Origin of the sequence: Arcicella gelida (assembly GCF_034931025.1) — a bacterium.
In the GTDB taxonomy this organism is placed as follows: domain Bacteria; phylum Bacteroidota; class Bacteroidia; order Cytophagales; family Spirosomataceae; genus Arcicella; species Arcicella gelida.
This window is the reverse complement of sequence record NZ_JAYGIL010000014.1, coordinates 1-115343: the sequence shown is the minus strand read 5'-3', so window position 1 is coordinate 115343 and position 115343 is coordinate 1. Positions and strand designations below refer to the sequence as shown.

At 35.5% G+C, this 115343-nt stretch carries 78 protein-coding genes (1 of these 78 running past the window's edge); 57 read left to right on the top strand and 21 right to left on the bottom strand.

What is annotated here, in order from left to right:
- A protein-coding gene (locus tag VB776_RS13030) for a hybrid sensor histidine kinase/response regulator transcription factor (RefSeq protein ID WP_323330322.1) crosses the window boundary here: on the bottom strand, positions 1-800 show its 5' end (the start). Its footprint begins 3358 nt before the window's first position; 800 of the gene's 4158 nt are visible here — the first part of the coding sequence; the start codon lies at positions 798-800; its stop codon lies beyond the left edge, outside the window.
- Between the two features lie 188 nt (positions 801-988).
- Between VB776_RS13030 and VB776_RS13025 the strand changes: the two genes are divergently transcribed.
- The 5 genes from VB776_RS13025 (at position 989) to galA (ending at position 11379) form a co-directional block, all read left to right on the top strand.
- Positions 989-3976, top strand: a complete 2988-nt coding sequence (locus VB776_RS13025) for a SusC/RagA family TonB-linked outer membrane protein (RefSeq protein ID WP_323330321.1) — start codon at positions 989-991, stop codon at positions 3974-3976.
- 19 nt (positions 3977-3995) lie between these two features.
- Positions 3996-5603: a RagB/SusD family nutrient uptake outer membrane protein gene (locus VB776_RS13020; protein WP_323330320.1), complete on the top strand. Its 1608-nt coding sequence runs from the start codon at positions 3996-3998 to the stop codon at positions 5601-5603.
- A 134-nt stretch (positions 5604-5737) separates the two neighbouring features.
- Positions 5738-6793, top strand: coding sequence for a SusE domain-containing protein (locus VB776_RS13015; protein WP_323330319.1), 1056 nt, complete (start codon positions 5738-5740; stop codon positions 6791-6793).
- Position 6794: 1 nt separating this feature from the next.
- Positions 6795-7835 carry a glycoside hydrolase family 53 protein gene (locus tag VB776_RS13010; RefSeq protein ID WP_323330318.1) on the top strand — a complete coding sequence of 347 codons (1041 nt, stop codon included), beginning with the start codon at positions 6795-6797 and terminating at the stop codon, positions 7833-7835.
- Between the two features lie 208 nt (positions 7836-8043).
- Positions 8044-11379, top strand: a complete 3336-nt coding sequence (gene galA / locus VB776_RS13005; protein WP_323330317.1) for a beta-galactosidase GalA — start codon at positions 8044-8046, stop codon at positions 11377-11379.
- 256 nt (positions 11380-11635) lie between these two features.
- Here the strand turns inward: galA and VB776_RS13000 are convergent, their stop codons facing one another.
- A complete protein-coding gene (locus VB776_RS13000) occupies positions 11636-12460 on the bottom strand; it encodes an SGNH/GDSL hydrolase family protein (protein WP_323330316.1) in 825 nt (274 codons plus the stop codon).
- 185 nt (positions 12461-12645) lie between these two features.
- On the opposite strand from VB776_RS13000, the gene VB776_RS12995 reads away from it, so the two are divergent.
- The 15 genes from VB776_RS12995 to VB776_RS12925 all read left to right on the top strand — a co-directional run bounded on the left by VB776_RS12995 (position 12646) and on the right by VB776_RS12925 (position 38741).
- The gene (locus tag VB776_RS12995; protein ID WP_323330315.1) at positions 12646-13149 is read left to right on the top strand and encodes a heme-binding domain-containing protein; all 504 of its coding nucleotides are present in this window, start codon (positions 12646-12648) and stop codon (positions 13147-13149) included.
- Between the two features lie 94 nt (positions 13150-13243).
- Positions 13244-15289 (top strand): M48 family metalloprotease, encoded by a 2046-nt coding sequence (locus VB776_RS12990; RefSeq protein WP_323330314.1) that lies wholly within the window; start codon positions 13244-13246, stop codon positions 15287-15289.
- 146 nt (positions 15290-15435) lie between these two features.
- Complete coding sequence (locus VB776_RS12985; protein WP_323330313.1) at positions 15436-17664, top strand: heavy metal translocating P-type ATPase; 2229 nt, start codon at positions 15436-15438, stop codon at positions 17662-17664.
- A 70-nt stretch (positions 17665-17734) separates the two neighbouring features.
- Positions 17735-17947 (top strand): heavy-metal-associated domain-containing protein, encoded by a 213-nt coding sequence (locus tag VB776_RS12980; protein WP_323330312.1) that lies wholly within the window; start codon positions 17735-17737, stop codon positions 17945-17947.
- A 261-nt stretch (positions 17948-18208) separates the two neighbouring features.
- On the top strand, positions 18209-18805 hold the full coding sequence (locus VB776_RS12975; RefSeq protein ID WP_323330311.1) for an RNA polymerase sigma factor: 597 nt from the start codon (positions 18209-18211) through the stop codon (positions 18803-18805).
- A gap of 149 nt (positions 18806-18954) precedes the next feature.
- Positions 18955-20166 carry a FecR family protein gene (locus VB776_RS12970; protein ID WP_323330309.1) on the top strand — a complete coding sequence of 404 codons (1212 nt, stop codon included), beginning with the start codon at positions 18955-18957 and terminating at the stop codon, positions 20164-20166.
- Between the two features lie 382 nt (positions 20167-20548).
- The gene (locus VB776_RS12965; protein ID WP_323330307.1) at positions 20549-23818 is read left to right on the top strand and encodes a TonB-dependent receptor; all 3270 of its coding nucleotides are present in this window, start codon (positions 20549-20551) and stop codon (positions 23816-23818) included.
- 19 nt (positions 23819-23837) lie between these two features.
- Complete coding sequence (locus VB776_RS12960; RefSeq protein ID WP_323330305.1) at positions 23838-25451, top strand: RagB/SusD family nutrient uptake outer membrane protein; 1614 nt, start codon at positions 23838-23840, stop codon at positions 25449-25451.
- A gap of 187 nt (positions 25452-25638) precedes the next feature.
- Positions 25639-27837 (top strand): alpha-N-acetylglucosaminidase, encoded by a 2199-nt coding sequence (locus VB776_RS12955; protein ID WP_323330303.1) that lies wholly within the window; start codon positions 25639-25641, stop codon positions 27835-27837.
- A gap of 94 nt (positions 27838-27931) precedes the next feature.
- Entirely contained in the window at positions 27932-29065 is a 1134-nt protein-coding gene (locus VB776_RS12950) for an acyltransferase family protein (protein WP_323330301.1), read from the top strand.
- 558 nt (positions 29066-29623) lie between these two features.
- Entirely contained in the window at positions 29624-30310 is a 687-nt protein-coding gene (locus tag VB776_RS12945) for an RNA polymerase sigma-70 factor (RefSeq protein ID WP_323330299.1), read from the top strand.
- Positions 30311-30533: 223 nt separating this feature from the next.
- Positions 30534-31538, top strand: coding sequence for a FecR family protein (locus VB776_RS12940; protein WP_323330297.1), 1005 nt, complete (start codon positions 30534-30536; stop codon positions 31536-31538).
- Positions 31539-31571: 33 nt separating this feature from the next.
- Complete coding sequence (locus VB776_RS12935; RefSeq protein ID WP_323330295.1) at positions 31572-34955, top strand: SusC/RagA family TonB-linked outer membrane protein; 3384 nt, start codon at positions 31572-31574, stop codon at positions 34953-34955.
- Between the two features lie 27 nt (positions 34956-34982).
- Positions 34983-36662 carry a RagB/SusD family nutrient uptake outer membrane protein gene (locus VB776_RS12930; RefSeq protein WP_323330293.1) on the top strand — a complete coding sequence of 560 codons (1680 nt, stop codon included), beginning with the start codon at positions 34983-34985 and terminating at the stop codon, positions 36660-36662.
- 189 nt (positions 36663-36851) lie between these two features.
- A complete protein-coding gene (locus VB776_RS12925) occupies positions 36852-38741 on the top strand; it encodes a pectinesterase family protein (protein WP_323330291.1) in 1890 nt (629 codons plus the stop codon).
- A 78-nt stretch (positions 38742-38819) separates the two neighbouring features.
- Here VB776_RS12925 and VB776_RS12920 read toward each other — a convergent pair whose 3' ends face one another.
- Together VB776_RS12920 and VB776_RS12915 are read right to left on the bottom strand one after the other, a co-directional pair.
- Positions 38820-39200 carry a hypothetical protein gene (locus VB776_RS12920; protein WP_323330289.1) on the bottom strand — a complete coding sequence of 127 codons (381 nt, stop codon included), beginning with the start codon at positions 39198-39200 and terminating at the stop codon, positions 38820-38822.
- 83 nt (positions 39201-39283) lie between these two features.
- Positions 39284-40039: a hypothetical protein gene (locus tag VB776_RS12915; RefSeq protein ID WP_323330287.1), complete on the bottom strand. Its 756-nt coding sequence runs from the start codon at positions 40037-40039 to the stop codon at positions 39284-39286.
- A gap of 177 nt (positions 40040-40216) precedes the next feature.
- On the opposite strand from VB776_RS12915, the gene VB776_RS12910 reads away from it, so the two are divergent.
- Positions 40217-42157 (top strand): heavy metal translocating P-type ATPase, encoded by a 1941-nt coding sequence (locus VB776_RS12910; RefSeq protein ID WP_323330285.1) that lies wholly within the window; start codon positions 40217-40219, stop codon positions 42155-42157.
- Positions 42158-42174: 17 nt separating this feature from the next.
- Here VB776_RS12910 and VB776_RS12905 read toward each other — a convergent pair whose 3' ends face one another.
- From VB776_RS12905 to VB776_RS12860, 10 genes are all read right to left on the bottom strand, one after another.
- Positions 42175-43821, bottom strand: a complete 1647-nt coding sequence (locus tag VB776_RS12905) for a hypothetical protein (protein WP_323330283.1) — start codon at positions 43819-43821, stop codon at positions 42175-42177.
- Between the two features lie 57 nt (positions 43822-43878).
- Entirely contained in the window at positions 43879-46098 is a 2220-nt protein-coding gene (locus tag VB776_RS12900; protein WP_323330281.1) for a hypothetical protein, read from the bottom strand.
- Positions 46095-47291: a BatA domain-containing protein gene (locus tag VB776_RS12895; protein WP_323330279.1), complete on the bottom strand. Its 1197-nt coding sequence runs from the start codon at positions 47289-47291 to the stop codon at positions 46095-46097. The genes VB776_RS12900 and VB776_RS12895 overlap by 4 nt, the downstream gene beginning before the upstream one ends.
- 130 nt (positions 47292-47421) lie before the next feature.
- Positions 47422-48288, bottom strand: a complete 867-nt coding sequence (locus VB776_RS12890; RefSeq protein WP_323330276.1) for a DUF58 domain-containing protein — start codon at positions 48286-48288, stop codon at positions 47422-47424.
- Between the two features lie 2 nt (positions 48289-48290).
- Positions 48291-49274, bottom strand: a complete 984-nt coding sequence (locus VB776_RS12885; RefSeq protein WP_323330274.1) for an AAA family ATPase — start codon at positions 49272-49274, stop codon at positions 48291-48293.
- Positions 49275-49277: 3 nt separating this feature from the next.
- The gene (locus tag VB776_RS12880) at positions 49278-49892 is read right to left on the bottom strand and encodes a DUF4159 domain-containing protein (protein WP_323257923.1); all 615 of its coding nucleotides are present in this window, start codon (positions 49890-49892) and stop codon (positions 49278-49280) included.
- 145 nt (positions 49893-50037) lie between these two features.
- Positions 50038-51375 (bottom strand): TldD/PmbA family protein, encoded by a 1338-nt coding sequence (locus VB776_RS12875; RefSeq protein ID WP_323330272.1) that lies wholly within the window; start codon positions 51373-51375, stop codon positions 50038-50040.
- A 128-nt stretch (positions 51376-51503) separates the two neighbouring features.
- Positions 51504-53144, bottom strand: coding sequence for a TldD/PmbA family protein (locus VB776_RS12870; RefSeq protein WP_323330270.1), 1641 nt, complete (start codon positions 53142-53144; stop codon positions 51504-51506).
- 255 nt (positions 53145-53399) lie between these two features.
- The gene (locus tag VB776_RS12865; protein WP_323330268.1) at positions 53400-54719 is read right to left on the bottom strand and encodes a TldD/PmbA family protein; all 1320 of its coding nucleotides are present in this window, start codon (positions 54717-54719) and stop codon (positions 53400-53402) included.
- A 100-nt stretch (positions 54720-54819) separates the two neighbouring features.
- A complete protein-coding gene (locus tag VB776_RS12860) occupies positions 54820-56463 on the bottom strand; it encodes a TldD/PmbA family protein (protein ID WP_323330266.1) in 1644 nt (547 codons plus the stop codon).
- A 655-nt stretch (positions 56464-57118) separates the two neighbouring features.
- On the opposite strand from VB776_RS12860, the gene VB776_RS12855 reads away from it, so the two are divergent.
- The 13 genes from VB776_RS12855 to VB776_RS12795 all read left to right on the top strand — a co-directional run bounded on the left by VB776_RS12855 (position 57119) and on the right by VB776_RS12795 (position 76610).
- On the top strand, positions 57119-58723 hold the full coding sequence (locus VB776_RS12855) for an arylsulfatase (RefSeq protein WP_323330265.1): 1605 nt from the start codon (positions 57119-57121) through the stop codon (positions 58721-58723).
- Between the two features lie 53 nt (positions 58724-58776).
- Positions 58777-60405 carry an arylsulfatase gene (locus VB776_RS12850; RefSeq protein ID WP_323330263.1) on the top strand — a complete coding sequence of 543 codons (1629 nt, stop codon included), beginning with the start codon at positions 58777-58779 and terminating at the stop codon, positions 60403-60405.
- A gap of 286 nt (positions 60406-60691) precedes the next feature.
- Positions 60692-61576, top strand: a complete 885-nt coding sequence (locus tag VB776_RS12845) for a formylglycine-generating enzyme family protein (protein WP_407653826.1) — start codon at positions 60692-60694, stop codon at positions 61574-61576.
- Between the two features lie 417 nt (positions 61577-61993).
- Positions 61994-62908, top strand: a complete 915-nt coding sequence (locus VB776_RS12840; RefSeq protein WP_323330259.1) for a hypothetical protein — start codon at positions 61994-61996, stop codon at positions 62906-62908.
- 226 nt (positions 62909-63134) lie between these two features.
- Positions 63135-63308, top strand: a complete 174-nt coding sequence (locus VB776_RS12835) for a hypothetical protein (protein WP_323330257.1) — start codon at positions 63135-63137, stop codon at positions 63306-63308.
- 143 nt (positions 63309-63451) lie between these two features.
- Positions 63452-64357, top strand: coding sequence for a sterol desaturase family protein (locus VB776_RS12830; protein ID WP_323330256.1), 906 nt, complete (start codon positions 63452-63454; stop codon positions 64355-64357).
- 28 nt (positions 64358-64385) lie between these two features.
- The gene (locus VB776_RS12825) at positions 64386-65096 is read left to right on the top strand and encodes a rhodanese-like domain-containing protein (RefSeq protein WP_323330254.1); all 711 of its coding nucleotides are present in this window, start codon (positions 64386-64388) and stop codon (positions 65094-65096) included.
- 141 nt (positions 65097-65237) lie between these two features.
- A complete protein-coding gene (locus tag VB776_RS12820) occupies positions 65238-68294 on the top strand; it encodes a SusC/RagA family TonB-linked outer membrane protein (RefSeq protein ID WP_323330252.1) in 3057 nt (1018 codons plus the stop codon).
- 87 nt (positions 68295-68381) lie between these two features.
- Positions 68382-69950, top strand: coding sequence for a RagB/SusD family nutrient uptake outer membrane protein (locus VB776_RS12815; protein WP_323330250.1), 1569 nt, complete (start codon positions 68382-68384; stop codon positions 69948-69950).
- Positions 69951-70035: 85 nt separating this feature from the next.
- Positions 70036-72342 carry a sulfatase-like hydrolase/transferase gene (locus VB776_RS12810; protein WP_323330248.1) on the top strand — a complete coding sequence of 769 codons (2307 nt, stop codon included), beginning with the start codon at positions 70036-70038 and terminating at the stop codon, positions 72340-72342.
- A gap of 361 nt (positions 72343-72703) precedes the next feature.
- Positions 72704-72826: a hypothetical protein gene (locus tag VB776_RS12805; RefSeq protein WP_323330246.1), complete on the top strand. Its 123-nt coding sequence runs from the start codon at positions 72704-72706 to the stop codon at positions 72824-72826.
- 12 nt (positions 72827-72838) lie between these two features.
- Positions 72839-73519, top strand: a complete 681-nt coding sequence (locus VB776_RS12800; protein WP_323330244.1) for a hypothetical protein — start codon at positions 72839-72841, stop codon at positions 73517-73519.
- Between the two features lie 523 nt (positions 73520-74042).
- A complete protein-coding gene (locus VB776_RS12795) occupies positions 74043-76610 on the top strand; it encodes a TonB-dependent receptor (RefSeq protein ID WP_323330242.1) in 2568 nt (855 codons plus the stop codon).
- Between the two features lie 464 nt (positions 76611-77074).
- Here the strand turns inward: VB776_RS12795 and VB776_RS12790 are convergent, their stop codons facing one another.
- Positions 77075-78028, bottom strand: a complete 954-nt coding sequence (locus VB776_RS12790; RefSeq protein WP_323330240.1) for an SGNH/GDSL hydrolase family protein — start codon at positions 78026-78028, stop codon at positions 77075-77077.
- A 12-nt stretch (positions 78029-78040) separates the two neighbouring features.
- Positions 78041-80746: an alpha-L-rhamnosidase gene (locus VB776_RS12785; RefSeq protein ID WP_323330238.1), complete on the bottom strand. Its 2706-nt coding sequence runs from the start codon at positions 80744-80746 to the stop codon at positions 78041-78043.
- A gap of 471 nt (positions 80747-81217) precedes the next feature.
- Between VB776_RS12785 and VB776_RS12780 the strand changes: the two genes are divergently transcribed.
- From VB776_RS12780 to VB776_RS12750, 7 genes are all read left to right on the top strand, one after another.
- A complete protein-coding gene (locus VB776_RS12780; RefSeq protein ID WP_323330236.1) occupies positions 81218-81895 on the top strand; it encodes a hypothetical protein in 678 nt (225 codons plus the stop codon).
- Between the two features lie 341 nt (positions 81896-82236).
- Positions 82237-82725, top strand: a complete 489-nt coding sequence (locus VB776_RS12775; RefSeq protein WP_323330234.1) for a YcxB family protein — start codon at positions 82237-82239, stop codon at positions 82723-82725.
- A gap of 143 nt (positions 82726-82868) precedes the next feature.
- The gene (locus VB776_RS12770; protein WP_323330232.1) at positions 82869-84005 is read left to right on the top strand and encodes a hypothetical protein; all 1137 of its coding nucleotides are present in this window, start codon (positions 82869-82871) and stop codon (positions 84003-84005) included.
- Positions 84006-84158: 153 nt separating this feature from the next.
- Positions 84159-84917 carry a DUF3667 domain-containing protein gene (locus VB776_RS12765; protein WP_323330230.1) on the top strand — a complete coding sequence of 253 codons (759 nt, stop codon included), beginning with the start codon at positions 84159-84161 and terminating at the stop codon, positions 84915-84917.
- 15 nt (positions 84918-84932) lie between these two features.
- Positions 84933-85214 carry an antibiotic biosynthesis monooxygenase gene (locus VB776_RS12760; protein WP_323330228.1) on the top strand — a complete coding sequence of 94 codons (282 nt, stop codon included), beginning with the start codon at positions 84933-84935 and terminating at the stop codon, positions 85212-85214.
- Positions 85215-85279: 65 nt separating this feature from the next.
- On the top strand, positions 85280-86155 hold the full coding sequence (locus VB776_RS12755; protein ID WP_323330225.1) for an alpha/beta hydrolase family esterase: 876 nt from the start codon (positions 85280-85282) through the stop codon (positions 86153-86155).
- A gap of 96 nt (positions 86156-86251) precedes the next feature.
- The gene (locus VB776_RS12750; RefSeq protein WP_323330224.1) at positions 86252-86938 is read left to right on the top strand and encodes a TerC family protein; all 687 of its coding nucleotides are present in this window, start codon (positions 86252-86254) and stop codon (positions 86936-86938) included.
- 246 nt (positions 86939-87184) lie between these two features.
- Here the strand turns inward: VB776_RS12750 and VB776_RS12745 are convergent, their stop codons facing one another.
- Both VB776_RS12745 and VB776_RS12740 read right to left on the bottom strand, forming a co-directional pair.
- Entirely contained in the window at positions 87185-88825 is a 1641-nt protein-coding gene (locus VB776_RS12745; protein ID WP_323330222.1) for an ABC-F family ATP-binding cassette domain-containing protein, read from the bottom strand.
- 234 nt (positions 88826-89059) lie between these two features.
- The gene (locus VB776_RS12740; protein ID WP_323330220.1) at positions 89060-91477 is read right to left on the bottom strand and encodes a TonB-dependent receptor domain-containing protein; all 2418 of its coding nucleotides are present in this window, start codon (positions 91475-91477) and stop codon (positions 89060-89062) included.
- 528 nt (positions 91478-92005) lie between these two features.
- Here VB776_RS12740 and VB776_RS12735 point away from each other — a divergent pair.
- The 9 genes from VB776_RS12735 to VB776_RS12695 all read left to right on the top strand — a co-directional run bounded on the left by VB776_RS12735 (position 92006) and on the right by VB776_RS12695 (position 103796).
- Positions 92006-94375, top strand: a complete 2370-nt coding sequence (locus VB776_RS12735; RefSeq protein ID WP_323330218.1) for a beta-L-arabinofuranosidase domain-containing protein — start codon at positions 92006-92008, stop codon at positions 94373-94375.
- A 375-nt stretch (positions 94376-94750) separates the two neighbouring features.
- Entirely contained in the window at positions 94751-95266 is a 516-nt protein-coding gene (locus VB776_RS12730) for a DUF6141 family protein (protein ID WP_323330216.1), read from the top strand.
- A 169-nt stretch (positions 95267-95435) separates the two neighbouring features.
- The gene (locus VB776_RS12725) at positions 95436-96353 is read left to right on the top strand and encodes a dihydrodipicolinate synthase family protein (protein ID WP_323330357.1); all 918 of its coding nucleotides are present in this window, start codon (positions 95436-95438) and stop codon (positions 96351-96353) included.
- A gap of 197 nt (positions 96354-96550) precedes the next feature.
- Positions 96551-97552 (top strand): 4-hydroxyproline epimerase, encoded by a 1002-nt coding sequence (locus tag VB776_RS12720; RefSeq protein ID WP_323330214.1) that lies wholly within the window; start codon positions 96551-96553, stop codon positions 97550-97552.
- Positions 97553-97582: 30 nt separating this feature from the next.
- The gene (locus VB776_RS12715) at positions 97583-99016 is read left to right on the top strand and encodes an APC family permease (RefSeq protein ID WP_323330211.1); all 1434 of its coding nucleotides are present in this window, start codon (positions 97583-97585) and stop codon (positions 99014-99016) included.
- Positions 99017-99051: 35 nt separating this feature from the next.
- Entirely contained in the window at positions 99052-101463 is a 2412-nt protein-coding gene (locus tag VB776_RS12710; protein ID WP_323330208.1) for a glycoside hydrolase family 127 protein, read from the top strand.
- A gap of 184 nt (positions 101464-101647) precedes the next feature.
- Positions 101648-102586, top strand: coding sequence for a ring-cleaving dioxygenase (locus VB776_RS12705; protein ID WP_323330206.1), 939 nt, complete (start codon positions 101648-101650; stop codon positions 102584-102586).
- A 16-nt stretch (positions 102587-102602) separates the two neighbouring features.
- On the top strand, positions 102603-103232 hold the full coding sequence (locus VB776_RS12700; protein ID WP_323330204.1) for an alpha/beta hydrolase: 630 nt from the start codon (positions 102603-102605) through the stop codon (positions 103230-103232).
- Between the two features lie 33 nt (positions 103233-103265).
- Complete coding sequence (locus tag VB776_RS12695) at positions 103266-103796, top strand: YceI family protein (RefSeq protein ID WP_323330202.1); 531 nt, start codon at positions 103266-103268, stop codon at positions 103794-103796.
- 248 nt (positions 103797-104044) lie between these two features.
- Here the strand turns inward: VB776_RS12695 and VB776_RS12690 are convergent, their stop codons facing one another.
- The 3 genes from VB776_RS12690 to VB776_RS12680 are packed head-to-tail and all read right to left on the bottom strand — an operon-like array spanning position 104045 to position 107158.
- Positions 104045-105184: a glycerate kinase family protein gene (locus tag VB776_RS12690; RefSeq protein WP_323330200.1), complete on the bottom strand. Its 1140-nt coding sequence runs from the start codon at positions 105182-105184 to the stop codon at positions 104045-104047.
- Entirely contained in the window at positions 105181-106140 is a 960-nt protein-coding gene (locus VB776_RS12685) for a D-2-hydroxyacid dehydrogenase (RefSeq protein WP_323330198.1), read from the bottom strand. Before VB776_RS12685 ends, VB776_RS12690 begins: the two co-directional genes overlap by 4 nt.
- 43 nt (positions 106141-106183) lie before the next feature.
- Entirely contained in the window at positions 106184-107158 is a 975-nt protein-coding gene (locus VB776_RS12680) for a lipid A deacylase LpxR family protein (protein ID WP_323330196.1), read from the bottom strand.
- Between the two features lie 476 nt (positions 107159-107634).
- On the opposite strand from VB776_RS12680, the gene VB776_RS12675 reads away from it, so the two are divergent.
- The 7 genes from VB776_RS12675 to VB776_RS12645 all read left to right on the top strand — a co-directional run bounded on the left by VB776_RS12675 (position 107635) and on the right by VB776_RS12645 (position 115248).
- Entirely contained in the window at positions 107635-108450 is an 816-nt protein-coding gene (locus tag VB776_RS12675; protein ID WP_323330193.1) for an EboA domain-containing protein, read from the top strand.
- 189 nt (positions 108451-108639) lie between these two features.
- Positions 108640-109659 (top strand): TatD family hydrolase, encoded by a 1020-nt coding sequence (locus VB776_RS12670; protein WP_323330191.1) that lies wholly within the window; start codon positions 108640-108642, stop codon positions 109657-109659.
- Positions 109660-109662: 3 nt separating this feature from the next.
- Positions 109663-110544 carry a UbiA-like protein EboC gene (gene eboC, locus VB776_RS12665; protein ID WP_323330189.1) on the top strand — a complete coding sequence of 294 codons (882 nt, stop codon included), beginning with the start codon at positions 109663-109665 and terminating at the stop codon, positions 110542-110544.
- 31 nt (positions 110545-110575) lie between these two features.
- Complete coding sequence (locus VB776_RS12660) at positions 110576-111733, top strand: 3-dehydroquinate synthase (RefSeq protein WP_323330187.1); 1158 nt, start codon at positions 110576-110578, stop codon at positions 111731-111733.
- Positions 111734-111736: 3 nt separating this feature from the next.
- Positions 111737-112948, top strand: coding sequence for a metabolite traffic protein EboE (gene eboE, locus VB776_RS12655; protein ID WP_323330185.1), 1212 nt, complete (start codon positions 111737-111739; stop codon positions 112946-112948).
- Positions 112949-113145: 197 nt separating this feature from the next.
- Positions 113146-114519 carry an alkaline phosphatase family protein gene (locus VB776_RS12650; RefSeq protein ID WP_323330183.1) on the top strand — a complete coding sequence of 458 codons (1374 nt, stop codon included), beginning with the start codon at positions 113146-113148 and terminating at the stop codon, positions 114517-114519.
- Between the two features lie 87 nt (positions 114520-114606).
- The gene (locus tag VB776_RS12645) at positions 114607-115248 is read left to right on the top strand and encodes a DUF1016 N-terminal domain-containing protein (RefSeq protein ID WP_323330181.1); all 642 of its coding nucleotides are present in this window, start codon (positions 114607-114609) and stop codon (positions 115246-115248) included.
- Positions 115249-115343: the final 95 nt, after the last annotated feature.

The window sequence follows — 115343 nt, the reverse complement described above, 5'->3', positions numbered from 1 at the left end:
CTATATTGTTTTATCGTGTTAAGTTGATGATTATAAATGATTAATCCGTTTCCGTTTGTTCCGATTAAGAGATTGCCTTGTTTGTCTTCATTGATGCAATTCACGGCATAGCCTTTCAGCGAAAAAGGAAGATTTTTTAATACTTCCACATCTTTAAAAGTACGTGTTGATACTTCAAAAAGTTGAATACCACTTTCTGTTCCTACCCAAAAATTATGGTTGCTATCTTCAAAAAAACAATTGACATGATTGTTGGCAAGCGTATTATCTGTATTTGGTTTTTGCTGAAATGTAGTAAAAGTATTTTCAGATGATTCTAAAAGATTAAGTCCTTCACGAGTACAAATCCAAAGCCTATTTTTGCTATCATTTTTAATACCAGTAATATAATTATCACTGATACTTTTCGGGTTTTTAGCTTCGTGTTTGAATCGAATAAAAGTATTTTTTCGTTCATCAAAGCGGTTCAATCCGTTAATCGTTCCTACCCACAACGCTTTGTTTTTGTCTTCCTGAATATAAGTAATATAATTATCACTGATACTCTTTTCGTCGTTAGGGTCATTCTTGAAAACCACAATTTCATTGCCATCGTAACGGTTCAATCCATCTCTTGTACCAAACCAAATAAAGCCACGGCTATCCTGATAAATACTTTCGATAGTACTGTTAGAAAGTCCCTGTTCATTGGTGATATGTTTGAATTTTAAATTAGGAATTTGGGCAAGAACTGAAGAGTACAAGCCAAAGTATAGGAAAATAAAAAGAATAAAAATTGTAAATCGCTTGATTGGGGACATTAATCTTGAGTATTAATTATATAATATTTAATCTAAAATAAATCATTTTTTGTATTGAACTGTTCATTTCCCAAAATTAGAACAATAGCACCAAAATTATGATTGCTGAGATAAAAGTATCCATAATATCCTCTATAATTTTGACTTTTAAAATAATTAATAGTATTTTATTTATAAACAGAATTGAGATGAGCAAAAAATTACTGTACTATGTCTTGATAGTCATTTGTGTTTTAACGCATAGAAATGCCTTTGCACAAGACAGAATGATAACAGGAAGAGTAGTAGATTCGGCAGAATCAACCATTCCTGGGGTAAGTATCACGGTGAAAAATAAGAAGACGGCAGCCATTACGGATGCCAAAGGCGAATTCAAAATAAAGGCAACTACGGGCGATGTTTTAGTGTTCAGTTCTATCGGTTTTACTAAATTAGAAATGCCAGTAAGTACTGCTACAACGATGAATATTGTAATGGTTGTAAACAATACTGCTTTAGATGAAGTGGTAGTTGTTGGTTATGGAACGTCACGTAAAAAAGACTTGACTGGAGCCGTTACCACGATTAATGCAAAAGATTTTCAGACGGGAGCAATCACTACTCCAGAGCAATTGATTGCTGGAAAAGTGCCAGGTGTTTCTATCATTTCAAACAGCGGTCAGCCCGGTGCAGGAAGTACGATTCGTATTCGTGGTGGTTCTTCATTAAGTGCAAGTAACAATCCATTGTTTGTGATTGACGGCGTGCCTTTGGAAGGCGAAGGTGGAATTGCTGGTGCGTCTAATCCATTGAGTTTTATTAATCCAAATGATATTGAAACTTTTACGGTGTTGAAAGATGCGTCGGCAGCAGCGATTTATGGAACAAGGGCTTCAAATGGAGTAATCATCATCACGACTAAAAAAGGGAAAAGTGGAGCGATGCGAGTGAATTTTTCTTCAACAAATTCAACATCAAATATTACTAAACAAGTAGGTGTTTTGAGTGCTGACGAATTCCGTGCGATTGTCAATGAAAAAGGAACGGCAGCCCAGAAAATGATGCTTGGTAAAGCCAATACCAATTGGCAAGATGCAATTTATCAAACTGCATTCATGACCGACAATAACCTAAGTATGAGTGGTGAAGTCGCAAAATTACCTTACCGTGTTTCATTAGGATTTCAGAACCAAACGGGGGTTTTGAAAACGGATAAATTGCAAAGAACTTCTTTATCAATTGCTTTAAATCCTACTTTTTTTGAAAATCATTTGAAAGTAGATATTAGCTTGAAAGGAAGTATGCAAAAAGCAAGATTTGCTTCTTTGGGGGCAATTGGTTCAGCCATTAGTTTCGACCCAACTCAACCTGTTTATGCCACAGAAAATCCACAAAGATTTGGCGGTTACTTTGAATGGTTGGATAAAACAAGTGCCACAGGTTTAGTGAATTTAGCAGGAAGAAATCCATTAGCACAATTAGAACAACGTTTTGATGAAAGTACGCCACAAAGAAGTATCGGCAATATTCAATTTGATTATAAATTCCATTTCTTGCCAGAATTAAGAGCAAATTTGAACATTGGTTACGACGTGTCGAAAGGTGCAGGAACTGTTTATGTTTCAGACAGTGCTGCCATTGGTTATGTAGCAGGTGGCGTTGGTGGAACGAACAATACGTACAAACAAACCAAGCAAAATACACTTTTAGAGTTTTACCTGAATTATGCCAAAGAATTGAAAGACATCAAAAGTAAGTTTGATGCAATGGCTGGCTACTCGTTTAATAATTACCAAACCACTAATTATAATTACGCAAGTTACAATGCAGCGGGTGTGAAGTACCCAAATACTGACCCCGCTTTTCCTTTCGATAAGCCTGAAAATACTTTGATTTCATTCTTCGGTCGTGCGAATTACTCTTTGAATGACCGTTACTTTTTAACAGCGACACTTCGCCGTGATGGTTCTTCTCGATTTGCTCCAGCTAATAGATGGGGACTTTTCCCTTCTATCGCTTTGGCTTGGAACATTAAAGACGAAACTTTCTTAGCGAAAAGTAAAGTAATTTCTGCCCTTAAACTCCGTACAAGTTATGGCGTTACTGGTCAACAAGATGGCATCGGGAACTATGATTATTACTCATATTTTGCTTTGAGTTCGGCAAATGCTTCTTATCAATTTGGAGATACTTTCTATCAAGGTTATCGTCCTGGTGGTTTTTACAGCAATCGTAAATGGGAAGAAACAGCATCAAAAAACATTGCTTTAGACTACGGTTTCTTTGATAACCGAGTAAAAGGGAGTATTGATTTTTATGTAAAAAACACCAAAGATTTATTGAACAACATTCCACAGCCTGCTGGAGCAAACTTTACTGCATTTATCGTTGCAAACGTTGGTTCGATGGAAAACAAAGGCGTTGAATTTAACATCGGAACGCAAATTATCAGAACGAATAATTTGACTTGGAATTTAGATTTTAATGCTACTTATAACAAAAATACGATTACTAACTTAACGGTAATTCCTCAAGATAAAAATTATCCCGGCTTTCCTTCTGGCGGAATTGCAGGCGGAATTGGCGGACAATTCGCTTTTATCAATGCAGTTGGATTCAGCAGAAATACGTTCAATTTATACAAACAAGTATATAATGAAGCTGGAAAACCAGTAGAAGGCGTTTTTGTTGACCAAAATGGTGATGGCATCATTAATCAAGATGACCTTTATAAAGGTAAAAGTTCTGTACCAAAAGTGTTCTTAGGTTTGAGTAGCTCGGTGAATTACAAGAAATGGAATTTAGGTTTTGTGATGCGTGCTTCTTTTGATAATTATGTGTATAACAACAACTTTAGTCAAAGTGGAGTATTGAATCAAATAACAGGCAACAGCGTACTTTACAATGCTTCAACTAATTATTTAGAAACGCAATTCAAAGGAAGTAGCCAACAATTATTAAGCGATTATTATATTCAAAATGCTTCGTTTGTAAGAATGGACAATGTCAATCTTAGCTATGATTTGGGCAAATTCTTGAAAAATAGCAATGCTAATTTACGCATCAATGCCAGCGTTCAGAATGTTTTTGTAATTACAAAATACAAAGGTTTAGACCCAGAAGTAGCTTCGGGAATTGATAATAATTTGTATCCACGTCCACGTACCATTGCTTTAGGATTGAATCTTGATTTTTAATAAAAATTCAACAGGAAAAATGAAAATAAATTATATAAAAATAGCCATAGCAAGTGTAATCGTCTTGATGACAAACGCTTGTACTGATAAATTAGATTTATTACCAACCAATGATATTACTGCCGAAACGGTGTACAAAACACCACTAGGCTACAAACAAGCTTTGGCAAAAGTATATTCTGCTTTCGCTTTGACGGGTAATACGGGCGGAACGGGAAGCCCAGATATTCCTTCACAAATTATTTCAGACGAAGGAAATTCTGACTTTTTGAGATTGTACTGGAATTTACAAGAATTAACTACCGACGAAGCTGCTTGGACTTGGCAAAATGATGCTGGCGTAAAAGGTTTAAAAGAAATGAGTTGGTCGGCGGTGAATCCAATTATAAACGGAATCTATTATCGTGCTTTCTTCCAAATTACACTTTGTAACGATTTTATTCGCCAGTCGTCTGACGAAAATTTAAGCAAAAGAGGTATTTCAGGAACAGATGCCGAAAATATCAGAAAGTACCGTGCTGAAGCAAGATTTATTCGTGCGTACCAATATTGGGTTTTGATGGATTTATTCGGAAATCCACCTTTTGTTACTGAAAACGATGCGATTGGAGCTACTTTGCCAAAGCAAATTCAGCGAAATGAACTGTTTACTTATATCGAAACAGAATTAAAAGCGATTGAAAATGACTTAATCGCAGTGGGACAAAACGAGTATCCTCGTGCCGAAAAATCGGCAGCATGGGCATTGTTAGCTCGTTTGTACTTGAACGCTGAGGTTTATACGGGAACTGCAAAATACACAAATGCCATTACTTATGCCAATAAAATAAAGTCGTCATCTTTTTCATTACATCCAAATTATCGTGAATTGACTTTGGCGGATAATCATTTGAATAAAAGTGAAAATATTTTCATGATTGCCTACGATGCTACGAATACACAAAACTGGGGCGGAACTACTTATTTAACTCACGGGCCTGCTGCTGTGCCGGGAGATATTTCGGGAACGAGTGGTAACTGGGGCGGTTTGCGTCATACCAACAATTTTGTGGATTTATTCAGCGATGCTTCTGGTAATACCGACCAAAGAGCGATGTTTTATACAGTAGGTCAAAACCGTTTAATGGCAGATTTATATACAGGAACAGACGGTTATTCTTCAACAAAATACAGAAATAAAACCCGTACAGGAGCAAAAGCACCTAATGCTGACCCATCAGGCAACTGGACGGACATTGATTTTCCTTTGTTCAGATTGGGGGAAATTAATTTGATTTATGCCGAAGCCGTGCTAAGAGGTGGAACAGGTGGCGATTTGACTACCGCTCTTACTTATATCAACCAATTGAGAACCAGAGCTTATGGCGGAAAAACAACGGGTAATATTACCGCTTCGCAACTGACACTTGATTTTATTTTGGATGAAAGAGGCAGAGAATTATACTATGAAGCACATCGCAGAACGGATTTAATTCGCTACAAAAAATTCACTACCAATGCTTATTTGTGGGTTTGGAAAGGTGGTATTGCCAATGGTAGAGCCGTAGAAGACAAGTACAATCTTTTCCCGATACCTTCAAACGATTTATCATCAAATCCAAATTTGGTGCAAAATCAAGGGTATTAGTTTTTTAATTTGAAAATGAATGACAATTTGAAGATTTGAAAATGTTAAAGTTTGAATTTAAGAATTTGGTGAATTATCTCTCATTTTCAAATTACCAAATCTTCAAATTTTCAAATTCTCCCAAACATACTATCATGAAAAATATATTTAAAATACTCTTTTTGTGCCTCGTAAGCATTGGTATTTTTTCTTGTGAAAACGATGAAATAAAAACTGTGATGAGTAGCAAAGGTGAAGCTCCTGCTTTGACTACCTCTAAAACAAGTTATGTACTTACAGCTTCAACTGCCAACGATACGACTGTCGCATTTACTTGGAACCGTTCAAATTACGGATTCCAAGCGGCTGTACGTTATACTTTACAAATTGCCAAGGCTGGAACCAGCTTTGCCGCACCCCAAGAAATCAGTTTGGGAAATGCAGTTCAGTTTAAGTACACCACTGCTGATTTTAACCAATTGTCAATCATTTTAGGGTTAAAACCAAGTGCCGTTGGTCAGTTAGAAGTAAGAGTAAAGTCTAATATTGCCGATGCAGTAGCGGATATTTATTCTAATGTTGTATCCGTTTCGGTTACACCATACATTGTCGTAATTAATTATCCTTCACTTTGGGTAGCAGGCGATTTTCAAGGTTGGAATCCTGCAACTGCTCCTAAAATTTCTTCCAGAAATTCAAATGGGATTTATGAAGGCTATGTAAATATTGTAGGTGGAACACGTCAGTTTAAATACACCAGTCAGCCAGATTGGAACGGAACAAGTTATGGATGGGCAAGTAGCACCACCACAGGAAGTGATGTAATGGGTACTTTTAGTAGCTCAGGCGGTAATTTATTTGTACCAGAAGACGGCTTTTACTTATTAAAAGGAAATACTAACAACAATACTTGGAGTGCTACCAAAACTACTTGGGGAATTATTGGAGATGCAGCAGAAAATGGTTGGAATAGTGATGTTCCTATGACTTATGATGCCACAAAAAATGTTTGGAAAGTAACAACAACCTTGAAAGCAGGTGCTTTGAAATTCAGAGCAAATAGTGCGTGGACACTTAATTTGGGAGATACTGGTGCAGATTTATCTTTAGAATACGACGGTGATAATATTACGATTCCAGCTAATTTAGCAGGAAAACATACGATTACTTTAGATTTAAAAGCAGGAAATTATACTTATACCATTGAATAAAATGAACAAATTCATCAACTTTATTTGTTGCTCGTTTCTGTTACTATCTTGTAGTAACACATCACAACCTATCGAACCAGTTATTGAACCTCCTGTTTCAAAATTTGCAAAAGGAGCAGACATCAGTTGGATTACCGAAATGGAAGCGGCTGGACGAAAATTCTATGATAAATCGGGCAAAGAGACAGAGTGTTTTGCCTTGATGAAAGCTTTAGGAATGAACTCCATTCGCTTGAGAGTTTGGGTAAATCCTTCGCCAGCTTATAATAATACTGCCGATGTAGTGGTGAAAGCCCTTCGTGCAAAAAGCTTAGGTTTCAGAATCATGATTGATTTTCATTATAGTGATAATTGGGCTGACCCTGGCAAACAAACTAAACCAGCTGCTTGGAATAGTTTGGATTTAGCAGGCTTGAAATCTGCCATCGGAACACATACAACGGAGGTTTTGACTGAACTCAAGAAAAATGGCATTACGCCAGAATGGGTTCAAGTTGGCAACGAAACCAATGATGGAATGCTTTGGCCAACAGGAAGAGCATCAACCAGTATGAGCAATTTTGCCCAAATGATTAACGCTGGTTATGATGCAGTAAAAGCTGTTTTTCCAGAAGCAAAAGTAATCGTTCACATTTCTAATGGTTATGATAATCAGCTATTTAGATGGATGTTTGATGGACTAAAAACCAACGGAGCAAAATATGATGTTATCGGAATGTCCTTGTATCCAACTTACGCTCCAGACTTTGCCACTGGTGGTTGGGCGAAAGTAAATCAGCAATGTTTAACCAATATGAACGACATGGTGACTCGTTACAATAAAGAAGTAATGATTGTAGAAGTAGGTATGCCGTGGGATAGTGCAGCAGATTGTAAATTGTTTATCAGCGATATTATTGCTAAAACAAAATCTCTCAGCAATGATAAAGGCTTAGGCGTACTGTATTGGGAACCACAAGCTTATAATTGGGTTGGCTATACTTTAGGAGCATTCGACAATTCTGGGAAACCGACCGTAGCGATGGATGCTTTCTTACCCTAATTGAAAATGTTTTTTTTGGTTGAAAATCATTTTTGAAAATCGTGAATGAGTATGTCGAATACTTGTTTGCTTAAATTTCCTCTGAGTATTTCAGAGGAAATTTTTTTAACGATTTCTTATTATTTTAATAAATATGCAAAATCATAAATGTACTTTTTTAACAGGATTTTTCCTGTTATGCTTGTCCTCTTTTTTATCATTTTCACAAGTGACACAAAGGCAAAGAATTAATTTTGATAAGGATTGGAAATTCCATTTTGGACATACTTCTAATCCTGAAAAAGATTTTAATTATAGCATTACAAAGGCTTTTGTAAAGTCGGGAATTGCCGAAAACTCTGCGATTGAGCCACGTTTTAAAGACGAAAAATGGGATAAAGTAAATCTTCCACACGATTGGGTAGCTGATTTACCTTTTGTAAAATCAGAAGATTTGAATGTTGAGGCACATGGCTTTAAACCTGTGGGCGGATTGTTCCCAGAAACTTCGGTGGGTTGGTACAGAAAACATTTTAAAGTAGCTCCCGCTGATTCTGGTAGTCGTTTCCAAATTCAATTTGATGGTATTTTCAGAGATGCCAACATTTGGGTGAATGGTTTTTACTTAGGAAATAATAAAAGTGGATACTTGGGCGCCGCTTATGATATTACTGATTTTATCGATTTCAAACGTGAAAATGTCATTGTTGTTCGGGCTGATGCTTCGCAGTATGAAGGTTGGTTTTATGAAGGGGCGGGAATTTATCGTCACGTTTGGTTGAATAAATATTCAAATTTACACATCAATACAGATGGAATTTTTGCTCATGCGAAGATTCAAGATAATAAAGCGACAATTAATGTTGAAACTTCTGTCAGCAATGAGAATTTTGCCTCAGCCAATTATACACTTACTTCGTACTTGCTTGATAGAACGGGTAAAATCGTAGGAAAATCTGCGGAACAGGCTTTAAATCAATATTCTTTAGAAGAAAAAACAACCAAACAGAGTTTCATCGTCAACAATCCAAGACTTTGGAATTTGGAAGACCCGTACTTGTATAAAGTCTTGGTTGAATTGAAATCAAACGGTCAAATCATTGATAAACAAAGCTTTAAATTTGGTATCAGAACCATCGAAGTAAAAAGTAATGGCGTTTTCTTGAATGGAAAATATGTAAAAATTCTGGGAACAAACAATCACCAAGACCACGCAGGCTTGGGAAGTGCTTTGCCTGATTATTTACAATATTATCGCATCAGTTTATTGAAAAACATGGGTTCAAATGCTTACCGAACCAGTCACAACGCCCCAACTCCAGAATTATTAGCGGCTTGCGACAGTCTGGGAATGTTGGTGATGGACGAACAGCGTTTACTCAACAGTGGAACGGAGTACATGAATCAATTTGAACGCCTTATTAAACGTGACCGAAACCATGCTTCAATTTTTATGTGGAGTATCGGAAATGAAGAAGGAGGTATTCAAACCAATACTTTTGGCAAAAGAATCGCTCTGACATTAATCGAAAAACAAAAGCAATTAGACCCAACTCGTACTTGTACTTATGCAGCTGATTTGGCGAATGTATATCGTGGCGTGAATGAAGTTATTCCTGTAAGAGGATTTAATTATCGTCAATTTGGCGTAGCCGATTATCATAAAGAGCATCCGAATCAACCCATTATCGGAACAGAAATGGGAAGTACTTTAACGACCAGAGGAATTTATGAAAAAGATACTATCAGAGCTTACGTACCAGACCAAGATATTACCGCTCCATGGTGGGCAAGTACTGCAGAAGAATGGTGGAAACTAGCGGCAACGAATGATTTTTGGTTGGGCGGTTTTATCTGGACAGGCTTCGATTATCGAGGCGAACCAACGCCTTATCGTTGGCCAAATATCAATTCTCATTTTGGCGTAATGGACGTTTGCGGTTTTCCTAAAAACATTTATTACTATTATCAAAGTTGGTGGACAGACAAAGATATACTTCATATTAGTCCACATTGGAACTGGCAAGGAAAAGAAAATCAGCCAATTGATGTTTGGGTGAATAGCAATGCAGATGACGTAGAATTATTCTTGAACGGCAAAAGTTTAGGCAAAAAAGAAATGCCAAGAAATGGGCATTTGCAATGGTCGGTAAATTATAAAGCAGGAAAACTGGAAGCCATCGCTTATAAAAAAGGCAGAAAATTGACGGCAAAAGTTGAGACTACATCTAACCCCATAGAAGTCGTGGTTACTCCATACAAAACCACTACTTTAGCTGATGGAAAAGATGTAAGTATTATCAATATCAGTGTGATAGATAAAGATGGGAGGGAAGTACCCAATGCGGATAATTTGATTAAATTTTCAATCAAAGGAGATGCAAAAATTATCGGTGTTGGCAATGGCGACCCAAGTAGCCATGAACCCGATAAATGTGTGGATGGTGCTTGGCAAAGAACTTTATTCAATGGAAAATGTCAGGTAATTGTACAGCCTGGTACAAATCCAGATTTGATAAAATTTGAAGCGACTGCCGCTGGACTTTACGCTGGTTCAACGGATATTATTACAATTGCACCAGCGAATACGACTAAAATTACGATTGATAAAAGCTATGAATTGAAAGGAGAAGCTGCAAAAGCTCGTCCTGTCGATAAAATGATGGGAGCAGACATTTCATTTTTACCAGAATTAGAAGCTAAAAATATCAAGTTTTCCGACAAAGGAATTGAAAAAGATGCCATCCAGATTTTGAAAGAACATGGTTTCAATTACGTGCGTTTACGTATTTTTCATAATCCTGCCGATGTAGAGGGATATTCTCCACAAAAAGGATTTTGTGATTTAGAGCAAACGAAAAAAATGGCAAAAAGAGTAAAAGAAGCAGGTTTAAAACTCTTGCTTGATTTTCATTATAGCGATACTTGGGCAGACCCCGGGAAGCAATACAAACCAAAAGCTTGGTCTGGTTTAGCATTTATGGATTTGAAAAAATCTTTGTTTGATTATACGCAGAAAGTAATGCTGGAATTGAAAAACCAAGGCACTACGCCAGATATGGTGCAGATTGGTAATGAAATCAATCATGGTATCATTTGGCCAGAAGGAAATGTGAAAAATCTTGATGAATTAGCTCAATTATTAAATGCAGGAACAGCCGCAGTAAAATCTGTTGACCCAACAGTAACAATGATGTTGCATGTAGCATTGGGCGGACAAAATCATGAATCTGTGAATTTTATTGATGCAATGTTGGCAAGAGGTGTACATTTTGACGTAATTGGCGAATCCTATTATCCAAAATGGCACGGAACAACGGACGATTTAAGAGATAACCTCAGCAATCTTATTCAGCGTTACGACAAAGACGTAATCGTAGTTGAGTACTCTCAGTTAAAAGAAGACGTGAATGCAATTACTTTTAATTTGCCCAATGGCAAAGGAAAAGGCACTTGTATTTGGGAACCGCTCAGTACTTGGGAAGCTTTCTTTGAAAAAGATGGTAAATCAAACAAATTTCTCGGCATTTACGATGAACTTTCTAAACAGTTTTTAGTTAAATAAATTATTAAAGCTTAACCACTGAATATTTTCTAAATAAAACCTCTTTTGAATGTTTTGGGATTAAATTTCAAACTTTCAGAAGAGGTTTAATACTTATTAGCTTTCACTGAACAAATAACTTTGATTATTATTTAACATAATCATAATTATACAATAAAAGTCAATTAAACTTTTGAGTATCAATTTTATCAAAAAAAATCCTGCCGCTGAATATGTTAAATTCAATGACAGGATAAAATATTAGTGCATTTAAAAATCAAAACTTCCTCATCACTTTTACCAATTGTTTAGTAATTACTTCATAACCTTTGTCGGAAGGATGTAATCCATCATAAGTCATATTGATAGATTCAAGTGGATATGGATATTCATCAGTGGCTGCATTGAAAGGAACATCAATGAAAGCTGGATAAGTATAATTTTTGTATTCGCCCGTGAGAGTGTCTTTTAGCCGTTTAAAATAGACAAGCTTTTCAACTTTCAGTTTTTTCTGATTGTATAAATCAACCACTTTGATATTTTCGTACTTGCCGATGGCTTTAATCGCTTCTGCAAACTGGGATAAAAGTTGTCCTTTTTTCTCTCTATACGAGCCATAAGCATTATTTTTAGGATTGGCGATATAAACAAAATCAGCTCTTTGCATCGGCGTAATCAAAACAATTTTTGCTTCTGGATTCAACGCTCTAATTTTATTAATTATGATGCGAAAAGCACCATGAACCGTTGTACTTCCTGTATTATTTTGATAGTCAGCAAAAGTGCCTAGAGGTTTTCCGCCCCACCAATCATTCGTTCCCAAAAAAATAGAATACACATCTGCTTTCACAAGTCCGAGATTCTCAATTTGTTCCGCAATTCGTACAGAAGTCCAACCATTATGCCCTTGGTTAATGTATTCAAATTGAGGTAATTTTTCAACAACACCAGTCATATAACCTTTTGTAATTCTATTGCCAGTTTCTTTAGGATGGTCGTTCAGATAAGTAATAGAATCTCCTATTGCTACCCAAGTAATTTTCTTCGGAGCAAAAGAAGTTAATATTCCAATCAAGACTAAGAGTAATATTTTTTGTTTCATCGTTAATAGTGTTTTTGTGCTATATTGTTATTAAAGAATCTTTACTTGAAATTATACTTGCGATGATGATTTTCCAAATACTAACCTTTTCCAATGACTTTTATCGTTGGCGATTTAGTGATTTTTAATTACTATTACGTTTTAAATATTTTTTTAAATACATTACCATTATAAACTTAATTAACATGAAAAATAAAATTTTATTAGGAATTGTCATTGTATTGGGATTAATCCAATTTATTCGTCCTGAAAGAAATCTTTCAGATGATCAAACGTACAGCATTTCGACTAAATATGCGGTAACGGATGAAGTAAACGGCATCCTAAGAGTAGCTTGTAACGATTGCCACAGTAATAAAACTGAATATCCATGGTATGCCAATATTCAGCCGGTGGCTTCGTGGTTGGCACATCATGTAGAAGAAGGGAAAGATGAATTGAATTTTTCTACTTTTACGAAATTACCCATTGCCGTTCAAAATCATAAATTAAAAGAAACCATTGAACAGGTCGAAGAAGGCGAAATGCCTTTACCCTCATATACATATTTGGGTTTACACAAAGAAGCCAACTTGACCGAAGACCAAAAGAAAGTACTAATTGACTGGGCGAAGGCTCAAATGGATACTTTGAAAGCCAATTATCCAGCGGATAGTTTGGTATTGAAAAGAAGAAAAAAGGCTGAATGAACAGTAGCACGAGTTTCCAACTCGTAGAAAAATATATATCACAACGCTTACCTTAAATCTAATAAAATCTACCAAATATTTCCTCCAATACTCTATGCAATCCATCACCGTTTCTGAGTCATTCAAGAAAATGACTATCAAGGCAATTTTATCTATTTGCTTATTTATTGTTACTTACCTCGCTCTCATCTTCTTATCCGTCATTTTTACTATTATTTGTGCTTATGGAGGTTTTGCGATTATCATGTTAAAACCGACTTTACTTACCATTTTAGTTGGAGTAGGTTTGCTTGCAATGGGCATTTTAGTACTTTTTTTCTTAGGAAAGTTTATCTTCAAAAAGAACGTAGTTGACCGTTCGCACCTTATTGAAATCACGGCTACGCAAGAGCCTCAGCTTTTTGCTTTTATCCAGAAAATTGTTGGAGAAGTAAAGACCGATTTCCCGAAAAAGATTTATCTGTCTGCTGAAGTAAATGCTTCGGTATTTTATGATTCAAGCTTTCTGAGTATGTTTTTACCAATCAAGAAAAACCTACAAATCGGAGTTGCTTTGGTAAATGCAGTTTCTGTTAGCGAGTTTGAAGCCATTTTGGCCCACGAATTCGGACACTTTTCGCAAAGGTCGATGAAAGTTGGTAGCTATGTATATAATGTCAATCAGGTTATTTACAATTTGCTTTATGAGAATGACTCCTTTGAATCTACGGCAAGCAATATCGCAAGTGTGCATAGTTATATCGCTTTTTTTGTGAGACTCGGCTTTAGAATTATTCAAGGAATCCAATGGGTTTTAAGGAAAATTTACGACATCGTGAATCTTAGTTACATGAGTTTGTCCAGAGAAATGGAGTTTCATGCAGACGAAGTAGCTGCCAATGTTGCGGGTTCTGAGCCACTGATTACTTCGCTTTTGCGTTTAGATTTAGCCGACGAATCTTACAAAACCGTCATTAATTATTACAGCGATAAAATTAGCGAAGCGGTGAAACCTTCTAATATTTTTCCACAACACCAATTTGTGATGAATTTTCTGGCAAAAGAAAATAAGTTGCCTAATGTTAATAATCTTCCACAGGTAAATCTTTCAAATTATAATCGCTACAACAAAACTAAATTAGTGATTACCAATCAATGGGCTTCGCACCCGAATACGGAAGATAGAGTTGCGGCACTTCAAAAATTGAATATCAGTGTCAAAGAAAACAAAACAGATAGAGCCATCGTCTTATTCAAAAGCATTGATGTAGTTCAACAAAAAGTAACGGATAATCTGTTTGCACAGGTTACTTATAACGAAGAAGTAAAAGATGAAAAGACAGAAGAATTTATCGAAACTTACACCAAAAATTACAAAGCCAATACTTTCGATACCATTTTCAACTGTTATTACGACAATAAAAATCCCTTTTATTTCGATAAAGATTCCTTAGAAAGTCCTCCCCAATTAACATTTAATGACTTATTCGGTGAAAATGCTGTTGATACGGTTTATACTTCAATTGCCATTGAAAGAGACATTCAAACCATTACGCAAATAAAGAATGGAGATTTAGCGATAAAATCATTTGACTACGACGGCGTAAAGTATGCTCCCAAACAATGCGATGAATTAATTCCTGTTTTAGAAACAGAATTGGCACGTTTGAAAAAAGAAATTGAAGTAAATGATAAAGCGATTTTTCAGTATTTTTTAACATTGGCACAAAGCAAAGGTTTGGAAACCGAGTACCTCAATCATTACAAAGCGTATGACGAAATAGACAAAAGCTACGACGAGCAATTTGAAATCTATGTAAAAATGATGAACGCCACGGCGTTTATTAATTATAATACGCCCTTTGAGGTCATCGAACAAAATATCAATACGATTTATGAATTAGAAAAACTTTTTAAAGAGCAAATCAATAAACTTTTGGGTGATGAAAGGTATCAGCCAGTCATTACAGACGAAATCAAAGAGAATTTGAATAAATATTTAGCAGAAGTATTGGTCTATTTTTCAAGACCTACTTATGACGATAATGCCCTGAATATCATGATGACAAGTATTCATCAGTACCAATACATCATCGGAAGAAAATTCTTTGAAAGCAAAAAAGAACTTTTAGACTTCAAAGTAAAACTCATAAATCAGTAGCACGAGTTTCCAACTCGTAAGTAAGGCGAAGCATTATTCAAAGATAAAACTTCGCCTTTCCAATTATATAAATTTCTCCAACAATTATATAAGCCTCAAGCCAATCCTTCACGCTAATTTTGTGTTATCAAAATATGACACAAAAAATGGAAAGTACATTAGAAAATCAAGCACAAATCAAAACACTCATTGTTCCCGTTACAGGAATGACTTGTGCCGCTTGTGCAAGTAGTGTTCAAACAATTCTTGATAAACAAAGTGGTGTATTGGAATGTGCAGTCAATTTTGCGAATGAATCTGCCAAAATTCAATTTGACACCAGCCTTACTTCTCCAGAATTTTTACAAGATAAATTACAGCAAATTGGTTATGGTCTTATCTTAGGAACTCCCGAAAAAGCCAAAGAACAGCAAGCAATTCTGAAAGAAAATCAATATCAAAAACTCAAACAAAACCTGATTTGGGCTACCATTCTCACAATTCCTGTAGTAATTATCGGAATGTTTTTTATGGAAATGCCTTACGCTAATTGGATAGAATTAGCTTTAACCACGCCAGTTTTACTTTGGTTTGGACGACAATTCTTTGTGAATGCTCTCAAACAAACTCGTGCAGGTACTGCCAATATGGATACTTTGGTGGCTTTAAGTACAGGAATCGCTTTTATATTTAGTTTATACAATACACTTTTCCCCGAATTTTGGCATCATAGAGGTTTGCACGCTCATGTGTATTATGAAGCTGCGGCTGTGGTAATTGTTTTTATCATGTTGGGAAAATTGTTGGAAGAAAACGCTAAATCGAATACTTCAACAGCCATTAAAAAACTAATGGGCTTACAACCTAAAACCGTTTGGGTGATTGAAAATGGCGAAGAAAAAGAAATTCCTATCGCTGAAGTACAAGTAAGTGACAGAATTTTGATTCGTCCAGGAGATAAAATACCTGTTGATGGTAAAGTTTTATCAGGAAATTCTTTTGTGGATGAAAGTATGATAAGTGGCGAGCCGCTTCCTGTGGAAAAAACTAAAGGCTCAAAAGTATTTTCTGGCACAGTCAACCAGCAAGGAAGTTTTAAATTTATTGCCGAAAAAGTAGGTGATGAAACTTTTCTAGCTCAAATTATTCAATTGGTGCAAGAAGCACAAGGAAGCAAAGCACCTGTACAAAAATTAGCAGATAAAATTGCCAGTATTTTTGTACCAATCGTCATCATAATTGCTGTACTTACTTTTATAATTTGGATGATTTTTGGAGGAGAAAATGCCTTGACTCAGGCTTTATTAACTTCCGTTTCGGTTTTGGTGATTGCTTGTCCCTGTGCTTTGGGTTTGGCTACGCCAACGGCAATTATGGTTGGTGTCGGTAAAGGAGCAGAAAATGGTATTTTGGTAAAAGACGCTGAAAGCTTGGAAATTGCCCATAACGTAAACGCCATTATTTTAGATAAAACGGGTACGATTACCGAAGGGAAACCTTCTGTGAGTGATATAATTTGGATAAATGAATCAGAAAATGATACGCATAAAAGTATTTTATTGTCTTTAGAAAGTCTTTCAAGTCATCCATTATCAGAATCTGTAACACAACAATTGAAAGCAGAAGGAGTAAAACCTCTGACCATTAATACTTTTGAAAATGTTGTTGGAAAAGGTATTCGAGCAAATTTTGATGGTCTGAACTATTTTGTTGGTAGTCCAAAATGGATTGAGAGTATCACCGCAAATCCTGATAGCGAAGCGATTATTTCTTTAGAAAAACAAGGAAAAACTGTGGTTGTTTTTGCCAATGAAAATGAAATATTAGCGATAATTGCCATCACGGATAAAATCAAAAGTACTTCTAAAATTGCTATTCAAGAATTGCAAGAAGCAGGAATAGAAGTATTTATGTTAACAGGCGATAATATTTTGACGGCTCAAAAAGTAGCAGATGAAGTTGGTATCAAGAATGTGAAAGCGAGTTTGATGCCGAATGATAAAGCAGAATTTATCAAGCAATTACAAAAAGAAGAAAAAGTAGTAGCGATGGTGGGCGACGGCATCAACGACTCACAAGCTTTGGCACAAGCCGACATCAGTATTGCAATGGGAAAAGGTTCGGATATTGCAATGGACGTAGCCAAAATGACTTTAATTTCTTCTGATTTATTAAAAATTCCTCAAGCCTTGAAGCTTTCTCGACAGACAGTATCAACCATACGTCAGAATTTATTTTGGGCTTTTATTTATAATCTCATCGGAATTCCTTTGGCAGCAGGCGTGTTATTTCCTTTCAATGGTTTTTTATTAAATCCTATGATTGCAGGAGCAGCAATGGCACTCAGTTCAGTTTCAGTAGTAAGTAATAGTATTCGTTTAAAATATAGAAATTAATCAATCTTAGATTTGTGAGTTATAAACTACAAGAAATCACTAATTCACAACTCACTCAATCACAATTAAAATGGAAAAATTATCATTCAAAACCAATATCAATTGCAATAATTGCGTGGCAAAAGTAAAGCCTTTTTTGAATCAAATAGAAAACATTGAAAACTGGCAAGTGGACATTAATAATGCAGATAAAATTCTCAGCGTTTCTGGAGAAGAAGAACTTAAAGCAGAAGAAGTAATCGAAGCAGTACAGAAGGCTGGGTTTAAGATTGAGAAACAGTAGTAGATTTTTTTCATCTCATCAAAATAAAGTTTTATCCTTAATATTCAACTATTGAGGATAAAGCTTCTTTATAAACATAATTTCAGAGAATATTTAAAAACATAAAATGGACTTTCCAGAGAGTATATTTTTAAGTGATAAATAATCTAAAAATCACTTTTTTTTGAAATCTAGGCTAGAAATCAGCACATTTTGATAAAAAATCAAGTATATTTAAAAACTGAGCTTCTTTCTTTATAAAAAATATACTTTTTTGACCAAATGATTTCAAAGCTTTTATATGATGAAAATGTACTGCTGGAACTTGCTTCGTCTGGAAACGAACAAGCTTTTGCTACCTTGTTTCATACATACAAAAACAAATTATATGGCTATTTGTATCGACTGACAGCGTCAAATGAGGTTACAGAAGATATAATCCAAGAGATTTTTTTGAAGCTTTGGAAAGATAAAAGCGAACTCGTAAATATTGTTCAATTTGATGCTTATCTGTTTAGAATGGCAAAAAATCAAGCGATTAATGCTTTTAAAAATGTTGCCAGACAAACAATGTTGTATGCTGAGTATTTTGACACACAAGATATTGAAGTAAATTCTACCGATAATATGATTCAGTTTGATGAAACTCAAAAATTGCTGAAACAAATTATCGAAAACCTCCCTCCCCAACAAAAACTTATCTTCAAGCTTAGTCGTGAACAATATTTAAAACACGATGAAATTGCTGAAATGTTAAACCTCTCTCCTTCTACGGTTAAAAATCACATCATTCAAGCTCTCAATACTATCAAACATAAGCTTAAATATCAGGCTGCAATGTATATTTTTTATATGTTTTGGATAATGCTCAAAAAATAATTTAAAAATAATTTCTTCTTAACTAGTCCTATCCTTTTCGAGAAATGTCTTCTATTTAGTTATGCTCAAAAGTAGCAATGTTTTATGATTAGCTCTTTTGCATACACGTCAGTTTTATAGTTTTAAAGGGGTAAAAGCCATTGATTAATATGCCTTCAGAAAGAATCAACTTTTTGGTTGGAAAATATTTCAGTAATGATTGTACTGAAGAGGAAAAGTATGAGTTGATGAAATGGGCGAATTCTGCATCCGAAAGCGAGTTAGAAGCAATTTTGCATAGTTTATGGAAAAAGCAAAAATCTACGCTAGAAATGCCAGAAGAAATGTCGGAAAGAATTTTGTCATCCATTTTTTCTCAAAAACAAGAAGTAGTAGCAGAAGAGGAAAACAACTTTGAAGAAGAAGTAAAACCTGTTTTTTGGAGAACCAGCTATGGCATGGTAGCCTCTATTGCTTTAATTATATCGGTTGGATTATTCGCTTGGTTTCAATATAACACTGTTGACAAAAGAATTGAAAATAGAATTGTACAAGTAAAAGAATTTGAGAAAAACGATATTTTACCGGGAAGCGATAAAGCAATTTTAACCTTTGATGATGGCTCTGAAGTAATATTGGATAATTCCAAAAATGGCACGCTCAGCAAACAAGGTGAAACCAGTATTCTAAAGCCAGAAAATGGGCAATTGGTTTATGAGTCTAAACAATCGGCTATCGCCCAACCTAGGTATAATACCATTACTACGCCTAAAGGTGGACAATATCAAGTAGTATTATCGGATGGTACGAAAGTATGGTTAAATGCCGCTTCAAGTTTAAGATTCCCGCTGGTTTTTTCTGGTAATGAACGTAAAGTGGAAATGACTGGAGAAGTATATTTTGAAGTTGCCAAAAATGCTAAGAAGCCATTCAAGGTAATTAGTGATGGACAAGTAATAGAAGTATTGGGAACACATTTCAACGTAATGGCTTATCCAAATGAAAAAGCGACGAAAACTACTTTGTTGGAAGGTTCTGTAAAAGTTAGTAAAAACGAGCGTTCTACAATTCTCGAACCCGGTCAGCAAGCGAAAGTGGGCTTTAATAATGGTATTTTTAGAACGATTAATGATGTGAGTTTGGAGGAAGAATTAGCTTGGAAAAATGGATATTTTCAATTTAATAATGCTAGTTTAGAAGTGATTATGCGACAAATTGAAAGATGGTATGATGTTGATATTCAATATATTGGAAAAGTACCTGACGAGCATTTTACGGGTAAACTTCAAAGAAATACAAATCTCTCGAATGTATTGAAAATCCTTTCGATGAGTGAAGTACAATTTAAAATTGAAGGCAAGAAAATCATCATTACGCCTTGAGTTAGTTGTGAGTTAGTGATTGAGTGAATTAGTGATTTTATTATTTTAAAATCAGAAAACCACAATTCGAAACCAAATTAGTGATTTTAGTTCCGAAATCCGATAACTGAAATCCGAAAGCTAAAGTATAAAAACATTCATCATTTTTCAGTGAAAGTGGCACTCATTCCACAAGAAGACATTGGATAACGAAAAAAGCGAAAACGCAGCCACGTTTTCGCCCAAAGTCGGAGTTCGATTAAAATAAATTTTCCAAGTATCTTATTTAAAACCCCAAAACAAAAGTATGAATCGCAATCCTATTTTCCAAATTAGGCTGGGCTTGCCGTGTATTTCGGCTTCCTGTCGTGGACAAAAACTATCCACTAAATTTTTCAGGGTCATGAAACTAACCTTTATTTTATCATTGACGATATATTTACAGGTAAGCGCTGTAGGGTTTTCGCAGAGGTTTAATTTAAACCTTAGAAATACCGCTATCAATAAAGTATTCAAAGAGATTGAAAAACAAAGCGATTATACTTTTTGGTATAAAACAGATTTGTTATTAAATGCTGACAAGGTATCTATCAATCTAAAAAATGCCAACATTGAAAAAGTACTTGAAGATTGTTTTGCGAACCAACCGCTAGAGTATTTAATCGTCGATAAAACAATCGTCGTAAAACCTAAAAAAGTAATTCCTAAATTAGAAGCTCCTATTGAAATAATTGTACAAACTGTTAAAGGAAAAGTAATTTCTTCTACCGATACCAAGCCATTGGTCGGTGTAAATATTGCCATCAAAGGCACAAGCAAAGGAACAACCACCGATGCTAATGGTGAATTCTCTTTGAATGCTTCAAAAGATGAAACACTTGTTTTTTCATACATCGGCTATAAATCCAAAGAAGTATTGGTTGGTAGCCAAACATTTATTGCGGTTAGCTTGCAAGAAGTAGCGACTTCTTTGGCAGAAATTGCGGTAGTTGGTTATGGAAATCAATCACGAAAAACACTTTCAAGTGCGGTAAGTACTGTAAAAACTGAAGAACTCAACAAAGGAGCAATCACAGATCTTGGACAATTGCTACAAGGGAAAGTTCCCGGTTTGAACATCACTGCCAGTGGCGATCCGAACAAGCCTGCGGCTGTAATTATGAGAGGAGCATCTACCTTGAATAGTGCTCAAGGTCCATTTTATGTGATTGACGGCGTGCCAGGAGCAGATATTTCAACAATTGCACCTGATGATGTTGCCTCAATTGATGTGCTAAAAGATGCAGCAGCTACGGCAATCTACGGAAACCGTGCTGCCAACGGTGTAATTATGGTGACAACCAAAAGAGGAAAAAAAGGACAAACACAAGTATCGTATAGTTCGTTTGTTGGAATTGAAAAAGTGTCTAATAAACTAGATATGATGACAGCCTCTGAATTACGTGCTTTTATGCAAAAATTAAACATCGCTTTTTCTCCAAAAGATGATAAAGGTGCTGATACCGATTGGCAATCGTCTATCCAAAAGAAACAAGCTATTTCTACAAACCACAACCTTTCTGTAAGTGGTGGTGGCGAGCATACTACTTATAGTGCGAGTTTAAACTATGTAAAGAAAGACGGTATTTTGCTAAATAGTTCTTTGGAAAGAGTAATTGCTCGTTTGTCGATTGAACAATTAGCCTTGAAAGACAAATTGAAATTTGCGTTCTCAATCACTAATTCAAGCAGCGATGCTGAGGATATTCCATACAGAAATACTGTTCTTTTACAGTCTGCTTCATATTTACCTGTATCGCCAATTACCAATGCTGATGGTACTTATTTTGAGAATTTAGAAAATACTAGTTATTACAATCCTGTGTCTATGATTAATAATAGCCAGATGAGATCTAAATACAGCAATTTGATTGGTAGCCTTAAAACACAATTAGAATTACCGTTTGGCTTGACGTATAATTTAGACCTTTCGTACATGAATGCTAATACATTACAAGGTACTTATTACAACAAATATTATACAAGCACTTACAATAATATGTATGATAACCCAGACCCAGGTTTAGGTTTTCACTATCAGCAAACATTTGGCTCTAATGGACAAGCAAGTAGAAGTTCGTACCAAAATACTAACAAGATTTTAGAAACTTATTTGACTTGGAACAAAGAGTTTGGCAATCATTCGATTAATGCTGTTGTTGGTTATTCTTGGCAAAACAATAAAATTGGTGATGGTTTCCAAGTAACTACTAGTAATTTACCTGTCGATAACATTGGTTACAACAACTTAGCATTGAGTAATCCTTATGGACTTTCTGGTTATCAGATTAGTTTTGGTCCTGATGGAGTATATCAAGAAACACAATTAATTTCTGACTTTGCTAGATTTAACTACAATTATAATAACAAATATTTATTGCAAGGCTCGGTAAGAAGAGACGGTAGCTCTGTATTTGGGAAAAATAATCAGTGGGGATATTTCCCTTCTGTAGGTGCTGCTTGGAGAATTAGTCAAGAAGATTTTATGGCAAATCAAGACATCTTGAGTGAATTAAAATTAAGAGCAAGTTATGGTGTAACAGGTAATGCTTCAGGTTTTAATGCTTACACGGCTCAATTTATCTCAGGAGGTTTAGGAACATATTATTACAATGGTTCATTGGTAGCAGCTAACGGCCCAACTAAAGCAGCTAACCCTGATTTGAAATGGGAGAAAACAGCTACAACTAACATCGGTTTTGACTTCGCAACTGCCAATAACAAAGTTAGTGGTTCATTAGAATTATACAATAAAACCACCACTGGCATGATATACTCTTATGGGGTAGATCCAATTCTTGTACCTGTAGGAAGTATTGTTGCCAACGGAGGAAGTATTAATAACAAAGGGATTGAATTAACAGTAAATGCAAAAGTAATTAACAAAGGAGCATTCAATTGGGGAACAACAGTTAACCTTGCTCATAACAGAAACGTAATTACAAGTTTGACGAATCCATTATTTGCTGGGGGCGATTCAGTACTTTTATCTCGTCCAGAAGGAGGCGGACAATCGGGACGTTCTTTACAAATTCTTAAAGCAGGCAGACCACTCGGACAATTCTTTGCTTTAGAATATGCAGGGAAAAATGCAACAGGTGTTTCTCAGTTTGTAGGTGCCGACGGTAAATTAACAACTACTCCAACAGAAGGCGTTGATTATAAATACTTAGGAAGTGCTCAGCCAAAACTATTATTGGGTTGGAACAACACTTTCAAATATAAAAATTGGGACTTGAACGTATTTATCAGGGGTGTTTTTGGTAACAAAATTTTCAATGCAACTCGTGCAGATTTATTCAGACCAAACACAGTTCAATATGCTAATATTCTAGCAGATGCAGCCAACGAGTCTGCTTCAGACTACAATGCTTATTTCTATTCATCTCGCTTTATTGAAGATGGTAGTTTTATCAGATTCGATAATGCTACTATAGGTCGCAATTTCAAAAATTTAGGTTCAGCAGTTAAAAACCTAAGAGTTTACGGTTCTGTCAATAACCTTTTTGTGATAACAAAATATACAGGTGTTGACCCAGAAGTAAACCAAGGAGGTATTGCTCCAGGGGTAGATTACAACAATTTCTATCCAAAAACACGTACTTTCTTGATAGGTGTAAATGTTTCATTTTAATTGTTAAAAATTAGAAATTATGAAAAAGTCATATTTATATACATTATTATCAGTGCTACTTTCGGGAGTACTGTTCTCTTGCCACGATTTGGTCGTTCCAGTAACTACAGAACTTACTCCAGACGTTTTTCCGACCAATACCGAACAATATATTTCGGCATCCGGACCTGTTTATGTTGCATTAAGAGGTAATTATGCGGTTGAGCATTTCCAACAGCAATCATACAGTACCGATGAATCTATTATGCCAGCAAGAGGTGGAAACTGGTTTGATGGTGGACAATGCCAAACAATGCACTTCCATTCTTGGACGAAAGATAATAACTTTCTAAATGGTAACTGGACTTGGTTATCTACAACAATTGGCGTTGCTAACCAAACATTAAACATTTTATCGAATGCCATGCCTGCTGGGGCAGTAAAAAATACCAACCTTGCTGAAATTAAAATGGTAAGAGCTTTTGCGTATTTTTGGATGATGGATAATTATGGAAATGTACCAATTGATACAGTGTATGGTGATTTTACGCCAAAAACTAATGTTGCAAGAGCAGAAGTTTTCAAATTTATCGAGAAAGAAATTAATGCAGCAATTCCTTATTTAAGTGAAACGTCTGGTGTGGTTACTTATGGAAGACCAAATAAATGGACTGCTTATGCTTTATTAGCCAAAATGTATTTGAACGCCGAACATTACACTGGTACAAAAAGATATGAAGATTGTATTGCAGCAACCGACAAAATAATCAATTCAGGTTTATTTGCTGTTGAAGCTAGAAGTACTTATTTAAAAATGTTTTATCCAGATAATGGACCTTCTAAAAAGGAATTTATTTTTGCAATTCCTTATGATGCTACATCAACGAATAGTTTTCCTTTCAGGTCAACAAACTTACACTCTCGTTATGCTATACCAAGAAGTATGCGTGCTAAGTTTAAATTACCTTTTACGCCAAGTGGTCCAGAAAGTACTTTACCTGAATACTACGCTTACTTCAACGATGCCAATGATATAAGAAATGGGCAATGGCTTAAAGGATTACAATACATGGACGATGGTACTCCTATTACAGTACAAACAACAAAATTAGGGCTTGACCAATTCTATAAAGGTAGTGATGGTGCTGCTCCAGTTACGTATCATGTAAATTTAACACCAGAAGTAGTGCTTCGTCAGGACGTTGCAGCTTTTGATGCTGGTAATGATGAAATCGCTTGGAATATGGGTTATCGTAACAATAAATTTTATGCAGATGGTACTTCGTTGAGCAGAAATCAAAATAATGATATTCCTGTTTTCCGTTACTCGGATATTCTATTGATGAAAGCTGAGGCTATTTTAAGAGGCGGAACGGCTACTTTAGGACACACTGCTCTTACTTTAGTGAACCAAGTTCGTTCAGAAAGAACTACTTCTGCGGCATTAGCCAGTGTGAATTTAGAATCACTTTATGCTGAGAGAGTAAGAGAATTTGCTTATGAAGGATGGCACAGAAATGATATGATTCGTTTCGGGAAGTTTGAAGATAAATGGGGTTACAAAACAAATGCCGAAACCTATCGTAGAATTTTCCCAATACCAAGAGTAGCCTTACAATTGAATCCAAATTTGAAACAAAATCCAGGCTATTAAAAACAGGTTTAACCACAGGTTTTGAAAAAATCATAACTTGTGGTTAATTAACACGTATATCAATGTTAGTTCAATTCTAATCAGTTTTGTTTATCAAAAATTTAGCGTAATCGTACCCATTTTTTTAAGTTATAAGCTAAACCTTCCGCTAGAGGTTTAGCTTTATAACCCAAACATTATACTCCACATGACTAAACTATCTCAGCCCATTGGCTTCCTCGTGGTCATCTTTGTACTTTTGAGTTGTCATCTGACAAACGCACAACTTAATAAATCAGAAGCCCAAGCACTCATTGGCAGGGTGATTCCTCAGAAAGCACAATTTTTTGTGGTCGAATCATTAGACAGTACTGCACCCAAAGACCTTTTTGAAATAGAAAGCAAGAACCAAAAAATCATTTTAAAAGGAAACAATGGCGTGGCTGTTGCTTCTGCTTTATATTATTACTTAACAGAATATTGCCATTGCCAAATTACTTGGAATGGCGTAAATCTTGATTTGCCCGTAAAACTACCACAAGTTCCTACAAAAATTACCCAAAAAACGCCTTATCAATATCGTTATTATTTGAATTACTGTACATTCAATTACAGTATGTCGTGGTGGAATTGGGAAAGATGGCAAAAAGAAATCGACTGGATGGCGATGCACGGCATCAATATGCCTTTGGCGATTACAGGTGAAGAATACACTTGGCGAGAAGTATATAACGAAATGGGCTTTTCCGACAATGATTTAAAAGATTTTTTCAGTGGTCCAGCATACTTTTCATGGTTTTGGATGGGAAATCTTGACGGTTGGGGTGGTCCACTTCCAGTAAGTTGGATGAAATCGCATAAAGATTTACAAGTAAAAATCGTACAAAGAGAACGTGCCTTGGGTATGAAACCCGTTTTGCCAGCTTTTACTGGACACGTGCCAGCGGCTTTTAAAAAGAAATACCCAAATGCAAAATTAAAAGCTACCAACTGGACAAACGGTTTTGGCGATACTTATATTTTGGATTCAGAAGACCCACTTTTTGCTGAGTTGGGCAAAAAGTTTATCAATAAACAAACAAAACTTTTTGGTTCAGACCATTTGTATTCGGCAGATACTTTCAACGAAAACGAACCACCAACCGACGAACCTGCTTATTTATCGAAACTAAGTGCTAGAATTTATGAAGGAATGCGTCAAGCTGACCCAGATGCGGTTTGGGTGATGCAAGGTTGGCTATTTTATAGTGATAGAAAATTCTGGAAAGCACCACAAATTGAAGCGTTATTAAGTGCTGTGCCGAATGATAAAATGTTATTGTTGGATTTAGCGACCGAAATAGAACCAGTTTGGAAACGAACTGATGCTTTTTATGGCAAACCGTGGATTTGGAATATGTTGAATAATTTCGGGGGAAATGTCAATCTTTTTGGTAGAATGGACGGCGTAGCCAGTGGCCCAGCTTTAGCTTTGAACGACCCAAACTCTAAAAATTTACAAGGAATCGGTTTAACGATGGAAGCCATCGAACAAAATCCTGTAATTTATGAATTGATGATGCAACACACTTGGCAAACTACGCCAGTCGATTTGAACGAATGGTTAGTAAAATATGCTAAGAATCGTTATAAAACGGATGATAAATCTTTAGTTGAAGCTTGGCAAGTACTTCGTCAAACAGTTTATAATGGTAAAGATATTCGTGATGGAGCTGAATCAATTATTACGGGTCGCCCGACTTTTGATTCTACGACTGTATGGACAAGAACCAAGCTCAATTATAAACCCAAAGACTTGCTTCCTGCTTGGGATTTGTTTGTAGAAGCGTCTAAAAAAGGGATAGATTCAGATGGATTTCAGTACGATTTAGTGGATATTACTCGACAAGTATTGGCAAATCATGCTTTAGTTTTACAGAAAAAATGGAAAAATTCTTTCAAAGCAAAAGATACGGCACAGTTCAAAAAGGATTCCCAAGCTTTTATTGATTTGATTGCTGATATGGACGAATTATTAGCAACTCGCAAAGATTTTATGCTTGGTCCTTGGATTAGTTCAGCAAGAAGTTGGGGAAATACACCAGCCGAAAAAGCCCTTTATGAACAAAATGCTCGTGACCTTATCACGCTTTGGGGTGATGCTAACAATCCTTTACACGAATATTCTAACCGTCAATGGAGTGGTTTGTTAAATGATTTTTATAAACCAAGATGGCAACAGTTTTTTGTAGAACTCAACAAAGCTTTAGTCGCAAATCGTGAACCAAATTTGAAAACATTCGATGCTAATATTCGTACTTGGGAATGGAATTGGGTGAAAACACAAAAGAATTTTCCGACTACAACTAAAGGCAACAGCCACCAAGTAGCCTTGAAAATGTACAAGAAGTATCGAAATGAGTTGTGAATGATGAGTGCAGAGTGAGGAGTTTATAATTTTACTCCTCACTCAACATTCACAATTCCTCACTCAAAACTCTTCACTCAAAACTTAAATAATTATGCTCCCCAAAAGACTTGTCTCCTTAGATGCCCTGCGTGGCTTCGATATGTTTTGGATAATGAGTGGCGAACACATTATTCACGCTTTGGCAGAAGCAACCCATATTCCTTTACTTGAGTGGATGTCTGAACAATTACATCATACAGCTTGGAATGGTGTTACTTTTTATGATATGATTTTTCCACTTTTTCTTTTCATTGCTGGAGTTTCTATGCCTTTTTCAATGCAAAAGAAAGTAACAGAAACAGCAGTAAATAGTCCCAACGAATTGCCTAATGCTATTAAAAAACCATTGTACTTGGCAATGGTAAAACGAACAGTAATTTTAATTTTTCTTGGAGTAGTAGTAAACGGACTTTTCAAATGGAATGGTTATGAACAAACACGTATCGCCAGTGTTTTGGGCAGAATCGGTTTAGCTTGGTTTTTTGCAGGAATTATTTACTTAAATTTTAATACTCAGAAACAGATTTTTTGCTTTGCGTTTATTCTGGTTGGCTACTGGCTTATTATGAAATATGTTCCAGTTCCCGGCTTTGGGGCGGGCGTATTGACCAAAGAAGGGTCGCTTGAATCTTATATCGACCGCATTTTATTACCGGGTAGATTACACAGCATCGTTCATGACCCCGAAGGAATTTTATCAACCATTCCAGCCATCGGTACGGCAATGTTGGGCGTATTTACAGCTACTTTTTTAAAAGCAGAGTCAACATTTTCTGCCTACAAAAAAGTACTCTTGATGACCATCGCAGGCTTTGTACTTATTGGATTGGGTTTACTTTGGGATATTTCATTTCCCATCAATAAACGCCTTTGGTCTAGTTCATTTGTTTGCTTTGTCGGTGGATGCAGTATTCTGTTTTTTGCTTTATTTCATTTAGTGATAGACTTGTGGAAATTTCAAAAATGGGCATTGCCATTTGTTTGGATTGGTGCAAATTCCATTCTGATTTACATGGCTTCTGAGGGAATTGTAAACTTTGGATATACCGCTAATTTTTTCTTTGGTGGACTTATTTCGCATACTCCTGTACTTTGGCAACCTGTTTTTACGACTTGCTCAGTTACGCTTACTCAGCTTATTTTATTGTACATATTTTACAAGAAGAAAATCTTTTTGAAGATATAAGTATGAGGACAGAATCAAGAGTAAAATATTGATAATCAAAATGTAAGTTTAAAAATAACTTATTTAAAAGATTGAATTTCCTTTTAAAAGAAATTTGTTGGCAATCCCTTGCCTTATTCGAAACGGCAACCGCAAGGGATTGCCAACAAAAAATATGCTTAATAAACATATTGAGTTCATATTGAATCTTTTGTAGGCTAATCATGAATTTGAACTGCTAATCACTACTCAGATTTTAAAAACGAAAAATAGACTCTAAAAATAGTTCTATACTTATATTTTTCATCAGAAACCTCAAGTTGCATCTTCACCTCGATTCCAACACTCCCCACAAATCTGTGGCATAGATGCTTAATCTTTCTTTTAAAACATCCTCCAGTCCTAAAGTCCTCCAGTCTTGAATCCAAAGTCTATTGTCTTGCTTCTTGAGTCTAAAGTCTAATTTCTAAAAAAAAATCAAAAAAATCCTACATCTACTAAGGGGCTTTTTGATAGATTGTGTCTTACCTTTATATACTATAGAATAATTCAAAGAATTTATTGTTAAAATCATAGCTTATGAATACGCTGAAAACGCATGAATCCATTGACGAGTTAAGTGATTCCGCCATTCCTGAAATTAAGGCATTGGTGGAAGAACAAGAAACGCTACTCGAAGAAAAAACTGCTTTCAGTGATTCTGAGCTTTTTATTCGTAAAGCTTTTGAGGAATCGCCACAAAAAGGCTGTGAAATGCTTTTTAGGCGTTATCATAAAATTCTTTGTAGCCATGCTGTACGTTTTGTGTATTCAAAAGAGCTTGCAGAAGATATTGTGAGTGAAGTTTTTTGTAGGTTTTGGAAAACGAAAGCTTATCTGACAGTCACTTCTTCCTATCGTTTTTTCTTGTTTAGATGTGTTCGTAATGAAGCTTATAATCATATTCGGTCGGAATTTAAGCAATTAGATGAATTGGATTCAGCCATCAATTTTGAATCTTCTTCTGGACAAAGACCCGACAGTATCACGCAATTTGAAGAAGTATTTCATCAGGTAGAAGAATTGGTAGAATCGCTTTCACCGCAATGTAGAAAGGCATTTTTATTAAATCGTTTTGAAGGGAAAAAATATCAGGAAGTCGCCAACGAATTGAATATTTCGATCAAAACAGTTGAAGTACATATCGGAAAAGCACTAGGAATTATTAGAAAAGGTTTGAAGGAACATTGGTTGATTGGGATTATTTATTTGTTGATTAAAAATTAAGGCTTCAACAATAACCCAGTAAATATTAAGAGTATCAGTGAAATAAACTATGCAATTGTGTGATTTGAGCTAAGGCATACCGATAGTTAAATTGAAAATTCATCACTCACAATTCATAACTCTTAACTTACTAAGGGTTTTTTCAAAAAAATGTGTCTTAATTATATAGACCAAAACCTTTTCCTCAACTATTATCCGATTCTATTAAAAGACTTTAGACACAATGAAATTAGCAATAACATACGAATTAATATTTGACCATTTTGCTCGGAAGACTTCACCTTTGCAACGTAACCTCATTGAAGAATGGTTGAAAGATGAAGCCAATGAAGAATTATATTACCAATGGCTTGAAGAATGGGAGAAAAAACATCCTCAATATTTAGCCGAAAGCCAAGAGGCTTTAGATAATTTCAATGCCTTTATCAAAGGAAATCCTCATGACGAATTACCCGAAGAAGAAGTAATTGAACCATTATCTGAAAATAATAATCGCCGAAGAATGAATTGGCTAATTGCCGCCTCAATTGTATTGCTAATAGGTTTAACGACCTTTATTTTTCAAGATAAAATCATTTACCAAAATTACCAAACAACTTTTGGCGAAACACAATCCTTGGTGTTGCCAGATGGAAGTAAAGTAACGCTTAATTCAAATTCATCGCTTCGTTTACTTCGTTGGGGTTTTGGCCAAACTAACAGAGAAGTATTTTTAAGCGGAGAAGCCAATTTTTCTGTAAAACATACTGTTGATAATCAGAAATTTATCGTAAAATCTGCAAACAATTTTGAAGTAGTTGTTTTAGGAACAGAATTTACTGTTTATGCCAGAAAGAGAGGCTCAAAAGTGATTTTGAATAAAGGTAAAGTACAACTACGTTATCAAGAAGGAAAACAAAGTAAAAATGTAATGATGAAACCGGGTGAATTGCTAACACTCGACCGCCACAATCATGTACAAATCAAAGAAACTGCCGAACCGCAAGCTTATTCGGCATGGGAAGATCAACGCTTTGTTTTTGAAGAAACAACCTTAGAGGAAGTCGCCTATTTATTAGAAGAAAATTATGGGTTGCAAGTAGAAATCAAAGGTTCAGAACTTTCAAAAAGAGTGCTGATGGGCTCGTTCAGGGCAGAAAATGTGGATGAACTTTTAAAATCAATCTCAGAATTATTAAACATTAATGTAGTCCGCCAAGGTACTCATGTACAATTGTCGGAATATTAAAAACATTTCCTAAAAACATCTCCTCCATTTATTATGAAAAAACGATTACAAAAGGCCTCACAATTGGGGCTTATGGTCACTCTCATGCTTCTTGGGAAGCAAATCGGGCTTTCTCAAGCTTTGGCAATGGTGCAACAAATGCCTCAAAATTCTCAGGCAGAAAGAACGCCTTCATCAAGTAAAAAATTGAAAGATGCTTTATCTGAACTAAAAAATCAATATAAAGTAGAAATCATGTTTGAACTCAAAACCGTAGAACGTTACATGGTTCAAAACAATACGATTCAGGCTAATACAAGTATCGAAAAAAATCTTGACCGCTTACTTTCTCCTTTTGGACTTACTTATAAAAAGGTAAACAAAACTTCTTATTTGGTGATGGAAGGAAAAAAAGAAAAAGGAAGAGGTGATTTGGGGACGCTCTCTTCCGAAAATAATCAAAATCAGAAAAATATAGAGAGTAATACTGCCAATATTTCCCAATCAGAAACACATTCAAACGTTGTTCCAGAAAATGAAATGGTGTTAGAACAAACCGTTTCGGGGAAAGTAATAGACGAAAAAGGACAAGGTTTGCCAGGAGTAAATATTGTATTAAAAGGAACAAACCGAGGGGTAAATTCTGATGCTAATGGAAACTTTAAAATTGCAGTGCCAGATGAAAAAGCCATTTTGGTTTTCAGTTTTGTAGGTTATACTAACAAAGAAGTATTGGTCGGCAATCAAAAAACAATCAATATTTCATTACAAGTTGATGACAAAACCTTGAATGAAGTCGTTGTAGTAGGTTATGGAACGGTACAAAAGAAAGATTTGACAGGTTCGGTTTCGGTCTTAAAATCTGCTGATATTGTCGCTACTCCTACCAGTAATGCGTTGGAATCTTTACAAGGTAAAATTGCAGGGTTGGATTTGACGAGAAACGACGGACAGGCTGGTTCAAGTCTAAGCTTTACTTTACGTGGAAATCGTTCGTTGAGTGCTTCAAATTCCCCCTTGATTTTGGTGGATGGCGTGCCTTATAGTGCGTCGGCTTTGGAAATAAATCCATCGGATATTAAAACGATGGTAGTTTTGAAAGATGCTTCTTCAACTGCCATTTATGGTACTCGTGGTGCAAACGGTGTTATTTTGATTACAACTAACAGCGGAGCATCTGGCAAAACCAGAATTTCATTCAGTTCATATTATGGTGTGCAAGATAACGCTGGTTTAGGAGCGATTCAAAACGGAGAAGAATATGCAGCTTTTAAAAGAGAAGCTTTCCGCACAAGAGGCATCACAGACGAAACAGCTATTTTTAATCCAGAAGAATTAGATGCTATCAAAAACCGCAAATTTGTAGATTGGAGAGGTGAAATTCTGAAAAAAGGTTCAATCCAAAACCATGAAATTTCATTAAGTGGCGGTTCTGAAAAAACTACTTTTAATATTTCATTTGGTGCTTATGGCGAAAAAGGTTTGTTTAAAAATGACCAATTGACTCGTTACAACGGAAGTGTTGGCGTAAATCATCAATTGTTTCAAAATGTAAAAATTGGTTCAAAGATTTTCTATACTTATCGAGATAACGACGTTCGTCAAGACCCTTTGAATCAGGCAAATAAAATCAATCCTTATGGTACTCCTTATGATGCCGATGGAAATATTATTATTTATCCAGTAGCGGGTCAAAGCTTTAATATTACGCCTTTGGCGGATGAAGTACCGGGTGTTTATACCAATAATTTATTGGAAAAAAGAATTTTCAATACTTCGTATTTGGATTGGGAAATCATCAAAAACCTAACTTTCAAAACGGCTTTTGGTTTGGATATTCAGAATAGTCGCCGAGGATATTATTATGGTGCACAAACCATTACTAGAGCTGGGAATATCTCTCAATCGGGTATCGAAAGTGCCAATACTTTAAATTATACTTGGGAAAATACGCTTACTTATCTAAAAACATTAGGCAAGCATGATTTCAATTTCTTGTTAGGAAATAGCTTTTTGAGTCGTTCGACGGAATCTTTTTCAGGAACAGGTTTTAACCAAGTTTCAGAGACGACTACTTTCTATGATTTAGGTTCAAACTCAGCTCAAGTAGCAATAAAAAGTGGTTTGGTTGAAAGTACTTTAGAGTCTTTCTTCGGCAGAGTTAACTATCAATATAACAGTAAATATTTGTTAAGTGCGAGTTTAAGAGCAGATGGTTCTTCGGTTTTAGCGGCAGGACATAAATGGGGATACTTCCCTTCGGTAGCTTTGGGTTGGAGAATTTCAGAAGAATCATTCATGAAAAATACTTCTTTGTTTACTGATTTAAAATTGAGAGCGAGTTATGGTATTTCTGGAAACTCAGCGATTTCGCCTTATCAAACTTTGGGCGGTTTAGGCAAAGTAACCTATTCTTTCGGCGAAACGGCAGCTTTTGGTTATTATCCTAAAAGCATTTCAAACCCGAATCTTTCTTGGGAAACGACAGCAACGACTAACGTCGGACTTGATTTTGGAATCTTGAATAATAGAATTAGCGGAGCGATTAATTATTACCAAAGTAACACTAGCGATTTGTTGATGCAACGTGTTTTACCGAATACTTCTGGTTATACAAGTGTTTATGAAAACGTTGGAAAAACAGCTAATAAAGGTTTAGAAATCGAAATTTCAACCTTGAATCTTGTCAGCAAATCTCCACAAGGTTTAAAATGGTCAACAGATTTTACTTTCTCAACTAACAAAGAAGAAATCGTAGCATTAACTGGCGGTGCTGAAAGAGATTTAGGAAATGGTTGGATTGTTGGTCAGCCGACACAAGTATTTTACGATTATAAAAAAATTGGTATTTGGCAATTGGGACAAGAATCTGAAGCCGCAAAATACGGACAAGTACCGGGCGACATCAGAGTACAAGATGTAAATAATGACGGAAAAATTACACCAGATGCCGATAGAATGGTTGTAGGAACACCTCGACCAAACTTTAATCTTGGCGTAAATAATAACTTTAGCTACAAGAATTTCGACCTTTCAGTTTTCTTCTTTGCTCGTGAAGGACAAATGATTAGAAGTGAGGCCAGCGGAAATTATAAAATTGATGGTAGAGAAAATGGACCAAAAGTAGATTATTGGACACCAGAAAATCCAACGAACAATCACCCTCGTCCAGACATGAACAAAAACCAAAATAGTAGCTTCATGAGTACGCTTTATTATGTGGATGGTTCATTCTTGAAAATCAAAAATATTTCTTTAGGCTACGAAATTCCTTCAAAAATCAGTAGCAAATGGGGCATTTCGAAAATTAGAGTTTACACAACCATGAGAAACTACTTTACATTCAGCAAGTTAGCACCTTACGACCCAGAACGTGGCGGAAGTTTAGCTTTCCCAATGACGAAGCAATTGATTTTCGGTTTAAATGTTAATTTTTAATTTCTCGATTTTTTAAAATATAGAATTATGAAAAAGATATTCACATTCATGATAGGCGTTTTTGCTTTCGGGCTGTCGTCATGTTCAGATTTTTTAGATGAAACAAACAAAAGTGGATTAACAGGCGAAACTTTTTACGCTACAACCACGGGGATAGAATCTTTAGTAAATAGCACTTATACTCCATTACGTTTTTGGTACGGCAAAGAAGGCGGTGCAACGATGACGGAATTAGCCACCGACCTTTTCTTGAAAGGTGGCGACTGTCACCATCCAGAAATTGCGGATATGAGTGCCAACTTCAACAGTCAAAGTCCAATTATACAAGTATATTGGAGTAGATTGTATGCGGCAATCAATTATTGTAATACAGCAATTGAAGAAATTCCAAAATCTCCTTTGCCAGAAGCGACTAAAAAACTGCGTTTGGGCGAAGTATATTACCTTAGAGCGATGTACAATTGGCTCATTGTAGAAACTTGGGGTGGCGTACATTTATCGACAAAACCAACAATTGGCGTACAAACTACTTCTACAAAAAGCTCTGTTGATGAGTTTTACAAAGTAATTTTTGCTGATTTAGATTTGGCAATTTCTAATCTTGCAGGAAGAGTAAACCACGAAGGAGGAAGAGTAACCAAACCAGCAGCCGAGGCATTTAAAGCAAGAATGTTGCTAACTCGTGGACAAAATGCAGAAGCAGCCGCTTTGGCGAAAAAAGTAATCAATGATTATAATTTCAAGTTGTACAGCGATTATACAGCACTTTGGGACATCAATAATAGCGAAGGTTCGACGAATTCAGAAGTGATTTTTTATGTGAATTATTCGGCAGATAATTTATTGAATCCTGCTGATTTGGAATTTGATGGAAACTCAACTGCCAACGCTTTCCGTCCAGAAGGTGGAAATCAATTACACTTGATGTTTACGCCACGCTATGATTTTCATGCAGGAATGATTTTGGATATTCCCAACAGTATTGGTTTCCAACGTTATGCTTGTACCAGAAGATATTTAGAGCTTTTCAATAGCGATATTGACCAACGTTACGATGGTACTTTCAAAGAAGTATGGAAAGCAAATGGTGGTAAAATTGGGGTTTATACCAATATGATTCAGGGCGATACGGCTGTTTATTGGAGTCATAAAGCATTGTCTTCAAGCTTCAAAGCAAGTAAATCCTTGAAATATGAAGTGAAAGACATCAATGATTTGTATAATCCTGATCAATCTTTAGTAGATTTCCGTAATTTCATCGAAATGCACAAGCACAACAGCACAACAGATAGAACGGCAATTTTTGAATTTAGAAGTAAAAGAGATGCTTTCGTAACAAGAATTGCTGAAATGTATTTGATTGCTGCTGAGGGAGAAATGAAAGCGGGCAACGCAGCCGAAGCGGTAAAATACATGAATTTATTGAGAACGAACCGTGCCAAAGCTGGTCGTGCAGCTGATATGCAAGTAACGGTGAGCCAAATGAATATTGATTTTGTCTTGGAAGAACGTGCCAGAGAATTAGGAGGAGAATTATTGCGTTGGTTTGATTTGAAAAGAACAGGTAAATTGGTGGAATATGTAAAAGCGTACAATCCCAATGCTAAAAGTAACATCAAGGATTTTCAAGTATTAAGACCAATTCCTCAATCTCATCTTGATGTAATTACCAATAAATCTGAATTCCCACAAAATCCGGGATGGTAAGATAATGGTGAATGAGTGAATTGTGATTTAGTGATTTCTTTTTCCAAAAGAATCTAATGCTTTGTTTACGGTTTGTAAAATTCCGCAGGCAAGGCATTAGATTTTATAGTGTATTTGCCTTTAAGTACAAAGAACTATTTTAATTAAACCTATAAGGATTTACAAATCCTTATAGGTTTACAAAATTCTATGAAAACAAAACAAAAGTATTTTTTCATCATTGTATTACTCCTGACATCTTTCCTAAGTAATAGTCAAGCCCTCAAAATTCAGCATGATTTGGTGGTAGCAAAAGACGGTTCAGGCGATTTCAGATATATTCAAGATGCTATTGATGCTGTTAGGGTTTATTTGCCCAATCAAATTACGATTCGTATCAAAAAAGGGATTTATAAAGAAAAAGTAACGATTCCGAGTACACTGAGTAATATCGCCATCATTGGCGAAGACAGTACGGTTATTTCTTACGATGATTTTTCTGGCAAAGGAAAAATGGAAACCTTTGATTCTTATACGCTAAGAGTTTTGGGAAATGACATTACTTTAGAAAATCTAATCATCGAAAATACGGCTGGAAGAGTTGGGCAAGCCGTTGCACTTCACATTGAAGGCGACCGCTGTGTGATTCGTAAATGCCGTTTCTTGGGGAATCAAGATACCATTTTTGCTGCGGGAGATAATGCTCGTCAGCATTTTGTAGATTGCTATATTGAAGGAACGGTCGATTTTATTTTTGGTCCAGCAACAATACTTTTTGAAAATTGTATCATCCACAGCAAAGCCAACGGTTATGTAACAGCGGCTTCAACACCAAAATGGGTGAATTATGGTTATGTTTTCAAAAATTGTAAATTGACTGCTTCATCGGATGTGAATAAAGTATATTTAGGTCGCCCGTGGAGAAGTTTTGCCAAAACAGTTTTCATCAATTGTGAAATCGGAAAACATATTTTACCAGAAGGTTGGGATGCTTGGGGAAAAGCAGAGAATGAAAAAACAGCCTATTATGCAGAATACAAAAATACGGGCGAAGGGGCAAAAACTTCATCAAGAGTAAAATGGTCACATCAGCTTTCTGAAGCAGAAGCAAATAATTATACTGTAGAGAATATCTTTTCAGGAAAACCGAATCCCGCTTTCAATACTTTCTGGAATCAAGTCTCACATTTGGGCATTACAGGAAAAGTAGATACTTCTTACAATAATTATACAGCGTATTTAAACAGCAAAAAATCGCACCCAGTAACGACGATTGTTCCAGAAAAAATCTTAGCAACAGTTTCAGAAAAGTATGAGATTCCTTATGGGAAAATCGGAAATAGAACTTTATTATTAGATGTTTTTAGTCCGACAAAAACATCTCAAAAACCTTTGCCTGCGGTGATGATTATTCACGGCGGCGGCTGGCGAACAGGCAATAGAACGCAACATTATCAATTAGCCAGAAGATTGGCTGAATTAGGTTTTGTTTGTTTTACGCCAGAGTATCGTTTATCGACAGAAGCCTTGTATCCAGCAGCCGTTTATGATTTGAAATCGGCATTGCGTTGGATGCGAGCCAATGCAAAAACTTATAACATTGACCCTGATAAAATTGCTACTTTAGGTTTTTCTGCGGGCGGAGAATTATCAGCTTTTATGGGCGTAACGGCTGAAAATCCAAGCTTTGAGGATACAAATGGCAATTTGAATTACTCTTCAAAAGTACAAGCTGTGGTAGATATTGATGGAACGCTTTCTTTCGTACATCCAGAATCTGGTGAAGGCGATGATAGCAGAAGTACTTCGGCGGCTACTTATTGGTTTGGAATTCCTAAAAAAGACAATCCACAACTTTGGGATGAAGCTTCGCCATTGTACCATGTTGGAGCAAAAACGCCTCCGATTTTATTTTTAAATAGTTCGGTGGACAGAATGCACGCTGGAAGAGATGATTTTAGAAAGGTTTTGGATCAATATAAAATTTATTCAGAATTACATACTTTTGCCGACGCACCACATTCTTTCTGCTTATTCAATCCTTGGTTTGAACCAACGGTTAAGTATGTTTCTGAGTTTTTGAAGAAGACTTTGAAGTAATATTGAACTTTAAAAAGTTTTGTTATCTCATCCTTAATACTCAATAACAGTTTAAGGATGAGATTCTAAATAGGTATTTCATTTCAACTTTTTCACCATCATGAAGGTATGTCGAGGTTCACCAGTAAGCAAGGTAGAACCACCGCCAACCGAAGTATAAGCAAGCGAAGCATTTAATAATTCATAGCCTTCTTCATTCAGTTTATTCAAGACCTTTATAACGGGCGTATAGTCATCACGTGTATCCGTATCTAACTTTTTCCATTCTGTTTCAGTACTTGGTTCTGAACCTTTGGTTACTCTAATCATTTTTCTTTTCCCTAATTGAATAATATCAACAATTGCATATTCTTCTGTTCTTCCTTGGGGAACATCGGAAGTTTGACGAATAAACGAGGATAGTCCAATGAATATCGTAAGCAGTGAAAATACCGCAATGAGTAATGATTTTGTTTTCATCTTTGTAAGATTAAAGTACATGTTTTTTTATAGACGATTTAAATACTTTATTTATTTCATTGATAACATTTATACTCGTAATATTAAACAGATTTTTTCCTCTTCCGTTCGTTAACAGCCTTCGCACTCACCCAGAAAAGTATAAATCCTGAAAGGATGGTAAGTAATCCAAAAATCGAAAAAGCACGCAACAAGTAATTGGAAATATTATCTCTACTTTCAAAATCCATGGTGTGCATCATCCATAGAAAATCAAAAATTCTCCATTTTTCATTCCTAAATTTCTGAATTGTTCCTAATTCTGTGGCAACGTAAACTGTTGTTTTGCTCGGATGTTCAAAAGTAATGGCATAAGCTGGTAAAGCTTGTTCACGGTATTCATGGTGTCCGTTGGTAGAGGTTAAATACTCTACCTTATTGACTTTGGCATCTTCTGCAAAACCTCTTTTTGCTACTTCTATCGCTTCTTCTTTCGATAAAGCTGGTCTAATTTTACCCGTTTCAGCATCTGCTAATTGGATTTTCTTAGCTCTATCATGTTCTTGCGAGTAAGTGATCCGATAAGTAGCTTTCCCTAAAATTTGGATGAGTTGTATATCAAAGATGAAATTGACAGAATCCTTTTGCTTTATTTGTTGAATAACAGTTTGTGGATTTGCCAAAGTAATATTGGCACTGAGTGGATGAATATGAGCTTTTTGGTGGTCGCCATGTATTTCATCCATATCCGACCAACTGAAGTACAAACCTCCAATCGTCCAGAATAAAAATTGAATACCAAGTACCAAACCTAAGTAACGGTGTATTTTACGAATGCGAAAATGGAAAGATTTTTTCAAAAGCGATGCTGTTAAATGATATTTTTAAAAATACTCAGAAATGCCTTTGTTTAATATTTTAGAGTGTCAATATTTACAAAATTTCCTGATTCTCAATTTATTTTTCCTTTTTGATTCCCTGTTGCACTTCCTTTTTCTCTAATTTACTGCCCTAATCCTTATACTTCATCTAAAATTATGTGCGACCAACATTCAACCATACATCATCATGAACATGTTGATCATGAAGAACACAATCATTCTGAACATAACCATAATGAAAATTATGACTGGCAAGAGTATTTTCCAGCCATAATTTCTGGACTTTTGTTATTACTTGGAATTCTACTGGATAATCTCAACGTTTCATTTTTTAATTCCGAACTTCGTTTTATTGGCTACTTAATTGCCTATTTACCAGTAGGTTTTCCTGTTCTTAAAAGTGCGTTCAACAGTATCAAAAGAGGCGATATTTTTAATGAGTTTTTCTTGATGGGTTTAGCCACTGTTGGAGCTTTTGGCATTGGTGAATATCCAGAAGGCGTTGCTGTAATGCTATTTTATACCATCGGCGAGCTGTTTCAAGGAGCAGCAGTAAAGCGTGCCAAAGGCTCAATCAAAGCTTTATTAGACGTTCGTCCTGATAAAGTTTCGGTGAAAAGAGATGGAGAAATTGTCATTGCCAATCCAGCAAAAGTATCAATTGGAGAGATTATCCAAGTAAAAGCAGGTGAAAAAGTAGCTTTAGACGGAATCCAAATGACTGAATTTGCTACTTACAACACGGCTGCATTAACGGGCGAAAGTATGCCAGAAAACAAACAAAAAGGAGAGATTATTCTGGCAGGCATGATTAATTTGGAAACCCTTTCTGAAATTCAAGTTAATACTACTTTTAAAGACACAAAACTTTCGAAAATTTTGGAAATGGTGCAAAATGCAACAGCCCGAAAATCACAAACACAATTATTTATTTCAAAATTTGCTAAAATTTATACGCCAATTGTCTTTGCTTTGGCGGTTTTGATTACTTTACTCCCTTACTTTTTTGTCGAAAATTACCTTTTTCAAGATTGGCTTTATCGTGCATTAGTGTTCTTGGTAATTTCTTGTCCTTGTGCTTTGGTGGTTTCTATTCCACTTGGATATTTTGGTGGCATCGGGGCGGCTTCACAACATGGGATTTTGTTCAAAGGGGCTAATTTTCTGGATGTGATGACCAAAGTAAATGCCGTGGTAATGGACAAAACAGGTACGCTTACTAAAGGAAATTTCAAAGTTCAAAGAGTAGAAATTTTTGGACTTGAACAAAGAAATGTTTTAGAAATGGTAGCTTTATTAGAAAGTAAATCAAGCCACCCAGTTGCTAAAACGATTGTGGATTATGTAAAACCTACTTTGTCTGAAAGTAATCTAAAAGATTTTAAGGAAATTTCAGGACATGGTCTAATCGGTAAAATAGCTGATGATGAAGTAATGGCAGGGAATTTAAAACTATTGAAAAAGTATCAAATTTCATATCCAATTGCATTAGACAATATCGAGGAAACCATCGTGGCAATAACCTATAATAAAGTATTTGTTGGTTATATATTAATTGCTGATGAAATAAAAGCTGATGCTAAAGATACTATTGCCAATTTGCAAAAGCTTAATATTAAAACTGTTATGCTTTCGGGAGATAAAAAAGTGGTTGTGACAAAAGTTGCAAAAACTTTAAACATCACGGATGCCTTTGCTGAATTATTACCCGAAGATAAAGTTCAGCAATTACAAAGCTTAAAAGACCAACATTTTACAGTTGCTTTTGTGGGAGACGGCATTAATGATGCACCTGTAATTGCATTATCAGATGTGGGTATTGCAATGGGCGGGCTAGGTTCAGATGCTGCTATCGAAACTGCTGATGTAGTTATTCAAAATGACCAACCTTCTAAGATTGTTACCGCAATTCATATTGCTAAAGCTACCAAAATGATTGTCTGGCAAAATATTTCTTTAGCTTTTGGAGTAAAAGTATTAGTGTTAATTCTTGGTGCTGGCGGACTGGCAAATATGTGGGAAGCCGTTTTTGCGGATGTCGGTGTAGCTCTTTTGGCGATACTGAATGCCGTCAGAATTCAAAGAATGAAGTTTTAAATAAAGTAGGCTTGAACCTAAAACTTAGGTTCAAGCCATAAAGCTGTTAAGAGCAAAACAATCAGTAAATACCAAAACCATTCGGGCATGGTCGTTGAAAATACTTCAGTAGCATTTGCTGCATTACTGATTCCACTTTCGCTTAAATAAGGTTTAATTATTTTAGACTTTGCTAAATTATTATTTCCTTCTTCTACATAGATTGACAAGCTATCTTGAAAAGTATTCCAGCCAGATTTTCTAAAAGTATATTTTGCCACAGCAGACAGCGGATTTATGCCTGACTGCATTGTAGCAACGGTATCTTTTTCTACAAAAATCAATTCTTCTGCACTTTGTTTTGTGTTGATATTGCTTTTAATATCTGTAAAAATCGGTGCATCAACCTTAATATTATCGTTAGATGATGGATACAATGTTTGAAACGTACTTTGCCAAATTCTTGAATAAGTAATGCTATCGCCACTCAAGATCAAAGGAAAACTTTCGTTTAAAAGGCTCACTCCTACTTTCCCAAATCTCTTTTGAATGGCAATTGGATATTCAGCAATATTTTTCTGAAAAGATGTCGCTTCAAATTGATATGAATGTGCTGTTAAATCTTGTGAAATTACTCGATTTTCTTGGTTTGAAATACGTTTTACTTTCCATTTTGTACCCAAATTTTGATTAATATTTCGCACGTCAACATCTGGATTTTCTATATTGATAAATAACACACTTTTGCCATCCGAAAAAGCCTTTTTCACCAAAGCATTGCCTGCATTCGATGGGTCAGTGATGATTATATCAGGAATAAATTTCTTAGAAGAATTAATCGAAAATGTACTTTGGGTATTTTTGGCAACTGTTGTAACTGTTTCTACTTTGTTGCCATTTTTTCCGAGCCAATCAGCCAAGGTTTTACTTTCAAAGTCGGGATTACTGAGGATAAATAAGAAATTGTGTGGCTGATTTTTCAGACTGAAGTAATTGATTTCTTTCAAAGGCTTGTCGCCTAGTGCTAAATTTATCGTAGTTTTTCCAATAGAAAAATTGGTGAAATTCAATGTAAAAGCATTAAAACCCTTTGTAAGTTTGATACTATCCAAAACCTGATTGGCGAGCTTTAATCGAAGTATTTGTGAAACTGAAGAGTATATTTTTCCGTTAATTTGCTGAATTTCACCTTGATGAGTAATGCCATTCCAATGAATTTCTTGTAATTCATCTTCTTGAAAAAACGGAATCCAATGAATAGCATGTTGCTGTATTTTACTGAGTAATTCTGGCGAAGCATCTTCTCCCAATAAATAAATCTTACCAAGTTGATTAATCAGTTTTCGATTATCAATTACTTGTCTATTAAAAGATTTCTGAGAAAATACTTCTGTGATTTTTAGACTATCCTTAACCCTCTGAATAGCTGATTGAGGAACATTTTCACTTACCAACAGTACTTTATTGCTATCTAATTCTTTTTCAATACTTGGATTGATAAAGAGCAAAACGACAACAGCCCAAAGAGAAATATTCAATACAATTTTTAGCCAAAAACGTAGTTGAGAGATGGATTTATTTCGTTGTAACGCAAAAATTTGGATACACAGTAAAACCAACAAGGCTATCACAATAAGCCAGTCGAAAGTACTGAAAGTATTAATGTTAACAAGATTTAATATCATTGATGAATTTTATTTGGTCTGTTTTACCAGCATAAAATCAGGCGGTAAAATATTTCTTTATAAAGAACCTGAACTCATATTCTTCCAAAAAGCTTTTTCTAATTTCTTTTCGCCCGTATAATTCAACCCTTTCGGATTATTTTTATTGGGCAAAGTTTTGCTGAGTAATTGGTAAAGTTTGTTTTGCAAACTAATGCTTTCTGCTTCGGATAAATTTTTATCATTCATCATTTTCTGCAAGGCAGTCAAAATCGACCAGCTGTTCAAATTTGTATTCATGATTTTTGAACTCATCAAAGTACCCAATAAAAGTATTTTTTGTTTATTGGTCGCTGACAGTTTTTGGTTTTCCGCTTTGGTACTTACAATACCAATTACTTCCGAAATTAAGCTTTCAATTTGCTGTTGAGAATAGTTTTTCTCGAAAGTGAATTTCTCATTAAACTTTGTCAACTCACCCGTTAAACGTTTTTCTTTTTCTTTAATCGGTGGTGGGTCAAAACTGGTCTTTTTCACAAAAGTACGAGCTTTATGTTGAGCCGATTTTAAATACTCTAAAGCCTTTTTTTCAAAAGGAATGGCTTTTTCAGGCTCATACATTCGCAAATGCAATTCCGATTGCCACATTTGTTCTAAAGCCATTTTCAACAAACTTCTCGTCGATTGCTCATAAAAAGTATTGGCTTCTCCATCATCATGCGAGTGTACATAATCAGCCAACATACTTGCCAAAGGGTCTTTGTTATCGGTATCTGGCTTATTTCCTCCATGCTCGTGTTCATCATGTTTTTCGCCAGCTTCGTGGTCGTGTTCGCCTTCGTCATGAGCATGACGAAAACCTTTTAATAAATCACCTCCAGCTTCATTTTCATTGGGCAAGGCGTTGGCTGAACCGATAGAATTTTCAAATTCTTCTCCTAAATACTGCCCGTAACGTAATCTAAGTGCTTTTTGGTCGAAGCCAATTTCGTTTGAAGTACTGTTAAATTCTTTGGTTGGTAGCTTTTTTCTTTTAGCAATTAGCTTTTCAGTATCAATAATAATCTGTCGCTGACTTCTAAAATATTCTGGCATAATATTAATCGCCATCGTTGCTAAATCGCTTTCTTCTACTTGTGTGGTATCTTTATACACGATAAAATAAGTATCCGATTTAGTATAATTCGGAATCGGACGTTTATTATCAAATGCCGCCCAATAGTAATATAACTCATCACCCGGAGCAAAATTTAAGGCTTTTAAATCAATGTTTTTTATCACATTGCTTTGCTTAAAATTGCTGTTGGTAATCGGAATTTTTACTTCTCTAAACTTCACATTTTCACCAGAACCTCTTGCCAAAGTAGCCACAATAAAAGCTTGATTTACTAAAAAATCATCCGAAATATTTGCTGAAATCTGTACATTTTTGGCATCTTTCAAAAAGTGTAATTTGTATAATTCCTTAGAACTAGGTTCGATTTTTGGGGCTAAATCTGGAATGGCTTCCAAACGGTAATAGTCTGATTGATAAATCAATGAATCTTTCCAATAAGCTTTAAAAGCGTATAAACCCGAACTTAAAAGTTCATCACTGTATTCAAAAAATGCTTTATTTTTCTTGAAAGTAATTTCCCCACCTTGATTATTAATCAATTTTACGGTTACATTTTCACTATTTGAAAAAGACAATTGCCATTTCAAGTGTGAACCCGCAATGGCAGAAGCATTCATATTTTGACTTTCAACAACTTTCAATCCTGTATAAGTTGGTGGCTGAATTGTCAACGTTGCTTTGGTGAAAACTGGAGCGTTAATGTTCTTATTGTCAGCACTTTTTGATTTACTTTCTTGCAGCAAACTATCTTCTTTTTTACTTGAAAAATTTGGAAAGAAAGCATACAAAAGCCAAGAAGTAAGGAAAATTGCTACATATAAAATCAGTTTTTTATTAAAAACCCAAGGAGTTTGAAAATGCTCATTGGAAAAAATTCGCTCTAGTTGTAATTGTTCCGCTAAATTGGGATTTTCTACGGTTAATAATTCAAGGCTGTACTCAGTATTTTCAATTTTTTGGTGAATTAACTGTATGGTTTCTTTACTTTTGTCTTGAAAAAGTTTTGTAAAATAAGCCATCGTCAACGCTGAAATTACAAAAGCAATGATGGCAAAAGAACTTGATTGAAGTAAAAACAATACCGCAAAATATGCCGAACCAGCCACCAATAAACACCTCAATCCAGCCATAAAATATAGCTGAAATTTGACTTTCGTGATGATTTGTTTGAGTTGATTCATGAGTTTTTATAAATGGCAATCCATCTTTCTAAAGCTAAGAGTAACACAAAAAACAATAATAAAGACTTTGAAAACCAGTCGTTTGATACTGCTTTGAAATACTTTTGTGCTTTAAATAATGAATTGAGTTGTTGATGACTTAAAGATTTATATTCATTTTGTAAACCAAAATGTTGAATGATTTTTTCGCCCAAAAATTCAGGTAAAAGTCCTTCAAATACCATTTCAGAACCTTGAGGATTCAACAAATTTGGAATAAGTACTTGATTAGATTTTTCTGCTAAAAATTTCCACTTGGCTGTATTTGAAAAAATATAAAGTGTGTTATCAGACAGTAACTTTTCTGGAAAGCGACTACTAAAAACAATGTCGTAAGAAGTATCAGATTTACTTTTTTCAGTCAAATCAAACTCTAGTTGATACGTTTGAGCCAACGCTTCTAGTGCAGCTTTGATGCTTTGCTTTTCGCCTGAATCTTGGTTTTCAATCAGCACTTTTATTAAACCTGAATGTTTTGAAGCTCCTTTTTCAATACTTTCTGGTGCTAAAGTCAATAGTTTATTTGAACCGATGAGTATTCTTTTATTATTGATGAATCCTAAATATGGTCTGACTTGTTGGCTGGTATCAATTAAACTATGTAGCACAAAAGTATTTGGCACAAAAATATGCGGTAGCGTTTGTAAAGATGCTGAATTGATGAAGTACATATTAATCTGCTCTTTATCAATTACTTCTACTAATTTATTCAAGCTTTTTTGAAGCAATTCACCATTCAAATTTTCATTTTGTGGAATTTGCTGTAAATCAGTGATTGGTAATAATTTCTCCGAAAACCAATAACATTTTTCTCCTTTTTTTAAGGCTTCTTGCAGTTCAAATTTATAATTTTCAGTGACAAAACTTTTTGCTTGTACCAAATGTATTTTCTTATCTACTTGATGATTCCCGAAAGTATTTAGAAAAGGTTTACTCAGCAAAAAACAAAGTAAAATCAGCAACAAGCACCTAAGCAAAAGCAAAAAGATATTATCTAATCGAATACCTCTGGATTGTTGAAGGTTCTTTTCGATTAGCCAGTTTGTGGCTGCCCAATATATTACTTTTCCTTTTTTTTGATGCCAAAAATGGATGATTATCGGCACTGTAACCGCCAATATTCCCCAAAGCATCAAAGGATTTAATAATTCCATTTTATTAATTTTTGTTTTAAGCTTTAGGCTATAAGCGGTAGGCTTTAGGCAAATGCAATATTAATCATTCAAATTCAGAGAAAAGTATTTTAGCATAAAGCATACAGTCTATAGCTTATAGCCTAAAATATTACCCTCTCCTTTTTTTCAAAGATTCACTGATGACATTAGCGATAGGCTCGCCCAGATTTGTCTGAAGTAAATACACAAAAGGTATCTGCAAAGCAGATATTAAGCTTTTTTGATAAATCTGGGCATTTTTTATTACTTCTGCTTTGATACTTTCAGCTTGTAATTCTACTTCTTTGCCAGTTTCTAAATCTTTGAAACGGTAAAATCCTTTCAAGTCAAAATCTGTTTCTTGCTTGCCTAATACCTGAAAAACCATTACTTCACGATGCGGATTGGCTAGATTTTTTATCAAATTCAACCATTCTTCATTGATTTGTAGGAAGTCGGAAACGAAAATGACAACCTCTTTTTGTTTTTGTTGAAAAACAGGAAATTTAGGATTCTGATTTTGCCAATTGCCTTTGGCTTCCGCTTTTTCAAGTTCATACAAAATTCTTTGAAAAGACTGTTTTCCAGAACTCACTAATGTTTGAACTTCTCCATTTTGCAAAGCGTACAAACTCATCATATCGCCTTGCCGATAGCCCAAATAAGCCAATGAAGCCAATAAAATTTTAGCGTATTGTAAACGACTGACACCGTTTTCAACATAATTCATCGAGCCAGACAAATCTATGATTAGCCTAAGATGATAATTACTTTCTGTGGAAGATTCACGGACTAAATGCTTTTGTGTTCTTGCATAAAGTTTCCAGTCGATTCTCTTGGGGTCGTCGCCAGCTTGATAATGTTTGTATTGTTCAAATTCTATTCCGTAGCCAAAGCGTTTACTGTGGTGAATTCCCAACATTAGTTCTTCACTGACTAATCTACCAGCCAGTTGAAGGTTGTTGAGTTTCACTAATTCGTTTGATAATAATGCCATAATTATTTCAAATTTTTCAATAATTCAGCAATCACATCATCCGTTGTAATTCCTTCGGCATCAGCTCTAAAATTAAGGGCAATACGATGTCTTAAAATCGGAAAGGCTAGTGTTTCTATGTCTTCTGGTAACACAGAAAAACGTTCGTTCAAAACGGCTCTTGCTTTGGCACAAAGTACTAAAGCTTGCCCAGCACGTGGACCAGCTCCCCAATCGCACCACTGCTTTACGAAAGTAGAAGAAGTACTTGCTGGACGAGTAGAGCGTACAATTTGATTGATTTTCACAATCAATTCTTCACTAATATGTACCTGACGGGTTAGTTGTTGTAAAGTAATAATGTCTTCATCAGACATCACCGTTTGGAGATTTTGTTTGCCTACACCCGTAGTACTTTTTAATACTTGTAATTCTTCTGTTTCAGAAGGATATCCCAGTTTGATATATAATAAAAAGCGGTCTAATTGTGCTTCAGGAAGCGGATAAGTACCCGCCTGTTCGATGGGGTTTTGCGTGGCAATAATCAAAAAAGGCTTAGGCAAATCATAATTTGTACCTGCATAAGTTACCTTATATTCTTGCATTGCTTCTAGCAAAGCTGCTTGCGTTTTAGGAGGAGTACGGTTAATCTCATCCGCCAAAACAATGTTTGCAAAGATTGGCCCTTTATTAAATTTGAAGAATTTCTTACCAGTTTCGTGGTCTTCTTCCAAAATTTCAGTTCCTACAATATCGCCTGGCATTAAATCTGGCGTAAATTGTACTCTTTTGAACTTCATTTCCAACGCTTCTGAAATGGTTTTTACCATCAGCGTTTTTGCCAAGCCGGGAACACCTTCTAACAAACAATGTCCGCCTGCCAAAAGGGAAATCAGGATTTCATCGATTGCTTCTTCTTGTCCTACAATAACTTTGGCAATTTCTTTTTTGAGCAATGGCAGTTTCACCACTAATGTTTTATAAAAAGTAAGGTCTTTATTTTCCAATGTCTATACTGTTAGTGCGTATTGAATGATATTTACTCCAAATTTTGTATTGTCCTCAGCGAGCCATCGCTTGTTTCGGAAGTCGTAATCCCATTCACAGCCGTAATCTTTATTACTGTACAAAACGCCAATTCTTCCATTAATGGTGATGGCTTTTAAATAATCATGAACAAGGTCATCTCCCCAACCGTTTAATTCAAAACTGGTTGTTGGCGGTCCTTCAAAATGAAAAAAACAATTGTAAATGGGATGAGTATTCGGAATTTTTTGCAAGGCTTTTTCACCAAAAGTTCTTCCCATTTCCTGTTCAAACGATTTGGCAAAAAGTCCATCAATATCATGATTACAATCATCCACAAATACAAAACCACCGTTTTCTACATATTTGCGAAAATTGTCTCTTTCTTTACTTGAGAATTCTACCAATTTATGCCCACTCAAATAGCAAAAAGGGCTTTTAAAAAGCTCGTTACTGCTCAATAAAACCACTTTTTCTTTTTCATCAATGGGAATGGTTGTATATTCTACCAAAGAATTAAGGATATTTGAAGGCATTCGTTGGTCAGTATCCCAATCTCCAGAAGTATATTGAATTCTTGTAAAAATAAATGGTTTCATAATTTTTTTAATGCTTTAAGCTATTGGCTGTAAGCTTTAGGCTATTGAATTTTAAGGAATTAGAAGTGTTATATTTAAACAAATCAAAACCTAAATTATTCTATAATCCAAAGCTTACAGCCTAAAGCCTACTGCCTAAAGCTTTCTATACCGCATCCGAAAGTGACGAGAAGGTAAATTCTCTGATTTTCATTGGCGGTACCATGTAATTTTGATTCGATTCAGTACTCACTACACGCTCTGTTTTACCTAGCATTTCAAGGTTATTAAGCATGATAATCGGACTTTCGTTGAATCTGAAATTTTTGATTGGATACTTAATTTTTCCGTCTTCAATATAAAAAGTACCGTCACGAGTAAGACCAGTTTGTAATAATGTTTGTGGATCTACAGAACGGATATACCAAAGTTTAGTAACTAAAATACCTCTTTGGGTACTTTTAATCATTTCTTCTAATGTGGCTGTTCCACCCATCATAATCATGTTATTAGGAAAAGGAACAGGTTTTACTCCTTTTTCTTTTGCCCAATATCTTGAATAAGAAAGGTTTTTAACTACACCTTTTTCAATCCACATCATTTTTTCTTGCGGTAAACCATCGCCTGACCATGACGAAGCTGGTAATTCAGGATGAGTTGGATCAGAGAAAAAAGTCACTCTTTCATCAACAATTTTTTCACCAAGTTTTGTTTTGCCACCCGGTTTACTAAAGAATGAACGACCTTCATCTGCACTGCGGGCATCCATATCAAAGTAGATATTTTCTAATAAAACTGCCGCTGCTGTTGGCTCTAAAATTACGGTATATTTCCCTGGCTCTAAAGCTCTTGCTCCTTTTGAACCCAATGATTTTTGCATCGCAATTTTAGTCGCTGCCGCAGTATCTAATTTATTGACGTCGCTATAACCTTTGGCTACGTAGCCAGAACCGGTACCATCTTCTGTACGAACTGTCAATGAAAAATTCACATTGGTACTTTTATAATAAGCAAAAAGTCCTTTAGAATTCATTATGGCAGAGTAACCTTTTTGGTCTTCTAAAAAGCCAGCGGCAACCAATTTTTGTTCTCTGGATAATTTCAAACTTTTGCTAACAGCTTCAGCACGAGTATCGGGTGAAACGCTAGCGGTTGAATCGAAATATCCATTAGATTTAATATAAGTTTGTGGCCCTAACAAACCTACATATTCGGGATTTTCAGGAGCTAATTGTGCTAATTCTTCTGAACGACGCACTACTTTTTCTAAAGAAGCATCATCAAATTCATCAATTGTCGCAACGCCTACTTTTTTACCAAAAGCAGATTGCACCGATAAATTTTGATTAGTTAAAGCACCACTTGTGGATACTTCATTACGAGCATAGCGGATATTTCCACGTATTTCGCCCGACAGATTTACTTCACATTCATCTGCTTTTGAATACTTTAAAACCTTTTCAAGCAAGGTTTTAGCTTCACTTTCGGTTAATATTACTGACATGTTGATTTCGAGATTAAAGGAGTTTGGACGTTTGAATTGCTCTAAGCAGTAGGCTTTAGGCTGTAAGCTATAAACCTTTTTAAAAAGCTTATAGCCTATGGCTTATAGCATAAAGCCAATAAAGCTATTTAAATCTTACGTGCTGTATTAATTACATTTACGCCATTAAAACGAGCCGTTGAACTACCATGTGAAACAGCACTTGATTGCGAAGGCTGACCTTTTCCATCAAAGAAAGAACCACCCAAACGATAATCACGCTCATCACAAACTTGTACGCAAGAATTCCAGAATTCCTGAGTATTAGATTGGTAAGCTACATCTTTTAGCATTCCTACAATTTTTCCATCCTTAATCTCATAATACAATTGTCCGCCAAATTGGAAATTATAACGTTGTTGGTCAATCGAGAAAGAACCATCGCCAACGATATAAATTCCTTTTTTTACATCTTTAATCATTTCTTCAACCGACAAAGGGGTTTTGCCCGGAGCAAGCGAAACATTTGCCATGCGTTGAAACTGTACCGACGACCAGCTATCTGCATAGCAACAACCATGAGATTCTTTTTCGCCGATAATATGGGCTTGGTCACGAATGGCTTGATAATTCACCAAAGTACCGTCTTTTACTAAATCCCATTGTTTAGTTTTTACGCCCTCATCGTCCCAACCAACAGCACCTAGCGAACCTACCTGTGTTTTATCAGCAAATAGATTTACTTGTTTACTTCCGTAGTTGAAGTTTTTACTTTGCCATTTATCTAAAGTAGCAAATGAAGTACCTGCAAAATTGGCTTCATATCCCAATACACGGTCAAGTTCCAATGGGTGACCTACCGATTCGTGAATGGTTAACCAAAGATGCGATGGGTCTAATACTAAATCGTACTTCCCAGCTTCAACAGATTTTGCGGTTAGCTTTTCTTTGGCTTGTTTTGAGGCAGCGATAACGTCTTCCAACATATCGTAACCTTTGTTGTAGCGGGTAGTGATTCCTGTAATTTTATCGCTTGGATTGGTCTGAAGATATTCATAACCCATTCCCATTGGAGCGCTCAATGTACGGCGAGTTTCAAATTTTCCTGATTTAGGGTCGATAGTTGTTACATTAAAAATCGGCCAAATTCTGTGAATATCTTGGTCGATATACGAACCATCGGAAGAAGCAAAGTACTTTTGCTCATTCACTAAAAACATGACTGAGTTTACGTAGTTAGCGCCATTTTTCATGGCAGCATCATTCACACCCAACAATAAATCAACTTTTTCTTTAATGGGTACTTCAAAAGCATTTTTTTGAATAGGAGCTTTCCAACTAACTTCACCAAAACCTTTTTGTGGAGCTAATTGAACGGGTTGCGTCATCAATTTGGCATTTGCTTTGGCAATCGCAACAGCTTCTTCGGCTGCACGAGCGGTATCGGCTTCAGATTTGGCATCTACAACGGCAGCAAATCCCCAACAACCATTGGCAATTACTCTTACGCCTACACCATAGGATTCGGTGTTGACAATATTCTGAACTTTGTCTTCACGAGTAACCACGAATTGATTGAGATAACGCCCAATTCTTACATCTGTGTAAGTGGCACCTTTGGCTTTGGCAGCATTAAGAGCAGCATCAGCTAATCTTTTTTTGATGGCTACATCTACAGTACCATCCAAAAGAGCTTCTGCGGAAACAGGCCTTCCAACAATCGGGATGTTTGGTAGCATCATTGCTCCCATTCCTAAGCCTGACATTTGAATAAAATCTCTTCTTTTCAAAGTTTTTTTAGTTTTTAGTTGAAATAGATACGAGAAAAAACACCTACAAATTAGCTAAGGAGTTATACTTATTAAGGCTTTTAAAAGTAAGCTAAAAGTTAATAAGACATTCCTAAAACCGCTCTGGCGAGTTTTTCCAAATACCTAAATATATTGTTTCTGATGAAGTAATGAATACTTTGAAATGATGATTTTGATGAATGGTTAAATAAAGAAGGTGAATGGTCTGAGTTTTCAGCCATTCACCTTCATCAACTAAACCGCATCAGATAAACTACTGAAGGTAAAGTCTCTTATTTTTAAGGGAGGAACCAAACTACCTCCAATACGCATTGGTGCACCCATTGCTTCTAAATTATTAAGCATAATTACTGGGCTTTCGTTGAAACGGAAATTCTTGATAGGATATTTAATTTGTCCTTTTTCGATATAAAAAGTACCGTCACGAGTAAGTCCTGTGTAAAGTAATGTTTGTGGATCAACTGCACGTATGTACCAAAAACGAGTAACCAAAATACCCTTTTCAGTTCCTTTAATCAAATCTGCCAAAGATTCTGTACCGCCAGCCATGATAAATCCTGATGGTGGTGGCGTTGCTTTTACGCCTTTTTTCTCTGCCCAGAATCTTGAATAAGTAAGGTTTTTTACAACCCCGTTTTCTATCCAATAGATTTTTTCTTGTGGACGACCATCACCAGAAAAACCAGCTTTAGGAATTTCAGGATTACTTGGGTCTGAATAAATGTTTACTCTTTCGTCGAATAGTTTTTCTCCTAAACGAATACCGCCACCTTTTTTGCTCAAGAAACTTCTACCTTCGTCAGCATTTCTAGCATCCATGCTTCGCATCATATTTTGCAATAAATCAATCGAAGCGGCAGGTTCAAGAATTACTGTATATTTCCCCGGTTCTAAAGCCTTTGCTGAACTTGAAGCCAATGCCTTTTGCATTGCAATTTCAGTTGCAGATTTAGTACTTAGTTTTGAAACATCGTTAAAATCACGAATGGCATAACCAGAACCTAATCCGTCGGCTGTACGCACCGTAATTGAAAAATCTATAGAAGTTGATTTATTATAAGCAAAAAGTCCTTTGCTATTTCCCATAGCATTGAAACCCGAAGAATCTTCTAAATAACCCGCAGCTGTCAAACCTTTTTTAGAACAAGGGTCGATACTTTCAAAAGCGGCTTTCGCACGATAATCTGGGTCGATTTTAGCTGTACTTTCTGAAAAAGTACTTGTTTCTAAATATGTTTGTGGACCAAGCATTGGCACATATTCAGGGTTTTCTGGGGCTAATTTGGCGATTTCTTCAGCTCTTCTAACGGTTTTTTCTAATGATTTATCATCAAATTCATTGATTGTTGCCGTACCTGAACGTTTGCCAAATACTGCGGTTACTGCCAAAGAAAGGTCAAGTGATTCACCGCTTGTTGAAACTGAATTTCTAGCATAACGAATATTTCCTGTGCGGCTACCACTTAGCGACACACTCATTTCGTCTGCTTTTGAAAAGGCTAAAACCTTATCTATGATTTTTTTAGCTTCTTCTTTTGTTAATATAATTGACATGTTTTTTTGCGAGATTAAGTTGAAGGCTGTAAGCTTTAGGCCATAAGCTGTAAGCAAAAAAAGCTTATAGCCTAAAGCCTATTGCCTAAAGCCCATTAAACTATATTTTACGTCCTGTGTTAATCACATTTACACCGTTGAAACGTGTTGTCGAACTTCCATGAGAAACAGCACTTACTTGTGAAGGCTGACCTTTTCCATCGAAGAAAGAACCAAAAGTACGGTAGTCGTCTTTATCACAAATTTGCGCACATGAATTCCAGAATTCTTGTGTATTCGACTGATACGCTACATCATCCAACATTCCCACAATTTCTCCGTTCTTGATTTCATAGAATAACTGACCGCCAAATTGAAAGTTATAACGTTGTTGGTCAATTGAATACGAACCACGACCAATGATATAAATCCCTTTTTCAACACCCTTAATCATGTCAAAAACACTCAATTTCTCTTTACCTGGACGCAAAGAAACATTTGGCATTCTTTGGAACTGAACCGAATTCCAGTTATCGGCATAGCAACAGCCATGCGAAGCATTTTCTCCCAAAATATTTACTTGGTCACGAGTAGCTTGGTAATTCACCAAAATACCATCTTTGATTAAATCCCATTCTTTACAAGGCACACCTTCGTCGTCGTAACCAACTGTACCTAAAGTATGCGGTTGTGTTTTATCTGCAACAATATTTACTTGCTTACTTCCGTAGTTGAATGCTTTCGTTTTCCATTTATCCAAAGTAGCGAAACTTGTTCCTGCGTAATTGGCTTCATAACCCAATACACGGTCAAGTTCAGTCGGGTGACCAACAGATTCGTGAATCGTTAAACCTAAGTGATTTGGATCCAGAATTAAATCATATTTTCCAGCCATTACCGACTTCGCAGTCATTTTTTCTTTGGCTTGTTTAGCTGCCATGATGGCATCTTCAACCATATCATAAGAATTACGGTAGCCGACTAAACCATTTGGAGCAGCAATTTTTTCACTTGCCAAACCGTCGAGATACTCATAACCCATGCCCATTGGCGAGCTGATGGCATCACGAGTTTTGAACTTTCCAGCCGCTTTGTCAACCGCAGTGACAGTAAACGTGGGCCAAATACGATGAACGTCTTGGTCGATATAAGAACCGTCAGAAGAAGCAAAATACTTTTGTTCATTTACTAAAAATAAATTAGAAGTAACAAAGCCAGCACCATTTTTCATGGCTTCACTGTTTACTTTCATTAACAAATCTATTTTTTCTTGAACGGGTACTTCAAAAGCATTTTTTACGATGGGCGTTTTCCAAGAAACTTCGCCAACACCTTTTTGTGGAGCAAGAATGACAGGTTCTTTCTGAATTTTTGAATTGGCTTTGGCAATGGCTACTGCCGTTTCAGCACATTTAGCAATACCTTCTGGCGTAACATCACTCGTTGCTGAAAAGCCCCAAGTGCCATTAGCAATTACTCTAATGCCTACACCATAGGACTCCGCATTTACAATGTTCTGAACTTTGTTTTCACGAGTAAACAAAAATTGTTGTAAATATCTACCGATACGAACGTCGGTATAAGTAGCACCACGAGATTTGGTAGCGTTGAGAGCGATGTCTGCCATTCGTTTTTTGAAAGCTACATCAGCGGCAGGTTCTAGCAAATGTTCTGCCGTAACCATATTTCCCAAAACAGGAATGGACGAACCCATCATGGCTCCTAAGCCCATACCAGATAATTGGATAAAATCCCTTCTATTCATATTGGGGTTTGTTGATTGAAGTTAAAATTAAATGAAGTAAAATCTTGATGAAAGAGCCTGTTAAATCAAATTGAAAGAACAGTACAGTCTAAAAATAGTAAATAAAACAGCATAAACCATGACTTTATTCGACAAAAGGTGGAAGTTTATCGACATCTGGATAATTTACCATTCAAAATTGGGCAGATTGTTCATTTCTTGAAATTTAATTTTGCTAACTGTTAAATACTCTAATTTTTATTCATTTCTATCAAATCTGCACTTTTTATCAATTTGTGTAATCAAAGTCAAATATTTTCAAAAAAAATTTGGATATTCAAAATCAATAAAACAACTTTGCCTATCGAAATTATAGACTAATAATAATTTTAATGGAATTTACTTGTTAGCCACCAGCAATTAAATTCAAATCATTGTAAATTTTAACATGAATTTAACCCAATTACGCATTTTCCAAAAATGTCGAAATGTTATTCCTATGGCGGTATCTCCCATTTTTTCAAATCTACTTTGTTGTTGCTAGTCAACATCAATCACACAATCTTTTGTTGAAAATCATTATCCAAGCATAAAGTTTGGGAGGATAATCGTTTTCAGTTAACTAAAAGTATCATTTTAAAAGACTATTTCTATAGATAAAATAGTTTAATATTACATGAAAATCAAACTAATCCTTTTATTAAGTCTTTTCTCAGTAGGTTTTTCTTCCTTCGGACAAAAGAAAAAAAGTAATAATCCGCCTAACATCATTTTAATCATGGTGGACGATATGGGCTATTCAGACATTGGTGCTTATGGTTCGGAAATCAGTACGCCAAACATTGATAAGTTAGCTTTTGAAGGCATCCGATTGAAAGAATTTTATAATAATTCCATCTGTGCTCCTACTCGTGCCTCTTTGATTACGGGGCAATATCCGCACAAAGCTGGAGTTGGTTATTTTAATGTGAATTTAGGTTTGCCCGCTTATCAAGGTTTTTTGAATAAAGAATCCTTGACCTTTGGCGAAGTACTCAAAACCGCAGGCTACAATACTTTTCTTTCGGGAAAATGGCACGTGGGAAACGATAGTTTGTATTGGCCAAACCAAAGAGGTTTTGATAAATTCTACGGTTTTATTGGCGGTGCAAGTAATTTTTATGCTGATTCAAATGACGTTCCTGTTGAATTGGTTGAAAACAACAAAAAAATTACTTTAAAAGAAGGCGAGTATTTAACCAATACTATTACCGATAAAGCTCTTTCGTTTATTGAAGACCAACAAAAAACACAAAAACCGTTTTTCTTATACTTGGCCTACAACGCTCCGCACTGGCCTTTACAAGCTTTGCCGGAAGACATTGCCAAGTATAAAGGAAAATATGCTTTAGGTTGGGATTCACTAAGAACGATTCGCCACCAAAAACAAATAGCCTTGGGCTTGGTTGACCCAAAACACCCCATCGCTACTCGTGATGAAGACGTTCCACATTGGGATGCTTTTACTTATGACGAACAACAATTATGGCAGAGAAAAATGGAAGTTTACGCTGCCATGCTCGACCGAGTTGACCAAAATATTGGTAGAGTAGTCGCCAAATTGAAGGAATTAAGAAAAGATGAAAATACACTGATTGTATTTATTTCGGATAATGGTGCTCAGGGCGGTTACGTACCTTTAGGCAGAAAACGTTCGAGAAATTCTGGGCCAATTGGTTCAGCAGGTTCGTATGAGTACCAAGACCAAAGCTGGGCATCTTTGTCGAATACGCCATTCCGTTCGTACAAAAACAATTTCCATGAAGGCGGAATTAGCTCTCCATTTATCGCTTGGTTTCCTAAAAAAAACAAAGCAGGAAGTATTGCTCGTGGAACTGGACATTTAATTGACTTAGCTCCAACCTTTTATGATTTCGCAGGTGCAAAATATCCAGAAAATTATAATGGATTAAAAACCAATCCATTAGCAGGAGTAAGTTTGAAAAATGTTTTATTGGAAGGAACAGCATTAAACCGTGAACAGCCTATTTTCTGGGAACGTGGTGGCAACAGAGCTGTAAGAAAAGGTAAATGGAAATTAGTTTCTACTTATCCAGAAAAAAGATGGGAACTCTACGATTTAGATGCCGACAGAGGAGAAACCACAGATGTATCTGCTAAAAATCCAGAAATCGTAAAAACACTCATTACTGAGTATGAAGCTTGGGCAAAGAAAAATAATGTAGAAAATTACGAGAAAATCAAACCAGCCGTTCAAATCGGAAACGGAACAAGGTTTTAAAAAGCTGTGAGATTTGAACCTTTAGCTTTGTTTTTTTAAATAGACAAATTCTTATGAAAAATAAATCACTTACTTGGATAAGCCTTTTGCTTGGCTTGAGTTTATCCATTCCAAATACTTTTGCCCAAACCAAAAAGCCCAACATCATTTTAGTTATGGTGGACGACATGGGTTACTCCGACCTCGGTGCGTATGGTTCAGAAATCAACACACCCAATATTGATAAATTAGCTTTTGAGGGAATCAGACTAAAAGAATTTTATAATAATTCCATCTGTGCTCCTACTCGTGCTTCGTTGATTACTGGTCAATATCCGCACAAAGCAGGCGTGGGCTACTTCGATGTAAATTTAGGCTTAGCACCTTATCAAGGATTTTTAAACAAAGAATCTTTGACCTTTGGCGAAGTACTCAAAACCGCAGGATATAACACTTTTCTTTCAGGAAAATGGCATGTTGGCAAAGATAAATCTGTGTGGCCAACCCAAAGAGGTTTCGACCAATTCTATGGAATTTTGGGTGGCGGAGCTAACTATTTTGATGCAGAAGACATTCCACTCGGGAAACCATATCCAGTAGCATTAATTGAAAATAACCAACAAATTCATCCCAAATCGAACTCTTATTATTTCACGGATGAAGTAACCAATCATGCCATTAAATTTATCAGCGAACCTACAAATCAAGAAAAGCCCTTCTTTTTGTACCTAGCTTATACTGCTCCGCATTGGCCTCTACAAGCTTTGCCCGAAGATATTGCAAAGTACAAAGGAAAATACAATGCAGGTTGGGACGCTCTCAGAAAGAAACGTTTAGAAAAATTAAAAGCTTTGGGACTTTTGGACGAAAAACAAAGTATTGCCGAAAAAGACGCTGAGATTCCAGATTGGGATAATTTGACTTATGACGAAAAGCAACTTTGGAAAGCCAAAATGGAAGTATATGCAGCCATGTTGGACAGAGTTGACCAAGGAATTGGTAAGTTATTGACTACTTTGAAAGAACTAAAACAAGACGAAAACACGCTGATTGTTTTTATTTCAGACAACGGAGCTCCAGCAGAAGACGTAGCACATTGGGGCGATAAAGTTGGTAAAAATGCTGGTCCAGTAGGTACTTCTGGTTCTTTTGAATCACAAGGTAAAAATTGGTCATTTTTATCCAATTCGCCTTTTCGTTCATTCAAATCTTTTGCTTTTGAAGGTGGCATTAGCTCGCCATTTATTGCTTGGTTTCCTAAAAAAATCAAAGCGGGAAATATCAATAAAGGTACGGCTCACTTGATAGACTTAGCTCCTACTTTTTACGAATTGGCAGAAGCAAAATATCCAGAAACATTTAATGGCTTAAAAACCAACCCATTACCCGGAAAAAGTTTAACCAATTTACTTTTTGAAAACAAAGAATTACAAAGAGAAGAAGGGATTTTCTGGGAAAGAGCTGGCAACAGAGCCGTCAGAAAAGGCAAGTGGAAATTGGTTTCTATTTATCCCTCGTATCAATGGCAATTATTTGATATTGAGAAAGATAGAGGCGAAACTCAAAATGTAGCGTCGAAATTTCCTTTAGTAGTAGATGCTCTTTCAAACGATTATTTCAAATGGGCAGCCCAAAATGGCGTGGTTGATTATGATACTATCAAGCCAGCCACACCACTTTTACCAGTAAGAAAAAGTAAATAAATTAGTTAATGAGCTTTGAGAATAATATTTAAAAGTATTTTTACCAAAAAAATCTCAAAGCTCACGGCTCAAAGCTACTAATATGAAAAAAGTAATTTATATAATTTTAGGAATCAGTGGTTTCGCTTGGTTGATTTCCAATGGAAATGCTCAAGTAGTACAGCAAAAACCTACTACTGATGCTAAAATCACAGTTTGTAAAGTAAAAAGTCCAACTTTTGTTAAAAATAAATTCGCTACTGATAAAACAAATATTGTTGCTAACAAAGGTGGAAAGCTACAAAACATGGTGGAAATTCCCGCTGGCACTTTTATAATGGGAAGTGATGAGTATCCAGATGCACAGCCTAAACATCCTGTAACTGTTAAAGCTTTTTTGATGGATGAACATGAAGTGACAAATGCTGAGTTTACACAATTTGTAAAAGCAACGGGTTATAAAACTGTAGCCGAGCGGCCACTTAATCCAGCAGATTATCCGGGCGTACCTATCGAAAATTTAGTACCGGGTTCAGCAGTATTTACTCCGCCCACTGGAAATGTAGGTTTGAACAATCATTTACAATGGTGGAAATATGTAGCAGGAGCTAATTGGCAACATCCAAAAGGGCCAAAAAGTACTATTAAAGGACATGAAAATGAACCCGTCGTACAAGTTTGTTACCAAGATGCCGTGGCCTATGCAAAATGGGCTGGGAAACGTTTACCTACTGAAGCAGAATGGGAATTTGCTGCAAGAGGTGGAAGAACTTCGGGAAGATATTATTGGGGAAATACCTTAAAGCCTAATAATAAATGGGTTGCGAATATTTTTCAAGGTAATTTTCCAAGTGGAAATACGGTGGAAGATGGCTATAAAGAACTTGCTCCTACTAAAACTTTCCCGAAAAATCCTTATGGTTTGTTCGATATGGATGGCAATGTTTGGGAGTGGTGTAGCGATTTGTATCGTACTGATTATTATAAAAGTAGTCCGAAACTTAATCCAAAAGGACCTAGTTCAAGCTATGACCCTGAAGAACCTAATGTAGAAAAACATGTGCAAAGAGGCGGTTCTTTTTTATGTAGTGACCAATACTGTGTGCGATATGTGGCTGGAAGTAGAGGAAAAGGAGAAACCAGCAGTGCCAGTAATAATTTAGGATTCAGATGTGTGAAAGATAAAAACTAATTTTCAATTAGCCTTGATTTTCAGCAAATTGACAAAAAATATACAATAATTTGCTGAAAACATTTGGATAATCAAAAACAATAAGCCATCTTTGTCTATCGAAATTATAGACTTTTAATTTCTTCGTAATCATCTTGTTAGCCACCAACAAAGTATGATTGCCTAGTTTACCGTAACATTTAATTAAGCGTTAACAAAATGGAATGCTCAAAAAATAATGGTCACGACTTCACATTCAAGGTGGTTCAATCTCTTGCGTCATTTTCTTGCTGTTGCTGTCGATAGCCAAAATCTCAACCCAATTATTAAATCTTATTTAGGCTAAATACTTTTTATGCTTTGCCATGAAGCTTAAAGTATTGTCACGCTTATCCCTTACAATTATTTACATGTTTTTAAACGTAAACATATCAAAAAATGAAAGCTAAACTAACAGGACTTTTTCTTTTATTAGGAGCAGTAGCAAGTAATGCTCAAAACAGCAAAGTAAGTTTAAGCGGCACACGCTTTACTTATCCCCTTATCGAAAAATGGATTACTGAGTATAAAAAAACATATCCTAAAGCGGATGTACAATTAGCAAGCAATGCAGGTGAATCTGTTACCATTCAGATTATTGCCTACCGTGCTGAACCAACTGCTTTTGGAAATGATAAACAAATCATACCCGTAAGCCGATTTGCATTATTACCAGTTGGAAACGAAAAAAATCCTTTAGCAGAAAAAGCCATTAAAAAAGGCGTTAAAAAAGAAGAACTGAAAAAGTATTTCTTGGAAGATCCTGAAGATGCCTTGGAACAAGACAAAGACGCTGCAAAATACCAAATTTACACTCGTGCCAGCAAAGTTTGTTCTTCCATCTCATTTGCTAGTTACTTAGGCGATGATGCTGAGAATATTGTTGGAAAAGGAATTACTGGCGACGACAAAAATCTTTTAGAAGCCATTAAACGTGACCCACTAGGAATTACGTATAATAACTTAGGTTACTTGTATAATTTACAAACTCGTGAGCCATTGAAGGACTTTGCTATCTTTCCTATCGACCTTAACAGCAACGGGAAATTAGATAAAGACGAGCAAATTTATGGCAATTTAGACCAATTGATTTCTTTCCTAGAAAAGAACCCTACTAACAAAGCGATTCCAACAGAAAACGTTTATTTCATTACTAACAGAAATGCTGAAAATGAAGAACTAAAACGATTTGTTTCATGGACTCAACACGAAGGACAAGCTTTTGTAAAAGATTTAGGCTTTGTTGGTTTAGGCGAAGTAAATGACAACAAAAGTGCTTATGTGGAATCTAATACGTTAAAAAATAAAAATTAATCCTTTCCAACTTACCTGATGCTGTTTCATCAATCTTTAGCCTATAGATTGATGAAACAAAACCTAAAATTATAATCAATAATGACGCTTCAAGATTTTAGCACAATTGGGAAAAAAGTACTTATCAGTATCCTAGTATTTATCATTCCCGTTTCTATCCTTACAGGTGGAATCCTGTTGGTAGAACATTTATTAAATTAATCTTTCCTAACCAAACGTTATTAAGATGACCTTAGAAAAAAGTCTAGCTCGGAAAATCTTTCGAGACGCATTTGTCAGTCTATTTATTTACGCACTTCCAGTATTTTTACTCTGGGGATGGTTTTATTATAAAGGCGAAAAACCTTGGCTCAATAAAGTAAAACCGTCTCAAAATACTTCAGCAAAAGCAAGCGAATAATAGCTTTACTTACGATATTTTTTATAAAAAACATGATGGTCAGTTCCATATTTCTTGTAGCTAGTAAATATTCTCACCTTTTTAGTCTATTTAAAACTATAAACATAAAGTACTAATTTATTTACCTTAAACAGAAAATCAAAATGGTGCATTTTATCGAAGAAATCTTTAAAAATTTAAACGGCTGGGGACTCACAGCATTAACCTTTATACTAGGCTTTGCTGAATTTTCATTGGGTCTTTATGGCAAAAAGTGGAATAACAACGAAAAGCTATTAGACATTGCTTGTTATACAATACCAAAATTAGTGGTTGGTCCATTTGTAGCTCATTTCGGCTTGAAAGTATTGCCTTTTATTTTACCACATGCAAAAAACGAATTTACTTGGATTCCATTTATTTTTGGGGCATTAATCATCGCAATTTATGATGACTTGACACAATATTGGTATCATCGTTTACATCACCAAGTACCGTTTATGTGGCGTTTCCACCGTACTCATCATTCGGCACCGTACATGGGTATGGCGATGGCATCAAGACAAAACATTATTTATACACTTTTCTTTTCACAGTCGTATGTAACTACCGTTTTGGTGTATTTAGGTTTGGGTTATCCAGCATTATTTGTAAAAGGTTTGAAGTCTTTGATTACGAAATTGGCACATTCAAGTATTAAATGGGATAAACCTTTTTACGAAAACAAATGGTTGCATCCAATTGCGTGGGTTTTAGAACGTACTATTTCAACCCCAGCAACACACCATGCTCATCATGCAGATTCTACTGATGATGGTGTAGGGCATTACAAAGGAAATTTTGGAAATATGTTCTTTTTATGGGACATTATTTTTGGTACAGCCTTGATTACCAGACAGTATCCAGTAGCTTATGGTATTAAAAATTATAAAGGCGAAGAATGGTATGCACAGTTATTGTGGCCAATCTTTAAATCCAAAAAAGATGGCAGTGAATTGTCAGCCAATGGTCCAGAAGTAGCAGACGAAGACGATGAAGTAGAACCTCAAATTGCTTTACAATACGCTTAACCCAGACAATATTTTAAAATTTACAATTATGATTAAGTCATTAAAATATATCCTTGGAGCATTAATATTGAGTACTTCAGTATTTGCTCAGACGAGTGATGTTGACAAAAAGAACTGGATTTCAGCAGATATTTTTGCTGAAAAAATTCAGAAACAACAAAAAGCACAAATTATTGATGCTAGAAGTGCCGAAGAGTTTGCACAAAATCATATCAATGGAGCGGTCAATCTGAATCCTCAAGATGCTTCATTCATTGAAAAACTCAATCCTGCACAGCCTGTTTTTGTCTATTCAATCGCAAATGGCAGAAGTGTTGCTTTTGCAAAAGAATTAGCAACAAAAGGTTTCAACGAAGTATATGTACTTGATGGTGGAATCGGTACTTGGGTTGGACATGGAAAAGCACTTTTTACAACTGCTAAAAAAGGCTTGAACATTAATGATTTTAACAACATTGTTGCTTCTAATAAATTGGTTTTAGTAGATGTAGGTTCTAAATATTGTGGTTCTTGTAAAAAAGTAAAAACCATTTTAGAAAGCCTAAAAAAAGAACATGGTGATGCTTTAAAAGTGGTAGAAATCGAATTAGAAGAAAGCCCACAATTAATTGCATCCTTGAAAAGAGTTACCTCATTTCCATACTTGATTCTTTATAAAGATGGAAAAGTAACTTTTGAGAAAAGTGGAATTGCTGAATTGAAAGGTGTTTTGGATACTGCTTTGGCACAAGCCCTGTAGTATTTTCTCTATCATCGAATAGAATGAAACTGTTCTATTCGATGATTATTCTAATCACAAAAAATCCCTATAATCCTTGCTGTTTACTTCTATTCTGAGTTTTAGAATGAAGATATAGTATATATAATCCATAGAATTAACATGAATAATAAATTACTTAAATTAATCTTTATGTTGGCTTTGGCATTTGTTTCCTTGAAAACCAGTGCCCAACAACTTACAGGAAAAATCATTGATTCAAGAACAAAAGAACCCATTATTGGTGCAGCCATTGCCATAAAAGGAACTTCAATAGGCGTAACAACAGATGTAAACGGAAAATTTACGTTAAAAACTAGTCAAAAACCTCCTTTTACTATTCTAGCTACTTTTGTTGGGTATAAAAAGAAAGAAATTGAAATTATAGAATTTGAAAACCTTAGTATTTCATTAATTGAATCAAAAGGTCAGCGTTTGGATGAAGTAATCGTAGTAGGTTATGGTACTCAAAAAAGAAGCGATATTACAGGTTCAATAGCTTCAGTACCTTTAGAAATCAAAGCACAACCTGTTGCTTCGGTTGAACGTCTTTTACAAGGTTCAGTAGCTGGGGCGATTGTTACACAAACTTCTGGTCAGCCTGGTGGTGGAGTAAGTGTACAGATTCGTGGGAATAACTCAATTACAGCAGGTTCAGATCCATTGTATGTAATCGACGGATTTCCAATCAATAACGATTATTCTTTGAATGATGCTGGTGTGACAAATGGTTCAAAAATCAACCCTTTATCTTCAATCAATACGGCTGATATTGAATCAATTGATGTATTGAAAGATGCTTCGGCAACAGCGATTTACGGTTCACGTGGTGCAAATGGCGTTGTGATTGTTACAACTAAAAACGGTACAAAAGGAAAATCTTCTATCAACTATGATGCTTATTATGGTGTACAAGAAGTAATCAGAACTTTACCTGTTTTGAATGCAAAAGACTGGTGGTCATTGAGAAAAGATGCTGCTAAAAACTCCGGAAAAACAACTTCATTACCATCAGTAACAGGTTATTCTTTGGATACTTCTGGTGTTGGAACAGACTGGCAAGCAGCAGCTTTTAGAAAAGCGGCTATTCAAAGTCATAGTTTATCGATACTTTCGGGTTCAGATAAAACACGATTATCAATTTCTGGAAACTACTTTAAACAAAACGGAGTCCTTCAAAATACAGATTTCGTTCGTTATTCTGGTAGATTTGGATTAGACCACGATTACAGCAAAAACTTTAAAATTACTTCAAATATTTCTGTAAGTAATATCAAATCACAAGTAGCACCTGCGGCAATTGTTGGAAACTTATTATTAACACCTCCTGCTTTGCCGATTTATAAAGATGATGGTACTTTCGTAGTAAACAGTCCTTTTGAATCAAGTTTACAAAACCCAATAAACTCTTTATACAATCAATTAAACGAAACAATTACGAACCGTATTTTAGGAAACGTAGCAGGAGAATATACTTTAACAGATGGTTTAAAAGCGAAAGTATTAATCGGTATTGATATTGTTGATAATAAGCAAAACCGTTATTTACCAAGTAGTACTGCTGAAGGTTTAGCCCTTGCTGGCGATGCAATTGTTGGTACAGTATTTACAAGTAACTGGCTGAATGAAAACACATTAAGCTATGATAAAGAACTTGATGCTAAGAATAAAATCAATGCTGTAATCGGTTTTACTGCACAACAATCAAAAGCAAAAGGTACTGTGGCTGAAGCGGCAGGTTTTGCTACAGATGCGTTTTCTTATAATAATTTAGGAACAGGAATTACTGCAAGAACACCAAGTTCATTGGCTAGTGCATGGTCTTTAGCTTCTTATTTAGGAAGAGTAAACTATGTTCACGATGATAAATATTTATTGACATTGACATTGCGTGCGGATGGTTCTTCAAGATTTGGTGATGGTAATAAATGGGGATACTTCCCTTCTGCTGCCTTTGGCTGGAATATTAGTAATGAAAAATTCTTCCAAGATATTAAAAATGTAAGTAGTCTTAAATTGCGTTTAAGTGCTGGTTCGACAGGTAATCAAAACATTCCTTCGTATCAATCATTATCACAATTAAGCTATTTTAGATATAACTTCTCGAATACAACGGTTTCAGGTTATGCACCAAATTCAGTACCGAATCCGAACTTAGGATGGGAAAAAACGTTTCAAATTGATGGTGGAATTGACGTCGGTCTTTTCAATAATAGAATCACTCTTGTGGCTGATTATTACTACAAAAAGACGACTGATTTATTGTTGACAAGAACTGTTCCGGGTACTTCTGGTTTATCAGATTTTTACAACGGACAAGCTTCTGTCGTTTACCAAAACATCGGAGCAGTAGCCAATCAAGGCTTTGAATTATTCATCAATTCACACAATATTGATAGCGATTTAAAATGGAATACTACTTTGGTATATTCAAATAACAGCAATAAAATTTTAGATTTAGGTGAAGGTGTTGATCAAATTATTCCTTCAATTTCATCTCCTTCAATTGCTAAAGTAGGTTATCCATTAGGTTCATTTATTGTGTATCAAACAGATGGTGTGATTCAATCGGGCGATGCAGCACTTACTCCGCAAGCTAACAAAAGTCCTGGTGGACAAAAATACAAAGATATCAATGGAGATGGCGTAATTACGCAAGCAGGCGATAGAGTTGTGATTTCAAATCAGCCAGCTTTTACAGCAGGTTTAACTAATACTTTCAATTACAAAGGATTCGATTTAGCCGTTTTCTTCCAAGCATCAATTGGTGGTAAAATTTATAATGCCAACAGAGCAAACCTTGAATTAGGTACGGGTTATACCAACAGCTCATCTGACTTATTAAACAGATGGACGCCAACGAATACAAACACAGATGTAAAAGCGGCGTATCAAGATCCTGCCATTACCATTTCTGACCGTTTTATTGAAGATGCTACTTACTATCGTTTGAAAAATGTTTCTTTAGGATATACCATTCCTTCGAAAATTGTGAAGAAAGCAAATATCAAAAGTTTGAGAATCTATGTATCGGCACAAAATGCACTTACTTGGACAAACTACACAGGTTATGATCCAGAAGTAAGTTTGAATGGACAATCTTTAATCAATAAAGGTATCGACCAAGGTGTATATCCAAACAATAAATCTTATCAAGTAGGCTTATCTGTATCATTCTAAAAATGCTGTAAGCAATAAGCTTTAGGCAATAGGCAAACAAACAAAAGCCTAAAGCCTACTGCTTACAGCCTAATGCAATTAAATCCCATGAAATTATTAAAATATATCGCCCTTGCAAGTATTGGATTTTCAGCTACTTCTTGCGAGTCATTCTTAAAAGAAAAACCTGAATCAATTATTTCAGAAGAACAATTTTATAAAACCCAGACAGATGCCATCAATGCGGTAAACGCTGTTTATTTCTTATTAAATTCTGGAGGAAGTACTGTGCAAACTCCCTACAATACTTTGTTCAACACAGGAATGAATTTTGCAGGCGATGATGAAGACCCAGGGCCAGGAGCAACTAATTCAGATGTACGTTCATTGGCAGTATTAGCACATTCATCTGCTAATTTGAGGGTGTATGAATTATGGCAACAACATTATGCTGCCATTAAAAAAGCAAACGTAGCTTTAGAAAAAATTCCAACAATTGAATTTGATGCAACACTTAAAAACAGATTATTAGGCGAAACCAAATTCCTGAGAGCTTTATATTATTTCAATTTAGTCCGTTTATACGGCGACGTTCCTTTGATTACAAGCTACCAAAAGTATGTTAATGCAAACGATTATGCCATTGCGAAATCTCCTTCAACTGCTGTTTATCAGCAAATTGAAAAAGATTTGACAGAAGCAGCGAGCGTTTTACCTAATACTTATGCTTCGCCAGATGTTGGACGTGCTACTTCTGGTGCAGCAAAAGCACTTTTAGCGAAAGTATATTTAACCAAAGCTTCTTTCCCTTTGAATCTTACACAACATTATGCTGATGCTATTAAAAAAGCGGAAGAAGTATTATCGCCAGCCGATGGCGGAACAGGTGCTTATGGTTATGATTTATTTGCAAATTATGCGGATGTATTTTTACCAGCTACCAAAAATGGTAAAGAACATATTTTCTCTGCACAGTTTAAATCAAATTCAATTGGACAAGGGAATAACCAAAACCCACGTTCTATCTTAACATCAATTCCGGGATTAACAGGTTCTTATGCTGATATGGTGCGTTTTTACACGGTTGGAAATGATAAATTCTTTAGCGTTTATAAATTATACCAGCCAAGCGACAAAAGAAAAAGAGTAACATTTGTAACAAGTTTCACGAGTCCTTCAAATGGTAGAAAGTACGCTTTACCGATTGTCAATACGGCTGTTCCCAATGATTCAACGCCATTTTTCAATAAAACTTGGGACCCTAATTCTTTATCGCCAACCAACGAATCGGCTGCCAATGTTGCCATCATTCGTTATGCAGAAGTATTGTTAATTCACGCAGAAGCTGAAAATGAATTGAATGGACCAACGACAAAAGCCTATAAATCATTGAACAAAGTAAGAAACAGAGCAGGCTTGCCCAACCTTGCAGAAGGTCTAAGCAAAGACCAATTCCGTGAAGCTTTATATCTTGATCGTCGTTTAGAATTAGTATTCGAATACCAACGGTGGTTTGATTTGATTCGTCAAAAAGATGCTACAGGAAAGAGTTCTTTCGTGGCAAATTTACACAAAGTAGGCAAAACCAATGCAACCGACAAACATAGATTATACCCAATTCCACAGTCAGAAATTGATAATAATCCATTGTTAGAGCAAAATACACTTTGGAAGTAATGATGAATGAGTGAATTATATCACACAAGAGGCTACGAAAAATTCAAAACTCACTCAATCACTAACTCACAATTATAAAAGTATTATGATGATTCACAAAAAAACAAAACAGTTTTCAAAACTAACTGCTTCGCTGGCATTCACTGGACTATTATCTAGTTTAAGTATTTTTGCCCAACACGACCCAACAAAACCTTTTCAAGGAAAATTAGGTAAAACATTTGCCGAAACCCAAGAATCATGGGGACAACATTATGCCAAAGCTCCCAAAAACGCCCCCAATGTGGTGTGGATATTATTAGATGACGTAGGTTTTGGTGCAATCAGTACTTATGGTGGTTTAATCAAAACACCTACTTTGGATAGCTTGGCTAACAACGGTTTGCGTTATACCAATTTTCACACAACGGCTATTTGTTCGCCTACTCGTGCGGCTTTGTTGACGGGTCGCAATTCGCATTCGGTTCACATGGGACTTTTTCCGCAAACTGGCGGTGGAACGCCCGGTTATGACGGCTATATGCCTTTTGAAAAAGCAACCATTGCCGAAATTTTACGTGAAAATGGTTATAATACCTATGCCGTTGGTAAATGGCATTTGACTCCCGCCAAAGATGCTACACCTATTGGGCCCTTCAATCGCTGGCCAACGGGTAGAGGTTTCGACCATTACTACGGCTTCTTGAGTGGATCAACCGACCAATATAATCCTGTGGTTTGGGAAGATACCAAAAAAGTAATTCCAGAAAAAGGTAAATTATTCAGTACCCAAATGGCAGACAAAGCCATCAATTTGATTGCCGAACAAAAATCACTTGCTCCCGAAAAACCCTTTTTCTTATACTTTACTCCCGGTGCTGGTCACGAACCGCACCAAGTGGATAAATATTGGAGCGACCAATACAAAGGCAAATTCGACTTTGGTTGGGACAAATACCGTGAAATCGTTATCGAAAATCAAAAACGTTTGGGCGTAATTCCTAAAGACGCTGTGTTGCCAGAACGTGGACCAGGGCTGAAAGCTTGGGATGCCTTATCGGCTGATGAAAAGAAATTATATGCTAAATTTTTTGAAGTATATGCTGGTTTCTTAACGCACATCGACTTTGAAATTGGAAGAGTTATCAATTTCTTGAAAGAAAGTGGTCAGTTAGAAAATACCCTTGTGATTGTCTCGGTTGGCGACAACGGAGCAAGTAAAGAAGGAACATTTGAAGGAAGAGCCCATCGTAATTTCGACCCAGATTTAACGCCAGAACAACGTTTGAAGAAGAACTTGGCATTGATTGACCAAATTGGTACAGAATATTCAAGTCCAAATTATCCTTTGGGTTGGGCTCAAGCAACCAATACGCCTTTCAAACATTGGAAACAAGATGCCAACTCTGAGGGCGGTACGCACAACCCTTTGATTATTTTCTGGCCAAAAGGCATCAAAGACAAAGGCGGTATTCGTAACCAATATACACACTTGATTGATATTTTACCGACAACCGTTGAACTGACGGGCGTAAAAGTAGCAACGGTAATTAACGGTTATCCGCAAGAACCCATCGAAGGCACAAGTTTGGCGTATAGCATTGATAATCCGACGCTTCCTTCTCGCCATACCGTGCAACACTACGAAATCATGGGTTCTCGTTCGATTTATAAAGACGGTTGGAAAGCAGGTACTTTACACGTGAAAAAACAGCCTTTCGACAAAGACGTTTGGGAATTGTACAACCTCAACGAAGACTTTAACGAGCGTAATAATTTGGCAGAAAAGCATCCAGAAAAATTACAAGAATTGAAAGAATTGTTTGATGCACAAGCTTGGAAGTACAATGTTTATCCATTGAAAGATGGTACTGGTTCTGTCCCTGCTCCATCGCCAACGATTTTCGACAACCGCAAACAATTGGTTTTGTATCCGCAAACCTCACAGATTTTTGAAGGCACTGCACCAAAATTGGGCGGTCGTTCACTAAGTATTAAGGCTGATGTTGTTGTACCCGAAAAAGGTGCAGACGGAGTATTATTGGCTATTGGTGGTAGAGCAGGTGGATTAAGTTTGTATGTCCAGAAAAACCAATTATGGTTTACCTACAATAATGGCGATGAAAAAGTTTATGCTACTTCGAGCGATGTAATAAAAGCAGGTAAAAATTCACTAAAAGTAGATTTTAACTACGAAGGAACTGAAAACGTAAACAACGCTCCCGCCACAGCTATTTTGTACATCAATGATAAAAAAGTAAGCGAAGTAAAAGTAAAAAGAACCTTGCCAACGGTAGGTTTCTACGAAAGTATTGAAGTAGGGAAAGACCAAGTAACAGCTGTAACCGAAAAATATACTGTTCCATTTACTTATTCAGGAAGAATCAATCATGTAACGATTGATTTGAAGTAAAATAGCAAAAAAATAGGCATGAAAGAGATTTTAAGTAGTTGAGCAAAAATAATCGTGTTGATGAATTACCCTTTATTAGCTTGTCCTTCTAAATAACGCAGGATGAAATACCTGAAAATATTTGTTTAACTACTTAAAACCTTCCCTAAGTCTATAAATAATACAATATGGCATTTTTCAAGAAGAAAATCATTAAAAATAGGCTTACTGATACTCTGTGTTTTAGGCTTTGGGATTGTGTATTTATTTAGTACAATCAATACTAACTTGTACTTTTGTCAAGGCTGATGAAACCGCTTTGGTTCAGTAGAAAAGTGGGTTCAAAGCCAGAAAAGACAAAGGCTGCAATAATTTGGTGAGTTTGGCGTATGAACATAGATTGCGTCACGTAAAAAAGGATGATGAAACCAAAACTTCTCCAGCCTTATTAGTAGAAATTACAGACGCTTTAAAAGCTTTTATTCGTACAACGTTAGAACCATAATCAGTCTTTTTTATGAAAAATTTCAGTAAAGCATTCCTTTCGATTTTATTTTTATTGACTTACTCAAAGGCAATTTCTCAATCTATTCCTTTGAAAATCAGCAATTTTACTCCTTATGGCGTGAGTATTAAAAATGATACTTTTAAAGGAAAAGAAGCTTTAGTACTCGAACAATCAAAAGTAACAGACAGCAACCAAAAATATACTTTTGCCCGTTTGAATGATTTGGATTTTCATAATGGTACAATTGAACTTTCTATCACGGGGGAGTTAAATAAAAATCCTATTGAAGGTGCAAGAGGTTTTGTTGGACTTGCTTTTAGGGTAAAAGCGGATACTTCGCAGTACGAAATTTTTTATATACGCCCAACCAACGGCAGAGCTAACGACCAAGTTCGTAGAAATCATGCCACACAGTACGTTTCATATCCTCATTTTCCTTGGGAAAAACTCAGAAAAGAATTTCCTGAAAAATATGAAGCTTATGCCGATTTGGAAGTGGGCGAATGGACTAAAATTAAAATCGTTGTTAAAGACGAAACGGCACAATTGTATGTAAATGGAGCAAATCAGCCTACTTTAATTGTCAATGATTTAAAACAAGGCAAAGACCTTCGAGGAAGTATTGGGCTTTGGTTGGATATTAGTACGGTTGCTCATTTTACAGATTTAAAAATCACCAAAATAGATTAATCCTCCGTCTATGTTCAGCTTGTAGAGAGGCTGTTGCAGGAATTTCACCATACTTATTCAATAGAACTAACGTCATTCACAACAAGATTCATAGGGCTGATTCCACCTTTAGCCATCTTCCGGCTACAGCCATTGGTAATCCAGATTTATTCAAGAAAAAACAACAAAATATACTCAACAAAAGCATAGAGACTCAAGCAAATAATCAGAAAAAACAATTTCATAAATTAAACTCACTTAAATTCAATCGTTAAAATTGTACATAAGTTTATTAATCTTTAGATTATATTAAAATAATTCAAATATAGAATTGTATTTTTAAATGATTATTCCATATAGTATATCATTTATATATACTATATAGAATAAAATACTTAACTTGCACTCATTATCGAAAATGAAAATATAATTTGAGGTCTTAGAAATACCATTCTAGGATTTTTTTTAAGGAATTTAGTCTATAAATATTATAGATTTAATTCCTAAAATAAACACAAGAACAATATAAAATATCTATCACTCGATGAAACAAATTTTCAAATCAACCTTGCTAATCTTGGCAATAATATTACCTTTTTTAACATCAGCTCAGGATAAGCCAATTATCAATGCTACTATTTCAGGTAAAGTAATTGATTCAAAAACAAATGACTTAATCATTGGAGCATCAGTAGTAATTAAAGGAACAACTAACGGTGCTTCTACAGATGCCAATGGAGAGTTTTCGCTGATTACAGGACAAAAATTGCCATTTACTTTGGTAGTATCCTTTGTTGGTTATCAGAAAAAAGAAGTTGTAATCAATACCAATAAAGTAGAAATTTCTATTGAAGAAAGTACTAACGAACTTTCTGATGTGGTAGTTACTTCAAGACGTCGCCAAGAATCAATCCAAGATATTCCAATTCCAATCGCTGTTATTAGTGGTGCAAAAGCAGAAGATGCTGGTGCGTTTAACCCTAACCGTTTGAAAGAATTAATTCCATCAGTGCAATTATATTCTTCAAATGGGAGAAACACAACATTAAATATTCGTGGATTAGGCTCATCGTTTGGGCTTACTAACGATGGTATTGACCCAGGCGTTGGATTCTATGTTGATGGAGTTTATTATGCAAGACCTGCGGCAACAGCTATCGACTTTGTTGATGTAGATCGTATCGAAGTACTTCGTGGTCCACAAGGTACGCTTTTCGGTAAAAATACTACTGCTGGTGCTTTTAATATCACAACAAGAGCCCCAAGCTTTACGCCGGGAGCAACTTTTGAAACAAGCTATGGTAATTTGAATTATATCCAAGCAAAAGCTTCTATCACAGGGCCAATCAGTAAAACTTTAGCAGCAAGAGTTTCATTCTCTGGAACACAAAGAGATGGAACAATTTTTAATACTACAACTTTAAAACCAACAAACTCACTAAATAACTTAGGTTTTAGAGCACAGTTACTTTATACGCCATCTGAAAATGTAAATATTACTTTTGCAGGTGATAATGCTCGCCAAAGACCCGATGGAAATGCAACAGTTGTGGCTGGTGTAGTAACGACAAAACGTGCGGCTTATCGCCAATTCAATGCAATTATTGCTGATTTGGGGTATAAATTACCTACAACAAATCCTTTCGACAGAATTACAGATGCGGATTCTCCGTGGAGAGTAAACAACGATTTTGGTGGAGCTTCCATCAATGTTAATGCTAAAATTGGTAAAGGAACACTTACTTCAACAACTGCATGGCGTTATTGGATTTGGGATCCATCAAATGACAGAGATTTTATTGGTTTACCAGTATTGACAAAATCTCAAGGAAATTCACGACATGACCAATGGACACAAGAGATTCGTTATGCTGGACAATTTTCTGAAAGATTGAGCGGTGTTTTTGGAGTATTTTTGATTGACCAACTTTTAACATCTGACCCAGTTCAAACAGAAGAATCAGGTTCTGCACAGTGGAGATTCTCACAAAGTTCAACTTCTTCTTTATGGAAAACACCTGGTTTATTTGATGGTTTTGGTACAAAAACAACTTCAAGACTTAAAACTTTAGGTGCTGCTGTATTTAGCCAAGTTGACTGGTCAATCACTGAAAAATTACATTTATTACCGGGTCTTCGTTTCAACTACGATAAAAAAGATGTGGATTACAAACGTGAAACTTACGGCGGTTTACAAACAACTGACCCAGCTTTATTAGCCTTGAAAAATGGTGTTTATACAAATCAAGCGTTTAATTTTAGTGTAAACGAAAACAATTTGTCTGGACAAGTAACATTGGCATACAAACCAAGTAAATCTTTGAACGTTTTTGCTACTTATGCAAATAGTTATAAGCCAGTTGGCGTAAACCTTGGTGGACTTCCAACTGCTAATGGAGCCGTTTTGATTGATTTAGCCAAAGTAAAACCTGAATTTGTAACACATTATGAATTAGGTGTAAAAACAAGACCAACATCTCAAACGTCTTTAAATGTAACCATTTATAATACTGAAATTAAAGATTACCAAACGCAAGTTCAAACGGCTGAAGTTGGTGTAAATAGAGGTTATTTAGCGAATGCTGAAAAAGTAAGAGTAAAAGGTGTTGAAGTTGACGGAAGTATTAGAGTAGGCAGTCATTTTTCATTCAATGGAGCGGTTTCATATACAGATGGAAAATATGTTTCATTTAAAAATGCACCAGTTCCGTTAGAAGAAACAGGCGGAGAATCAGCTTTTAAAGATGTTTCTGGGGGCGATTTACCAGGAATTTCTAAATGGGCAGGCTCATTAGGAGGAGAATTCACAACAGCTGGAAAATTTATGACTTTGAAAGGAAATTATTTTATTGCACTTGATTCTTATGCTCGTACAACGTTCTCATCAAGTGCTTCGCCATCTAAATTTTTGAATATTGAAGGTTACAATATCGTTAATGGTAGAATTGGCTTCCGTGCTTCAAATGGACTTTCGGTATTAATTTGGGGTAGAAATATCTTGAACAAAGATTATTTCGAACAATTATTACCAGCAGCAGGAAATGCAGGACATTACGCTGCTGTATTAGGTGACCCAGCTACTTATGGTGTAACGCTTCGTTTCACTTTCTAAAATCATTGAATAAATTTAAAAAGCCTATGAGTTTTAAGCTGAATTGCTGAAAAATTCATAGGCTTTTATTTTCATTTAAACAGAGGCTTAAATATTTATCTTCTTCGAGATTGTAATAATATTCAATATTAAGGTATCTAAGAAATCTCTTTCAGCATCATTATAAATTTGATTGAATAAACCATCTCTAAGAGATTTGAAAAAGTAAATGATTTTGGCAATCGTACTTTTTCCAGTAGCCTGTTCTCCAATCAGAATTAATACTTTTTTTATTTCTATTTCTGCTGTGTCAATCGCACTGAAATTTTTGTTTGTTGTGCTATTTTTTCAACATAAGAGAGAGTCTGAAATAATCAGACACAAAATAAGCGTGGATAACGATTTAATTACTGTATTATGTACTGATATTTGACAAATGTAAGAATACTTTGATTACTTTATGAAGTAAAACAGCATTAACGACTTTACCTCACCATTTCCCGAATCTGTACTTCCAATTCCGCTGCTTTCGTTTGTGCTTCTTCCAATGGTAAACCTTTATTCATTTCTGGACGTGAATGTCCGATATTTGTTAGCCAAGCATCTTTTAAAATATTTTGTCTTTCGGTAATCAGTTTCATAAAAGCATCTGGGTTTTCAATGTTCGTAAGCGTTGCCTGAATCGTTCCTGCTTTGATGATTTCTTTTGCTCCCAAGTGCATCAAAATGCTTTTTGCCATAATCCAATGTCCTGCTTCGGCTGGATGAATACCATCATTTGCTAATGTAAAATTGCTTTCAATACCGATTCTTTGGTCTAATCTACGATGTGCGTCTAATACTCTTTGCATCGGATAATGTACATCTATTACTTCCCATTTTACCGTTTTTACTTGACTCAACAACCAATCTGAATACGCATCCAATACATCTGAATAGCCTATTTTCTTACCTCTTGCTTCATCATAAATTGGGGGCGTAAGGTGAATAATTTTTGCTCCAGAAGCCACAACTTTGTCGTGTAACCATTGAATACCATCTTTGAATTTCTGAAATCGGACTAAATCTAAAGGCAAATAAATGCCGTCGTTCATGCCGTAAGAGGCAAAAACCAAATCGGGTTTTGTTTTGGCTAATACTCTTGATAGCCGTTCGTGTAAATCTGGTCGGGGAAATCTTCCGTCGGCATGCCCCTCTTCCGACAATCCCGAAACGGTTTCACTGGGCAAACCTACATTGATAAATTCAATCTTTTGATTAGGAAAATGTGCGATACAATAAGCCTCAATGTCATTGACATAATTGCCTGCATAAGTAATGCTATTGCCTAGAAACAATACTTTTTTTACCTCTGGTTTAAACAATGGCTGTGGTGCTACTTGTGCAAAAGCGATGGATGCTGCTAAAATAAGGAATAGAGAAAAAATACTTTTTTTCATGTTTGGGTTAATTTACTGAATCTCGAACTGATACGTTCCTGCTGATAATGGATTAATTTTTAATTGTTTATGCGTAATGGAAATACTTTTTTCAGTTACCGAATACTGCTTTTGAATATGCTGATTGGTTTTTACATTTAATAAAACCGTCGCCGTTGCATTGGCTGGAATGGTGATTGTATAGACAATCTTCTCTCCTACCCTTTTCCATGAAGAAATGATTTTGCCTTGCGGACTATCATGCGATGCTTCAAAAGCGTTTAAGTTTTCTACAAAATTAGGGGCTAAAATGATATTTTTAAAACCTGCCTGCGAAGCATCAGGTTTGATGCCCCCGATGCCTTTGTACAACCAAGCCCCAATTTCACCAAACATGATATGATTCATCGAAATATCGCTTTTGGCATCAATCGGCCAGTTTTCAAAGAGTGACGTTGCCCCGTTGGCAATCCACCAGCCCCAAGAAGGAAACGTTTCTTGCGAAGCGATTTTATACGCTACATCAGCATAACCATTTTCACTTAAAGCATTCAAAATGGCTTTTGTACCCAATAAACCCACATCTAAATGATTGTTGTCGGCGGCTACTCGCTTGGCTAAATTTTCGGCTACTTTGGCTTTTAGTTCTTCTGGCACTAATCCCCAATACAGCGGAACGCTTAGTTCTGTCTGGAATCCGCTTCCGTAAATGCCTGTTGTTTTGTTAAGATACTTGTTGTTGAAAGCTGTTTTTATCTTTTCTGCCAAAGCTGAGTAATATTCATAATCAGCGGTTTTACCGAATAATTTAGCGTTTTTTGCCAAGATGCTGGCATCTACAAAATAGTAAGCCGAAGACGTTAATTCAACAGGCGATTTTGATTTCACAGGCACCCAATCGCCCAAGCCCCAAGTCGTTAATCCGTTTGGACTAATGGATTCAATGTGATTGACGTATCGTTTGAGGTTTTCGTAGTTATCTGCCAAAATCTTGGTATCGCCATAAAACAAATAGATATTCCAAGGAATAATGGCGATGGTACTTGTCCAGTCTGGGCCATTGCCCCATTCATAACCCCAACCATCGGTAGGAATAATGGATGGCAAAACACCATTGGCTTGTTGTTCGTCACGATGGTCAGCGAGCCATTTTTCGTAAATTGTAATGCCGTCAAAATTATATAAACCCGTTTCGCTGGCGATATGGGCATCGCCTGTCCAACCGTTTTTCTCTCTTTGCGGACAATCCGTCGGATAACCAAATAGATTCGACAAGTAAGAAACATTGGTAGCCGCCCAAATTTTATTAATGGTAGGGTTTGAAGTACTCACATTGCCAACCACAGGCACATCGCTGTGCATAAAATAGCCTGAAAGACTTTCTTTGCTCAATTGAATAGGCTGAGAACTGGTCACTTCTACATATTGAAAGCCTTTATAATTAAAATGTGGCATAAAACTTTCTTCGCCTTTTCCCGAAAGTATAATAATATCCGTTTGGAAAGGATCTTTATCATCCGTCGGGCGATAATGCACATCAATATTTGATAAATCCGCTCTTCCGTTCGGATATAATCTTTCTGAATGTTTCAAACGTAAAATCGTTCCTGCTTTGCCCGAAACTTTAATTTTACTTACGCCCGAAATATTTCTGCCCAAGTCAAAAACAAAAGTAGTATCATTGATTCTATTCAAACTTTTACTCGGAATTTCTTCTACATTTCTAATCGGATGCAATGCCTGAGCGACGATATTATTAGAAGGAGCAGTTCTGAAAATGACTTCTTTCCAAGCTTTATCATCAAAATTAGCTTTGTTCCAATCGGCTTGTTCCAATCGGGCATCGTAATGTTCTGCGGTATAAATACTGTTAAAAATAATCGGACTCAAAGCCGTTTTCCAATCCTTGCCCGTGACAATTACTTCGCTTGTGCCATCGGCATATTTCACCCGAATATCCATACAAAAAGTTGGTCGCCCACGCCACGGAGCTTCGTGAAAATACCAAACGGCTGTCGATTGATGATTGTACCAGCCATTGCCCAAGAGTACACCAATGGCATTTTTACCTTTTTGCAATTGCTTCGTTACATCGTGCGTCACATACAAAGTACGTCTATCAAAACGAGTGTACATCGGGTCGAGGCGGTGATTGCTGATTTTTTCACCATTGATATACAATTCATACAAACCAGCCACGGCAATATAAGCACGTGCCGAAACGATTTGCTTGTTGCTCTGAAAACTCTTTCTAAAATATGGAGCAGGTTTGGTATTTACCTCCCTCGAATCGCTAATCCAAGCACCTTGCCAATTACTCATGTTCATCATGCCCGTTTCAAAAGTGGCAATGTCAGAAGTCGTCGTTTGTCCGTCTTTATCCCAAATCTTTACACGCCAAAAGTATTTAGTAAAAGCCTGTAAAGCCTTGCCTTGGTAGCTCACTAAGGTTTGGGAAGTATTTTTTTGACCAGTATTCCATTCAGAAGCAATGCCTTTGCTCAAAGCCAAAGAATCAGTACTGACTAAAACCTGATACGCCTTTTGTTTTGCCCCCTGTCGAGCATCCGACAACTGCCAAGTAAAGCGTGGCGAAGGAGCATCAATTCCCAAAGGATTAACCAAATACTCACACCTCAAAGCCGTGACCCGACAAGGTGTATTAGCAAAAGTTGTTTGATTAAATACCAAAAAGGAACATAAAATGAAAAGACGCATTGAAGATAATGAAAGGTTCATGGCAGTTTATGAGTAAATCTAAATAAAAGAGCAGGGAAATTACAGTGGAAAATGTTAGTGGCTATTCTCTTTTGTGGGTTAATTCCTCCCTGCAAGTTGCAGGAAGGAATTATCACCCGATGTTTTGCTCCTGCATCGTGCAGGGAGGAATTTCAGCGTATCATTTTGTTCCTGCAACTTGCAGGAGGGAATTTCAGCGTATCTTTTTACTCCTGCAACTTGCAGGAGGGAATTTCAGTCTATCATTTTGTTCCTGCAATGTGCAGGAAGGAAGTTCAATGTATCATTTTGTTGCGAAGGAATTACCGTATAATAAATTCTAAGCAGAAAGATGTTTTGGGATTTTTATGTTTAGGGTTAATGTGATACTTTTAGGGGATTGGAAAGTTTGTGTACATTAGGAATACTGAAATTACTACTAACCTTTCGCATATTAGGGGGCTATGCGTAACCATAAAAAGACAGACAACTATGTTTGGAATATTTAAAAAAACAAATTGGAAAATTGACAGAAAAGCACTTGACTTTTTTCGACAAGTCTTTACTCAGTTGCCTGCTGAATTTCAATTTTTATCGGACGGTCTTGACAAAGGACTTTATAGAAGTTTTTCTGTAAATCATGCAATGAGTGGACATTTCTACACAATCGGCTTTGACCCTTCTCAATCTGACAAATCAATGACTAAGGGAAAGCAGTTTGAATTGGAGAATATTATAATAAAGCAGGACGGTCAAGTATTCACTTTAAACATTACGATTTTTGATGGACTTTGGGTAGGTTTTGAAATTGGAAAAAGCATTTTAGACTTTAATAACTTTCAAGTTGACCTATCATCATTTAAAAAAAGTAAAAGCAAGTTTGTAGCAGATACAAAAATTGAAAAACTTGTTAAAGGATTGACCTGTAAACAACTTGATTTAACAAATCTTGGTGAGTTTGAAGCTGACGGAAAACTCTTTTATCAAATCAAAGACTTGCAAGATGGGAATTATATCGCCATTGACAACAAAGGGAAAGTGTATGGACTAATTCAAGACCCATACAAAATTGAACTGATAAATAAATCTGTCAGACAATTTGTTGACGATGTGAATAGCGAGAAATTTGACTTTGACAAATATTTAAACGGAGAAAATGGCAACGTATAACAGCACCTACCCAAAAAGCAGGATTTCGGGCTTCTTTAGCCATTATCAAAGTTTCTTCTCCAACAACACGAGCGTAAGCAACGCACCAATTATTAAAACCAAATTTCATAGAAAACTTGGCAGAAAAAACACCACCAAATGCAAAGTCCCGATAGGGACAATATATCGGTAGAAAATCACAAACATTTTTCCCACACATAGTTCCGTAGGAACGAAATATACCGTTCCTACGGAACTATGGTAATCTTTAGCAAAACATTTCTACCGATATTTTACTCCTACGGAGTGTTTTATTTTCTTTGCTATTTCGAAGTATTTTAATAACCATAATTCCACAATCAATGAATTTCAGTTTGACTTATGTACCTGATAGGCAATACTATGAAGAAGCTTATCGGGAAATGATTTCTTCATTAAAGCTAAAAAAATATGAACCTGTTCTTGCAACAATTATGATAGTTTTTGGAATAGGTTTGTATTTATTGGATAAAAATAATAAGCTAAGTATATTTCCTTTAGTCTTTTGTAGTTTGGGAATTTATGAGTTTTACAAGGTTTACCATGAGAAGAAAAAGTGGCTAAAAGACAGATTGGATAGTAAAGTACTCAATCAGCCAATAACACTTGAGTTTAATGAAGCAACGATAAAACACAATAGCACATTCGCAAATGGCGAGCTTAAATGGGACGGTCTTAAAGACATCGTTAAAACAAAGAATGGCATTCTTTTAAAGCCTGAAAATGGTTTAAGTATATATTTACCCGATAAAATATTTAGAGGTAGAGAAGAAATTGAATTTATTCTTTCCAGAAAGAAAGGGGAAAACTAAGACTGAAAATATTTCTATAAATCCTTAAAATTCAATAGAGTTGGGATTAATCCCAACCCTATTGAATGAAATCTAAAATGTTTTGTCCCAATTATCAAAGTCAGCATTCAAATTATTCTAAAAACACATAATCAATCATCACAATGAAAAAATGCCTCTTAATCTTTTGCCTATTTATTGTCAATTTTACTTTCGGACAAACCAAACAAGCCCTCACTGATGAACAAAGATTGAACAAATGTATCGCTGAAAATACCAATTACTTTACTTTCGACGGACAAAAACCTGATGGAAAAGGATGGACAATCCTTGAAAATCTTTTTACCGAAAATCAATTTGTTGCTTGGGGAGAGTATCATAATTCGTCAATGTTATCTAAGCTGACAAGCTTTGCTTTGGAAAGTGCTTCAAAAAATGGTTATAAAACTTGGTGCATAGAAACAAGTCCGTTCGTGGCATCTGAATTAACGAAAATCGCTAAAACTAATAATCCATTGGAAACGATTTTAAGTTTTTCAAAAGATAGTCATAAAATGCCATCATTCCCTTTTTTTGCAACTAAGGAAGATATTCAAATGCTACAAACTGCCAGCAAATTGAATTATTCTATTTGGGGAATTGACCAAGAATTTCAAATGACATTTCCTTATTGTATTAACAAATTATACAGCGGAGTTCCCAATTCTTTGAAACAACAATACAAGCCTGTTGCCGACAGTCTATTGGCTAAATGGTGGATGCCAAATGGCAAACTCTTAGATAGTTTAACCAAAGTAGTGAAGTCGCCAAGTTTAAAACAATTAGCCAATGAAATTAAAATTTCAAAAGAGATTTACATTGAAAGTGACAATGCCAAAAGAGCAAGCTTAATGAAAAGGAATTTCTATAAATATTATGATGCTCTGAAAACAAAAGATGAAAAAATATTCTTCAAAATGGGAAGTAATCATTTGGCAAGAGGAATGAATTTGATAACAAAAGTTTACGATATAGGAAATGCTATTTTTGAAGTAGCAGAACATAACAAAACTAATTTCGCCAATGTGTATTGCATGGTAAGATACACCACTGAAAAAGGGAAAATTATTGATGATTTTGAAAGTGATCATAACGAAAACCCCAAAGTATTTTCAAAATTATACGATAAAGAAAAGTGGGTGCTGGTTGATATAAGAAGCCTTAGACGTAGGATTAAATATGATGGTTCGCTTACATTTGATACCTATCGTTTGATTGAGAAGTACGATTTCGTATTAGTTTCATCGGAAATTATGCAGTAGTCGTATGTAGTTTGTTCCAACTCTGATTAGATTTCTAAGTACTTCCGTAATTGTTGGAGAAATATTTCTAACAAATACGAAAAATGATGTTTCAATATCAGATTTGAAACATTAATTGAAAATCTCTATCTTTCAGTATCAACTCATTAATCTATGACTAACTGTAAGAACTGTAATAGCCATTTTGAAGGAAATTTTTGTAGCGAATGTGGACAAGCTGCTGATACACATGAGATTAATTCGCATTTCCTTTGGCATGATATACAACAAGGTCTTTTGAATTTAGATAAAGGTATTCTATTTACCCTCAAAGAGTTATCTACTCGTCCTGGCTATTCTATCAAAGAATTTATTGCTGGACGAAGAGTACAGCATTTCAAGCCGATTTCATTTGTGCTGGTAGTTGCTGGGATTTACGGCTTTGTTATTCATTACTTTGATATTACTTCGTTTTTCAATGCAATTCCCGATGTTGATACAAAAAAGGTAGTAGATGTCTCCAAAATTATCGACTGGATAAGTGCTAATTATGCTTTATCAACTTTAATTTTGATTCCAATTTCTTCGCTAAGTACATATTGGGCTTTCAAAAAGGAACGCTACAATTTTATTCAACATATTGTTATTAATGCCTTTATTTCGGGTTTTCATATTGCTTTGAGACTATTTTTTTTCCCTCTTGTATTACTATTTGATAGAAAAAATGGCTTAGGCATTTTAACCATTCCCGATGTTATTGGTATTGCATATACTTTCTGGGTACTTATTCAGCTTTTCGACTACTTACCGCTAAAATCAAGAATACTAAAAATTATTTTATCTTATATCTACTTAGGTTTGGTGTATCTTCTTTTTGTGTTTTTATCTGGTACAGTGGTTGGTTTACTTTTGGCAAAATTAGAACACAGATAAAAAACTTAAATAACGATGAAACACGTTTTAATTATCCATGAAGTAGCGGATTATCCCGCTTGGAAAAAAGTATTTGATAATGCCGCTGGCATCAGAAAAGAAGCAGGAGAAATCTCATATCAAGTTTTGAAGTATGAGCAAGAACCTAATAAAATCGTACACTTTTCGGTTTGGATTTCGCTTGAAAATGCCAAAAACTTCTTTGAGTCGCCAAAGTTAGTACAGATTAGAAAAGAAGCAGGCGTAAAATCTCCTGAGTTTATTTATTTGGATGAGCTTGAAACAGGGGTTCTCTAAAGAAAATTCACTAATTTCGACAGCAAAACGATATTTTTCCTAATCCAAAAAAATCTCCATTTACTATGAAAAAATTACTTTCGTTAATGCTATTTATCTGTTGCTGTCAACTAGCAAAAGCACAAATTCTTTCTGATTCGATGATGATTGAAAACCATTCTCGAAGCTTCTATTATTTACCAACAAGCAAAGCCAAAGCTTCTTTAGTGTTTATTTTACATGGCTCGCAAGGCGACGGAATGCTTATCCGAAAGTATGGAAATTATGAACCTACCAAAAAATTTGAGGAATTAGCGGCGAAAGAAAATATACTCTTGGTTTTTCCAAATGGCTACAAACGTTATTGGAATGAATGTAGAAAAACAGCAAATTCTGCTGCAAATCAAGAGAACATCAATGAAGAAGCTTTTTTCGGACAAATGATTAGCTACTTCAAAGAGAAATATCAAATTGATGACAAGAAAGTCTTTGCTGTTGGTACTTCTGGCGGTGGACATATGGCGTATAAATTAGCCCTGACGATGCCCGAAAAGTTTAGAGCCATCACGGCAATCGTTGCTAATTTGCCTGATACAAACAATTTAGATTGTGCTGAAAAAAGAATTGCGAAACCTGTAATGATTGTCAATGGTACTTTAGACCCGATTAATCCTTATCAAGGCGGAGAAGTAAAACTTGGTCCGACTGTTAATTTAGGTTTTGTTCGTTCAACCGACCGTACTTTTGATTATTGGGCAAGTCTTGCGGGTTACAAAGGCGAACCAAGCTTAGAAAAATTACCCGATAATGACCCGAACGACCATAAAACAATCGAGAAATATACTTTCAAAGAAAAAAAGAAACCAGAAGTAACCTTATTGAAAGTAATCGGTGGAAAACACGATTATCCGAATGATATTGATGTATATTTAGAAGCATGGGCTTTTTTTATGCGGAATTAAAGGTAATTTTTCTTTGGCAAGAACCAAATGTGTTGGCTGGTACAATATTTCAATAAAAAGTATGTTTAGCCTAAAACAACTCAATTAAGTTAAAACATGACAACAGAAATTCTAATTTCACTCATTACGCTCATCGTTCTCGAAATCGTTTTAGGTATCGACAACATTATTTTTATTTCTATTCTATCGGATAAACTTCCCGCTGAAAAACGCAAAAAAGCTCGTTTGGTTGGTTTAAGTTTGGCTTTAATTACTCGTTTGATTTTACTGGCAGGTATTAGCTGGATTATGAAACTTGATAAAACACTTTTTGTAATATCGGGAATTGATTTTTCAGGAAAAGATTTAATCCTGATTATTGGAGGCTTATTTTTATTGTACAAGAGTAACAAAGAAATTTTTGAAAAAACAGAAGATGAACACCCAGACAAACCCTTTATTTACACTTCTTTCTCTAAAATTATTGGTCAAATCATTATCCTAGATTTGGTATTTTCAATCGACAGCATCATCACTGCGGTTGGTTTAGTCGATGAACTTTGGGTGATGTACACAGCAGTAATTGTGTCAATTTCCATCATGATGATGGTGGCAGGAGCAATCAGTAATTTTATCAGTAAACATCCATCTTTGAAGATTTTAGCTCTTTGTTTTTTAATGATGATAGGTGTAACGTTGATTGCCGAAGGTTTAGCTTTCCATATTCCAAAACAATATATTTATTTTTCAATGGCATTTTCTTTCTTAGTAAATATCATTCAAATTAGAAAAAGTGCAAAATAGATACAATATGAGTCATCCTGAATTTTAAAATCATAAAAAAGCGATCGAAATTAGTTTTTCGATCGCTTTTTTATGATTGATGGGCAACGAATTCCTACTGTTTGAGCGAAGCGAGTTTAGGAATTCTTGATTTTTTTGTTACTTTTTGCATCAAGGCAAAAAGTAAGGACGAGAATAAATCCAAAAAACATTGAAATCTTTTAAAACTTGCTTTTTCAAGAGAAAAATCGGGATGACTTATATTTCTTACTTCTCTTTACGTTCAATTTCTCTCAAATTCTCCAGCTTTTTATTTCTCAAGAAGCCCGTAATGTCTTCAAAATGTTCTTTTACTCGCTTGTTGCCAAACTCAAACACTTTGTTGGCAAGTCCGTCTAAGAAATCTCTATCGTGAGAAATCAAGATGATTGTTCCTTCAAAACTCTTCAAAGCATCCTTTAAAATATCTTTGGTTTTTAAATCCAAGTGGTTGGTTGGTTCATCCAGAATCAACAAATTGACAGGCTCAAGTAATAATTTCACCATCGCCAAACGAGTTTTTTCTCCTCCCGACAATACTCTTACCTTTTTGTTAACGCTGTCACCACCAAACATAAAAGCACCTAAAATATCTTTGATTTTGGTTCTTACTTCACCCACCGCAATATTATCAATCGTTTGGAAAACAGTTAAATCCTCATCTAACAAAGAAGCTTGATTTTGAGCAAAATAGCCAATCATGGAATTATGACCCAATTTTAATTCTCCTTCAAAAGGAATTTCGCCCATGATGGCTTTCACCATCGTTGATTTCCCTTCACCATTTTTTCCTACAAAAGCTATTTTTTCACCTCTTTCAATCGTCAACGAAGCATCTTTAAAAACGACGTGGTCATCATAGCTTTTACTTACATTATCAACAATTACTGGATAGTTTCCTGAACGTGGAGCTGGTGGAAATTTCAAATTTAGGGCAGAAGTATCAATTTCATCTACTTCTACAATCTCAATTTTCTCCAGCATTTTTACTCTTGATTGCACTTGAAGCGTTTTTGAATACGTTCCTTTGAAACGGTCGATAAATTCTTGTGTTTCAGCAATCATTTTTTGCTGGTCGTTGAACTGCTTTTGTTGTTGTTCTTGACGCTCTTTTCTGAGTTGTAAATACTGAGAATAATTTACTTTATAGTCGTAAATGCGTCCCATCGTCAATTCAATGGTGCGGTTGGTAATATTATCTACAAAAGCTCTATCGTGAGAAATAACAATTACGGCTTTGGCATTATTAATTAAAAAATCCTCTAACCATTGGATAGATTCAATATCCATGTGGTTGGTTGGCTCATCTAATAAAATCAAATCTGGATTTTGAAGAAGAATTTTCGCTAACTCAATTCTCATACGCCATCCACCACTAAATTCACTGGTTTGGCGAGTAAAATCTGAACGTAAAAAGCCTAAACCTAAAAGCGTCTTTTCTACTTCCGCATCAAAATTGATTTCTTCAATAGAATAATACTTCTCACTCAGTTCAGAAACTTTTTCGATGATGTGCATATACTCATCTGATTCATAGTCAGTTCTAGTTTCAAGCTGTGTATTCAATTCATCAATTTCAGCTTTCATATTCAATACTGTCGAGAAAGCCTTAGAAGTTTCTTCAAAAACAGTACTGTTATCTTCTGTAAGTAAGTGCTGAGGCAAATAGGCAATTACGGCATCGCCTGGTGCAGAAATTTTACCTCTGGTAGGTTTATCTACACCTGCTATAATTTTCAGAAGCGTAGATTTTCCCGCTCCGTTTTTTCCCATGAGGGCTACTTTATCTTTATCGTTGATGTTGAAAGTGACATCACTAAAAAGAGCTCTTCCACCGAACTCTACCGCTACGTTATCTATTGAAATCATTGTATTTTTTTATGAAAGACAAAGATAAGGAAAAACAAAGTTTTTTATAAATCTGTTTGGTAATCCCTTTAGATTGCTGAATTGAAGAGCGGTAGAATTAAACATTTCTTGTGTAGCGATATAATCCTTTACGGTTACCGCTTGTTTAACACGGCAACCGCAAGGGATTGCCATTACAACAATCTATTTATTTGAAAATCCGAAATCCAACATCACAAATCCAAAATCCAAAAATCATTCTTCCATTTTAGGTTTTGATGCCGACTTGGCTTGGTTCAATCGATAGCTTAAAGTCAGGTTAATTTGTCTTTGTCTTGGTAAAAAATCTCTGTTTGAATAAAAATTTACTCCTTCAATCACAGTTCTGGTTCTTCTACTATTGAAAACGTCCAGAATGTTTAAAGTAAGTGTACCTTTTCCTTTAAAAATATCTTTATTCACCGCCAAATCGGTATAAAATAAATAGCCTCTTCTGCCTTGTGCTAATTGCTGTGGTGCTTCATAATTGGCTCGTACTTGTAAATCTATGCCTTTAGGTAAATTGAATTTGGAAGTTTGTCGTGCAAACCAACTATAAGTATCACTTTTATAATTGCCAGAAACGTTTGAACCATCAGTAACCGCTCGGAAAAAACTCCAGCTAAAATCTAATTTCCACCATTTGGTTGGCGTGTAATTTGTGGCAAATTCAGCACCGTAAGAATTTTGTCCGACCAAATTCAAGGGTAAAGTCGTAGAAATTCCAGCTGAGTTGACAGAACGAATCGACTCAATTTTACCATTCGTTTGTCTGTAATAAAGTGAAGAAGAAAACGAACCTTTTTCAAAATACTTTAAATGTCCCAACTCAAAAGCATTGGTAAATTCAGGATTCAAATTTGGGTTTCCACTGAAATAATTTCTTTGGTCGGAAAACGTAACAAAAGGACTCAAATCATTATAAGTTGGTCTTCTTACTCTTCTTGAATAAGAAATTTGCAAAGCATTTTCATTCGCTAAATTTAGGGTAAAATGTGTACTTGGAAATAAGTTGGCATAATCTCTTGGGTTTACTTCATTGGTTTGTTTCAAGGTTGTTGTCACTTTCGTCAATTCTGCTCGCAAACCTACTTGATAGGAAAATTTCTTGGTTTTGTTACCGATAATTCCATAAGCTGCTGAGATATTTTCGTTGTAAACAAAATTATTGGTGAGTCCAGCCAGTGGCTCAAAATTGCCTGAAGCATTTTGTTGTGTCACACTATAATCATTGGTCATATCTCTAAAACTGGTACGCAAACCTGTTTCAATTTTCCCTTCTTTTCCAATTGGCTGAATGTAATCTACTTGTAATAAAATCTGTTTTTCGGCTTCATCGTTAAGTGATTTTTGCAATTTGGTGTTAGCCGAATTAGGTTTTCCATCTGCCCAAAAACCAGTTTGCTTGAAGGTTTGGTCGGAACGTTCCCAATAATCTAAATAACGAATATCAGTAACCAATTCCTGACCTTTTTTATTGAAGCTTTTCTTGTAAGTAATAGAATATTCTGAATTGGGTTCAGTTTCAGTTTCGTCTTGCTGACGATAAGTAATTGTGTGTAAAGTTTCCGTTTTATTGTTAGAATCATCGTAACGGAAATCTGTAATGCGTCTTACATCGCTTCTTCTTAATAAATAGGAAGCCGTGAAAATATCTTTATCCGTCAAGAAAAAATCTAGTCCACCTTTGATATTATTATTCAAACCCTTCACACTTCCGCTGTTGGTTTGATTCAAGGTAAATATTGTATCGTTTGAAAACACATTTTGAAATAATGTGCCATTTCCTCTTAAATCACGATACGAAATTCCATAATTGACAAAGAAATTGACTTTTCGGTGACGATAATTGACATTCGCTGAAACACCATAATTGGCAGGATTTCCAGAAATCAATTCAAAAGAGCCATTAAAACCTTGTTTTTGCTCTTTTTTCAAAATAATATTAATAATACCCGACATTCCTTCTGCTTCATATCGTGCAGAAGGATTTGTGATAATTTCTACTTTTTCAATCAAACTTCCTTGCAATTGTTGTAGCCCAGCACCGCCTTTAAAACTGACTAAACCCGATGGTTTTCCATCAATCAAAATCCTAACATTATCACTTCCACGCAATTTTACGCCACCTTCGGCATCTACCGAAATAGAAGGAATATTACTAAGAATATCAGAAGCCGAACCTCCAGCATTCGATAAATCTTTACCAACATTAAAAATCTTTTTATCCAAAGCCAAAACCATCGTACTTTTTTCGGCTTGCACCACCACTTCATCTAAAGTACTACTTGAAGCACTTAGTTGAATTAATCCTAAATCAACGGTTTTCTTTTCTTTGGATAAAGTAAACACTGCTGATTTAAAAGATTTATAACCAATAAATTCAACCAAAGCATAATAAGTACCGTAGGGGTTTGGAATAGAAAATTCTCCTGCATCATTAGCAATATTGCCTCCAACTAGCTTTTGGTCGGCATTATTAAAAATTCTAATGGTTGAAAAACTTAATGGGGTATTCGTTTGGGCATCTTTTACATGTCCTTTAATAATACCTTGAGCAATGCCCAAAAAAGGTATTAAGGTAAAGAGTATTACTAAAGAGAGAGATTTTTGCGTTTTTGAGAAATATAACATATTGGAGAATTAGCGATTCATTCGATAAAAGGATGAGATAAGTATTATTTACTGTGTAATAATAGCGAGCAATTTAGAAAAGTAATATAACTTCTTGGTAGTCCTGAAATATAATGTTTTTCTTTCAAGATTATAATTACAAATAAAGTATTTTATTGCACCCTGAACTTCTCTCTTTGCTATACAATTCCGTTACTCGTAATGGATATGACCATTCTTCTTCGTTGTTGTACTACCACAATAACTACAGTTCATATTACCTTTTTTATAACAAAGATAAATAAAGCATTACATTTACAGGACTACCAGATTTTAAAATCTTATCATGACTTAACTTTTAAAACAGGACATATCTTATAAAAATGAGTTTGGAAAAGCGTATTTCTGTAAATATTATTAGCTTAATATGATTAAATTTACTAAAATTATGGCTAATATTTAGCTACTTCTTACTAATTCCAGCCAAGACTTGCTCAAGAAATATTTTCACCTTTGTATCGACAATAATCATATTCAAAATCCGATTCTATGAAAAGGTCTTATGCTTTTACTTTGCTAATTCTTTTGGTTTGCAATGCTACTTTTTTCGCTCAATCATATATTCCTGAAAAAGCTGACAAACGCTTTCAAGTAAAACCAGTGGTTGATTTAAAGGCTTTTGCTTTTAATTTAAAAGATGTAAAACTTTTAGCAGGAAGTCCTTTTAAAAATGCAATGGATAAAGATGCAGCTTATTTATTGTCGGTAGAACCTAATCGTTTACTTCATCGCTTTTACAAAAATGCTAATCTCCCAACCAAAGGAGATATTTATGGCGGTTGGGAAAGCGATGGACTTTCAGGACATACTTTAGGACATTACCTTTCAGCTTGTGCGATGATGTATGTTTCTACTGGAAATATTGAATTCAAAAATCGTACAGATTATATCGTTGCTGAACTTGGAAAATGCCAAAAAGCCAGAAAAACTGGTTATGTTGGAGCAATTCCAAAGGAAGATACTTTGTTTGCAAAAGTGGCTCGTGGAGAAATAAAATCTGGAGGTTTTGATTTGAATGGTGGTTGGAGTCCTTGGTACACTGTTCATAAAGTAATGGCGGGTTTGGTTGATGCTTACTTGTATTGCGATAATCAAGAAGCCTTGAAAATTGTTGTGGGAATGGCAGATTGGACAGCCAATACAGTCAATCCACTTTCGCCAGAATTATTACAAAAAATGTTAAAATGCGAGTACGGAGGTATGAACGATGTTTTAGCCAATATTTATGCAATCACTGGTAATAAAAAATATTTAGAATTATCATACAAATTCTACGACGATTTTGTGATGGTTCCACTTTCAAAAAAAATTGACCCGATGGCTGGAAAACATTCAAACACCAACGTTCCAAAAGCCATTGGGAGTGCTCGTCAATATGAATTAACAGGCAATGAATCTGATAAAACTATCGCCTCATTCTTTTGGGATATTATGGTTAATCACCACAGTTATGTAATTGGCGGAAACAGTAATTATGAATACTGCAACGAACCACACAAACTGAACGACCATCTCAGCGATAATACTTGCGAAACTTGCAATACTTATAATATGCTAAAGCTAACAAGACATTTGTTTACTTGGCAACCCAACAGTCAGCTTGGCGATTATTACGAAAGAGCTTTGTACAATCACATCTTGGCTTCACAAAACCCAGAAAACGGGATGATGTGTTATTTCGTTCCTTTGAGAATGGGAACTAAAAAAGAATTTAGCGAGCCTTTCAATACTTTTACTTGTTGCGTAGGAAGTGGCATGGAAAACCACACTAAATACACCGAAAGCATTTATTATGAAGGTGCAGATGGAAGTTTGTTTGTAAACTTATTCATTCCTTCAGTATTGAATTGGCAAGAAAAGGGTATTAGCGTCACTCAAAATACATCGTATCCAAACAGTGAAAGTACTTCTTTGAGCATTCAAACTAAAAAAGCTAAAACTTTTGCTTTGCGTTTACGTTCGCCTTGGTGGGCAAGTAAAGGAGTACAAATTACTGTAAATGGAAAGCTTCAAAAAATTGAAAAAGACGAAACTGGTTATTTAGTAATCAACAGAACTTGGAAAAATAATGATAAAGTAGAGATTACTTTCCCGATGTCTCTTTACACAGAAAGTATGCCTGATAATGCCAATCGTATTGCATTTTTGTATGGACCATTGGTTTTGGCAGGACAATTAGGAAAGGATTTGCCAGACCCAATTTATGGAACTCCAGTTTTATTGACTGATGATAAAAACATCAATAATTGGTTAAAACCTGTTCCTAACCAATCGCTTACTTTTAAAATGGAACAAACAGGAAAGCCTTTTGATGCTACTTTGATTCCATTCTACCAAACTTATCAGCAACATTACAGTGTTTATTGGGATTTTTTCACCAATACCGATTGGCAAAATCGCCAGACAGAGTATGAAGCAGAGAAAAAACGTCAGCAAAAAATTGAAGAAATGACGATTGATAATTTCAGAATCGGTGAAATGCAACCTGAACGTGACCACCAGCTAAAAGCCAGCGAACAATCTTACACAGACATCGCCTTGGGTAGAACTGGAAGAGAAGTAAGAGCAGGTGGATTTTTCTCTTTCCAAATGAAAGTAAATCCAAACATAGAAAACAGTTTGCTTTTAACTTATTTGGGCGATGATAAAGGAAGACTATTTGACATTGTTATCGACGGAACAAAAATTGCTACACAAGAATTAAAAGGTGGAACAACTGGTAAATTCTTTGATGTGGTGTATCTAATTCCAGCAGAAATTCTTCAAGGAAAAAGTACTATCGAAGTAAAAATATTAGCCAATGCAGGCAAAACTGCTGGGAGAGTATTTGGTTGTAGAATTATTAAAGTTGAAAAGTGATTTTGAAAGAAATTAATAAGATTTTTACATTATTAGAACCTTAACATGAATCATCCCGAATTTTAAAATCATAAAAAAGCGGTCGAAATCAGTTTTTCGACCGCTTTTTTATGATTGATGGGTAACGAATTCCTACTGTTTGAGCGAAGCGAGTTTAGGAATTCTTGATTTTTTTGTTACTTTTTGCATCAAGGCAAAAAGTAAGGATGCTAATAAATCCCAAAAACATTGAAATCATTTAAAACTCACTTTTTCAAGAGAAAAATCGGGATGACTCATGTTTTTTTGCTAGGATTTGGCAATTTAAGGGATTGATGTTACAGTTTATAGATAGAATTTTAAACGAAAATTTATATCTTTCAAAAAAACTCAATCATGAACACCGAAACACTATTTTCCGAAAAACAACGCTTCACACAAATTTGGGTTTGGCTACTTTTATTGAGCATCAATTGGCTTTATTTTGGTCCATATATCAAAGATGAATTTTTCCCAGACCCTCCCTTCATTTCAAAAGTGTATAATTTCTTACCTGAATTCTACATTGGAGTTGTCATTATTATGCTAACAAATATTTTCTTCATTATCATTAAGCTAGAAACCAAAATTAAAGTTGATGGGATTTATGTTCGTTTTTTCCCAATTCACTTATCCTTCAAATTTTATACTTGGGAAGATTTGGATCAATGTTTTGTGAGAGAATATAGACCGCTTTTAGATTATGCTGGTTGGGGTTATCGTGGTAGTTCCAAGAAAAGAGTTTTAACTGTTTCAGGAAATAAAGGCATTCACTTGGTTATGAAAGACGGTACAAAATTATTAATTGGCACAAAAAAACCAGATGAAGTAATAGAGGTTTTAGAAAAGCTTGGGCAATTGAAAAGGGTATAAAGTAAATTACTCAAATCGTCTTTGGATTTATTTATCACCAAGCTTTTAACCCCAATTACAAATATTATATTTTTAATAGGTTAATATCAATCTATAATTGATTAAAAATGGTAATTTCTGCACACTGTATTTAAGCTAATTTTGATTAAAAATAAAGATAAACATGGCTATTATTTGGAAAGGAGTATTCCCAGCGGTTACTACAAAATTTAATGAAAAAGATGAGCTTGATTTCGAGCTTTTTGATAAGAACTTACAATTTCAGTTAGAATCTGGTGTTCACGGAATTATTTTGGGTGGAACTTTAGGGGAATCCAGCGTTTTGAGTCTGGAAGAAAAAGGAGCTTTAGTAAAATTCACAGTAGAAAAAGTGGCTGGTAAAGTACCAGTAATTTTGAATATTGCAGAAGGAGCTACTAAAGATGCGATTGAGTTAGCTCGTTTGGCAGAAGAATGGGGAGCAGAAGGCTTAATGATGTTACCTCCGATGCGTTATAAAACCGACCATCGTGAAACGGTTGAATACTTCAAAGCAGTGGCGAATTCGACGAAATTGCCCATTATGATTTACAATAATCCTGTAGATTATAAAATTGAAGTTACTTTAGCGATGTTTGCCGAATTAGTAGAATGTGAAAACATTCAAGCAGTCAAAGAATCTACTCGTGATTTGACCAACGTTACTCGTATGAGAAACCAGTTTGGCGACCGCTACAGTATTCTTTGTGGAGTTGATACCATTGCGATGGAACAATTAGTAATGGGTGCTGACGGTTGGGTTGCTGGTTTAGTTTGTGCTTTCCCAGAAGAAACCGTTGCCATTTATACATTGGTAAAAGCAGGTAGATTGGCAGAAGCTAGAAGTATTTATCGTTGGTTTATTCCTTTGTTGGAATTGGATATTCATCCAAAATTGGTTCAATACATCAAATTGGCTGAAGCACAAGTTGGTATCGGAAGCGAAGCTGTTAGACCGCCAAGACTTACTTTAATTGGTGAAGAAAGAGAAACAATTTTGAATATTATCAATACTGGAATTGCAACAAGACCAACTTTACCAGATTATAAATCAATTGTGATTGACTAGATTAATTTAAAGTAGAATTCTTAAACCAAATCATATATATAATTTATTGCAGCATCTCTTGAACCCTTCACAGGGTTCAAGAATGTTTATTACGATTAATCTTTGTAAGCTATTTAAAGACATAAACTTCATCAACAAACTTAAATACTTACAACACAACAATTCTTGTTTTTCGATTACTTAACCATAAATTTATTTTGAAAAAAACATTCTTTTGTATTGATGCTCATACTTGTGGAAACCCTGTCAGATTAGTAGCAGGCGGTGGACCAACACTCATTGGTGAAAACATGAGTGAAAAAAGACAGCACTTTTTAAAAGAATATGATTGGATCAGACAAGGATTAATGTTTGAACCACGTGGACATGATATGATGAGTGGGAGCATTTTGTTCCCACCTCATTCTTCTGAAAATGATGTTGCAGTACTCTTTATCGAAACAAGTGGCTGTTTGCCTATGTGCGGACATGGCACGATAGGCACAATAACTATTGCGGTTGAAGAAGGATTAATCATCCCAAAAACGCCAGGTGTTATCAGAATGGAAGCACCAGCAGGTTTGGTGATGATTGAATATAAACAGGAAGGGAAGAAAGTAAAAAGTGTAAAACTCACAAACGTTGCATCATTCTTAGCTGCTGAAAATATTACGGTTGAATGCCCAGATTTAGGTACTTTAACGGTGGATGTTTCTTATGGTGGCAATTTTTATGCAATTGTTGATGTACAAGAAAACTTCAAAGGCTTACAGCATTACACTGCCGACCAATTAATTAGTTGGAGTAGAGTAATGCGTAAACGAATCAACGAACAATATACTTTTGTTCATCCAGATAACGAAACCATTAACGGTTGTTCGCATATTTTGTGGACTGGCGACGTACTTGACCCAAGTTCTACGGCTAGAAATGCCGTTTTTTATGGCGATAAAGCCATAGATCGTTCGCCTTGTGGCACTGGTACTTCGGCAAGAATGGCACAATGGTATGCCAAAGGAAAACTAAAAATGGGCGATAATTTTATCCACGAAAGTATTATTGGTTCAAAATTCATTGGTCGCATTGAAGAAGAAACTACTGTTGGAGGCAAACCTGCCATCAGACCAAGTATAGAAGGTTGGGCTAGAATTTATGGCTATAACACCATCAATATAGACGACGAAGACGACCCTTATGCTTTTGGTTTTCAAGTTTTGTAAATAATCCATTCATCCACAAACCTGAACAATATGAATCCTGAAAATCCCATAGAAGTGGCTTCTGAACAAAATTCAAGTACTTTTAAACGTTCATTAGGTTTATTAGATGCCACCATGATTGTTGCAGGTTCGATGATTGGCTCAGGGATTTTTATTGTAAGTGCTGATATTACTCGTAATGTCGGTTCTGCGGGTTGGTTGCTCGTTATTTGGTTAATTACAGGATTATTAACCTTAACTGCCGCTGTAAGTTATGGAGAACTAAGTGCCATGTTTCCCAAAGCTGGCGGACAATATATTTATTTAAAAGAAGCCTTCAATCCACTTGTAGGCTTTTTGTATGGTTGGAGCTTCTTTGCCGTTATCCAAACAGGTTCGATTGCTGCCGTTGGTGTGGCTTTTAGTAAATTTTCAGCCTATATTTTTCCTTTTCTGAGTGAAAAAAATATTTTACTAGACTTGGGATTGATTAAAATTACCGCCGCTCAGCTTACTTCAATTTTAATGGTTTCATTCCTGACGTATATCAATACTCGTGGAGTGAAAGAAGGAAAAACCATTCAAACAGTATTGACACTCATTAAAATTGTAGCATTATTCGGACTGATAATTTTTGGATTTACATTAGCTGCCAAAAAAGAAATTTGGGAGGCAAACTGGCAAACAGGTTTTTCACTCTTTCAATTTGATGGTATTTCTTCTTTACCATACTCCAATATGGCATTTATGGGAGCGATTGCCGCCAGTATGGTTGGAAGTTTATTCAGCAGTGATTCTTGGAATAATGTTACTTTTATCGCTGGGGAAATCAAAAGACCAGAACGCAATATTGGTTTAAGTTTATTTCTAGGAACACTCATCGTTACGGCAACATACTTTCTTTGTAACGTAATGTATTTAAGTGTTTTATCTTTACAAGAAATCGCTACTGCTGAAAACGACCGTGTTGGAATGGTTGCTTCACAACATATTTTTGGAGAAGTTGGTACAATCGTCATTGCTGTTTTTCTGATGATTTCTACTTTCGGTTGTGACAATGGGTTGATTTTATCAGGAGCAAGAGTATATTACAGCATGGCAAAAGATGGATTGTTTTTCAAACAAGTAGCACAACTCAATAAAAATGGCGTACCTGAAAAAGCACTTTGGATTCAATGCTTTTGGGCTTCAATACTTTGTTTGAGTGGGCGATATGGCGAATTATTAGACTACGTAATTTTTGCCGTACTTATTTTTTATATCCTAACCATCATCGGTATTTTCAAACTTCGCATTACTCGTCCAGATTTACCTCGTCCATACAAGGCTTTTGGTTATCCTATTTTACCACTAATTTACATCGTTTCAGCCTCTATTATTTGTATTTCTTTATTGATTTACAAACCTTCTTATACTTTACCGGGCTTGATAATTGTATTATTAGGTATTCCTGCCTATTATCTTTTTCTCGGAAAGAAAAAGTAATACTTTCCTTTTTTGCCATAAAAACACTCAAAAATATGTCGATACTATCTTTCACAAAAAACATAGCATTAATCGCTATTTCCTTATGTTGGGCAAATAGTGTAAACGCACAAAAAAACGATTACCCAATTCAGCCCGTTACTTTTACGCAAGTACATTTTAAAGATAATTTTTGGTTGCCAAAAATGAAAATCAATGCGGAAGTAACCATTCCTTACACTTTAAATCAATGTAAAATCACGGGAAGAATCGACAATTTTGCGAAAGCTGCTGGTAAAATGCCTGTCGAAAAAAGTACTACTTATACTTTTGACGATACCGATTTATACAAAGTAATTGAAGGTGCATCATATAGTTTACAAACTAAAAAGGACGCTTCGCTTGAAAAATATTTGGATACTTTAATTAGTAATATCGGAGCGGCTCAAGAACCCGACGGTTATTTATATACTTTCAGAACCATGAAAATTGCGAAACCGCATGAATGGGTTGGTTCAAAACGTTGGGAAAAAGAAGAAGATTTAAGCCACGAATTATACAATGCTGGTCATTTATATGAAGCTGCCGTAGCACATTTTCAAGCCACTGGGAAAAAGAACCTTTTAAATATTGCCATTAAAAATGCTGATTTATTAGTAAAAACTTTTGGTTGGGGAAAAGAAGAACGTTTTCCGGGTCACCAAATTGTAGAAACGGGTTTAACAAGATTGTACAGAGTAACTGGTAAAAAAGAGTACTTGATGCTCGCAAAATTCTTTCTGGATTTAAGAGGAAAAGAAGGACATTTAAACCAAGAGTACAGTCAATCACACAAAAAAGTGGTTGATCAACACACGGCGGTTGGTCATGCGGTTCGTGCAACTTATATGTACACTAGCATGGCTGATGTCGCAGCCTTGACGGGCGATAAACAATATTTGAGTGCCATAGATGATATTTGGAATGATGTTGTTGACAAAAAAATTTACATCACAGGCGGTATCGGTGCAACTGGAAATGGCGAAGCATTCGGTGCAGATTATGATTTACCGAATATGAGTGCTTATGCAGAAACCTGTGCTGCCATTGCCAATGTGTATTGGAACAACAGAATGTTTTTACTGCACGGAGATGCTAAATATATTGACGTTTTAGAACGAACACTTTATAATGGTTTACTTTCTGGTATTTCTCTGACGGGCGACAAGTTCTTTTATCCAAATCCGTTGGCTTCAATGGGACAACATCAGCGTAGAACTTGGTATGACTGTGCCTGTTGTATTTCTAACATGACTCGTTTTTTACCTTCAGTTCCCGGGTATGCTTATGCACAAAATCAAAATGATTTGTATATCAATTTATTTGTTGGAGGCGATGCCGATATTCAATTAACCAATACTAAAGTAGCCATTCATCAAGAAACAAATTATCCTTGGTCTGGCAAAGATGAGTTTACCATAAATCCTGCTAAAAAAGCTAATTTCAACATTCACATTCGTATTCCGGGTTGGGCAATCAACCAACCAATTAAAGGCGATTTGTATCAAGATAAAAGTAAAGCGAGTGATTTTACTCTTTTGCTAAACGGAAAACCTGCAAAATATACAATTGAAAAAGGTTATGCCGTGATAAATCGTACTTGGGTAAAAGGGGATAAACTGAGTTTAGATTTGCCAATGGATGTGAAAAAAATTGAAGCAAAAGACAGCGTAAAAGCCGATTTAAAAAGATTTGCTTTGCAAAGAGGTCCTCTTGTTTATTGTTTAGAAGGAATGGACAATGCAGATTCTTCTGTTTTAAATCTTGTAGTTGATAAAAATGCTACAGTAATTCCAAACTTTCAAGCCAATTTATTGAATGGAATCATGACTTTAGAAATGGAAGGAAGTTCTACCAAACGACAAGTCAACAGTAATGAGTTGATTCAAACACAACAAAAAGTAACAGCCATTCCATATTTTACTTGGGCGAATCGTGGTTCATCCGAAATGGAAGTTTGGATTCCTTTTGAAGCTTCAGCATCAAAACCAAAGCCCGCACCGACCATTGCCAGTAAAAGTAAAGTATCGGCTTCCATCAAAAGTCCGATGATGTTGAAAGCATTAAACGACCAATATGACGCTGAAAACTCAATCGACAGAAGTGGCAATTTTTTCCATTGGTGGCCCAAAAAAAACTCTACAGAATTCATTCAATACGATTTCGACCAAACTTATACCGTTTCGTCTTCTGATGTTTATTGGTTCGACGACAGTCCTTGGGGAGGTTGCTATTTACCAACTTCGTGGAGAATTTTATATCAAAAAGATGGTGAATGGATTCCAGTAAAAGTAATTTCTCAAGACGCTATCACTAAAGATAAATTCAATACAATTCAATTTGAACCAGTAAGTACAAAAGCATTGAAATTAGAAGTACAATTATCAAAAGACAATGCCGCTGGAATTCATGAGTGGAAAGTGAAGTAATTTATTTAATCTTCTATCCAAAAATCATAGCTTATTATTCACAGATTAGAGATGTGAATAATAAGCTATTTTTCTTTTTAGCACTTTTCCATAAATACTTTCATTCTTGTGTTTTCTTGTCCTAGTTCAAGAGAAATCAATATTCGAGCTGATAACTTTGTATCAACAAAAAAGAAAAACAATTATGGAAAATAGAATAAATGGATTGCACCATATCACTGCTATTGCAGGAGATGCAAAGAAAAATTTTGATTTTTATACAAGAGTAATGGGATTGAAAATGATTAAAAAAACTGTCAATTTCGATGACCCAAATACATATCATTTTTATTATGGAAATGGAACTGGCGAACCGGGAACAGTACTTACTTTCTTTCCTTGGGGAGATGGAATTCCACAAGGTCGTCGTGGTACTCGTCAAGCAACAGAAATTGGTTATGCTGTACCAGAAGGAAGTCTTGAGTTTTGGCAAAAAAGATTTGAAGACAATAATGTTACTTACAATAAAATAGCTGAAAAATTCGGAGAACAATATCTTACTTTCTTAGACCCTGATGGTTTAAAATTTGAGTTGATTGTTCCTAAAAAAGCAGATACTCGCACACCTTTTGAAACCAGTGAAGTAACCGCACAATATGCTACTTTGGGTTTTCATAGTGTAACAATTACAAGTAATAATATTGAAGCAACAGCCAAAGTTTTAACAGATATTTTTGGTTATCGCTTACTTGAACAACATGTAAATCGTTATCGTTTTGTTACTGATGCAGTTGAACAAGCAGCTATTGTTGATTTAGTTGAAGTGCCTGGCGAAAAAGTTGGACATGTTTCAAAAGGCTCTGTTCACCACGTAGCTTTCAGAGTAAGTGACGACAATATTTTGATGGAATTCCGTAAAAAAGTAATGAATGCTGGTTTGCAAATCACAGAAAAAATTGATAGAAATTATTTCTACTCATTATACTTCCGTGAACCAGGTGGAGTACTTTTTGAAATTGCGAGTGATAATCCTGGTTTTACCGTAGATGAGTCTTTGGAAGAACTAGGCTTAAATTTAAAATTACCAGCTCAGTATGAAAAGTATCGTGCTGACATCGAAAAAGTACTTCCGAAATTGAATTAAGTAATCATTTAAAATTATGTATTTACATAGCAAACAAGTTTTAACCACAGGTATTTCCGTAGAGAAAGCTAAAAAAGCAATCGTGATGATTCATGGTCGTGGTGGTTCTGCTCAAGATATTGTTTCTTTAAAAGAACATTTGAATCTTAAAGAAATGGCGATTTTTGCTCCGCAAGCTTCACAAAGAAGTTGGTATCCATACAGTTTTATGTCGCCAGAATCGCAAAATCAGCCAGCTTTAGATTCTGCCTTGAGTGTAATAAATGATTTGGTACAAGATATTGAAAAGGCGGGGATTCCCGCCGATTCAATCTACTTCTTAGGTTTTTCACAAGGGGCTTGTCTTACCTTAGAATACCTTGTAAGAAATGCTCAACAATATGGTGGAGCAGTCGCTTTTACAGGCGGATTAATCGGAGAAAATTTGATTACAGAAAGATATAAAGGTGATTTTGAAGGAACTCCAGTGCTAATTTCAACGGGAAACCCTGACCCACACGTTCCTTTGACAAGGGTTCAAGAAAGCATTAGCATTTTAAAAAGCCTTAACTCGAATGTTCATTCAGAAGTATTTAATGGCAAACAGCATTCTATTTCTTTTGAAGAAATCAATTTAGCAAATCAATATATTTTCAAAGAAAATTAATTATCATATTCACAATATTAAACAACAACAATCATGTCAACTACCATCTGGGCAATCGACCCTTCACATTCAGAAGTACAGTTTAAAGTAAAACATTTAGTCATCACAACTGTAACAGGAAATTTCAAAGAATTCAGCGGAACTGTTGAAGCTGGAGATGATTTTGAAGATGCTAAAATTTCATTTGAAGCGAAAGTAGATTCTATCAATACTAACAGTGAACAACGTGACGGACACTTGAAGAGTGCTGACTTTTTTGAAGCAGAAACATATCCTACGCTTTCATTTACTTCTACCAAATTTGTCAAAACTGACGATGAAGAATTTGAATTAGTGGGAGATTTAACGATTAAAGACGTTACAAAATCTGTAAAATTGTCAGTAGAATACGGCGGAACAGCAACTGACCCTTGGGGAAATGTAAAAGCTGGCTTTGAATTAACAGCAAAAATTAACCGTAAAGATTTTGGTTTAACTTGGAATGCACCAACAGAAGCAGGTGGTGTATTAGTAAGCGAAGAAGTAAAATTAATCGCCAATATTCAGTTAGTGAAACAAGCTTAATATAAGTATGAGTTTCCCCAAATTTTAAAATCACAAAAAAGCAATCAGAATTAGTTTTTGATTGCTTTTTTGTGATTGATGGACAACGAATTCCTACTGTTTGAGCGGAGCGAGTTTAGGAATTCTTGATTTTCTTTTGTTACTTTTCTTTCATCAAGGAAAGAAAAGTAAGGACTGGATAATAATAAGTAAGAAAACCTCTCAAACCATTCCTCAAACACACTATTATATAAAAAAAATTAGAAGTCTCATCTTTTATAACTAATCGCCAATAAATTAGCAATTTGTTCTGCCGTTCTAGTAAGGTTTTCAGCAGTATTTTCGATGGCATTTTTTAATTCGGTCGGTTCATTTCCTATTACAAAAACGACTTCAAAATGTGATTTTAAAGCCTCTGCATCTTCTAAAGGCACTCTTCCTGCCAAACCAATTACTGGAATATTCAAAGCTTTCGCTCTTTCAGCAATACCAAAAGGACCTTTCCCTTGCATTGTTTGGCTATCAAGACTTCCTTCTCCTGTAATAACAATATCATTTCTTTTTAAAGCTTCGTCAAATCCAGTTAATGATAAAAAAGCGTCAATTCCATTCACTAATTTAGCATTCAATAAACTTGCTAAACCAGCAGACACGCCACCCGCAGCTCCACCATATTCTAAATTACCAGTACTTTTTCCAAATTGTCGATGAATCACTTCTGCAAAATTAACAAGTACTTTTTCTAGAAATTCCACATCTTCAACTGTCGCTCCTTTTTGTGGACCAAAAACTTTAGCTGAACTATTTTCCCCCAATAATGGATTTTTTACATCTGAAAGAATGACGATTTCACAATCAAATATTCTTGCATCAAGATTAGTAATATCAATGTTAACTAGATTAATTAAATCTTTAGGTAAAAAACCAATTTTATCACCTTTTTCATTCAAAAACGTTACTCCTAAAGCCGCTAAAATCCCGCATCCTCCATCAACAGTAGCAGAACCACCGACTGCTAATATTATCTTATTAACTCCTTGATTTAAAGCTGATTTAATCAACAATCCTGTACCAAAAGTTGATGCTTCTAAAGGATTTAATTCCTCCTTCTTTAACAAACGAATGCCCGAAGCACTTGCCATTTCAATGACTGCTGTTTTTCTATTATCAATCAAACCATAGTTTGCTTGAATTTTTCGCATAAGTGGGTCAACTACTTCTCCGGAAACTTCAATTCCACCACAATGTTTTATGATTAATTCTCCCGTTCCATCACCGCCATCGCCAATTGGGAAACTCTCGCAAATACAATTCAATTGACTTCTTTCAAAACCATTTTTAATCGCTTTTGAAACATCATTGGCATTTAAACTGTGCTTAAAGGCATTGGTAGCAATCAATATTCTCATGGATTGACAATATTTTTAGGATTTCCTGATTGATATGCCAAGATATTTTCCGTGGCAATTCCCATTAATCTCGTTCTTGCTTCTTTGGTAGCCCAAGCAATATGAGGAGTAATAATACAATTTTGTGCAGTAAATAATGGGTTATTTTTTTGTGGGGGTTCCACAGAAAGTACATCAATCCCAGCACCTGCTATAATATTGTTATTAAGGGCTTCTGCCAAATCTTCCTCAACAACAATTGGACCACGAGAAGTATTAATTAAAAAGGCTGACCTTTTCATTTTTTGTAAATTATCCCGATTAATCAACCCTTGTGTTTCAGCAGTAAGTGGACAATGAATACTTATAAAATCTGATTCTGCCAACAAAGTACTTATACTCTCCCACTTAAAATTATTACGATGAGATTGGTCTGTTTGTCGGCGACTATGACCTATTACTTTCATTCCAAATGCTGTAGCCACATCTGCAACTTTTTGTCCAATACTTCCAAAACCGATGATACCGATGGTTTTTCCTGCTAATTCCATCAGTGGGAAATCCCAAAAACAAAAATCTTTTGAATTTGCCCATTTTCCCTCACGAACTGCATCACTGTGTTTTTGAGCGTGTAAAGTAAGTTCTAATATCAGTGCAAAAGTTAATTGAACAACAGAATCTGTACTATATGCTGGCACGTTAGTAACGATAATTCCCTGATTTTTGGCTGCTTCAATATCAACTACATTATATCCTGTAGCCAGTACTCCTATGTATTTTAAAGATTTTAAAGCCGAAATAACGGTAGCATTAATTGGTGTTTTGTTAGTGAGTATTATCTCTGCTCCTTCTGAACGCTCCAAAATTTCTTCGGGAGAAGTTCTCTCATAAATTGTTAATGCTCCCAAAGCTTCCAAACCATCCCAAGTTAAATCTCCTGGGTTCAAAGTAAATCCATCTAAAACGACTATTTTCATCTTGATTTATTAATAATTCATAATTATCACAAAGCTAATTAATTTACCAATTGTAATACAATGAAAGATTTCCGACACTATGCCGATAAAGTCCTTTTTTATAGGCACTAGCACTTTTTTGTGTATATGAAACTCCGAAATTTCCTTTTGTAATTACAGCTCCATACGATACTTCAGCAAACCAATTTCTTATATCATTCTCAAATTCAAGTGTTTGTGAATTTTTTAATTCTCCATTCATTAATCTATTTGTTACGATAAATGAACCTTCGGGTCTGACAATAAAATAGGCTTGAAATTTCTTAAATCGTTTTGATTTACTTCCATATTGATTCAAAAATCCTTGAAAGTAAGGACTGAATTTCCCAATTCTAAGCATTGGATAGACCGTTAGAGAATTTAGCATATTGCCAACCGTAGCCTTCCCTCCTATTATTACTTCTAAGAATTTATGATAATGAAATAGCTCTTTTTCAGCAGTGAAATTCACATTAAATAGTACTACATTAGCTAACTGATTATCCCAACCTCTTGGAGTTCTGTCATTAATGAGTTTGTGAACAAATGTTTGAGTTCGTTTTGCCAACGCTGCTGGTCCTCTTACTCCCGCAATTACTTCTGTCTGAAAATCATACTTCTTTTCAGGGTTATAAGAATACAAAGTATGGGAAACAAATAACGAACCTGCAAAAGGATAATCATCTGGTTGAAATTCTGTTTTTGTAATATCTCTCGGTGTTACCATTAGTTGAGTTAAGCCCCAACCAAAAACATTTATGGTACTGTCTCCTGCTTTGGGTAGTAGTTTATCTATGAAAAACTTTGACTCATGTTTTTTAGTATAGAATAAATCGAACCTTGTTCCATTGCTGTAGGCTTCGTCTGTTCCGATTCCACGAATATTAAAAAAGTCGTTGTCTTCATATAACCTAAACAGAAATCTTGGTTCTGATTTTTGAGCAATTAAAGTATTAGTAAAGATAAAAATGATGCTTAAAATTTGAATAGCTTTTCTCATGACGATTAAAATTTGAATATTACTCTTTACATTTCAAATTTGGGAAATGTCCTACATCTAAACATTGACATAGAACAAGAAATAATATTTTTAGTAAAGGATTATAAATACAATAATCCATTTTGAAAAAATAAAATTCATTTAATGAAAAAAAAGTGAAAAATAAAAATACTTTATCTTGGCTAAATTAGCCTCCTAAACCTTGATATTGAACATTTCCCAAATCAGTGCAATTGTTTGGCGAAAAGCTAAAATTTGTGATTTGTCCGATAATGACTCTATGAAATTGATAAGACTAGAACTCAATAATCTTGGTTTTAGAACCGTTGAATGTAAGTAGTTCAACGATTTCGTATTTTATAAAAAGGCAAAAAGAGATAAATCTTGCTTAAACAATGACTTTTATTAAGTTAAATTTAAGAAAGGCTTCTTACCTTTGATAATTATTATTTTTTATTATTTAGACAATAGATATTGTGAGTATAGTCAGCAAACTTTTGAATATTATCCAAGAAAACACTTCAGAAAAAGAATTAAGTTGGATTTTAAGTAAAACTTCAGGCGATAGCAAAAATATTTTAACTGCCTTTGTAGCCACACCAAGATTCGTTTCGAAAAAAACAGTACAAGTAAGTTTTGATGAAGAAAATTTACTTCACGAATGGACGCTGGATAGATTAACACGAGTTTACTTGTTATTGTCTATTTCACAAGATGCTGAAGAAACGTATCTTAAAAATATCAACGCACTTTTTGATACTGCCGAAATCAATGAAGCGGTAGCACTTTATTCCGCTTTGCCATATTTGGCTTTTCCTGAAAAATGGATTTACAGAGCCACCGAAGCAGTTCGCTCGAATATTGGTTTAATTTTCGACTCTTTGGCTTTCAGAAATACTTTTCCTGCTACTTATTTTACAGAATCAGAATGGAATCAATTGGTGTTAAAATGTATTTTTAATGATAAACCGATTCATTTAATTCAAGGTTTAGCCGAAAGAGCCAACCAGAAATTAGCAGATACACTTTCAGATTTTGCTCATGAACGTTGGGCGGCTGGTCGTTCAGTTCCTGCACAAGTTTGGCGATTAGTTACTCATTTTTTGAATGAAACAATCTTGAAAGACATTGAAAAATTGTTGCAAACTGATAATTCTGACAATCAAATGGCAGCTATTTTGGTTTGTAAAGAAACCAATTTTAAACCAGCTAAAGCATTGTTAATCAAGTATGTTTCTATCATAAATGACTTGGACGAAGACAATATTACTTGGGAGAAATTAGAAAAATAGGGGAGAAGTAACTCCATTCTCCGATAATAAAGGATATATAAATTAGTATTTTATTTGAAATTTAGGGTAAAAACCTCACCCCCCAACCCCCTCCCCTGCTGAGAGGGGGACTTTGAGTCTTAAAAGCCCCCTCTCAGCAGGAGAGGGGGTTGGGGGGTGAGGTTATATTACCCATTAGCCACTAAAAAAATGTGTCAAAAACATAATGAAATAGCCCAAAATCCTTCTCACTTTGAAGGAACTGCCGAAGAATTGGCAACGGCAACGAATGTGCAAGTAAATTTTATGGATTATATCAAAGACATGAAATTTTTTGATCCACACATTCACATGACTTCACGCACTACTGACGACTATCAAGCTTTAGCAGATGCTGGCGTTGTAGCAATTATTGAACCTGCTTTTTGGTTAGGTCAGCCACGTACTGGGCTTTCAACTTTCAAAGATTATTATAGTAGTTTGATTGGCTGGGAGCGTTTTCGTTCTTCACAATTTGGTATTAAACATTATTGTACTATCGGTCTGAACTCTCGTGAAGCCAATAACGAAGCCCTTGCGGAAGAAGTAATGGAAATTTTACCATTATACTTATACAAAGAAGGCGTTGTAGGTGTGGGTGAAATTGGTTTTGATGACCAAACTGCCGCCGAGGAAAAGTATTATCGTTTACAATTAGAGTTAGCCAAAGAAGCTGGCTTGCCAGTACAAGTACATACTCCCCACCGTGACAAGAAAAAAGGAACGGAAAGAAGTATGGCAATTGCCCTTGAACATGGCATTGATCCTCAAATGTTTATCATCGACCATAATAATGAAGAAACCGTTAAAAGTGTTTTAGACCAAGGCTTTTATGCCGCTTTTACGATTTATCCATTTACTAAAATGGGAAATGAACGCATGGTAGAAGTAGTAAAACAATACGGTTCTGAAAGAATTATGATAAATTCTGCGGCAGACTGGGGCATTAGCGACCCTTTGGCAATTCCAAAAACAGCAGCTTTGATGAAAATTAAAGGAATTTCAGATCATGATATTCGTTTGGTTACTTATCAAAATGCGATTGATGCTTTTGCACAAAGCGGACAAATTAATGTGGAAGATTTTGAAAACCCACAAGAAATTGACCAAACTTTAAAATATAATGGGAATACGATTTTGAGAGGCGGACAACAGCCGAGAGTCGATAAAAATGCCTTAATCATTCGTTAAATTTTGAATATAAAAGCATACTTCCAACTGTTAAGACCTGCCAATATTGTAACATCCGTAGCGGATATTTTCGCAGGAATTTCTATCGCAGGTTTTACTTTTTCAACAGACATCGACAGTATCAAAACAGTCATTTTACTTTCCATCGCCACTAAAGGTTTATACGGCGGTGGAATTGTATTTAATGATGTTTTTGATGCTGAATTAGATGCCATCGAACGACCCGAACGACCAATTCCAAGCGGAAAAGTGACTAAAACAAATGCTACCTTATGGGGTAGCTTTTGGCTTTTAATGGGTATTGTAGCCGCATTTTTAAACAGTACTCAAAGCGGACTTATTGCCATTATTGTGGCTATTTTAGCATTAGTCTATAATCGTTTCGGAAAGCATCATAATATTCTTGGTCCAATTAATATGGGACTTTGTAGAGGTGGAAACCTTATTCTGGGAATGTCAGCCGTGGCAACTGCTCCAGCTTCTTTGTGGTGGTTGGGTATCATTCCAGTAATTTACATCGCTGCTATTACAATGGTTAGCCGTGGAGAAGTACATGGAGGTAGTCAAAAAACTTTATATTTTGCAGGATTTTTATACGCTTTTGTTAGTATTTCTCAGCTACTTTTTGCTTATCAATTAGGCTACTTTTTATTCGCTATTGGCTTTGTGATATTGCATATTTATTTGATTTTCAAATCATTAATCACGGCTATTACAAATCCAATCGGCTCAAATATAGGCAAGGCTGTAAAAGCTGGAGTACTCTCACTTATTGTGATGGACGCTGCTTGGGTAAGTGTTTCAGGAAACTGGATACTGGCTTTATGTGTTTTAGCTTTATTACCATTTTCAATGAAGTTGGCGAAGGTTTTCGCTGTTACTTAATTTAATAAATTCGATTTTACTCTTACAATAAATGTCTCAGATTCAGCAAAGCTTTCAGGTTCAGTTTTCGTATAATATTTTATTTACCGAAAATCTTTTCGCTCCTGAAAATACTACTTTAATTACTTTCTTAAACAATTTTGGTAACCATTACGGGGCAAACCAATTTCGTAAGAAAATCTTATTTGTCATCGACGAAGGCGTTGCCGAACATCACCAATACCTACAAGAAGCTATCAAAAATTACTTCGCTAATCAGGAAGAAATTGAATTAGTAGCTGATATTTTAGTTTTACCGGGTGGAGAACAAGTAAAAAATGACGAAATATATTTAGCTCAAACGCTTCGTGCTATTGATACTTATGGTATCGACCGTCACTCTTTTGTGGCAGCGATTGGTGGCGGAGCATTTTTAGATATGACGGGCTACGCTTCTGCCATTGCCCACCGTGGCGTAAAACATATTCGTATTCCTACGACGGTACTTTCACAAAATGACTCGGGTGTTGGCGTAAAAAATGGTATAAATTACTTCGGAAAAAAGAATTTTCTCGGCACTTTTGCTCCGCCAGTAGCGGTTTTTAATGACAGTACTTTCTTGAAAACGTTGAGCGACAGAGATTGGCGTTCGGGCATTTCTGAGGCTGTTAAAGTAGCCTTAATCAAGGATTTAGCTTTTTTTGAATGGCTTGAAAATAAATCTGTTTTGTTGGCACATCGTGACGAAGAGTCGATGAACGAACAAATTTTCCGTTGTGCAGAATTACATGTTCAACACATTTCAAGTGGCGACCCTTTTGAAAGTGGTTCTGCTCGTCCTTTAGATTTTGGTCACTGGGCGGCACATAAATTAGAATATCTTACCAATTTTGAAATTCGTCATGGCGAAGCCGTTGCCATTGGTATCGCTTTAGATTGTGCTTATTCATTCTTGAAAGGCATGATTTCGGAAGATGCTTTAGATAGAATTTTATTAGTTTTAGAAAATCTGGGCTTCGATTTGTATCATCCAGCTTTAGCCGAAAATGACAAAATTAACCTTTGGAAAGGCTTGAACGAATTCCGTGAACACTTAGGCGGACGCTTGACCATTACTTTGTTAGAAGGACTTGGCAAAGGCATAGAAGTACACGAAATAGATTTTGAACTGGTAAAACAAGCCGTAGATTATCTCGAAAAACGCTCATAAATTATGAAAACCCCATTCGGACTTTTAACATATTGTAGTAATATTCATCCTGGTGAAGACTGGAAACATCATTTTTCAGTACTTCAAAGTAGCATTCCTGAAATTAAAAATTCAGTAAGTAAAGACGCTCCGATGGGCATTGGTTTGCGTTTGGCGAATCAGGCAAGTATAGATTTGTCGGAAACTGCTAATTTTGAAGCTTTTCAAAATTGGTTGACTGAAAATGATTGCTACGTTTTTACGATGAATGGTTTTCCTTATGGCGGTTTTCATGATGTGGTGGTAAAAGATCAAGTACATGCACCTGACTGGACGACCGACGATAGAGTACAATATACTATCCGAATGTTCAAGCTTTTGTCGAAATTATTACCAGCCGAAATGCAAGAAGGAGGTATTTCAACATCGCCTCTTTCATATCGTTTTTGGTGGAAAATTGAAAGTGAAAATCCTTTAGAAACACTTCATCATGCCACTACTTTAGCGACACAAAATATGCTTTTGGTCGTTGATGAACTAATCGCTATGAAAGAAACAACGGGTAAAGTTTTACATTTGGACATCGAACCAGAACCAGATGGAATTTTAGAAAACTCTACGGAATTTATTACTTGGTACGAAGATTATTTAAGACCAATTGCCATAGAATACTTTGCTAAAAAAGGTATTTCTGTCGAAGAAACATTGGCGATTTTACATACACATATTCAATTATGTTATGATGTTTGTCACTTTGCAGTGAGCTATGAAAAGCCCGAAATTGTGGTAGAGAAATTAGCAAAAGCTAATATTGCGGTTGGCAAAATTCAGATTAGTTCTGCCATAAAAGTGGACTTTACAAATGATGCTGAGACAAAATTAAAAGCCATCGCTCAGTACGATGAAGCCAGTTATTTGCACCAAGTAATTGCCAGAAAAGCAGATGGAACTTTTGAAAAATATCAAGATTTAGGATTGGCGATTCAGGCTTATGAAGAAGGCAAACATGAAGAATGGCGAGTACATTTCCATGTACCTTTATTTATTGAACAATATGGTGAGCTTTCTTCGACACAATCTGATATTGTAGATACAATTGGGATTCATAAACAAAAGCCATTTACGAATCATTTAGAAATAGAAACTTATACTTGGGGCGTTTTACCGCCAGAAGTACAAGTACCACTAAATGAATCAATCGCCCGTGAAGTTACTTGGGTGAAGGGATTGCTTTAGGGTTTAGCTATGAGCTGTGAGCAATTAGCTGTGAGTTTTTTTCAATTGCTCGTGATGAAGAATTAAGACATTTTTAGTCCCGTTGTTATACTAAACTCAAAAAGCTAACAGCTCAAAGCCCATCACTCATAGCTCAAGGCTACAAAATTTATTTAAAACTCAAAGCTCACGGCTCAGAGCTTAAAGCTAATAGCTATATGAAAAAAACAGTAGTGATAGATGTCGTTGGTTTAAGTACGAGCGTCATCGGAGAATATACTCCATTCATCAAAAAATATCTTTCAGAACATCAACTTACGCATATTAAACCAGTTTTGCCTGCTGTTACTACTACTTCTCAAAGTTGTTATGTAACAGGAAAATTCCCAGACACGCATGGAATTGTAGGAAATGGTTGGTACGACCGTGAAGATAATGAACATAAATTTTGGAAGCAGTCGAACCAAATAGTAAAAGCAGAAAAAATTTGGGAAGCAGCCAAACGTAAAAATCCCAATTTTACTTGTTCTAAAATGTTTTGGTGGTACAATATGTATTCTTCGGCAGATTATACCGTTACTCCAAGACCACAATATCATGCTGATGGCGTAAAAGCTCCTGACTGCTACTCACAACCGGCAGATTTACGTGACAAACTTCAAGCTGATTTAGGTACTTTTCCATTGTTTAGTTTTTGGGGACCTAATGCCAACATCAAATCCTCAAAATGGATTGCAGACGCTTCTGTTTGGGTGGACAAAGCCCACGACCCAACACTTACTTTGATTTACTTGCCTCATTTAGATTACTGTTTACAGAAATTTGGGGTTGATTTTTCTAAAATTCATAAAGAATTAGGTGAAGTTGATAAATTGGTCGAAGATTTAGTCAATCACTACAAAGCACAAGATACTAACATCATTATTTTATCTGAATACGGCATCAATACTGTGAGTAATCCTGTTCATATCAATAGAATTTTACGTGAAAATGGATTGATTTCTGTCCGAGTTGAACGTGATTATGAATTATTAGATGCAGGAATTTCTAAAGCTTTTGCTATTGCAGATCACCAAATTGCTCATGTTTATATCAATGATAAAAATGAAATAGGAAGAGTAAAGAGTATTTTAGAAAACACTAAAGACATTGCTTTAGTCTTGGATGAAGAAGGTAAAAAAGAACATCATCTCAATCATGAACGTTCAGGAGATTTAGTAGTAATGGCAGATGCCGATAGTTGGTTTACTTATTATTATTGGTTAGACGACGCCAAAGCTCCCGATTATGCTCGCTTAGTGGACATCCACAGAAAACCTGGTTACGACCCAGTTGAGATGTTTATGAATCCTGCTAATCCATTTATTAAGCTAAGAGCTGCTTACAAATTAGCTCGTAAATTATTAGGATTCAGATATTTAATGGACGTAATTCCATTGGATGCTACCTTAGTAAAAGGTTCGCACGGCGGTATCAATATCGGTAAAGAATATTATCCAATATTAATTTCAGACCAGAAAATTGGTGATGGTGAAATTATCGCTACGGATGTTTATGATGTGATTTGGAAGGCTTTGTTTGGTAGTGATTAACAGAATAATATTTTTAACCATTTGTTTGTTTAAACGTTCCATTACTTTTATTTTGCTTTAATAAGAAAAATTTAGCTCTAAAACATCATGGAATTAATAAACACTACACTCATTAGCCAAATCAAGGCTGTAATTTTCGCTTCTCAAGAGCGAGCCATTCGTGCAGTTGACCACGAGCGTACAATGATGTATTGGCACATCGGCAAATATATTTTTGAAGAAGAACAACAAGGGAAAGACCGTGCAGAGTACGGCAAATATCTGCTAAAATACCTTTCTCAGCAATTAGAACCAGAATTTGGTTCTGGTTTTGGGCTAAGGCAATTAGAAATAATCCGACAATTTTATCGTGCTTTCCCAATTGCGAACGCAGTGCGTTCGCAATTGAACTGGACTCAGTATCGCCTTCTTTCTCGAATAGATGATACTGACAAAAGGGAATTTTATATCGCTGAAAGTATCAAAAATCACTGGACTTCTCGCCAAATGGAAAGACAAATCAATAGTCTTTTGTATGAAAGACTATTGATGAGTAATGACAAAGAAAGCGTTTTAGCAGTTGCCCGTGGCGAAAAGCAAGTATCAGAAGTAAAAGAAATTGTAAAAGACCCGATGTTTCTGGAATTTTTAAGCTTAAAACGGGAAAGTAGCTATTACGAAAAAGATTTAGAGCAAGCCATTATTACGCATTTGCAGGATTTTTTAGACACTATCCCTAATTTTGTGTAAGTTGTTTTTTGTATTGATTATTTGTTTTTGATTCTTTGGTCAAAAATAAGGTAAAATTGGTTGATAATAATTCCCCAGTTTTGAATGGGTTTTGT

Bases quoted from the DNA above. Each gene is read 5' to 3' on its own strand.
- VB776_RS12960 (WP_323330305.1), top strand. From the start codon at position 23,838: ATGAAAAAGTCATATTTATATACATTATTATCAGTGCTACTTTCGGGA.
- VB776_RS12740 (WP_323330220.1), bottom strand. From the start codon at position 91,477: ATGTTATATTTCTCAAAAACGCAAAAATCTCTCTCTTTAGTAATACTC.
- VB776_RS12715 (WP_323330211.1), top strand. From the start codon at position 97,583: ATGAATCCTGAAAATCCCATAGAAGTGGCTTCTGAACAAAATTCAAGT.
- VB776_RS12930 (WP_323330293.1), top strand. From the start codon at position 34,983: ATGAAAAAGATATTCACATTCATGATAGGCGTTTTTGCTTTCGGGCTG.
- VB776_RS12735 (WP_323330218.1), top strand. From the start codon at position 92,006: ATGAAAAGGTCTTATGCTTTTACTTTGCTAATTCTTTTGGTTTGCAAT.
- VB776_RS12940 (WP_323330297.1), top strand. From the start codon at position 30,534: ATGAAATTAGCAATAACATACGAATTAATATTTGACCATTTTGCTCGG.
- VB776_RS12645 (WP_323330181.1), top strand. From the start codon at position 114,607: ATGGAATTAATAAACACTACACTCATTAGCCAAATCAAGGCTGTAATT.
- VB776_RS12775 (WP_323330234.1), top strand. From the start codon at position 82,237: ATGAATTTCAGTTTGACTTATGTACCTGATAGGCAATACTATGAAGAA.
- VB776_RS12650 (WP_323330183.1), top strand. From the start codon at position 113,146: ATGAAAAAAACAGTAGTGATAGATGTCGTTGGTTTAAGTACGAGCGTC.
- VB776_RS12830 (WP_323330256.1), top strand. From the start codon at position 63,452: ATGGTGCATTTTATCGAAGAAATCTTTAAAAATTTAAACGGCTGGGGA.
- VB776_RS12925 (WP_323330291.1), top strand. From the start codon at position 36,852: ATGAAAACAAAACAAAAGTATTTTTTCATCATTGTATTACTCCTGACA.
- VB776_RS12785 (WP_323330238.1), bottom strand. From the start codon at position 80,746: ATGAACCTTTCATTATCTTCAATGCGTCTTTTCATTTTATGTTCCTTT.
- VB776_RS12795 (WP_323330242.1), top strand. From the start codon at position 74,043: ATGAAACAAATTTTCAAATCAACCTTGCTAATCTTGGCAATAATATTA.
- VB776_RS12685 (WP_323330198.1), bottom strand. From the start codon at position 106,140: ATGAAAATAGTCGTTTTAGATGGATTTACTTTGAACCCAGGAGATTTA.
- VB776_RS12770 (WP_323330232.1), top strand. From the start codon at position 82,869: ATGAAAAAATGCCTCTTAATCTTTTGCCTATTTATTGTCAATTTTACT.
- VB776_RS13010 (WP_323330318.1), top strand. From the start codon at position 6,795: ATGAACAAATTCATCAACTTTATTTGTTGCTCGTTTCTGTTACTATCT.
- VB776_RS12730 (WP_323330216.1), top strand. From the start codon at position 94,751: ATGAACACCGAAACACTATTTTCCGAAAAACAACGCTTCACACAAATT.
- VB776_RS12945 (WP_323330299.1), top strand. From the start codon at position 29,624: ATGAATACGCTGAAAACGCATGAATCCATTGACGAGTTAAGTGATTCC.
- VB776_RS12975 (WP_323330311.1), top strand. From the start codon at position 18,209: ATGATTTCAAAGCTTTTATATGATGAAAATGTACTGCTGGAACTTGCT.
- VB776_RS13025 (WP_323330321.1), top strand. From the start codon at position 989: ATGAGCAAAAAATTACTGTACTATGTCTTGATAGTCATTTGTGTTTTA.
- VB776_RS12950 (WP_323330301.1), top strand. From the start codon at position 27,932: ATGCTCCCCAAAAGACTTGTCTCCTTAGATGCCCTGCGTGGCTTCGAT.
- VB776_RS13020 (WP_323330320.1), top strand. From the start codon at position 3,996: ATGAAAATAAATTATATAAAAATAGCCATAGCAAGTGTAATCGTCTTG.
- VB776_RS12700 (WP_323330204.1), top strand. From the start codon at position 102,603: ATGTATTTACATAGCAAACAAGTTTTAACCACAGGTATTTCCGTAGAG.
- VB776_RS12895 (WP_323330279.1), bottom strand. From the start codon at position 47,291: ATGGAATTATTAAATCCTTTGATGCTTTGGGGAATATTGGCGGTTACA.
- VB776_RS12670 (WP_323330191.1), top strand. From the start codon at position 108,640: ATGTGTCAAAAACATAATGAAATAGCCCAAAATCCTTCTCACTTTGAA.
- VB776_RS12815 (WP_323330250.1), top strand. From the start codon at position 68,382: ATGAAATTATTAAAATATATCGCCCTTGCAAGTATTGGATTTTCAGCT.
- VB776_RS12800 (WP_323330244.1), top strand. From the start codon at position 72,839: ATGAAAAATTTCAGTAAAGCATTCCTTTCGATTTTATTTTTATTGACT.
- VB776_RS12690 (WP_323330200.1), bottom strand. From the start codon at position 105,184: ATGAGAATATTGATTGCTACCAATGCCTTTAAGCACAGTTTAAATGCC.
- VB776_RS12985 (WP_323330313.1), top strand. From the start codon at position 15,436: ATGGAAAGTACATTAGAAAATCAAGCACAAATCAAAACACTCATTGTT.
- VB776_RS12880 (WP_323257923.1), bottom strand. From the start codon at position 49,892: ATGAAACCATTTATTTTTACAAGAATTCAATATACTTCTGGAGATTGG.
- VB776_RS12810 (WP_323330248.1), top strand. From the start codon at position 70,036: ATGATGATTCACAAAAAAACAAAACAGTTTTCAAAACTAACTGCTTCG.
- VB776_RS12840 (WP_323330259.1), top strand. From the start codon at position 61,994: ATGAAAGCTAAACTAACAGGACTTTTTCTTTTATTAGGAGCAGTAGCA.
- VB776_RS12990 (WP_323330314.1), top strand. From the start codon at position 13,244: ATGCAATCCATCACCGTTTCTGAGTCATTCAAGAAAATGACTATCAAG.
- VB776_RS12920 (WP_323330289.1), bottom strand. From the start codon at position 39,200: ATGAAAACAAAATCATTACTCATTGCGGTATTTTCACTGCTTACGATA.
- VB776_RS12850 (WP_323330263.1), top strand. From the start codon at position 58,777: ATGAAAAATAAATCACTTACTTGGATAAGCCTTTTGCTTGGCTTGAGT.
- VB776_RS12980 (WP_323330312.1), top strand. From the start codon at position 17,735: ATGGAAAAATTATCATTCAAAACCAATATCAATTGCAATAATTGCGTG.
- VB776_RS12995 (WP_323330315.1), top strand. From the start codon at position 12,646: ATGAAAAATAAAATTTTATTAGGAATTGTCATTGTATTGGGATTAATC.
- VB776_RS12680 (WP_323330196.1), bottom strand. From the start codon at position 107,158: ATGAGAAAAGCTATTCAAATTTTAAGCATCATTTTTATCTTTACTAAT.
- eboE (WP_323330185.1), top strand. From the start codon at position 111,737: ATGAAAACCCCATTCGGACTTTTAACATATTGTAGTAATATTCATCCT.
- VB776_RS12905 (WP_323330283.1), bottom strand. From the start codon at position 43,821: ATGATATTAAATCTTGTTAACATTAATACTTTCAGTACTTTCGACTGG.
- VB776_RS12710 (WP_323330208.1), top strand. From the start codon at position 99,052: ATGTCGATACTATCTTTCACAAAAAACATAGCATTAATCGCTATTTCC.
- VB776_RS12900 (WP_323330281.1), bottom strand. From the start codon at position 46,098: ATGAATCAACTCAAACAAATCATCACGAAAGTCAAATTTCAGCTATAT.
- VB776_RS12765 (WP_323330230.1), top strand. From the start codon at position 84,159: ATGACTAACTGTAAGAACTGTAATAGCCATTTTGAAGGAAATTTTTGT.
- VB776_RS12780 (WP_323330236.1), top strand. From the start codon at position 81,218: ATGTTTGGAATATTTAAAAAAACAAATTGGAAAATTGACAGAAAAGCA.
- VB776_RS12760 (WP_323330228.1), top strand. From the start codon at position 84,933: ATGAAACACGTTTTAATTATCCATGAAGTAGCGGATTATCCCGCTTGG.
- VB776_RS12705 (WP_323330206.1), top strand. From the start codon at position 101,648: ATGGAAAATAGAATAAATGGATTGCACCATATCACTGCTATTGCAGGA.
- VB776_RS12875 (WP_323330272.1), bottom strand. From the start codon at position 51,375: ATGTCAGTAATATTAACCGAAAGTGAAGCTAAAACCTTGCTTGAAAAG.
- VB776_RS12965 (WP_323330307.1), top strand. From the start codon at position 20,549: ATGAAACTAACCTTTATTTTATCATTGACGATATATTTACAGGTAAGC.
- VB776_RS12825 (WP_323330254.1), top strand. From the start codon at position 64,386: ATGATTAAGTCATTAAAATATATCCTTGGAGCATTAATATTGAGTACT.
- VB776_RS13015 (WP_323330319.1), top strand. From the start codon at position 5,738: ATGAAAAATATATTTAAAATACTCTTTTTGTGCCTCGTAAGCATTGGT.
- VB776_RS12935 (WP_323330295.1), top strand. From the start codon at position 31,572: ATGAAAAAACGATTACAAAAGGCCTCACAATTGGGGCTTATGGTCACT.
- VB776_RS12860 (WP_323330266.1), bottom strand. From the start codon at position 56,463: ATGAATAGAAGGGATTTTATCCAATTATCTGGTATGGGCTTAGGAGCC.
- VB776_RS12865 (WP_323330268.1), bottom strand. From the start codon at position 54,719: ATGTCAATTATATTAACAAAAGAAGAAGCTAAAAAAATCATAGATAAG.
- VB776_RS12745 (WP_323330222.1), bottom strand. From the start codon at position 88,825: ATGATTTCAATAGATAACGTAGCGGTAGAGTTCGGTGGAAGAGCTCTT.
- VB776_RS12910 (WP_323330285.1), top strand. From the start codon at position 40,217: ATGTGCGACCAACATTCAACCATACATCATCATGAACATGTTGATCAT.
- VB776_RS12835 (WP_323330257.1), top strand. From the start codon at position 63,135: ATGACCTTAGAAAAAAGTCTAGCTCGGAAAATCTTTCGAGACGCATTT.
- VB776_RS13000 (WP_323330316.1), bottom strand. From the start codon at position 12,460: ATGAAACAAAAAATATTACTCTTAGTCTTGATTGGAATATTAACTTCT.
- VB776_RS12695 (WP_323330202.1), top strand. From the start codon at position 103,266: ATGTCAACTACCATCTGGGCAATCGACCCTTCACATTCAGAAGTACAG.
- VB776_RS12890 (WP_323330276.1), bottom strand. From the start codon at position 48,288: ATGGCATTATTATCAAACGAATTAGTGAAACTCAACAACCTTCAACTG.
- VB776_RS12790 (WP_323330240.1), bottom strand. From the start codon at position 78,028: ATGAAAAAAAGTATTTTTTCTCTATTCCTTATTTTAGCAGCATCCATC.
- VB776_RS12955 (WP_323330303.1), top strand. From the start codon at position 25,639: ATGACTAAACTATCTCAGCCCATTGGCTTCCTCGTGGTCATCTTTGTA.
- VB776_RS12845 (WP_407653826.1), top strand. From the start codon at position 60,692: ATGGTGGAAATTCCCGCTGGCACTTTTATAATGGGAAGTGATGAGTAT.
- VB776_RS12755 (WP_323330225.1), top strand. From the start codon at position 85,280: ATGAAAAAATTACTTTCGTTAATGCTATTTATCTGTTGCTGTCAACTA.
- VB776_RS12660 (WP_323330187.1), top strand. From the start codon at position 110,576: ATGTCTCAGATTCAGCAAAGCTTTCAGGTTCAGTTTTCGTATAATATT.
- VB776_RS12855 (WP_323330265.1), top strand. From the start codon at position 57,119: ATGAAAATCAAACTAATCCTTTTATTAAGTCTTTTCTCAGTAGGTTTT.
- VB776_RS12820 (WP_323330252.1), top strand. From the start codon at position 65,238: ATGAATAATAAATTACTTAAATTAATCTTTATGTTGGCTTTGGCATTT.
- VB776_RS12970 (WP_323330309.1), top strand. From the start codon at position 18,955: ATGCCTTCAGAAAGAATCAACTTTTTGGTTGGAAAATATTTCAGTAAT.
- VB776_RS12750 (WP_323330224.1), top strand. From the start codon at position 86,252: ATGACAACAGAAATTCTAATTTCACTCATTACGCTCATCGTTCTCGAA.